Annotated in this window: 105 protein-coding genes, 2 tRNA genes, 2 pseudogenes and 2 riboswitches (1 of these 111 only partly in view); of the genes and pseudogenes, 55 read left to right on the forward strand and 54 right to left on the reverse strand. The window is 61.5% G+C overall.

The window, feature by feature from the left end:
* Positions 1-2,593 carry the 5' portion of an excinuclease ABC subunit UvrA gene (gene uvrA / locus RNA01_RS01320; RefSeq protein WP_147178134.1) on the reverse strand. Its footprint begins 332 nt before the window's first position, so only the first 2,593 of its 2,925 coding nucleotides appear in the window; the start codon lies at positions 2,591-2,593; its stop codon lies beyond the left edge, outside the window.
* A gap of 276 nt (positions 2,594-2,869) precedes the next feature.
* Here uvrA and RNA01_RS01325 point away from each other — a divergent pair, with 276 nt between their 5' ends.
* Entirely contained in the window at positions 2,870-3,397 is a 528-nt protein-coding gene (locus RNA01_RS01325) for a single-stranded DNA-binding protein (protein WP_147178136.1), read from the forward strand.
* 90 nt (positions 3,398-3,487) lie between these two features.
* Positions 3,488-3,742, forward strand: coding sequence for a hypothetical protein (locus tag RNA01_RS01330; protein WP_147178137.1), 255 nt, complete (start codon positions 3,488-3,490; stop codon positions 3,740-3,742).
* A gap of 72 nt (positions 3,743-3,814) precedes the next feature.
* On the opposite strand, the gene RNA01_RS01335 is transcribed toward RNA01_RS01330, so the two are convergent.
* The gene (locus tag RNA01_RS01335) at positions 3,815-4,444 is read right to left on the reverse strand and encodes a MarC family protein (protein ID WP_147178138.1); all 630 of its coding nucleotides are present in this window, start codon (positions 4,442-4,444) and stop codon (positions 3,815-3,817) included.
* A gap of 190 nt (positions 4,445-4,634) precedes the next feature.
* Here RNA01_RS01335 and gyrA point away from each other — a divergent pair, with 190 nt between their 5' ends.
* The gene (gene gyrA / locus RNA01_RS01340) at positions 4,635-7,436 is read left to right on the forward strand and encodes a DNA gyrase subunit A (RefSeq protein WP_147178139.1); all 2,802 of its coding nucleotides are present in this window, start codon (positions 4,635-4,637) and stop codon (positions 7,434-7,436) included.
* A gap of 102 nt (positions 7,437-7,538) precedes the next feature.
* On the opposite strand, the gene RNA01_RS24300 is transcribed toward gyrA, so the two are convergent.
* The 3 genes from RNA01_RS24300 to RNA01_RS23595 form a co-directional block, all read right to left on the reverse strand.
* Entirely contained in the window at positions 7,539-7,673 is a 135-nt protein-coding gene (locus RNA01_RS24300) for a hypothetical protein (RefSeq protein ID WP_268906677.1), read from the reverse strand.
* Positions 7,674-7,733: 60 nt separating this feature from the next.
* Positions 7,734-7,883, reverse strand: coding sequence for a hypothetical protein (locus tag RNA01_RS23590; RefSeq protein WP_170253317.1), 150 nt, complete (start codon positions 7,881-7,883; stop codon positions 7,734-7,736).
* An 82-nt stretch (positions 7,884-7,965) separates the two neighbouring features.
* Positions 7,966-8,139, reverse strand: coding sequence for a hypothetical protein (locus RNA01_RS23595; protein ID WP_170253318.1), 174 nt, complete (start codon positions 8,137-8,139; stop codon positions 7,966-7,968).
* A gap of 198 nt (positions 8,140-8,337) precedes the next feature.
* Between RNA01_RS23595 and coaD the strand changes: the two genes are divergently transcribed.
* The 6 genes from coaD to tgt all read left to right on the forward strand — a co-directional run bounded on the left by coaD (position 8,338) and on the right by tgt (position 12,733).
* Complete coding sequence (gene coaD, locus RNA01_RS01345) at positions 8,338-8,832, forward strand: pantetheine-phosphate adenylyltransferase (RefSeq protein ID WP_147178140.1); 495 nt, start codon at positions 8,338-8,340, stop codon at positions 8,830-8,832.
* A gap of 26 nt (positions 8,833-8,858) precedes the next feature.
* Positions 8,859-9,428 (forward strand): peptidylprolyl isomerase, encoded by a 570-nt coding sequence (locus tag RNA01_RS01350; protein ID WP_147178141.1) that lies wholly within the window; start codon positions 8,859-8,861, stop codon positions 9,426-9,428.
* A gap of 34 nt (positions 9,429-9,462) precedes the next feature.
* Positions 9,463-9,972 (forward strand): peptidylprolyl isomerase, encoded by a 510-nt coding sequence (locus RNA01_RS01355; protein ID WP_147178142.1) that lies wholly within the window; start codon positions 9,463-9,465, stop codon positions 9,970-9,972.
* An 83-nt stretch (positions 9,973-10,055) separates the two neighbouring features.
* A complete protein-coding gene (locus RNA01_RS01360; RefSeq protein WP_147178143.1) occupies positions 10,056-10,505 on the forward strand; it encodes a DMT family transporter in 450 nt (149 codons plus the stop codon).
* A 4-nt stretch (positions 10,506-10,509) separates the two neighbouring features.
* Positions 10,510-11,598 carry a tRNA preQ1(34) S-adenosylmethionine ribosyltransferase-isomerase QueA gene (gene queA / locus RNA01_RS01365; RefSeq protein WP_147178144.1) on the forward strand — a complete coding sequence of 363 codons (1,089 nt, stop codon included), beginning with the start codon at positions 10,510-10,512 and terminating at the stop codon, positions 11,596-11,598.
* A gap of 4 nt (positions 11,599-11,602) precedes the next feature.
* Positions 11,603-12,733, forward strand: coding sequence for a tRNA guanosine(34) transglycosylase Tgt (tgt, locus tag RNA01_RS01370; protein ID WP_147178145.1), 1,131 nt, complete (start codon positions 11,603-11,605; stop codon positions 12,731-12,733).
* Between the two features lie 132 nt (positions 12,734-12,865).
* Here tgt and RNA01_RS01375 read toward each other — a convergent pair whose 3' ends face one another.
* From RNA01_RS01375 to RNA01_RS01385, 3 genes are all read right to left on the reverse strand, one after another.
* Complete coding sequence (locus tag RNA01_RS01375; RefSeq protein ID WP_147178146.1) at positions 12,866-13,474, reverse strand: alpha/beta hydrolase; 609 nt, start codon at positions 13,472-13,474, stop codon at positions 12,866-12,868.
* A 2-nt stretch (positions 13,475-13,476) separates the two neighbouring features.
* Positions 13,477-14,454: a glutathione S-transferase family protein gene (locus tag RNA01_RS01380; RefSeq protein WP_147178147.1), complete on the reverse strand. Its 978-nt coding sequence runs from the start codon at positions 14,452-14,454 to the stop codon at positions 13,477-13,479.
* A 113-nt stretch (positions 14,455-14,567) separates the two neighbouring features.
* Complete coding sequence (locus tag RNA01_RS01385) at positions 14,568-14,804, reverse strand: hypothetical protein (protein WP_147178148.1); 237 nt, start codon at positions 14,802-14,804, stop codon at positions 14,568-14,570.
* Positions 14,805-15,049: 245 nt separating this feature from the next.
* Here RNA01_RS01385 and recX point away from each other — a divergent pair, with 245 nt between their 5' ends.
* On the forward strand, positions 15,050-15,616 hold the full coding sequence (recX, locus tag RNA01_RS01390) for a recombination regulator RecX (protein WP_268906678.1): 567 nt from the start codon (positions 15,050-15,052) through the stop codon (positions 15,614-15,616).
* Between the two features lie 168 nt (positions 15,617-15,784).
* Here recX and sdhC read toward each other — a convergent pair whose 3' ends face one another.
* On the reverse strand, positions 15,785-16,174 hold the full coding sequence (sdhC, locus tag RNA01_RS01395) for a succinate dehydrogenase, cytochrome b556 subunit (RefSeq protein WP_147178149.1): 390 nt from the start codon (positions 16,172-16,174) through the stop codon (positions 15,785-15,787).
* Positions 16,175-16,341: 167 nt separating this feature from the next.
* On the opposite strand from sdhC, the gene RNA01_RS01400 reads away from it, so the two are divergent.
* Positions 16,342-16,902, forward strand: coding sequence for a TetR/AcrR family transcriptional regulator (locus tag RNA01_RS01400; RefSeq protein ID WP_170253319.1), 561 nt, complete (start codon positions 16,342-16,344; stop codon positions 16,900-16,902).
* 231 nt (positions 16,903-17,133) lie between these two features.
* Here RNA01_RS01400 and RNA01_RS01405 read toward each other — a convergent pair whose 3' ends face one another.
* The 7 genes from RNA01_RS01405 to RNA01_RS01435 all read right to left on the reverse strand — a co-directional run bounded on the left by RNA01_RS01405 (position 17,134) and on the right by RNA01_RS01435 (position 24,532).
* The gene (locus RNA01_RS01405) at positions 17,134-17,961 is read right to left on the reverse strand and encodes an MBL fold metallo-hydrolase (protein ID WP_147178151.1); all 828 of its coding nucleotides are present in this window, start codon (positions 17,959-17,961) and stop codon (positions 17,134-17,136) included.
* 2 nt (positions 17,962-17,963) lie between these two features.
* Complete coding sequence (locus RNA01_RS01410; protein ID WP_147178152.1) at positions 17,964-18,746, reverse strand: TatD family hydrolase; 783 nt, start codon at positions 18,744-18,746, stop codon at positions 17,964-17,966.
* A gap of 7 nt (positions 18,747-18,753) precedes the next feature.
* The gene (gene metG, locus RNA01_RS01415; RefSeq protein WP_147178153.1) at positions 18,754-20,310 is read right to left on the reverse strand and encodes a methionine--tRNA ligase; all 1,557 of its coding nucleotides are present in this window, start codon (positions 20,308-20,310) and stop codon (positions 18,754-18,756) included.
* Positions 20,311-20,452: 142 nt separating this feature from the next.
* Positions 20,453-21,478, reverse strand: a complete 1,026-nt coding sequence (locus RNA01_RS01420; protein WP_147178154.1) for a DNA polymerase III subunit delta' — start codon at positions 21,476-21,478, stop codon at positions 20,453-20,455.
* Positions 21,475-22,170: a dTMP kinase gene (gene tmk / locus RNA01_RS01425; RefSeq protein ID WP_147178155.1), complete on the reverse strand. Its 696-nt coding sequence runs from the start codon at positions 22,168-22,170 to the stop codon at positions 21,475-21,477. Before tmk ends, RNA01_RS01420 begins: the two co-directional genes overlap by 4 nt.
* 86 nt (positions 22,171-22,256) lie before the next feature.
* Entirely contained in the window at positions 22,257-23,420 is a 1,164-nt protein-coding gene (locus tag RNA01_RS01430; protein WP_147178156.1) for a D-alanyl-D-alanine carboxypeptidase family protein, read from the reverse strand.
* Between the two features lie 65 nt (positions 23,421-23,485).
* A complete protein-coding gene (locus tag RNA01_RS01435; RefSeq protein ID WP_147178157.1) occupies positions 23,486-24,532 on the reverse strand; it encodes a septal ring lytic transglycosylase RlpA family protein in 1,047 nt (348 codons plus the stop codon).
* A gap of 321 nt (positions 24,533-24,853) precedes the next feature.
* Here RNA01_RS01435 and RNA01_RS01440 point away from each other — a divergent pair.
* A tRNA-Ser gene (locus RNA01_RS01440) sits at positions 24,854-24,943 on the forward strand.
* A 244-nt stretch (positions 24,944-25,187) separates the two neighbouring features.
* On the opposite strand, the gene RNA01_RS01445 is transcribed toward RNA01_RS01440, so the two are convergent.
* Positions 25,188-28,301: a multidrug efflux RND transporter permease subunit gene (locus RNA01_RS01445; RefSeq protein WP_147178158.1), complete on the reverse strand. Its 3,114-nt coding sequence runs from the start codon at positions 28,299-28,301 to the stop codon at positions 25,188-25,190.
* Positions 28,302-28,311: 10 nt separating this feature from the next.
* Positions 28,312-29,427 carry an efflux RND transporter periplasmic adaptor subunit gene (locus tag RNA01_RS01450; RefSeq protein WP_235916343.1) on the reverse strand — a complete coding sequence of 372 codons (1,116 nt, stop codon included), beginning with the start codon at positions 29,425-29,427 and terminating at the stop codon, positions 28,312-28,314.
* Positions 29,428-29,640: 213 nt separating this feature from the next.
* Here RNA01_RS01450 and RNA01_RS01455 point away from each other — a divergent pair, with 213 nt between their 5' ends.
* From RNA01_RS01455 to RNA01_RS01465, 3 genes are all read left to right on the forward strand, one after another.
* A complete protein-coding gene (locus tag RNA01_RS01455) occupies positions 29,641-30,330 on the forward strand; it encodes a response regulator (protein WP_147178160.1) in 690 nt (229 codons plus the stop codon).
* Positions 30,327-31,391 carry an ATP-binding protein gene (locus RNA01_RS01460; protein ID WP_147178161.1) on the forward strand — a complete coding sequence of 355 codons (1,065 nt, stop codon included), beginning with the start codon at positions 30,327-30,329 and terminating at the stop codon, positions 31,389-31,391. The genes RNA01_RS01455 and RNA01_RS01460 overlap by 4 nt, the downstream gene beginning before the upstream one ends.
* 226 nt (positions 31,392-31,617) lie before the next feature.
* A complete protein-coding gene (locus RNA01_RS01465; protein WP_147178162.1) occupies positions 31,618-32,139 on the forward strand; it encodes an N-acetyltransferase in 522 nt (173 codons plus the stop codon).
* A gap of 155 nt (positions 32,140-32,294) precedes the next feature.
* Here RNA01_RS01465 and RNA01_RS01470 read toward each other — a convergent pair.
* The 10 genes and pseudogenes from RNA01_RS01470 to RNA01_RS01515 form a co-directional block, all read right to left on the reverse strand.
* Positions 32,295-32,459 (reverse strand): annotated as a pseudogene (locus RNA01_RS01470) (integrase); the annotation flags it as partial.
* 148 nt (positions 32,460-32,607) lie between these two features.
* Positions 32,608-33,597, reverse strand: coding sequence for a class 1b ribonucleoside-diphosphate reductase subunit beta (nrdF, locus tag RNA01_RS01475; RefSeq protein ID WP_147178163.1), 990 nt, complete (start codon positions 33,595-33,597; stop codon positions 32,608-32,610).
* 18 nt (positions 33,598-33,615) lie between these two features.
* Positions 33,616-35,769 (reverse strand): class 1b ribonucleoside-diphosphate reductase subunit alpha, encoded by a 2,154-nt coding sequence (nrdE, locus tag RNA01_RS01480; protein WP_147178164.1) that lies wholly within the window; start codon positions 35,767-35,769, stop codon positions 33,616-33,618.
* Positions 35,757-36,155, reverse strand: coding sequence for a class Ib ribonucleoside-diphosphate reductase assembly flavoprotein NrdI (nrdI, locus tag RNA01_RS01485; RefSeq protein ID WP_147178165.1), 399 nt, complete (start codon positions 36,153-36,155; stop codon positions 35,757-35,759). Before nrdI ends, nrdE begins: the two co-directional genes overlap by 13 nt.
* Positions 36,156-36,168: 13 nt before the next feature.
* Positions 36,169-36,390 carry a glutaredoxin-like protein NrdH gene (gene nrdH / locus RNA01_RS01490; RefSeq protein ID WP_147178166.1) on the reverse strand — a complete coding sequence of 74 codons (222 nt, stop codon included), beginning with the start codon at positions 36,388-36,390 and terminating at the stop codon, positions 36,169-36,171.
* Positions 36,391-36,634: 244 nt separating this feature from the next.
* Positions 36,635-36,851, reverse strand: a riboswitch (cobalamin riboswitch).
* Positions 36,852-36,877: 26 nt separating this feature from the next.
* A complete protein-coding gene (locus tag RNA01_RS01495; RefSeq protein ID WP_235916346.1) occupies positions 36,878-37,699 on the reverse strand; it encodes an acyl-CoA thioesterase in 822 nt (273 codons plus the stop codon).
* Positions 37,696-40,047: a 5-methyltetrahydropteroyltriglutamate--homocysteine S-methyltransferase gene (gene metE, locus RNA01_RS01500; protein ID WP_147178167.1), complete on the reverse strand. Its 2,352-nt coding sequence runs from the start codon at positions 40,045-40,047 to the stop codon at positions 37,696-37,698. The genes RNA01_RS01495 and metE overlap by 4 nt, the downstream gene beginning before the upstream one ends.
* A gap of 106 nt (positions 40,048-40,153) precedes the next feature.
* Positions 40,154-40,365, reverse strand: a riboswitch (cobalamin riboswitch).
* A 277-nt stretch (positions 40,366-40,642) separates the two neighbouring features.
* Complete coding sequence (locus RNA01_RS01505; RefSeq protein ID WP_147178168.1) at positions 40,643-41,362, reverse strand: hypothetical protein; 720 nt, start codon at positions 41,360-41,362, stop codon at positions 40,643-40,645.
* Between the two features lie 27 nt (positions 41,363-41,389).
* Positions 41,390-42,382 carry a DUF2806 domain-containing protein gene (locus RNA01_RS01510; RefSeq protein ID WP_147178169.1) on the reverse strand — a complete coding sequence of 331 codons (993 nt, stop codon included), beginning with the start codon at positions 42,380-42,382 and terminating at the stop codon, positions 41,390-41,392.
* Positions 42,383-42,676: 294 nt separating this feature from the next.
* A complete protein-coding gene (locus RNA01_RS01515; protein ID WP_147178170.1) occupies positions 42,677-43,564 on the reverse strand; it encodes a LysR family transcriptional regulator in 888 nt (295 codons plus the stop codon).
* Positions 43,565-43,672: 108 nt separating this feature from the next.
* Here RNA01_RS01515 and RNA01_RS01520 point away from each other — a divergent pair, with 108 nt between their 5' ends.
* Genes RNA01_RS01520 through RNA01_RS23985 form a run of 3 tightly spaced genes read left to right on the forward strand, consistent with a single transcriptional unit; the run spans position 43,673 to position 45,176 of the window.
* Complete coding sequence (locus RNA01_RS01520) at positions 43,673-44,011, forward strand: antibiotic biosynthesis monooxygenase (RefSeq protein ID WP_147178171.1); 339 nt, start codon at positions 43,673-43,675, stop codon at positions 44,009-44,011.
* Entirely contained in the window at positions 44,008-44,787 is a 780-nt protein-coding gene (locus tag RNA01_RS01525; RefSeq protein ID WP_235916348.1) for an MFS transporter, read from the forward strand. The genes RNA01_RS01520 and RNA01_RS01525 overlap by 4 nt, the downstream gene beginning before the upstream one ends.
* 8 nt (positions 44,788-44,795) lie before the next feature.
* Positions 44,796-45,176 (forward strand): MFS transporter, encoded by a 381-nt coding sequence (locus tag RNA01_RS23985; RefSeq protein ID WP_235916350.1) that lies wholly within the window; start codon positions 44,796-44,798, stop codon positions 45,174-45,176.
* Between the two features lie 306 nt (positions 45,177-45,482).
* Here the strand turns inward: RNA01_RS23985 and RNA01_RS01530 are convergent, their stop codons facing one another.
* Positions 45,483-46,271: an alpha/beta fold hydrolase gene (locus RNA01_RS01530; RefSeq protein WP_147178172.1), complete on the reverse strand. Its 789-nt coding sequence runs from the start codon at positions 46,269-46,271 to the stop codon at positions 45,483-45,485.
* A gap of 84 nt (positions 46,272-46,355) precedes the next feature.
* Here RNA01_RS01530 and RNA01_RS01535 point away from each other — a divergent pair, with 84 nt between their 5' ends.
* On the forward strand, positions 46,356-46,751 hold the full coding sequence (locus RNA01_RS01535) for a MerR family transcriptional regulator (RefSeq protein ID WP_170253320.1): 396 nt from the start codon (positions 46,356-46,358) through the stop codon (positions 46,749-46,751).
* Between the two features lie 325 nt (positions 46,752-47,076).
* Entirely contained in the window at positions 47,077-47,202 is a 126-nt protein-coding gene (locus tag RNA01_RS24305) for a hypothetical protein (protein WP_268906679.1), read from the forward strand.
* A 40-nt stretch (positions 47,203-47,242) separates the two neighbouring features.
* Here the strand turns inward: RNA01_RS24305 and RNA01_RS01540 are convergent, their stop codons facing one another.
* Entirely contained in the window at positions 47,243-48,697 is a 1,455-nt protein-coding gene (locus RNA01_RS01540; RefSeq protein ID WP_147178173.1) for a cobyric acid synthase, read from the reverse strand.
* Positions 48,698-49,511: 814 nt separating this feature from the next.
* Here RNA01_RS01540 and RNA01_RS01545 point away from each other — a divergent pair.
* The 4 genes from RNA01_RS01545 (at position 49,512) to bmt (ending at position 53,828) form a co-directional block, all read left to right on the forward strand.
* Positions 49,512-50,510, forward strand: coding sequence for an ABC transporter substrate-binding protein (locus tag RNA01_RS01545; protein WP_147178174.1), 999 nt, complete (start codon positions 49,512-49,514; stop codon positions 50,508-50,510).
* A gap of 217 nt (positions 50,511-50,727) precedes the next feature.
* On the forward strand, positions 50,728-51,642 hold the full coding sequence (locus RNA01_RS01550) for an ABC transporter permease (RefSeq protein ID WP_147178175.1): 915 nt from the start codon (positions 50,728-50,730) through the stop codon (positions 51,640-51,642).
* A complete protein-coding gene (locus RNA01_RS01555; RefSeq protein ID WP_147178176.1) occupies positions 51,635-52,687 on the forward strand; it encodes a quaternary amine ABC transporter ATP-binding protein in 1,053 nt (350 codons plus the stop codon). The genes RNA01_RS01550 and RNA01_RS01555 overlap by 8 nt, the downstream gene beginning before the upstream one ends.
* A gap of 124 nt (positions 52,688-52,811) precedes the next feature.
* Positions 52,812-53,828 (forward strand): betaine--homocysteine S-methyltransferase, encoded by a 1,017-nt coding sequence (bmt, locus tag RNA01_RS01560; protein ID WP_147178177.1) that lies wholly within the window; start codon positions 52,812-52,814, stop codon positions 53,826-53,828.
* A 35-nt stretch (positions 53,829-53,863) separates the two neighbouring features.
* Here bmt and RNA01_RS01565 read toward each other — a convergent pair whose 3' ends face one another.
* Positions 53,864-54,886 (reverse strand): glycosyltransferase, encoded by a 1,023-nt coding sequence (locus tag RNA01_RS01565; protein WP_147178178.1) that lies wholly within the window; start codon positions 54,884-54,886, stop codon positions 53,864-53,866.
* 217 nt (positions 54,887-55,103) lie between these two features.
* Between RNA01_RS01565 and RNA01_RS01570 the strand changes: the two genes are divergently transcribed.
* Positions 55,104-56,828, forward strand: coding sequence for an O-linked N-acetylglucosamine transferase, SPINDLY family protein (locus RNA01_RS01570; protein WP_170253321.1), 1,725 nt, complete (start codon positions 55,104-55,106; stop codon positions 56,826-56,828).
* A 61-nt stretch (positions 56,829-56,889) separates the two neighbouring features.
* Positions 56,890-57,237, forward strand: coding sequence for a hypothetical protein (locus tag RNA01_RS01575; RefSeq protein WP_147178180.1), 348 nt, complete (start codon positions 56,890-56,892; stop codon positions 57,235-57,237).
* Positions 57,238-57,256: 19 nt separating this feature from the next.
* Here RNA01_RS01575 and RNA01_RS01580 read toward each other — a convergent pair whose 3' ends face one another.
* Positions 57,257-57,862, reverse strand: a complete 606-nt coding sequence (locus RNA01_RS01580; protein WP_284727748.1) for a phosphodiester glycosidase family protein — start codon at positions 57,860-57,862, stop codon at positions 57,257-57,259.
* 341 nt (positions 57,863-58,203) lie between these two features.
* Here RNA01_RS01580 and RNA01_RS01585 point away from each other — a divergent pair, with 341 nt between their 5' ends.
* Positions 58,204-58,905 (forward strand): AAA family ATPase, encoded by a 702-nt coding sequence (locus RNA01_RS01585; RefSeq protein WP_147178182.1) that lies wholly within the window; start codon positions 58,204-58,206, stop codon positions 58,903-58,905.
* A 35-nt stretch (positions 58,906-58,940) separates the two neighbouring features.
* Here RNA01_RS01585 and RNA01_RS01590 read toward each other — a convergent pair whose 3' ends face one another.
* Together RNA01_RS01590 and RNA01_RS01595 are read right to left on the reverse strand one after the other, a co-directional pair.
* Positions 58,941-59,645: a 4Fe-4S dicluster domain-containing protein gene (locus RNA01_RS01590; protein WP_147178183.1), complete on the reverse strand. Its 705-nt coding sequence runs from the start codon at positions 59,643-59,645 to the stop codon at positions 58,941-58,943.
* Positions 59,646-59,746: 101 nt separating this feature from the next.
* Positions 59,747-61,318 carry a trimethylamine methyltransferase family protein gene (locus RNA01_RS01595; RefSeq protein WP_147178184.1) on the reverse strand — a complete coding sequence of 524 codons (1,572 nt, stop codon included), beginning with the start codon at positions 61,316-61,318 and terminating at the stop codon, positions 59,747-59,749.
* A gap of 263 nt (positions 61,319-61,581) precedes the next feature.
* Between RNA01_RS01595 and RNA01_RS01600 the strand changes: the two genes are divergently transcribed.
* The gene (locus RNA01_RS01600) at positions 61,582-62,283 is read left to right on the forward strand and encodes a cobalamin B12-binding domain-containing protein (protein WP_147178185.1); all 702 of its coding nucleotides are present in this window, start codon (positions 61,582-61,584) and stop codon (positions 62,281-62,283) included.
* 227 nt (positions 62,284-62,510) lie between these two features.
* Here the strand turns inward: RNA01_RS01600 and RNA01_RS01605 are convergent, their stop codons facing one another.
* Complete coding sequence (locus RNA01_RS01605; protein ID WP_147178258.1) at positions 62,511-62,633, reverse strand: entericidin domain-containing protein; 123 nt, start codon at positions 62,631-62,633, stop codon at positions 62,511-62,513.
* A gap of 90 nt (positions 62,634-62,723) precedes the next feature.
* Here RNA01_RS01605 and RNA01_RS01610 point away from each other — a divergent pair, with 90 nt between their 5' ends.
* Complete coding sequence (locus tag RNA01_RS01610) at positions 62,724-63,347, forward strand: DUF1638 domain-containing protein (RefSeq protein ID WP_147178186.1); 624 nt, start codon at positions 62,724-62,726, stop codon at positions 63,345-63,347.
* A gap of 6 nt (positions 63,348-63,353) precedes the next feature.
* Here RNA01_RS01610 and RNA01_RS01615 read toward each other — a convergent pair whose 3' ends face one another.
* Both RNA01_RS01615 and RNA01_RS01620 read right to left on the reverse strand, forming a co-directional pair.
* Positions 63,354-63,512, reverse strand: a complete 159-nt coding sequence (locus RNA01_RS01615) for an entericidin domain-containing protein (RefSeq protein ID WP_147178187.1) — start codon at positions 63,510-63,512, stop codon at positions 63,354-63,356.
* 168 nt (positions 63,513-63,680) lie between these two features.
* On the reverse strand, positions 63,681-65,048 hold the full coding sequence (locus RNA01_RS01620) for a TIGR03808 family TAT-translocated repetitive protein (protein ID WP_147178188.1): 1,368 nt from the start codon (positions 65,046-65,048) through the stop codon (positions 63,681-63,683).
* A 654-nt stretch (positions 65,049-65,702) separates the two neighbouring features.
* Here RNA01_RS01620 and RNA01_RS01625 point away from each other — a divergent pair.
* The 6 genes from RNA01_RS01625 (at position 65,703) to RNA01_RS01650 (ending at position 71,135) form a co-directional block, all read left to right on the forward strand.
* On the forward strand, positions 65,703-66,005 hold the full coding sequence (locus RNA01_RS01625; RefSeq protein ID WP_147178189.1) for a virulence factor: 303 nt from the start codon (positions 65,703-65,705) through the stop codon (positions 66,003-66,005).
* Positions 65,998-66,597, forward strand: a complete 600-nt coding sequence (locus RNA01_RS01630; protein WP_147178190.1) for a methylenetetrahydrofolate reductase C-terminal domain-containing protein — start codon at positions 65,998-66,000, stop codon at positions 66,595-66,597. The genes RNA01_RS01625 and RNA01_RS01630 overlap by 8 nt, the downstream gene beginning before the upstream one ends.
* On the forward strand, positions 66,594-67,697 hold the full coding sequence (locus RNA01_RS01635) for a methylenetetrahydrofolate reductase (protein ID WP_147178191.1): 1,104 nt from the start codon (positions 66,594-66,596) through the stop codon (positions 67,695-67,697). The genes RNA01_RS01630 and RNA01_RS01635 overlap by 4 nt, the downstream gene beginning before the upstream one ends.
* A gap of 88 nt (positions 67,698-67,785) precedes the next feature.
* The gene (locus RNA01_RS01640; RefSeq protein ID WP_147178192.1) at positions 67,786-68,754 is read left to right on the forward strand and encodes a methyltetrahydrofolate cobalamin methyltransferase; all 969 of its coding nucleotides are present in this window, start codon (positions 67,786-67,788) and stop codon (positions 68,752-68,754) included.
* A 34-nt stretch (positions 68,755-68,788) separates the two neighbouring features.
* Positions 68,789-69,079 (forward strand): hypothetical protein, encoded by a 291-nt coding sequence (locus tag RNA01_RS01645; protein WP_147178193.1) that lies wholly within the window; start codon positions 68,789-68,791, stop codon positions 69,077-69,079.
* A 13-nt stretch (positions 69,080-69,092) separates the two neighbouring features.
* On the forward strand, positions 69,093-71,135 hold the full coding sequence (locus tag RNA01_RS01650; RefSeq protein WP_147178194.1) for an ASKHA domain-containing protein: 2,043 nt from the start codon (positions 69,093-69,095) through the stop codon (positions 71,133-71,135).
* A gap of 243 nt (positions 71,136-71,378) precedes the next feature.
* Here the strand turns inward: RNA01_RS01650 and RNA01_RS01660 are convergent, their stop codons facing one another.
* Both RNA01_RS01660 and pdxR read right to left on the reverse strand, forming a co-directional pair.
* Complete coding sequence (locus RNA01_RS01660; protein WP_147178196.1) at positions 71,379-71,984, reverse strand: BRCT domain-containing protein; 606 nt, start codon at positions 71,982-71,984, stop codon at positions 71,379-71,381.
* A gap of 106 nt (positions 71,985-72,090) precedes the next feature.
* Entirely contained in the window at positions 72,091-73,494 is a 1,404-nt protein-coding gene (gene pdxR, locus RNA01_RS01665; protein ID WP_147178197.1) for a MocR-like pyridoxine biosynthesis transcription factor PdxR, read from the reverse strand.
* A gap of 67 nt (positions 73,495-73,561) precedes the next feature.
* On the opposite strand from pdxR, the gene RNA01_RS01670 reads away from it, so the two are divergent.
* On the forward strand, positions 73,562-74,290 hold the full coding sequence (locus RNA01_RS01670; RefSeq protein ID WP_147178198.1) for a pyridoxamine 5'-phosphate oxidase family protein: 729 nt from the start codon (positions 73,562-73,564) through the stop codon (positions 74,288-74,290).
* 106 nt (positions 74,291-74,396) lie between these two features.
* Here the strand turns inward: RNA01_RS01670 and RNA01_RS01675 are convergent, their stop codons facing one another.
* Positions 74,397-74,828, reverse strand: coding sequence for a DsrE family protein (locus tag RNA01_RS01675; RefSeq protein ID WP_147178199.1), 432 nt, complete (start codon positions 74,826-74,828; stop codon positions 74,397-74,399).
* Between the two features lie 142 nt (positions 74,829-74,970).
* Entirely contained in the window at positions 74,971-75,867 is an 897-nt protein-coding gene (locus RNA01_RS01680) for a LysR family transcriptional regulator (protein WP_147178200.1), read from the reverse strand.
* 111 nt (positions 75,868-75,978) lie between these two features.
* On the opposite strand from RNA01_RS01680, the gene RNA01_RS01685 reads away from it, so the two are divergent.
* From RNA01_RS01685 to RNA01_RS01695, 3 genes are all read left to right on the forward strand, one after another.
* The gene (locus RNA01_RS01685; RefSeq protein ID WP_147178201.1) at positions 75,979-76,161 is read left to right on the forward strand and encodes a hypothetical protein; all 183 of its coding nucleotides are present in this window, start codon (positions 75,979-75,981) and stop codon (positions 76,159-76,161) included.
* Positions 76,162-76,260: 99 nt separating this feature from the next.
* Entirely contained in the window at positions 76,261-76,473 is a 213-nt protein-coding gene (locus RNA01_RS01690; RefSeq protein ID WP_147178202.1) for a hypothetical protein, read from the forward strand.
* Between the two features lie 291 nt (positions 76,474-76,764).
* On the forward strand, positions 76,765-77,784 hold the full coding sequence (locus tag RNA01_RS01695) for a GlxA family transcriptional regulator (protein ID WP_147178203.1): 1,020 nt from the start codon (positions 76,765-76,767) through the stop codon (positions 77,782-77,784).
* Positions 77,785-77,807: 23 nt separating this feature from the next.
* Here the strand turns inward: RNA01_RS01695 and RNA01_RS01700 are convergent, their stop codons facing one another.
* Positions 77,808-78,629: a sulfite exporter TauE/SafE family protein gene (locus tag RNA01_RS01700; protein WP_147178204.1), complete on the reverse strand. Its 822-nt coding sequence runs from the start codon at positions 78,627-78,629 to the stop codon at positions 77,808-77,810.
* A 310-nt stretch (positions 78,630-78,939) separates the two neighbouring features.
* Positions 78,940-79,572, reverse strand: coding sequence for a hypothetical protein (locus RNA01_RS01705; protein WP_147178205.1), 633 nt, complete (start codon positions 79,570-79,572; stop codon positions 78,940-78,942).
* Between the two features lie 286 nt (positions 79,573-79,858).
* On the opposite strand from RNA01_RS01705, the gene RNA01_RS01710 reads away from it, so the two are divergent.
* Entirely contained in the window at positions 79,859-80,359 is a 501-nt protein-coding gene (locus RNA01_RS01710) for a hypothetical protein (RefSeq protein WP_147178206.1), read from the forward strand.
* A gap of 73 nt (positions 80,360-80,432) precedes the next feature.
* On the opposite strand, the gene RNA01_RS01715 is transcribed toward RNA01_RS01710, so the two are convergent.
* Positions 80,433-82,250, reverse strand: coding sequence for a methyl-accepting chemotaxis protein (locus RNA01_RS01715; RefSeq protein WP_147178207.1), 1,818 nt, complete (start codon positions 82,248-82,250; stop codon positions 80,433-80,435).
* A gap of 228 nt (positions 82,251-82,478) precedes the next feature.
* Here RNA01_RS01715 and RNA01_RS01720 point away from each other — a divergent pair, with 228 nt between their 5' ends.
* Positions 82,479-82,865, forward strand: a complete 387-nt coding sequence (locus tag RNA01_RS01720; RefSeq protein WP_147178208.1) for an acyl-CoA thioesterase — start codon at positions 82,479-82,481, stop codon at positions 82,863-82,865.
* Positions 82,866-82,900: 35 nt separating this feature from the next.
* Here the strand turns inward: RNA01_RS01720 and RNA01_RS01725 are convergent, their stop codons facing one another.
* On the reverse strand, positions 82,901-83,251 hold the full coding sequence (locus RNA01_RS01725) for a DMT family protein (RefSeq protein WP_147178209.1): 351 nt from the start codon (positions 83,249-83,251) through the stop codon (positions 82,901-82,903).
* A 303-nt stretch (positions 83,252-83,554) separates the two neighbouring features.
* Between RNA01_RS01725 and RNA01_RS01730 the strand changes: the two genes are divergently transcribed.
* Both RNA01_RS01730 and uvrB read left to right on the forward strand, forming a co-directional pair.
* On the forward strand, positions 83,555-85,549 hold the full coding sequence (locus RNA01_RS01730) for a putative bifunctional diguanylate cyclase/phosphodiesterase (RefSeq protein ID WP_235916352.1): 1,995 nt from the start codon (positions 83,555-83,557) through the stop codon (positions 85,547-85,549).
* Between the two features lie 129 nt (positions 85,550-85,678).
* Positions 85,679-88,642, forward strand: a complete 2,964-nt coding sequence (uvrB, locus tag RNA01_RS01735; protein ID WP_147178210.1) for an excinuclease ABC subunit UvrB — start codon at positions 85,679-85,681, stop codon at positions 88,640-88,642.
* A gap of 232 nt (positions 88,643-88,874) precedes the next feature.
* Here the strand turns inward: uvrB and RNA01_RS01740 are convergent, their stop codons facing one another.
* Complete coding sequence (locus RNA01_RS01740; protein ID WP_147178211.1) at positions 88,875-90,383, reverse strand: anti-phage dCTP deaminase; 1,509 nt, start codon at positions 90,381-90,383, stop codon at positions 88,875-88,877.
* Between the two features lie 1,371 nt (positions 90,384-91,754).
* Between RNA01_RS01740 and RNA01_RS01745 the strand changes: the two genes are divergently transcribed.
* Positions 91,755-92,327: a hypothetical protein gene (locus RNA01_RS01745; RefSeq protein ID WP_147178212.1), complete on the forward strand. Its 573-nt coding sequence runs from the start codon at positions 91,755-91,757 to the stop codon at positions 92,325-92,327.
* A gap of 122 nt (positions 92,328-92,449) precedes the next feature.
* Here RNA01_RS01745 and RNA01_RS01750 read toward each other — a convergent pair whose 3' ends face one another.
* Positions 92,450-93,067, reverse strand: a complete 618-nt coding sequence (locus RNA01_RS01750) for a J domain-containing protein (protein ID WP_147178213.1) — start codon at positions 93,065-93,067, stop codon at positions 92,450-92,452.
* Between the two features lie 442 nt (positions 93,068-93,509).
* On the opposite strand from RNA01_RS01750, the gene RNA01_RS01755 reads away from it, so the two are divergent.
* Positions 93,510-93,722 (forward strand): cold-shock protein, encoded by a 213-nt coding sequence (locus RNA01_RS01755; RefSeq protein WP_147178214.1) that lies wholly within the window; start codon positions 93,510-93,512, stop codon positions 93,720-93,722.
* A gap of 209 nt (positions 93,723-93,931) precedes the next feature.
* Here RNA01_RS01755 and dusA read toward each other — a convergent pair whose 3' ends face one another.
* From dusA to RNA01_RS01775, 4 genes are all read right to left on the reverse strand, one after another.
* Positions 93,932-94,969 carry a tRNA dihydrouridine(20/20a) synthase DusA gene (gene dusA / locus RNA01_RS01760; RefSeq protein ID WP_147178215.1) on the reverse strand — a complete coding sequence of 346 codons (1,038 nt, stop codon included), beginning with the start codon at positions 94,967-94,969 and terminating at the stop codon, positions 93,932-93,934.
* A gap of 112 nt (positions 94,970-95,081) precedes the next feature.
* Positions 95,082-95,519, reverse strand: a complete 438-nt coding sequence (locus RNA01_RS01765) for a DUF1489 family protein (RefSeq protein WP_147178216.1) — start codon at positions 95,517-95,519, stop codon at positions 95,082-95,084.
* 63 nt (positions 95,520-95,582) lie between these two features.
* Positions 95,583-96,983 (reverse strand): L-serine ammonia-lyase, encoded by a 1,401-nt coding sequence (locus tag RNA01_RS01770; RefSeq protein ID WP_147178217.1) that lies wholly within the window; start codon positions 96,981-96,983, stop codon positions 95,583-95,585.
* Between the two features lie 172 nt (positions 96,984-97,155).
* Positions 97,156-97,482 (reverse strand): hypothetical protein, encoded by a 327-nt coding sequence (locus RNA01_RS01775; protein WP_147178218.1) that lies wholly within the window; start codon positions 97,480-97,482, stop codon positions 97,156-97,158.
* Positions 97,483-97,562: 80 nt separating this feature from the next.
* Between RNA01_RS01775 and RNA01_RS01780 the strand changes: the two genes are divergently transcribed.
* The 3 genes from RNA01_RS01780 to RNA01_RS01790 all read left to right on the forward strand — a co-directional run bounded on the left by RNA01_RS01780 (position 97,563) and on the right by RNA01_RS01790 (position 99,787).
* Positions 97,563-98,261 carry a DUF599 domain-containing protein gene (locus RNA01_RS01780; RefSeq protein ID WP_147178219.1) on the forward strand — a complete coding sequence of 233 codons (699 nt, stop codon included), beginning with the start codon at positions 97,563-97,565 and terminating at the stop codon, positions 98,259-98,261.
* Between the two features lie 65 nt (positions 98,262-98,326).
* On the forward strand, positions 98,327-99,298 hold the full coding sequence (locus tag RNA01_RS01785) for a heparan-alpha-glucosaminide N-acetyltransferase (RefSeq protein WP_235916354.1): 972 nt from the start codon (positions 98,327-98,329) through the stop codon (positions 99,296-99,298).
* Positions 99,299-99,310: 12 nt separating this feature from the next.
* Positions 99,311-99,787, forward strand: coding sequence for a methyltransferase family protein (locus RNA01_RS01790; protein WP_147178221.1), 477 nt, complete (start codon positions 99,311-99,313; stop codon positions 99,785-99,787).
* A gap of 18 nt (positions 99,788-99,805) precedes the next feature.
* On the opposite strand, the gene RNA01_RS01795 is transcribed toward RNA01_RS01790, so the two are convergent.
* Positions 99,806-100,192, reverse strand: a complete 387-nt coding sequence (locus RNA01_RS01795; RefSeq protein ID WP_147178222.1) for a MerR family transcriptional regulator — start codon at positions 100,190-100,192, stop codon at positions 99,806-99,808.
* Positions 100,193-100,259: 67 nt separating this feature from the next.
* Complete coding sequence (gene mgtE / locus RNA01_RS01800) at positions 100,260-101,678, reverse strand: magnesium transporter (protein WP_147178223.1); 1,419 nt, start codon at positions 101,676-101,678, stop codon at positions 100,260-100,262.
* 210 nt (positions 101,679-101,888) lie between these two features.
* Between mgtE and RNA01_RS01805 the strand changes: the two genes are divergently transcribed.
* Positions 101,889-102,383 (forward strand): peptide deformylase, encoded by a 495-nt coding sequence (locus tag RNA01_RS01805; RefSeq protein ID WP_147178224.1) that lies wholly within the window; start codon positions 101,889-101,891, stop codon positions 102,381-102,383.
* A 310-nt stretch (positions 102,384-102,693) separates the two neighbouring features.
* Here RNA01_RS01805 and RNA01_RS01810 read toward each other — a convergent pair.
* Positions 102,694-102,778 (reverse strand) — tRNA-Leu (locus tag RNA01_RS01810).
* Between the two features lie 190 nt (positions 102,779-102,968).
* On the opposite strand from RNA01_RS01810, the gene lipB reads away from it, so the two are divergent.
* The 6 genes and pseudogenes from lipB to RNA01_RS23600 all read left to right on the forward strand — a co-directional run.
* A complete protein-coding gene (lipB, locus tag RNA01_RS01815) occupies positions 102,969-103,718 on the forward strand; it encodes a lipoyl(octanoyl) transferase LipB (protein ID WP_147178225.1) in 750 nt (249 codons plus the stop codon).
* Positions 103,719-103,806: 88 nt separating this feature from the next.
* On the forward strand, positions 103,807-104,733 hold the full coding sequence (locus RNA01_RS01820; protein ID WP_147178226.1) for a DMT family transporter: 927 nt from the start codon (positions 103,807-103,809) through the stop codon (positions 104,731-104,733).
* Between the two features lie 105 nt (positions 104,734-104,838).
* Entirely contained in the window at positions 104,839-105,546 is a 708-nt protein-coding gene (locus RNA01_RS01825; protein WP_147178227.1) for a hypothetical protein, read from the forward strand.
* Between the two features lie 43 nt (positions 105,547-105,589).
* Positions 105,590-106,873: a zinc metalloprotease gene (locus tag RNA01_RS01830; RefSeq protein WP_147178228.1), complete on the forward strand. Its 1,284-nt coding sequence runs from the start codon at positions 105,590-105,592 to the stop codon at positions 106,871-106,873.
* Positions 106,874-106,916: 43 nt separating this feature from the next.
* Positions 106,917-107,537, forward strand: a complete 621-nt coding sequence (locus RNA01_RS01835; RefSeq protein ID WP_147178229.1) for a GNAT family N-acetyltransferase — start codon at positions 106,917-106,919, stop codon at positions 107,535-107,537.
* A gap of 116 nt (positions 107,538-107,653) precedes the next feature.
* Positions 107,654-107,743: pseudogene (locus RNA01_RS23600) on the forward strand (GNAT family N-acetyltransferase); the annotation flags it as partial.

Consider the following 107,743-nt stretch of genomic DNA (forward strand, 5'->3'; position numbering starts at 1 on the left):
CCTTGGCCAGCTTGACGCGCTGCGCCTCACCGCCCGATAGCGTATTGGCCTGCTGGCCGACCTTGATATAGCCCAGCCCCACGTCGAACAGCGCCTGCAACTTGTCACGTACCGCCGGCACGGCGGAGAAGAATGCCACGCCTTCCTCGACCGTCATGTCCAGCACGTCGGCGATCGACTTGCCCTTGAAGGTGACGTCGAGCGTCTCGCGATTGTAGCGCTTGCCGTGGCAGACGTCGCAGGTGACATAGACGTCGGGCAGGAAGTGCATCTCGATCTTGATCACGCCGTCGCCCTGGCAGGCCTCGCAGCGGCCGCCCTTGACGTTGAAGGAGAAGCGGCCCGGCTGGTAGCCGCGCGCCTTGGCCTCGGGCAAGCCGGCGAACCAGTCGCGGATCGGGGTGAAGGCGCCGGTATAGGTGGCCGGGTTGGAGCGCGGCGTGCGGCCGATCGGCGACTGGTCGATGTCGATCACCTTGTCGATGAATTCGAAACCGTCGATCCGTTCGTGCTCGGCGGGGTTTTCGCGCGCGCCCATGATGCGACGGGCGGCCGCTTTGTACAGCGTCTCGATCAGGAAAGTCGATTTGCCACCGCCCGATACGCCGGTCACGGCGGTGAACACGCCGAGCGGGATCGCGGCGGTGACGTTTTTCAGGTTGTTGCCCTTGGCGCCGACGACCTTGATCTGCTGGCCCTTCTTCGGCTTGCGCCGCGCGCCCGGCACGGCGACGCCGAGCTGACCGGTGAGATATTTGCCGGTCAGCGAGTTCGGGTTGGCCATGATGTCCTGCGGCGTGCCTTGCGCGATCACCTCGCCACCGTGGATGCCTGCCGCAGGGCCGATGTCGACGACATAGTCGGCGGTCAGGATCGCGTCCTCGTCATGCTCGACCACGATCACCGTATTGCCGATGTCGCGCAGATGCTTGAGCGTGTCGAGCAGACGGGCATTGTCGCGCTGATGCAGGCCGATTGACGGTTCGTCCAGCACGTAGAGCACGCCGGTCAGCCCCGAGCCGATCTGCGATGCGAGCCGGATTCGCTGGCTTTCACCTCCCGACAGCGTGCCGGAATTGCGCGACAGACTGAGATAGTCGAGGCCGACGTCATTGAGGAAAGCCAGCCGCTCGCGGATCTCCTTGAGGATGCGCACGGCGATTTCATTCTGCTTGGCGGTGAGCTTTTCCGGCAGGTCGACGAACCAGTTGCGGGCGATCCGGATCGACATTTCGGTGACCTGGCCGATATGCAGCCCATTGATCTTGACGGCGAGTGCCTCGGGTTTCAGCCGGAAACCATTGCACGACGGGCAGGGGGCCGCCGACATGTAGCGTTCGATCTCCTCGCGCGCCCAGGCGCTGTCAGTCTCCTTCCAGCGGCGCTCGAGGTTGGGAACGATGCCCTCGAAGGTCTTGGTGGTCGTATAGGCGCGTGCGCCATCAGCATAGTGGAACTCGATCGCCTCCTCGGTGCCGTAGAGGATCGCCTTTTGCGCCGCTTCCTTGAGATCCGACCACTTGGCCGACAGCTTGAAGCCGAAGGCCTTGCCAAGCGCCTCAAGCGTCTGGTCGTAATAGGGCGAGGAGGACTTCGCCCAGGGCGCGATTGCCCCGTCGTTCAGTCGCCGCTGGCTTTCCGGCACGATCAGAGCGGTATCGATCTTCTGCTGGAATCCCAGTCCGTCGCAGGTCGGGCAGGCGCCGAAGGGATTATTAAAGGAGAACAGCCGCGGCTCGATCTCGGGAATGGTGAAGCCGGAGACGGGGCAGGCGAATTTCTCCGAAAACAGCACACTCTCATGGGTATCGTTGAGCGACTTGTTGGCCGCCCCCCCGGCCGCCGTCTCTTCCGGCGGCAGCGGCTTGTCGGCGAATTCGGCGATCGCCAGACCGTCTGAGAGCACATGCAGGCAGGTTTCGAGACTGTCTGCCAGGCGACTGGCGATGTCGGGCCGGACGACGATGCGGTCGACCACCACGTCGATGTCGTGCTTGTACTTCTTGTCGAGCGCCGGAACCTCGGCGATTTCGTAGAATTGGCCGTCGACCTTAACGCGCTGGAAGCCCTTTTTCATCAGGTCCGCCATTTCCTTCTTGTACTCGCCTTTGCGACCGCGCGCGAGCGGCGCCAGTACGTAAAGGCGCGTGCCTTCCTCGAAGGCGAGGATGCGGTCGACCATCTGGGAAACCGTCTGGCTCTCGATCGGCAGACCAGTCGCTGGCGAATAGGGAACGCCGACGCGGGCGAACAGCAGACGCATGTAGTCATAGATCTCGGTCACGGTGCCGACCGTCGAGCGCGGGTTGCGCGAGGTCGTCTTCTGCTCGATCGAAATGGCCGGCGAGAGGCCGTCGATCTGGTCGACGTCCGGTTTCTGCATCATTTCGAGGAACTGGCGGGCATAGGCCGACAGACTCTCGACATAGCGGCGCTGGCCTTCCGCATAGATGGTGTCGAAGGCAAGGGACGACTTGCCGGAACCCGAAAGGCCGGTCATGACGATCAGACTGTCACGCGGCAGATCGAGATCCACGCCCTTAAGGTTGTGTTCGCGGGCGCCGCGGATGGAAATATACTTCAAATCGCTCATGGACTGGTCTCGACTGGACAAAGCTCTGCGGGGAGGGCACTCGGGAGGAGAGCACTCTCTATTTAGTGACGACCGCGCCCCTGTCGAGCCGAACGAGGAGAAACAGGGGCGGAAAATGATTCTATTGACAGCATCCTAGTGTATTATTAGAACAAATAAAGAACGTTTTCGTTGTGGATTATCCCCGATCACCGCCCAACCGCCGGACGGTTTGGTTTAAGGTGGGCGGATTTCTCTGTTTCGGAGCCGCATGATGGCGGCAGCAAGGTGTGTATTATGGCTGGTAGCGTCAACAAGGTTATTTTGGTCGGCAATCTCGGCGCCGACCCTGAAATCCGCCGGACCCAGGACGGCCGGCCGATTGCCAATCTGCGCATCGCCACGTCCGAAACATGGCGTGACAAGAACACCGGCGAGCGCAAGGAAAAGACCGAGTGGCACACCGTGGTGATCTTCAACGAGGGTCTGTGCAAGGTCGCCGAGCAGTATCTGAAGAAAGGCTCGACGGTTTATGTCGAAGGTGCGCTTCAGACCCGCAAGTGGCAGGACCAGAGCGGCCAGGACCGGTATTCGACCGAAGTCGTCTTGCAGGGCTTCAATTCGACGCTGACCATGCTCGGCGGCCGCGGCGACGGCGGCGGCGCATCGCGCGGCGGCAGTGACTTTGGTGGTGGTTATGGCGGCGGCGATGACTATGGCTCTCCGTCGGCGCCCGCCCGCGGTGGCGCGCAGTCGCGCGGCGGCGCGAGCGCTCCTCCCTCGGGTGGCTTCTCCCGCGACCTCGACGACGACATCCCGTTTTGATCGGCAGCGGCGCTTCGGCGCCGCTTTTCATTTGAGCGCCGGTCGCGGGCTTGCGCGAGGCTGGTTCGGGCAGCATGGAGGGAGAGCATCGTGACTGAAACAAACAGCGACAAGGGCCCGGCGAGCTGGCGTATCATCCTCGCTTTCGTACTGGACCTTTTCTCCGCCTTTTTCGTACTGGGCTTTGCCGTCGCCTCGGTGGCCGGCGGACGGACGGAGGAGGGGTTCCAGCTGAACGGTATGCCGGCGTTTGTTCTGTTCGCCCTGATCATTGCCTATTTCGTCGTCTTCAACCGCTACCTCGGCGGCACGATCTGGAAACGCATCCTGAAGGCGCAGCGCTAGAACAGCAGTACAGGAGGACAAGGCGGGCAGTGACCGGCCGTGGTACCCCCGATCGGGTATATGCGCCTCGCATCAGTCGCCGAATGCCGATTTGATCCCGTCGACGACAAACTGCACCGAGAGGGCAGAGAGCAGCACGCCGAGCAGGCGGGTCAGCAGCGCCCGGCCGGTGACGCCAAGGAAGCGGTTCAATCGCTCGGCGAGGATCAGCGCGGCAATGACCAGCGCCACGCAGACGGCGATGACGCCGATCAGCTGTGCCGTTCCGGCGACCCCCTGCATCGTGCCGGCGATCAGCACGGTGGCGGATATAGCGCCCGGTCCGGCGATCAGTGGAATGGCAAGGGGAAAAACGGCCAGGTTATGGATATGGTCCTTGGTGATCGCCGCATCCGTGGTCTTTTCCTTGCGCTCGTTGCGCTTCTCGAAGATCATCTCGAACGAGATGGCAAACAGCATCAACCCGCCGGCAATACGGAAAGCCCCCATCGAAATGCCGAGCGCGCCGAGAATGCTGGCGCCGAACAGGGCGAAGACGGCGAGGATGGCAAAGGCGATCAGCGAGCCCCGTACCGCGACGTGGCGGCGCTCCGCGCGGGTCATGCCGTGGGTGAGGCCGAGAAACAACGGTGCGAGCCCCGGCGGATCGACGGTGACCAGCAGCGTGGTGAAAGCGTTGATCATCGCATCGGTGCCGGCCATGTTTTCTCCCCGCGTTTTGAAGGCATTTAAATGCGAGCCGGACGCCCTTGGCAAGTTCTTGATCGTCCTGCCTTTCCCAAGCCGTAAAAGGCTGTTTATAACCACGCTCGGAGTCCGGGCGAAATTGGCGCTTTCCAGCCCTTTCGGCTATAAACTCCGCAGTGATTCCGAACAAAGATCGTGACCTGATTTGACTGAGCAAAACACTCCCGGCGGCGGCAAGTACCCGCAAGGCATTGAGCCGATTTCCATCATGGAGGAAATGCAGCGGTCGTATCTCGATTACGCGATGAGCGTTATCGTGAGCCGCGCGCTTCCCGACGTCCGCGACGGTTTGAAGCCGGTGCACCGCCGCATCCTGTTCTCGATGAGCGAGATGGGGATCGACTGGAACAAGAAATATGTGAAGTCGGCCCGCGTCACCGGTGACGTGATGGGTAAATACCATCCGCACGGCGACGCCGCCATCTACGACGCGCTGGCCCGTATGGCGCAAGACTGGTCGCTACGCCTGCCGCTGATCGACGGTCAGGGCAATTTCGGCTCGGTCGACGGCGATCCGCCGGCTGCCCAGCGTTATACGGAGTGCCGGCTTGAGAAAGTCGCCCATTCGCTGCTTGACGACCTCGACAAGGATACCGTCGACTTCCGCGAAAACTATGACGGGACGATGCAGGAGCCCTCGGTCGTTCCGGCGCGGTTCCCGAACCTGCTGGTCAATGGCGCCGGCGGTATCGCCGTCGGTATGGCGACCAATATTCCGCCGCATAACCTGGTCGAAGTCATCAACGGTTGTGTGGCACTGATTGACAATCCGGCGATCGAGCTGTCGGAGTTGATGGAACTCATTCCTGGACCGGACTTTCCGACCGGCGCCATGATCCTCGGCCGTTCGGGCATCCGCTCGGCCTATGAAACCGGCCGTGGCTCCGTCATCATGCGCGGCGTTGCCCGCATCGAGCCGATGCGCGGCGATCGTGAACAGATCATCATCTCGCAGATCCCCTATCAGGTGAACAAGGCGACGATGATCGAGAAAATGGCCGAGTTGGTGCGCGAGAAGCGCATCGAGGGCATTTCCGATCTGCGTGACGAATCCGACCGCGACGGCTACCGCGTGGTGATCGAGTTGAAGCGCGACGCCAATGCCGACGTCGTCCTCAATCAGCTCTATCGATATACGCCTTTGCAGACCTCGTTCGGCTGCAACATGGTGGCACTCAACGGCGGCAAGCCGGAACAGATGACGCTGCTCGACATGCTGCGCGCCTTCGTTTCCTTCCGCGAGGACGTGGTCAGCCGGCGTACCAAGTACCTGTTGCGCAAGGTGCGCGATCGCGCCCATGTCTTGGTGGGACTTGCCATTGCGGTAGCCAATATCGACGAAGTCATCAGTCTGATCCGCCGCGCGCCCGACCCGGCGACGGCTCGCGAGCAGTTGATGACCCGCCGCTGGCCGGCCCAGGACGTCGAATCGCTGATCCGTCTGATCGACGATCCGCGTCACCGCATCAACGAGGACATGACGTACAACCTGTCGGAAGAGCAGGCCCGTGCCATCCTTGAGCTGCGTCTCGCCCGCCTGACGGCGCTCGGTCGCGACGAAATCGACGAAGAGCTTAACAAGATCGGCGCCGAGATCAGCGATTACCTCGACATTCTTTCATCGCGTGTGCGCATTCAAACGATCGTCAAGGAGGAACTCACTGCCGTTCGTGACGAATTCGGTACACCGCGCCGCACCGAGATTATCGAGGGCGGTCCGGACATGGACGACGAAGATCTGATCGCCCGTGAGGACATGGTGGTCACCGTGTCGCACGCCGGCTACATCAAGCGCGTACCGCTCGCCACCTATCGTTCGCAGCGTCGCGGCGGCAAGGGCCGTTCCGGCATGGCGATGAAGGACGAGGATTTCGCGACCCGCCTCTTCGTCGCCAACACCCATACGCCGGTGCTGTTCTTCTCCTCGCGCGGCATCGTCTACAAGGAAAAGGTCTGGCGTCTGCCGATCGGCACCCCGACCTCGCGCGGCAAGGCGCTGATCAACATGCTACCGCTGGAGGCGGGTGAACGCATCACGACGATCATGCCGCTACCCGAGGACGAGAAGAGCTGGGACAATCTCGACGTCATGTTCGCGACGACCCGCGGCACGGTTCGCCGCAACAAGCTCTCCGACTTCGTCCAGGTCAACCGCAACGGCAAGATAGCCATGAAACTCGAGGACGAGAGCGACGAGATCCTCTCCGTCGAGACCTGCACCGATCGCGACGACGTTCTCATGACGACAGCGCTCGGTCAGGCGATCCGCTTCTCTGTGGATGACGTCCGCGTCTTTGCCGGCCGCAATTCGATCGGCGTTCGCGGCATTTCGCTGGCCGAAGGTGACCGCATCATCTCGATGACGATCCTTGGCCATGTCGACGCCGATGCCTCCGAGCGCGCCGCCTACCTTAAGCGTTCCGCCGCCGAGCGGCGTGCCATGGGTGCAGACGAAGAGGAAATCGCTTTGGTCGGCGAGGACGTCGGTGAGGTCGGAGATCTGAACGAGGAGCGCTTCCTGGAGCTCAGGGCACGCGAGCAGTTCGTGCTGACGGTCTCCGAGCGTGGCTACGGCAAGCGGTCGTCGTCCTATGACTTCCGCATCTCGGGTCGCGGCGGCAAGGGTATCCGCGCAACCGACACGTCGAAGACGGCGGAGATCGGCGAACTGGTTGCTGCATTCCCGGTCGAGGACAAGGACCAGATCATGCTGGTCTCTGACGGAGGGCAGCTGATCCGTGTTCCGGTCGACGGCATCCGCATCGCCAGCCGCGCCACCAAGGGCGTCACGATCTTCTCGACCGCCAAGGACGAAAAGGTCGTCTCGGTCGAACGCATCAGCGAGCCGGAAACCGACGAGGAGGGCGAGGCGGATGACGAGACCATCGTCACCGACGGCGAGCCCGAAACCGGTGACGACGCGGCCGCGACGGACACCCAGGAATGACAAGAAAGCCCGCCGGAGACGGCGGGCTTTCTCGTTGAAGGTCAGCTTTTAAACGGGGGCGGTAAGGTAGGCGTACAACGGCGAATTGCCCGTAAGCAGCCCTCAGAACGCGCGGTGACGTTCCGTCATGGTGCGGAAGTCATCGCCCTCCCGGCGCAAGGCACGGATTGCCGAAACCGCCGAGGCTAGGAACATGCCGCAGATCAAGGCGGCCAGAACTGTCAACGTTATGAACATGTTCTCCCTTTCCCTTCCTGTGCTAGGCGCCTTGCGCCTGTGTTTGATTTTTCAAAGTGCTCAGCGACCGATCGGATAGTAGCGCGCGAGCTGCGGACCGTAATTGCTCGCGTCGGCCTTCTCGCTCATGTAGAAAGTGGCGGACGTGGCAAGCATTGCCGTCATCATCCCCACCCATACTAGATTGATCATCGTAACCTTGTCGTGCATCGAAGTCGTCCTTTCGGAATACGGCCTGGATTGCCGTAAAAATGCGCGGCACGGACAAACGTTCCATGCCATTTAATCGTTTTTAAAGGATGCGAGCTGAAACGCGCCTTAACGGTCCGTTCATCTGGCGTTCATCTTCGCGCATCCTGTGTCCGGCGGCCGGCAGACCTGTCTCGATATAGGCGCGCAGCAGCAGCAGCGCGAATTCGGTGAAAAGTCCTGCGAGGACGGCGAAAATGGCGAGAAGTGCGAGCATTGTTTTCCCCTTGCATGACCTCGGCGGCGTGTTTGCCTGCCCGTTCTGACAGCGTTATGAACGCCCGCCGCTGAAGTTGCCTTGAACATGTCATTCATCGCTTGTTCATCCGGCGGGCGGGGGCGGTCAGCCCCCAAATGACTTGCGGCTGGCGCGCTTCCGTGACAAAAGGCGGTCGAAACCAACCATCGGGCTGCCATGACGATCGCTTTTTATCCAGGCTCCTTCGATCCGATGACCAACGGTCATCTCGACGTGCTCATGCAATCGTTGAATGTCGTGACGAAGCTTGTCGTGGCGATCGGCGTTCATCCCGGCAAGACGCCGATGTTCAGCTATGCGGAACGGGCCAACCTCATCGGTGCGGCGATCGCCGAAAGCCTGCCTGACCGAGCAGGGGATGTCACTGTGGTGTCCTTCGACGGTCTTGCCGTCGACGCGGCGCGCCAGAACGGCGCCAATATCCTTATTCGTGGCCTGCGCGACGGCACCGATCTCGACTATGAAATGCAGATGGCCGGGATGAATCACCAGATGGCGCCGGACCTGCAGACGGTCTTCCTGCCGGCCGGAACTGCGTCCCGGCCCATTACCGCCACATTGGTACGCCAGATCGCCGCCATGGGTGGCGATGTCAGTGCCTTCGTTCCGCCCGTCGTCTTTACGGCGTTGAAGGCCAAGCTTTCGCGCTGATCATCATTCACGCTCTTGGAGTGATCATGAAACTCTTTCAATTCGCCGCAGCCCTGTTTCTCGCCATCGCCGCTGCCGGTTCGGCAGGCGCCCAGTCAAACGACAACATGCTGACCATCGAACTCAAGGACGGTCCCGTGGTGATCGAACTCATGCCGGACGTCGCGCCCAAACACGTGGCGCAGATCAAGGAGCTAGCCTCCAAGGGTGAATATGACAACGTCGCCTTTCACCGCGTGATCGAGGGCTTCATGGCCCAGACCGGCGATGTCGAGTTCGGCGATATGGAAGACGGTTACAATGCCGGACGCGCCGGCACCGGCGGCTCCAAGCTGCCCGACCTTCCGGCCGAGTTCTCCAAGGTCCCCTTCGAGCGTGGCGTCGTCGGAATGGCCCGTTCGCAGGACCCGGACTCCGCCAATTCGCAGTTCTTCATCATGTTCGCCGACTATCCGCCGCTCAACGGCCAATACACCGTGGTCGGCAAGGTCGTGTCCGGTATGGAATTCGTCGACAAGATCAAGCGTGGCGACGGCGGTAACGGCGAAGTCACCGACCCGGACCGTATGGTCAAGGTCACCGTCGGCAAGAAGTAACAATCGGGCATTTGCCCCAAAGAGGAGAAATATCATGGCCGAGATCAAGGATCCGGAAAACACCGTCATCATGGAAACCACCAAGGGCAAGGTCGTGATCGCGCTCTTCCCGGATTTGGCCCCCGGCCATGTGGCCCGCATCAAGGAACTGTCGCGCGAAGGCGCCTATGACGGCGTCGTCTTCCACCGCGTCATTCCCGACTTCATGGCCCAGACGGGCGACGTGAAGTTCGGCAAGAAGGGCGGCGAGAGCTTCAACCCGGGCCGTGCCGGCATGGGCGGTTCGGACAAGCCGGACCTGAAGGCCGAATTCTCCGCCACCCCGCACGTGCGCGGCACCTGCTCCATGGCCCGCTCGCAGAGCCCGAACTCGGCCAATTCGCAGTTTTTCGTCTGCTTCACCGATGCGCCGTGGCTCAACAAGCAGTATTCCGTCTGGGGTCAGGTCATCGAAGGCATGGACGTCATCGATCAGATCAAGAAGGGCGAGCCTGTCAGCGATCCTGACTCGATCGTTTCGATGAAGGTTGCCGCCGACGCCTGATCGTCGTCGCAGTCACCACGCCGCCGGTCCTGACATCAGGGCTGGCGGCTTTTTCCGTTTTGGCCTTTCTGAGGGACAGGACCATGGCTTCTCTTCTGTGGGCGCTGCTCGGCATCGCGGCCGGCGCGGCGATCGCCATCCAGGCGCCGATCAATACGCTGCTTGCCCGAGGCCTCGGCCTGCTGGTGGCAGCGGCCTGTGTCTCGTTTCTCGCCGGCGCGGCAATCCTCGGCGTCATCTCGTTTGTCATGGCGCGCGCCCAGGGCAGGATGCCGGATTTCGGTGCGCCCGCTCCCTGGCTCTATGTGGCCGGCGGCGCGCTCGGCACCCTTTACGTGACGACGGCGATCCTGCTGACGCCACGCATCGGCGCCGCCGCCGTGATGGCCTTTGCCGTCACCGGCCAGTTGATGGCGGGGCTTCTGATCGACCGGGTCGGTTTTCTCGGCGTCGCCGTTCGCGAACTGAGCCTGGGACGCATCGCCGGTGCGGTGTTGCTGATCTCCGGCGCCGTCATGATCCGGCTGCTGTGACATCATGCGCGTAGACCAGTTCGATTTCGATCTTCCAGACGAGAATATCGCGCTTCGGCCGGTGAGCCCGCGTGACCATTCCCGGATGCTCGTTGTTCGCCCGGACGGCGAGTCGGTGCTCGAAGATGCCCACGTCTACGATCTTCCATCCTTCCTTCAACCCGGCGACGCGCTGGTGTTCAACGATACCAAGGTGATTCCGGCCCAGCTCGAGGGCGTTCGTCTGCGCGATGGCGCCGAGCGTACCCCCGTTTCCGCAACGCTGCACATGCGCGTTGATGGCGCCCGCTGGAAAGCCTTTGCCCGGCCGGGCAAGCGCATCAAGGTCGGCGACCGCATCGAGTTCGGCCATTCCGGCAATGACGCCTGCCTGCTCGGCACACTCAGGGCCGTCGTCGAGGAGAAGGGCGAGGCGGGCGAGGTGACCCTGCGCTTCGACTTCTCGGGCGCCTCCCTCGACGAGGCGATCGCCACCGTCGGCCATATCCCGTTGCCGCCCTATATCGCCTCCAAGCGCCACGAGGACGAAAAGGATCGCAGTGACTACCAGACCATGTATGCGCGGGAGGAGGGCGCGGTCGCGGCCCCCACCGCCGGCCTGCACTTCACCCCGGACCTGTTTGCGAGACTCGATGCCGCCGGGATCGAGCGCCATTTCGTCACGCTGCATGTCGGCGCCGGCACATTCCTGCCCGTCAAGGCCGAAGACACCGCGGACCACAAGATGCACCACGAGATCGGCCACGTCTCGGCCAAGACCGCGGCCGCGCTCAATGCGGTGAAGGCCCGTGGCGGGCGGATCGTCTCGGTCGGAACCACGTCGCTACGTCTGCTCGAAAGCGCGACAACCGATTCCGGCGAGGTCCAGGCATGGTCCGGTTCGACTGACATCTTCATTACCCCCGGCTACCGCTTCAAGGCGGTCGACGTGCTGATGACCAATTTCCACCTGCCGAAGTCCACGCTGTTCATGCTGGTCTCGGCCTTTGCCGGCTTCGAGACGATGCAGGGCGCCTATGCCCATGCCATCACCGATGGCTACCGTTTCTATTCCTATGGCGATTCCAGCCTGCTGTTCCGGAAAGACACCTGAACCGATGCACGACACATTCCAGTTCACCCTGAAAGCCACCTCCGGCAAGGCCCGCCTCGGCGAGATCTCCATGCCTCGCGGCGTGATCCGCACCCCGGCCTTCATGCCGGTCGGCACCGTGGGCACGGTCAAGGCGATGTATCTCGACCAGGTCCGGGAAGGCGGCGCCGACATCATTCTCGGTAATACTTACCACCTGATGCTGCGGCCGGGCCCGGAGCGTGTCGCCCGGCTCGGCGGCCTGCACGAGCTGATCCGCTGGCCGCATCCAATCCTCACCGATTCCGGTGGTTTCCAGGTCATGTCGCTGTCCGGGCTCCGCAAGCTCGACGAACAGGGCGTTACCTTCAAGAGCCACATCGACGGCTCTCTGCACCACATGTCGCCCGAGCGTTCGATCGAGATCCAGGGTATGCTCGATAGCGACATCCAGATGCAGCTCGACGAATGCGTCGCCCTGCCGGCCGAACGCAACGAAATCGAGCGCGCCATGGAAATGTCGCTGCGCTGGGCCGAGCGCTGCCGGATCGCCTTTGGCGAGCAACCGGGAAAGGCCATGTTCGGCATCGTCCAGGGCGGCGATATTCCGGATCTGCGTATCCGTTCGGCCGAAGGCCTGAAACAGCTCGACCTCAAGGGCTATGCGGTCGGCGGTCTGGCCGTGGGCGAGCCGCAGCATGTCATGCTGGAAATGCTTGGAATCACGCTGCCGGTACTGCCGACGGAAAAGCCGCGCTACCTGATGGGCGTCGGCACCCCCGACGACATCCTCAAGTCCGTGGCACAGGGTATAGACATGTTCGACTGCGTCATGCCGACCCGCTCCGGCCGCCATGGTCTGGCGTTCACCCGCCGCGGCAAGGTCAATATTCGCAACGCCCGCCACGCCGAGGACATGCGGCCGCTCGACGAGCAGTCGAACTGCCCGGCCAGTCGCGAATACTCCCGTGCCTACCTGCACCACCTCGTCCGCTCGAACGAGGCGCTCGGCGGCATGCTGCTGTCGTGGAACAACCTGTCCTACTACCAGGAACTGATGCAGGGCATCCGCAAGTCGATCGACGAAGGCCGCTTCGAGGACTTCATGGCTGAAACCCAGGAGATGTGGGCGAGGGGCGACATCGACCCCATCTAAAGCAAATCCAGCAAAAGTGCGCAGCGATTTGCGTCTTGAATTGCGTAAAAACAAGCAGATAGGAGATCGCAGGCGACTCGGTTTTCGCCGGCGATGTTCTCGTACGAGGCCAAGGTCGAAGACGAGGCTAAGTCAGGCGAGATGGCTGGCGAGGAATTCCCCCGCCAACTCAGCGCCTTTGGCCGAGATCGTATGCTCAAGTGCCGGAATGATCCGGCTTTCGACATCGACGCCTTGTTGGTGCAGGGTGGCCGCCGCCTTGACCGTCTCTGCGGCGGGAATGACGGAATCCGCGCCGCCGTGCACGAGTAGAACCGGCGTCGTCTTGCCCGGCGACAGCGGAACCGGCGAGGCGAGCCGCCCGGAAAAGCCGACGATCGCGCCGACTGGCCAACGCCCGGACGCCAACGCGTCGAGCGCCATGATCGTGCCTTGAGAAAAGCCGACGAAGGCGACACGGTCGAGTTTTTTGGCAAATCCAAAAGCATCGATAGACTGACCAATGACTCGATCGAAATCGGCGCGGGCGGCCTCGATACGACCGGCTCGGTTTTCCTCGGTCACACCGGCGATGCTGAACCACTGATGCCCCATGCCGTAGGGAAAGGGGAAGGGCGCATCGGGCGCGGCGAAAGCTGTGCCGGGCAGGCTGCCCTTCCACATATCGGACAACGGCAGGAGATCGGCACCGCTGCTGCCCACGCCATGGAGGAGGATGACAAGGTTTCTTGCGTCTTGCACGGTCAGATCCTCGGTAAAGCGACTGGATCGAGACCCGGCAGGTCCGGACCGACGGGAACGATCCGGTTCGGATTGAGCGCCTTGATCGAATAGTAGCCGTGCTTGATATGCGCAATGCTGACCGTCTCGCGAACGCCCGGCAGGGCGAGGATGCGCAGCATGTAGGCGGACAGCGCCGCATAATCGGCAAGGCGCTGCAGGTTGCACTTGAACAGCCCATGGTAGGCGGCATCGAAACGCACCAGTGTGACGAACAGGCGGACATCCGCTTCGGTGATCCGCTCGCCGCTCAGATAGGCGCGGCCATCGGAGAGGTGGGATTCGAGCGTTTCGAGCATGGCGAAAACATCGGCGAAGGCCTCTTCATAGGCCACCTGCGTGGTGGCGAACCCGGCGCGATAGACGCCGTTGTTGAACTTCGGATAGATCTCGGCGTTCAGCGCCTCGATCTCGGCGCGCAGCGCTTCCGGGTAAAGGTCGATGTCGTTCCTGGCCAAAGAACCAAAGCCGGAGTTCATCATGCGCAGGATGTCGGCGGATTCGTTGTTGACGATCGTCCCGGTCTTTTTGTCCCACAGCACCGGAACGGTGGCGCGGCCTGTGTAGGCCGGATCGGCCTTGGTGTAGATTTCATGCAGGTAGGTCGCCCCGTTCTGCGGATCGCGATCGGCGCCAGGAAAGTCGCCGAAACGCCAGCCGAAATCGGTAAGCGCCGGCTCCACCACCGAAACCGAAATCACATCCTCGAGCCCCTTCAGCTTGCGACCAATCAGCGTGCGCGAGGCCCAGGGGCAGATCAGCGCGACATAGAGGTGATAGCGCCCAGCCTCGGCCTTGAAACCGCCGGTTCCGGTCGGACCAGCGTCACCGTCCACGGTGACCCAGTTACGGAAACCGGATGTCTGGCGGACAAAACCACCCTTGGCGTCGGTCGCCTGCACCGGCTGCCAATCGGCAGTCCATTTTCCATTGACCAGCATGCTGCTGCCTCCTGTTCGTTGCCAAGGCAGACTTAGGGCATGCCGGCCACAGAAGGAATGCCCAAGACCTCGGACAAACCGTCGCCGGATGACGAACAATCGGGTGAGGGAGGTTAGCCCCGGCTATCGATCCGCTGCGGCTTTGCCTGATCAGCAGACGAGGGCAGCCGCGGCAGGCTCATGGCCTCCAAAAGGGAGTCACAGATCGCATTGCGCAACTGCTTCGATGTGCGGACCGTAAGCTTCTTGTCGAGCCATTGTGCCGCCTGCATCAAACCAACGCCTTCGCGCAAGACTATTTCTTCAGCCCGGTGCAAGGCCCATACTTCAAGTTGTTCGCGATCGTTCATGGCTTCACTTCCAGCTCCGCGACAAATTGTATTTTCGATTCGCTACCGAAGAATATCATAATGTGTTTTTGTTGCGAACAGCGGGCTTCAGACAGCTTAGACTATTGTCAATTCAACAACGTCTGGAGCCTATCTGTACCGGCGACCCAATTGACCGATGCGGGATGGCGGGACTGTCCGCATTTGTGATAATCCGACCCGCACATACCTTTGACAGACGTGACAGATTCAGGAATCCGCAGGCCGTGAGGGATGACGATCACCAAGAGCCGCCGGCGTCCGAGACACCGACGCCGCGCATGTACGCCTGGTCGCGCAATTCGGCGCTCTACCGCTTGTCGCGCCGGATGATGACAGAGCGGGAGCTGGCCGATGCCATCGGCCGCAAGGCCAGGCAGAAATTCGAGGATATTTCCGAGGCTCAGGTGAGGGCACTGTCGGTCGCCGCCGTGGAATTCGGCCGCACCATGCTGGCGCTCGACGACGTGGCCTATGCCGAAATCCGCGCGCGGTCCTCGGCGCGCGGCGGAAAATCCCGGCGCGCCATCGGCCGCAAGCTGATCGAAAAAGGCGTCGACCGCGAGACCGTGAAGCAGGCGCTGGCCGACACCGACGATTTCAACGCGGCCCTGGTCTTTGCCCGCAAACGCGCCTTCGGTCCGTTCCGCAAAGTCGAACTCGACGAGAAACGTCAGGCGAAGGAATTTTCCGCCTTCGCCCGCAATGGCTTCAGCTTCGAGATCGGGAAAAGGATTCTGGGCATGGAACGCGAGGAGGCCGAAGAGCTCTTGGCCGACCGGCCATTTGCTTGACGCCGTGGCGCACGGCAACGGCACGTGATCGTCTGGCTGACCGGCTTGTAAGGGAGGAGCAGGGGCGGGGTAGGACGCGCCAAATAGGCTTTAGCTTACGTGGTTTGATATCGTCCGGCGGGTAAGCCATTCTGCCGGTTTGTGTCGGGGAACGACCTCCAAGGCGCTTCAGCGTATCCAGATGTAGCTCCAGAATACAGCAGTGATGGCCAGTGAGCATATAAACGTTGCCGCCGCCGACCGACTTGATGCTGTGCGCCCATAGCCCTTTCCAACATCCATAAAAAAGTGCCGAATGCCTGACGACATGTGCTGGAACAACGACCATGTGAGGCCGACAAGTATCAGTTGGCCAAGCCAACCGCCGGCAAAAGAAACGAACGTCGCGTAGCTGTTCGGACCCATTGCAGCCGCCATCAGGTACCACGTGAACATTCCGATACCGACGATGTAGAGGCCAATCCCCGTTATCCTGTGAGTGATTGACGAGATGGCCCAGACCTGCCAGCGCCAGATCGTAAGGTGTGGAGAAGTCGGCCGGGACTGGGGGCGCTGCAAATGCCTATCCTCTATGAAAAACAACAGATACGAATTGTATTCAGATACAATATGAATTTAGAAATGTCAATTTGAGTACACTATGAATCTGGATTTGGCTCAGATATCAACAATGGAGGAATTCTCAGCGAGACAGAGAGATGGCGCGTCTATCCAGAGCCGAAACCATGGCTATTACCCGAAACAAGCTGATCAACTCAGCTCTCCAAACGTTCTTAAAAGTCGGGTTTTCAGCTGCAACGATTGACGGCATCGCCGAGCAGGCAGGCTTTTCGCGAGGAGCCTTTTACGCCCATTTCTCATCGAAGGAGCAGATTTTCCTGGAGATTATCGCCTCACAGGCCGACGATGTGACGCCTAAGTTGATTGCTAAGATCGAGGGCGCCTCGAACGCGTCCGACGCGATCGAGGCGGTTTCACGCTGGGCGGAGGAGCGAAGTCAATCACAGGACTTGGTGGTCTTGATGATGGAGGTCATGCAGCTGGCAAAGCAGAATGGCACTCTGGACGAGCGATACACTCGGCTTTTCAAAAAGAACTGGTACGCCGTTGGTGAAGCTCTTCGACCATTTTTTCCCGAACAGCGGATGCCAGGAAGCCCTGAGGAGATCATCGCAATTATCGTGGCATTGAGCTATGGGCCGGTTGTCAGTGGAGCCGGGGGCTTCAGTTCCGGTCGCCTGGTCAAGCTTGTCCTGACGGCGATGATGTTGCCGCATTCTAGTTGACCGAACTGTCGCATGGCCAAATGACAGCCACACATCAAGATCGCATAAGATAGATTATGGAACTAATCACTATGCCGGTACCGAGCTGAAAGGCCCATTCAGGCCGATACAGACAGCTCTTTTAGCCAGCTGTCGCAGTTGTCCGAGACGCTTGGCGCTTGTGTTTTGCACCGGACAGAACTCCGAAAAACCAATTTTTTCAATTCTTTGTGCAATCTTCCTGATCTGCGATCACAATTGGCTCTCGGCTATGTCGGCCTCGAAGACGAGCTGGTCATAGGCTGGTTCCACATGCGGCGGCGTTTCGCCCATGACGGTCTCGTAATCCAGCGGAATATGCATGTGCGTGAGATAGGCCTGGCGCGGCTTCAACTGCTCGATCCAGTCAAGCGCCTGTTCCAGCGACAGATGGCTTGGGTGGTGCCGGTATTGCAATGCGTCGATGACCAGCACATCGAGACCTGACAGCTTGGCCACGGTCTCCCGCGGAAAATCACTGACGTCGCAGCAATAGGCCACATCGCCGATCCTGAGGCCGAGCGAGGCAATGTCGCCGTGTCGCTGGACGAGCGGTTGGAAGCGAATGGTACCGCCCTTGCCGGTGATCTCCACCGGGCTGGACAGGTCCTCGATAACGATCGGCTGTACGATCGGCGGGTAATTGCTGCCGGCCGGCGTCTCGAGACAATAGCCAAAACCCTGGCGGATACGCGCCATGGTTTCCGCCTCGGCATAGATCGGAATACGGTTCTTCTGCATGACGAAATAGCCGCGCAGGTCATCGATACCGTGCAGATGGTCGGCGTGGGCATGGGTATAGATCGCCGCATCGACATGCTGGACCTTGGCCGTGATCATCTGCTCGCGAAAGTCCGGTCCGGTGTCGACGATCACCGTCGTCATACCACCGTCCGGGGCGATCTGCTGCACCATGAAGGACGCGCGGGTGCGCCGGTTGCGCGGATTGTTCGGATCACAGGCGCCCCAATCGCCGTTGATACGCGGCACACCCGGCGACGACGCACATCCGAGGATGGTGAAGCGGCGGCGGTAGATCATGCTCAAAGCCTCGGCATCTTGGAAAAGATGCGGAATGCGTTTTCGGTGGTGATCCGTGCCATCTCGTCAAAGCTGACGCCCATGGTCTCGGCCAGGACCTCGGCGGTGTTGACCACATAGGACGGCTCGTTGCGCTTGCCGCGCCAGCGCTTCGGCGCCAGATACGGAGCGTCGGTCTCGACGAGTAGCCTGTCGAGCGGCAGGCCCTTGGCGATGTCGCGCAGTTCGGTCGACTTGGGGAAGGTCAGGATGCCGGAGAAGGACACATAGCCCCCGAGCTCGATGCCGGTCCTGGCCAGCGCTTCACCGGACGAAAAGCAGTGCAGGATGAAAGGGAAGGCCCCCTTCCCTGTTTCCTCAGTCAGGATCGCCGCCATATCCTCGTCAGCGCTGCGGCTATGGATGACCAGCGGCAACTGAGTGCGGCGCGAGGCTTCGATCTGGCGCAGAAAACCAATCTTTTGGTCCTCCGGCTTCTGCGTGTCGTAGAAATAGTCGAGCCCGCATTCGCCGATCGCGACGATTTTGTCGTGGCTTTCGGCCAGACGGACGAAATCGTCAGCCGTGACGTCCAGCTCCTCGTCGGCATTGTTCGGATGCGTTCCGACCGAACAAAAAACGCTCGGATAGCGTTCCGTCAACGCCAGCAGCGTGTCGAGCCTTTTGACCCGGGTCGAGATCGTCACCATCTGGCCGACGCCGGCCTCATGGGCTCGGGTGACCAGTTCGTCGCGTTCCGCGTCGAAATCGGCGAAGTCGAGGTGGCAATGGCTATCGATCAACATTGGTGAATCAAGCCTTCGTATCCGTTTCCGGGGCGACGTAACGCGGGAAGACCGGCGCGGGGGCCTGGAGTTCCGTGCCGGGCGTCAGGCGGCCGGCCTCGCCGAGATAAGCGAAGTTGCGCTTTTCCTCCGGCACGGCCACGAGATCGAGCAGCTTTTCGGCCGAGGCCGGCATGATCGGCTGGAACAGGATGGCGATCTGGCGCACCACTTCGGCGGTGACATAGAGCACGGTCTCCATGCGCGGCACGTCCGTCTTGCGCAGCACCCAGGGCTCCTGCGCGGCGAAATAGCGGTCGGCCTCGTTGACCGTGCCGATGATGGTGGCGACGGCCTTGTGGATCGCCTGCTGGGCCATCTCCTCGCGGCAGGTGGCAAGCATGGCGTCAGCGATCGAGAGCATCGCCGTGTCGGCCTCGGTCAGCGGACCCGGCGCCGGGATCTTGCCGTCGCAGTTCTTGGCGATCATCGACAGCGAGCGGCTGGCGAGATTGCCGATGCCGTTGGCCAGATCGGCGTTGATACGGGTAGCGATCGCCTCGGCGCTATAGCTTCCGTCATGGCCGAACGAGACTTCGCGCAGGAAGAAATAGCGCACCTGGTCGAGGCCGAAATGGTTGACCAGATCGACCGGGTCGACGACGTTGCCAAGCGACTTCGACATCTTCTCGCCCTTGTTGAGCAGGAAGCCGTGGGCATAGACGCGCTTGGGCAGCGGCAGGCCCGCCGACATAAGGAAGGCTGGCCAGTAAACCGCGTGGAAGCGGATGATGTCCTTGCCGATGATGTGGGCGTCGCAGGGCCAATATTTCGCCCGCGGGCCGTTTACGTCTTCGACATAGCCGGTCGCGGTGATGTAATTGGTCAGAGCGTCGACCCAGACATACATCACATGCTTAGGATCATCCGGCACCTTGATGCCCCAGTCGAAGGTGGTGCGCGAAATCGACAGGTCCTTGAGTCCGGACTTGACGAAGGAGATCACCTCGTTGCGGCGCTCGTTCGGACCAATGAAATCGGGCTGGTCCTCATAGAGCTTGAGCAGCTTGTCCCCATAGGCCGACAGGCGGAAGAAATAGCTCTCTTCCTCGACCCATTCGACCGGCGTGCCCTGGGGCCCGTAGCGGATGCCGTCGGGGCGCACTTCGGTCTCTTCTTCCTGGTAGTAGGCCTCGTCGCGAACCGAATACCAGCCGGAGTAGCTATCCTTGTAGATGTCGCCGTTCGCCGCCATCCGGCGCCAGACTTCCTGCACGGTCTGGTGATGGCGCGGTTCGGTGGTGCGGATGAAATCGTCGTTCGACGCGTTCAACATTTGCCCCATGGCGCGGAATTCGTCGGAATTGCGCTTGGCGAGATCCTCGACGGCGACCCCTTCGGCCCGAGCCGTCTGCTGCATCTTCTGGCCATGCTCGTCGGTCCCGGTAAGGAAGAAGACGTCCTTCCCGTCGAGCCGCTGGAACCGCGCCATGGCGTCGGTGGCGATCAGCTCGTAGGCATGGCCGATATGCGGCTTGCCGTTCGGATAAGCGATGGCAGTGGTGATGAAGTAGGTGTCTTTCATGTCGGTCTTGTGATCCGCGTCGATTACGTCTGTGGGAGTATTGCCGGTTCTTAGAGCATTCTTGCGCCATTAGAAACAGCAGTTTTATCGAAGCCCTGCCCTGCACGGCCGTGATGGCGGCGCGGTAGCCTCGTCACCAGCCCTAGGCGGTGACGGCGGCGAGAATGTCGAGGATGGTCTGCTTGCGCTCGAGATTATAGGCGCTGGCGATGCCCAGTTGTTCGGTCACCGACGAGGAAAGCCGGGCATAGTGCTCGGCGCGGGCAAGTTCACCGGAAAGTGCGGCGGTGCGGGCCTGCTCCATCAGGAACTCGCCGAGGTGCTCGGTGAAGAAACCAAAGGTCACGTCACTGTCCTTGGCGCTCAGGGCCTCGGCCAGCTTGTACATTGTCTTGCGCGCCGCTGGCCCCTGCTCCCCCAGCAGCTTGCGGAAGGCCTCGATGATGTCGGCGCCGCCGTAGTTGGCGAGTTTGAGCGCCTGCGCCACACTGCCCTTGGAAAGCGAAAGCACCGTCCCGGCCTGGTCCTCGGGGATCGCCAGACCGAGCTGGCCGAGCGCCTTTCGCATCGCCGCCTCCGACAATGCGGAGAGTTTCAGCGGCAGACAGCGCGAGCGGATGGTCGGCAGCAACTTGCCAGGCGCATGCGACAGAACCAGAAACATCGCCCTCTTCGGCGGCTCCTCGAGGATCTTCAGGATCGCATTGGCCGCGTTGCGGTTCAGGTCGTCGGCAGGATCGATGATGACGATGCGCCAGCTTCCGGTGCCCGACGTCTGCGAGAAGAAATGTCCGGCTCGCCTGACCTCGTCGACGGTAATCGCGCTGCGTACCTTGCCGGTTTTCTCATCGACCGGCCGGCTGAGATAAAGGAGATTGTGGCTGGCGCCGGAAGCAATCTGCCGGCTGACGATCGAGCCTGCCTCCGGATCGGCGATCCGCTCCGGAGCCGTCGCCGGGTCGGGATGGCTCAGCACATGATTGGCGAAGCGGAAGGCAAGCGTGGCCTTACCGATTCCCTCTGGCCCTTCTATCAGAATGGCGTGGTGTCCCTTGCCTGAACGATAGGTGCGGGCCAGAAACTCTTCCGCCGCCTCATGGCCGAAGAGCCGCGTATTGACAGCCGGCGCGATCGCCCCGTCCAGAACCCCGTGACGCTCCTCGCTCATTCGGCGTCAACCGTTTCCGGCCGGTTCACCGACCTGAGGCGGGCAAGCAGCGGCCGCACTTGCTCTGCAACGCTCTCGGCGATCTCGCCAACGGTGCGATTGGCGTCGATCACGCGACAACGCTCCGGCTGGGCGGCGGCGATGTCGAGAAAGGCCTGTCGGCGTTTTTCATGGGTGTCGACTTCCTCACGCTCGAAGCGGTCCGGCACCGCGTCCGCACTTTCGTCGGCCGCCAGCCGGCCGCGCGCCCGCTCCAGCCCGGCCGCGGCCGGAAGGTCGAGCACCAGCGTCAGGTCCGGCACGACCCCGTTCACGGCGATGCGCTCCAGCGCATCGATGAATGTGGCCTCAAGATTGCCGGTGACACCTTGATAAACACGCGAGGAATCCATGAAGCGGTCACACAGTACGACGAAGCCCTTGGCCAGCGCCGGACGAATCACCGTCTCGACATGGTCGTTACGCGCAGCGGCGAACAGCAGCGCCTCCATGCGGATGCCGTAAGGTTCGGCCGCGCCGGACAGCAGCACGTGACGCAGCGCCTCCGCACCGGGCGAACCGCCTGGCTCCCGCGTCGTGATGACGTCTATGCCCTTGCGGCGCAAGTGATCGGCGAGGCGGCGAATCTGGGTCGACTTGCCGGCCCCCTCGCCCCCCTCGAAACTCACGAATAATCCGGCACCCGTCGACAATCTTCTCGCCCTGCTGTTGCGGCCGCCACGACCGTTTCGCCCTGTTTAGCGCATTCCACAGGCGCGCGAAACCGCCTTGCGCGGTCCTACAACCAGAAGAACAGCAGTTCGAAAAGCGCGTCGCCGGCCTTTTGCCGTAGCGTGCCCTCCCCGACCGTGGTGGCACTCTTCAGCCCGACCTCGCGCAACAGCCGTGCGCCTTGCGAAATCCTCAGCACACCGACGTCCGAACCGGCGGGCACGGGCGCGCGCAGCGGCCAGTGATAGACGATCCGTGCCTGCAACCGTTCCGGATCGTTGGTCGCCACGTAGACGTCCACCGGCCCGGCGGCAATGAGGTCAACCTTGCTGCTGTCACCGCCATAAACGCTTGCCGCACCGATCGTGGCACCGGCGGGAAAAAGCGGACGCATGGCGAAGGCGGAAAAGCCCCAGTCCAATAGCCGGCTGGCTTCCTCCGCGCGCTCCTTGTTGTTCGTCATGCCACCGATCGCCAGGAACAAGCGGCGTCCGTCACGCTCAGCGGATGCGACCAGCGCATAGCCGCTTTCCTCGGCAAAGCCGGTGGCTAGTCCATCCACACCGGCGCTGTGTCCAAGCAGCGGGTTGCGGTTGCGCTGGAAAATCTTGTTCCATTCGAAGTCCGGCAGGCTGAACAGGCGATAGAGTTCGGGATAGGTCTGCTGAAGGTGCCGCGCCAAAAGGATCATGTCAGATAACGTCGTGCTGTTGTCCGGATTGGGCAAGCCAGTCGAATTGGCGAAGTGACTGGCCCGAAGACCGATGGCCTTGGCCCGCTCGTTCATCCGTACAGCGAATTTCTCCTCGCTGCCCTCCATGCCTTCGGCCAGGATGATGCAGGCATCGTTCGCCATCTGCACCGCAATGCCCTTCAGCAGGTCCTCGACGCGCACCTCCGATTTCAGCGCCGCGAACATCGTGGCGGTGCGTGATGGAGCGCCGCCGGTGCGCCAGGCATGCTCGGAGACCCGGTAGCTGGTATCCAGCCCGATTTCGCCGCGCCGTATGGCGTCGAAGACAACCTCGAGCGTCATCAGCTTGGCCAGTGACGCTGGCGGAATCGCAGTGTTCTCCTTCTTGGAAAGCAGCACGGTGCCGGTCGAGGCCTCGATCAGCAGGGCCTGCTCAGCCTTGGTATCGAACAGCGGGTCCGGCGCCTTCTGCGCATGGGCGGGGGTAGAAAGGACGAAGGCGACGAACAGGAAAGCTAGGGCAAGACTATATCGCATGGTCCACTTCTGTTCATCGCCCCTTGGGCCGTGCCGCAAATGCGGGACTATGCTTGCCCTGTTTTCTAGCGCTGCGGCGAGAGCTTGATGGCGCCGCGCGCGACCGAAGCCAGAATCGACGCCTCCGTCAGATCCTCATTGCGCACCATAATCGCGTCGATGGCAAGCGCGGAGGGCGCAGGCTCCGCTTCCGCAGCAAAGGCCGAAGCCGCACTGCCGGACGGCACGGTCAGATAGTGGCCGTCGAGTGGACGCTGGCCAGGCATGGGGCCAAAGTCCGGCAGGAGGACGAACTGGTCGAAAGCCGCGACAGCGGTAGCCGACGGCGTCGTCGCAGGATAGGGCGCGGACGGCGTCGGCCCGGCGAGGCTGGTCATCGTCGACGCGGTGTAGGCAGGCGCCATCGGCATCACAGAATTGTCGGCCGAGGCGACCATGACGCCGCTGGCGATCTGCCCCTGCGGGTTTATGCCCGGCGAGCGGTCGCCCTTCTTGACGTAGGACGCCATGAGATAGGGCATGTCATGTCCGTCCATTCGCGCCGGCCCGACATATTGCACACGAACCTTGCCGGTACCGCTGTGCTGAAGGTCCAGCAGGTCGGCGGTCTTGTTCGACAGATCGATGAGGCGACCGGGATGGAACGGACCACGGTCGTTGACGCGAACCACCACCGAACTGCCGTTCTCCAGATTGGTGACGCGGGCGTAGCTCGGCAGCGGCAGGGTCGGATGCGCCGCTGACAGATGAAACTGATCGTAGAGCTCACCATTGGCGGTCTGGCGGCCATGGAAAGCCGATCCGTACCACGAGGCTATCCCCGTCTGATCATAGGCGGGATTGTCCTTCGGGACATAGACCTTGCCCTTGACGGTGTAGGGCTTGCCGACCATGTAGCGCCCGCCCCCCTTGGGAACCGGGCCGCTGGTGATCAGGCGCGGGCTTGCCTTCACGCCATATTCGGATTCGGCGAAATACTCCTTCGAGCGCTTCTGCTTTCCGTTGCCCTTGTCACCGGTCGTCGCACAGGACGCAAGGCTGACACAGGCAACCGTCAATGCGAGCCATTGGGCCCCGCTGATCAAAGCTCTGCCTGCGAACCTGAATTCCATATGCCCTACTTGCCAATGATTCGGTCGCGGCCCCCTGCCACTACCACCTGCCTCCAAGCAAGTCGCCGACCGTCCTGATACGGTGCAGTAAATCGGCCACAACATGGCAGAAATGCGAACAGTTGGCTCCATCTATTCGGTCAACCTTGCGGCATGGTTAATGCATTGCCAATAAATTTCAGCCCATGCTGAAAGCACATGCTGGTCTCAGCCTTGCCAGTCAGGCCGCCGGGCTGTCGCCTATTTCTGGGGCACAGGCATGTTCAGTTCCTGCAAATGGTCTTGCAAAGCACAGCAGCATTGCGCATAAGGCGGTGGTCCGGAGGAGTGTCCGAGCGGTTTAAGGAACCGGTCTTGAAAACCGGCGTGCGGGAGACCGTACCGTGGGTTCGAATCCCACCTCCTCCGCCATTTAATCGTCAAACATATTGATTTAAATAAGTTAATCCGAGTGTGACGCAAGGCGACCCACAAAAACACCCACATTGTTTTTTTGCTTCGCGTTGGCGGGTTGCTCTTGCGCATGCAGCGCATCCCGCGTGGATTCGGTAACGACCATAATGGGGCCGCCAGCGGCCAGTCCGCTCCTGTCGCGTGGACGACGGAAGCGGTCTTGCCAAGGGAGCAAATTACCGGTCTTAGAATAGAGCCTTGGCTAGATGTCATTGGATAGCGCCTGCAGCCGGTCCCGGCGGCGCCCGAAACGCGTGACGACGACGTAGAAAACCGGGACGAAGAACACCGCCAGAACCGTGCCGGAGATCATTCCGCCGAACAGGCCGGTTCCGATGGCATTCTGGGTTTCCGAGCTTGGGCCTGACGCGATCACCAGCGGCACGACACCCAGCGTAAAGGCGAGAGATGTCATGACGATGGGGCGAAGGCGCAGACGCGCGGCTTCAACGACGGCTTCGGCGAGACCCTGACCATCCCTTTGGCGTTTGCGGGCAAACTCCACGATCAACACCGCATTCTTCGCGGAAAGGCCGATCAGGGTGATCAGGCCGACCTTGAAGAACACATCGTTTTCCAGGCCGCGCAGATGGACCGTGATCACGGCCCCGATCACGCCGAGCGGCACAACGAGCATGACGGAGAGCGGCACCGTCCAGCTTTCGTAGAGTGCCGCCAGCACCAGGAAAACGATCAGGAACGAGAAGGCCATCAACATCGGGGCCTGAGCTCCGGATTGCCGCTCCTGGAGAGATTGCCCCGTCCATTCGACAGCAAACCCCTTGGGAAGGGTGAGCGCCAGTTGCTCGATCTCGTCCATGGCGTGGCCACTTGAAACACCCTGTGCCGCAGAACCGGAAATGCTGATCGACGGGTATCCATTGTAGCGTGTGACCTGCAGCGGGATGGTCGCCCATTCAGGTGTCACGATCTCCGAAAGGTGTACCATCTTGCCGGTGTCGCTTCGCACATGCAGGTTGAGAATGTCATCCACCTGCATGCGGCTTGCCGGCTCTGCCTGGACGATGACCTGCTGTAACCGGCCGTCGCGCGGGAAGTCGTTGACATAGGTCGAGCCCACGGCGCCGCCCAGCGTATCGCTGATCATGGAATAGGCGATCCCGAGGGCGCTGGCCTTCTGGCGGTCGACCTCGAGCGTGACGCTCGGACCGCTGGGAAGCCCGTCGACACGGACGTCGCTGAGCCGCTTGCTCTGCGATGCGAGCTGCGTGAGTTGGGCGGCGGCGGCGGCAAGCGCCTTCTCTCCATGGTTGGCCCGATCCTGGAGCCTCAGCGAAAAGCCGGATGTCGTGCCCAGTTCCTCGATCGCCGGCGGCTTCAGGCTGAAGACCTCACCTTCGTTCGCAGCGGCCATAGCTTCTGCCGCGGCATTCAACTCCTCGTCCACGCTTGTCGAACGCTGGTCCCAATCCTTTAGGGTCGTAAACGACATGGCCGTATTGGGGCCGGAACCTGAGAAGCCGAAGCCCATGATCGTCAGGTTGTTGACGATATCCGATCGCGTCTGCACATGCTTCTCGAAGAGATCGACCACATCGCGCGTGCGTTCCGCCGTTGCCTCTGCCGGCAGCGTGAAGGACGTCATGAACGAGCCCTGGTCTTCCTCCGGCACGAATGTGGTCGCCAGCGTGGTATATCCATAGGCCACCGCGCCGAGGATCGTCAGATAGACGAACATCACTCTGCCGGTCTTGTGCACAAGTCGGGCAATCCAGCTCGTGTAACGCTGCGTCAAGCGGTCGAAACCACGGTTGAACCAACCGAAGAAGCCCTTTCGCTGATGGTGACCGCTGTCGACAGGCTTCAGCAGGCTGGCGCACAGGGCGGGCGTGAGGCTGAGCGCCAGGAATGCGGAAAAGAGGATCGAGACGGCCATCGATACCGTGAACTGACGGTAGATCGCCCCAACAGAGCCGGAGGCAAACCCCATCGGAAGAAAGACAGCGGTCAGCACAAGGGTGATCCCGATGACCGCGCCTGTGATTTCGCTCATGGCCTTGCGCGTCGCCGCACGGGGCGAAAGACCCTCGGTCGCCATCAGCCGCTCGACGTTTTCGACCACCACGATGGCGTCATCGACGATGATGCCGATCGCGAGAACCATGCCGAACATCGTCAGGACATTGATCGAATAGCCGAGCGCCAGCATCACGGCAAAGGTGCCAAGAAGCGCAATCGGGGCGACGATGGCGGGAATCAGCGTGTAGCGAATATTCTGCAGGAACAGCAGCATGATCAGGAATACGAGCACCATGGCCTCGCCGAGCGTCTGCGCCACTTTCTGGATCGAGGTCTTCACGAAGGGCGCAGTGTCATAGGAGATCGCATAGTCGATCCCTGCAGGCATGGTGAGGGCAAGCTCTGCGAGCCGCGCCCGCACGCCGCTCGACGTGCTGACCGCGTTGGCGCCCGGCGTCACTTGAATGGCCGCTGCGGTTGCCGGCTTGCCGCCGTCGAGAATGGCAAAGCTGGACGACTGCGATCCCACCTCGATCCTGGCGATCTCGCCCAGGGGCAACCGCGAGCCGTCGGGATTCGATCGGAGAATGACGGCCGCGAATTCCTCCGGTGTCTGCAACTGGCCCCTGACGTTGAGCGGCACGCTGACTTTCTGCCCGGGAACCGTCGGGGCATCCCCCAAACGCCCCGGCGCCACCTGGATGTTCTGCGACTGGATCGCCTGCATCACCTCCGCCATGGAAATGGAGTGGGCGAGCAGGCGCGTTGGGTCTAGCCAGATCCGCATGGCCGCTTCCGAGCCGAACGACTGGACGCGACCGACGCCGGCCACACGCTTGAGTTCCGGAGCGATGTTGCGCACGAGATAATCATCGAGCGCAAGCGCGTCGAGCGAACCGTCCTTGGACTTGAGGGAGACGATCATCAGGAAGCCGGAAGAGGCTGACTCCACGGTTAGCCCGGCCCGACGAACCTGCTCAGGCAAACGTGGCTCAACCGCCTTCAGCCGGTTCTGAATATCCACCTGCGCCAGCTCCGGATCGGTGCCCGGCTTGAACGTCACGGTGATGGTAGCGGATCCGGATGAGTCCGCGGCGGAATCGAAATAGAGCACGTCCTTCGCGCCGGAAATCTCCCGCTCAATCAGACTGGTGACACTGTCGCTGATCACCTGCGGCGTTGCGCCTGTGTAGGTGGCGTAGATGGAGACGCTCGGCGGGGCAATGACGGGAAACCGAGAAACGGGAAGCTGCGGGATGGCGATCAGCCCCGCAATGACGATCATGATGGCAATGACCCAGGCAAAGACCGGCCTGTCGATAAAGAACTGCGGCATCATCCTCTCCTTAGCTCTGCTCTTGGGAGGAGAGTTGCGCCGGCGACGTCTCCAGCGGCTGCCCGCTCTCGACCCGCTCCTGCCCTAGCACGACGATGGTTTCGCCGGCGGCGAGACCGCTCTTGACCAGGTATTTTCGGTCGACAAGTGGTCCCAGTTCGATCGACCGTTTCATGCCGGTCTTGTCCGCACCGACAATGGTAAGCTCCGGCCTTCCGGCCGGGTCGCGCGTGACCGCCTCCTGCGGTACCAGAAGAGCCGCTGCGTAGACTTCGCGCGGAACCATGGCGCGGATGAACATGCCGGGAAGGAGTTGCTCTTCGGGATTGGGGACCAGGATACGGATCCCAAGGCTGCCCGTGGCGCTGTCGACCGAGATGTCGGAGAACAGGACCCGTCCGGCATGACCGTAAGGCTTGCCCGTTATGGTTTTGATCCTGACCGGCAATTCTTCAGTATCGCCCCTCCCCGCACCGGAGGCGGTTTCACGCAGGCTTTCCAGGCTCATGGACGACTGACGGACATCCACATAGACCTGATCGATCTGCTGAACCACGGCGAGAGGCGAGCTCGTCGAAGAGGACGCAAGTCCACCCTCCGTCATGAAGGATTGCCCGATGGTACCGCTGATCGGACTGCGGATGGTTGCGTTGGCGAGTTCCAGTTTTCTCCGCGCCAGATTGGCCTTGGCCTCCTCGACATTCGCCTTGGCCTGGGCCAGTGCCGCCGTCGCATTGTTGAAGGCTTCGTCGCTGGTGATCTTCTGCGCCAACAACAGTTCCGCGCGCTCGAACTTTACCTTGGCATTCAGGAGTTCGGCTTCAGCGCGCGCTAGTACGGCCGCAGCCGCATCGGCATCGGCCGCAAGGGGTGCCGGATCGATCTGGAAGAGCGCGGTATCTGCGTCGATGAAGGCCCCCTCCTCGAAGAGTTTCTTCTGGATGATGCCGCTCACCTGTGCCCGGATCTCCGCCGTGCGGAAAGCCGAAACCCGCCCCGGCAGCTCATCGTAGACCGTGACCACTTGCGGCCGGACGGTCATGACGCTGACGCGGGCGGCCTGTACCTCGGCTGATGCATCCGTCGCGATGTCGGGCTGATCGCTGCATGCGAATAGAAGTAACATCGGCAGGCACAACAGGTAGAATATCCAAAAACGCGCTAGGCCTCGCATCGGCGTTCACCATCCATCTTGCTGAGGAAGAAACTGATGGTGTCCCTCTAAGAGCGTTGCGTTGGGGCTTTGTGGAGGTTCTGTTGCGATCGTGTGGAGGCGAAGCGAGCCCACTCGACGCTAAGGCGGTTCGGTGGCATTGAAGTCGCAAGGAGCGCGATGACCATGGCAGAGCTTGTCTTGATCGCCGAAGACGATCCCGAGATCGCCGGCATTCTTGAGGCCTATTTCACCCGGGAAGGGTTTCGCACGGTGCATGCCCGGGATGGTCAAGTCGCCCTTGATCTGCACCGCTCGTTGAAGCCCGACATCGTTCTGGCGGATATCACCATGCCGCGGCTCAATGGCTGGGAGCTTCTCGCCGAGATTCAAAGGCGCGGCCGCACCCCCGTCATCATGATCACGGCCCTGGATGAAGACATTGACCGCTTGCAGGGGCTGCGGATCGGCGCGGACGACTACATCGTCAAGCCGTTCAACCCGATCGAGGTGGTCGCACGCGCAAGAGCCGTGCTGAGGCGCGCGGGCCTGAGCCAGACAGGCGCGACGATCCGCGCGGGAAACCTGACGATCGATCTCGACGGTTATCAGGCGACGATTGAAAAGGACGGCTCGACGGTCAGTCTTGCCCTGACTTTGACCGAGTTCCGGCTGCTGGCGCATCTCGCCAGAACACCCACCAAGGCCTTCTCGCGAAGCGAACTCGTGGACGCATGTCTGCCCGGTTCCGATGCGCTGGACCGGACCATCGACAGCCATCTGAGCAAGCTGCGCAAGAAGCTCGAACAGGCGGGGAGCGAAGGCATGCTGACCAGCATCAGAGGTGTCGGCTACCGTCTGGCGGTCGATCGATGATACCCGTGAAGGGGCTCAGCCGACAAATTCTGTTTGCGATGGCGTCCGTCACTGTGGCCGCCGGATTGCTGGTCTTTTTCGGGACCTACCTCGCATTCAGCATCCTGTTCTATTTCTCCCCCTGGTCCGAAGACACCGACAACTGGTTGACGGGCTTTGATTTCATCATCCTGGCCGTCCTTATCTTCATCGCGCTGATCGTTGCAGCCATCGCGTCGGTCAGACTTGCGCGGCGGATTCTTCAGCCTCTGGAATCCCTGGCCGGGAGCGCAAGACGGATCAAGGACGGCGACCTTTCGGCCCGCGCCGTTCCCGGCGACCATTCTCTGGGCGAGACGGCCCTTCTTGTCGAAGACTTCAATGCCATGGCCCAGCGTCTGCAGGACATGGCGTCCGACATGACGCTCTGGAATGCCACGATCGCCCACGAATTGCGCACACCCCTCACCATCCTGAAGGGCCGCCTTCAGGGCATGATCGACGGCGTGTTCGAACCCGACGAAAAGTCCCTTTACGCCTTAGTGCTGCAAGTGGACTCACTTGCCCGGCTCGTTGAAGACCTGCGAACGGTCACCTTGGCCGATAGCGGTCACCTCGACCTGCGTCTTCAGCCCATCCGGCTCAAGGATGAGATCGAGCGGCTCGCAGGGGTGCTGGAACAGGAGTTGAAGCAGGACGGCTTTGAACTTCGGCTGCAACTGACCGATGTTCTGGTTGCCGTGGACGCGATGCGGATCAGGCAGATGCTTCTCGCGCTCGTCACCAATGCCCGTCGCTATGCCGTGCGTGGCGTCGTCGAGATCAGCCTGCAGGTGGAGAATGACAGGGTGATCTTGCGGATCGCCGACGAGGGGCCGGGGCTCGCCCCCGACATCGCTTCCTCGGCTTTCGAACCCTTCCGAAGGGGTGGGCAATCCGGCTCTCTGGAGAAAGGCGGAAATGGCCTCGGCCTGTCCGTGGTTCGCGCCATCGTGGAGGCGCATGGCGGCAAGGTCCGCTACGCCCCTTCCGACAAAGGCGGCGCCACGTTCGAGATTTCACTTGGAAGGCCGGTCTCCTGATGCACAGCGTGCTAGCGCCGGAGCCGTAGATCAGGCTTTGCGGCTGCGGCAGGCGCCGCCGGCTCCACACATTCTCCACACGCCCTCCACAAAGGCGCAAACTTGGCTTGCTAGGTGTCAATCGATGCCATGCGGGGTCAAGAGTTGCTTGGTGGTGATGCAGAATTGCGCTGCCCATATCTAATGAGTGACACCCGTCCGCGCCTCGAACAGTCCGAGAGAAGTCATGACCAGTCAAAGTGTTAGCCTCACTGTCGCCGATCCAAACGATCTTTCTGCCTTTAAGAAGGAGCTTCAGGAGGCCTTTGCTCTTGCCGTCGTTGAAGAATACGGCGAGCTACAGAATGGCCCCATCCCTTCCGACGAAGATCTCGACAAATCGATCAACGCTCCGGGAGCTGTAGCGCTGCGCATTCTCCGAGACGGTAAGAAGGTCGGTGGCGCCGTGGTGACCATCAACCAGGAAACCCTTCAAAACACCCTCGACCTCTTCTTCCTGAAAGTCGGCGAGCACGGACACGGGCTGGGTTACGAGGCCTGGCGTGCGATCGAAGCGCGCTATCCGCAGACCGTCACCTGGCAGACGCATACGCCGTATTTCGAAAAGAGGAACATCCACTTCTACGTCAACAAATGCGGCTTCAAGATCATCGCGTTCCACCACACGCGTCACCCCGACCCGCACCATCCCGGTTCCGATGATACCATCGGCGACGAGGGATTTCTGTTCGAGAAGGTGATGCGATAGTGGGCGCTAGTTTTTTGCCCCAGTCTCGTGCTCACAAAAGTCGGCTTCGAGAGGTCGGGCAATAGCGAGAATGGCCGAAATGGAGGCGCGACAGCAATCTGGCCACAGCAGCTGTCGACCAGAGTACGGCTCCGCCGAGACGGAACCGCACAAGGCTAGATCTCGGTGTGCTCCGCCAATTCAAGGGCATCCTCGATATCCACACCGAGGTGTCGGACCGTGTTTTCGATCTTGCTGTGACCGAGCAGGATCTGTATCGCGCGAAGATTGCCCATCGCCTTGTAGATCATCGCCGCCTTGGTCCGTCGCAGTGAATGGGTTTATTGACGCTAACCGTTCGGTCGCCGTTCCATGCCTTGCGTCCCGGTGCAGCAGGCTCATGTTGTGCGGTATACATTTGTGCTCTCCATTGGCCGTAGAGAGAACGCACCCAAGTGGAGCGTTCACGTCCACTCCCGATACGTCCCCTCAAAAATCCCAGTCCTCGTCTTCGGTTGCGACCGCCTTGCCAATGACATATGAGGACCCGGAGCCGGAGAAGAAGTCGTGGTTCTCGTCGGCATTGGGCGAGAGTGCCGAGAGGATCGCCGGGTTGACCTTGCAGGCTTCCGGCGGGAACAGCGCCTCGTAGCCGAGATTCATCAGCGCCTTGTTGCCGTTGTAATGCAGGAATTTCTTGACGTCCTCGGTCAACCCTACGCCGTCGTAGAGATCTTCGGTATACTTGGCCTCATTGTCGTAGAGTTCGAGCATCAGGTCGAAGGCGAAATCCTTGATCTCCTGGCGCCGCGCTTGCGATTCACGGTCGAGCGCGCGCTGGAACTTGTAGCCGATGTAATAGCCATGGACCGCCTCGTCACGGATGATAAGACGAATGAGGTCGGCGGTATTGGTCAGCTTCGCCCGGCTCGACCAGTACATCGGCAGATAGAAGCCCGAATAGAACAGGAAGCTTTCGAGGAAGACGGACGCGACCTTCTTCTTCAGGGGATCGGCACCGTCATATTGCTCCATGATCAGGGCGGATTTCCGCTGCAGGAATTCGTTCTCCTCCGACCAGCGATAGGCATCATCGACATCGGGCGTCAGGCACAGGGTCGAAAAGATCGAGGAATAGGAGCGCGCATGCACCGCCTCCATGAAGGAGATGTTGGAGAGCACCGCCTCTTCATGCGAGGTCTGCACGTCCGCCATCAGCCTGATGGCACCGACGCCGTTCTGGATCGTGTCGAGCAACGTCAGCCCGGTGAAGACGCGGATGGTCAGGGTCTGTTCCTGGGATTTCAGCGTGCCCCAAGAGGGAATGTCGTTCGACAGCGGCACCTTTTCCGGCAGCCAGAAATTTGAGGTGAGCCGGTTCCAGACCTCAAGATCCTTGTCGTCCTCGATGCGGTTCCAGTTGACGGCGCGGACGGCATTGGCGGCGCGAACGGGCTTGGATTTCAGTTGAATATTCATGGGATTCAATCCTTGCGGTCACAGCGCGCAGGAAACGCAGCCCTGCACTTCCGTGCCGGTCAGCGCCATCTGGCGGAGGCGGATGTAGTAGATGGTCTTGATGCCCTTCTTCCAGGCGTAGATCTGCGCCCGGTTGATGTCGCGGGTGGTCGCGGTATCCCGGAAGAACAGCGTCAGCGACAGGCCCTGGTCGACATGCTGGGTGGCTGCCGCATAGGTGTCGATGATCTTTTCCGGCCCGATCTCATAGGCATCCTGATAATATTCGACACTGTCGTTGGTCAGATAGGCGGCCGGGTAGTAGACACGCCCGATCTTGCCCTCCTTGCGGATCTCGATCTTCGAGACGATCGGATGGATCGAGGAGGTCGAGTGGTTGATGTAGGAGATCGACCCGGTCGGCGGCACGGCCTGGAGGTTCTGATTGTAGAGACCGCCCGTCATGACGGCCGTCTTCAGCTCGGCCCAGTCCTGCTGTGTCGGGATATGAATGCCGGCCTTGTCGAAGAGTTCGGCGACTCTTTCCGTCGCCGGCTGCCATTCGCGCTCCGTGTATTTGTCGAAATACGCACCCGAGGCGTATTTCGAGTTCTCGAAGCCCTTGAAGCTCCGCCCCTTTTCGACGGCCAGTCGGTTCGATGCCTTCAGCGCATGGTAGGTGACCGTGTAGAAGTAGAGATTGGTGAAATCGATCCCTTCATCCGAACCGTAGAAGATTCGCTCGCGGGCGAGATAGCCATGCAGGTTCATCTGGCCAAGCCCGATTGCATGGCTGTCGGCGTTACCTTTGGCCACTGAAGGCACGGAGGCGATGTTGCTCATTTCCGAGACGGCGGTGAGCGCGCGGATCGATGTCTCGATCGTCTTGCCGAAATCAGCACTGTCCATAGCAGACGCAATGTTCAGCGAACCGAGATTGCAGGAGATGTCCTTGCCCATTTGCGCATAGGACAGATCCTCGTTGAACTGGCTTGCCTCGCTCACCTGCAGGATTTCCGAGCAGAGATTGCTCATCGAGATGCGCCCGGCGATCGGGTTCTCCCGGTTCACCGTGTCCTCGAACATGATGTAGGGATAGCCGCTTTCGAACTGGATTTCGGCGATCACCTGGAAGAAGTCGCGCGCCTTGATCTTCTTCTTGCGGATCCGGGAGTCTTCGACCATCTCGCGATACTTCTCCGTCACCGAGATCTCGGTGAAGGCCACGCCATAGACCCGCTCCACGTCATGCGGCGAAAACAGGTACATGTCCTCGTTGTTCTTCGCGAGCTCGAAGGTGATGTCGGGAATGATGACACCGAGCGACAGCGTCTTGATGCGGATCTTCTCGTCGGCATTTTCGCGCTTTGTATCCAGGAAACGCATGATGTCGGGGTGGTGGGCGTGGAGATAGACGGCACCCGCACCCTGACGTGCGCCAAGCTGGTTGGCATAGGAGAACGAATCCTCGAGCAGCTTCATGACCGGAATGACTCCGGAGGACTGGTTCTCGATCTGTTTGATCGGCGCGCCCATTTCTCTGATGTTGGTGAGCGACAGTGCCACGCCCCCTCCCCGCTTCGAAAGCTGCAGGGCCGAATTGATCGAGCGCCCGATGCTCTCCATATTGTCCTCAACCCGGAGCAGGAAGCAGGACACCAGTTCCCCGCGCTGCTTCTTGCCCGCATTGAGGAAGGTCGGCGTCGCCGGCTGAAATCTTCCGGAGATGATCTCATCGACGAGATCGCGGGCAAGCTGCTCATTGCCGCGCGCCAGCGTCAGCGCCACCATGCAGACCCGGTCCTCGTAGCGCTCCAGATAGCGCTTTCCGTCGAAAGTCTTCAGCGTATAGGACGTGTAGTATTTGAATGCACCGAGGAAGGTCGGGAAACGGAATTTCCGGGCATAGGCCTCGTCGAAGAGGTCGCGGACGAAGTTGAAGGCATACTGGTCGAGCACTTCGCGCTCATAATAGCCCTCGGTCACCAGATAATCGAGCTTCTCCCGGAGGTTGTGGAAGAAGACGGTATTCTGGTTCACATGCTGGAGGAAATATTGTCGAGCCGCCAGGCGGTCCTTGTCGAACTGGATCTTCCCCTCATCGTCATAGAGGTTCAGCATGGCGTTGAGCGCGTGATAATCGAGCGTGGCCTCGGTAGGCGCGCTCGTCTTCGTGTGGGTCAGCGTGTCCAAAATCGTTCCAGTCCCTGTCTGACGTTGTCGACATCCTCAGCCGTTCCGAGAAGTTCGAAACGATAGAGGAACGGCACCCCGCACTTCGCCGAGACGATGTCTCCGGCGATGGCATAGGCCATGCCAAAATTGGTGTTTCCTGCCGCGATGACACCGCGGATCAGGCTTCGATTGCGAGGATTGTTGAGAAAGCGAATCACCGGCTTCGGCACCGCTCCCTTCTCCGATCCGCCGCCATAGGTCGGCGTGATCAGCACGAAGGGAGCCTCCGCCTCCGGCGGCTCCTCACTCGCATCCACCGGCAGCCTCAGCCCGCCAAGATCGAGTTTCTCGACGAAACGCCGCGTGTTTTCCGACCGGCTGGAGAAATAGACGAGGCCGCCCATGGGTGCCGACCCGTCAGGCGAGCGCGCTGATCATGTCCGGACGAAAACCGGCCCAATGCTGCTCGCCGGCGATGACGACAGGCACCTGGCGGTAGCCCAGTTCCTGCACGAGGGCGAAGGCTCGAGCGTCCTGCGAGACGTCGATGACGGAGTATTCGATACCCTGGCGGTCGAGGGCGCGGGTGGTGGCGGTGCATTGAACGCAGGCGGGCTTGGAATAGACGGTGATGGACATGGTTTCCTCGTGAAATCTGGGCGCAGAAAGGCGTTGCCGGGCTGGATTCAGTCCGGAGCAAAATCGGAATTTGGGCAGTACGAAGCGAATGACCGCAGTCGAAACGACTACGGATCAGCGATGATCTGGAATGACATGTTCATGGCCTTCACCCCGAAGCAGACGATTTGACGGGGCAACAAGGACGGCGCGCGACCGGGTACATCCAGACGCGGAAAACCGTAACCTGCCGGACGCCCCGCCGGCGGATGTTTCGATCAAGGCAGGTCTCCTGGCTTACGGGTCATCACGCCTGCTCCGCCTTCCCGGGAAAACCCAGTGGCATGATGGAGCAGGCACTCGCCGTTCACAGTTGCGGGGGCAGCCTCGGCTTCGCGGACCTCATGTCCGGTACCGAATTCCCGTCTTAGCCCCAGGATTCGCGAAACGAATCGAAGGGAACCTCGAACACTAGATATAGTAGACGAGCTTCCCTTCGCGTCAACGACTATGATTGTCCGCTGTCGAATTCATCGGGGAAAACCGGGGCCGGCCGGTGTGAGCCATCCACCGCGACCATGACGAACAGGCCTTTGGCGGTCTGGCTTCGCTCTCCGCTCAAAAGATGTTCCGACCATAGTTCCACTTCCACCTTCATCGAGGACCGCCCCGTCGACGCCACACGCGCCACGGCTTCGACGATCGCGCCGACCCGGATCGGATGATGGAAATCGAGACGCTCCGAACATACGAGAACAGCCAGCCGCCGCGAGCGGCGCGATGCGGCGACGAAGGCGGCCTTAGTCATGAAGGCGATCGCATCGCCGCCGAACATCGTGCCGGAACTGTTGGCCTGGTCGGCAAAGACGACGTCCGCCATCCTGACCTTGTCCGGGGGCGGCGCTGCGTGAGAGGTCGCCAGCGGCGGCAGGGACCATTCGGTCCCCAGCACCGGGTCGGGCGCGGCGACCATGTGGAAGGCGCCGCGCGTGCAGCTGTGCCGTTCCCCCGCAACGATGCTTTCGGCCACCATCTCCACCTCGACCGTGAGTGACCGCCTGCCCGCACGGACAGGCTTGGCGATGAACGAGACGATGTCACCGACATGGGCCGGTTTCTTGAACTCCACCCGCTCGCAGGACGCGGTGACGAAGGGGACCCTGCCGTGTCGGGTCGCCGCCACGAAGGCGACGCGATCCATGGCCGACAGGCCTGCGCCGCCGAACAGCGTGCCGTGGTGATTGGTGGCGCCGGGAAAGACGATGTCGGTCAAGGTCGTGGGAGCCGGCCCTGCGGCCGGCTCCCCTTCGCCCATGATATGGGGCTTCATGCGCTGATCCTCCAGCCGTCGGTTTGTGCGAGGCGCTGGCGCAGCAGGCGCGCGGCGGCGACCATGTTGGCCACTGCCGGCTTGACCTCCGCCCAGGCTCGCGTCTTCAGGCCGCAATCCGGATTGACCCAGAGCTGCGACAGATCGATGCGTTCCGCCGCGGCTCGCAGGAGGTCCACCATCTCGTCCACCTCCGGCACACGCGGGGAATGGATGTCATAGACGCCGGGTCCGATCTCGTTGGGGTAATGGGTGTCGCCGAAGGCATTCAGCAATTCCATCTTCGAGCGCGACGTCTCGATGGAGATGATGTCCGCGTCGAGGGCAACGATGGCCGGCATGATGTCGTTGAATTCGGAATAGCACATGTGCGTGTGGATCTGGGTGCTGTCCGAGACGACGGAGGCGGACAGCCGGAAGCTTTCGGTCGCCCAGGCGAGATAGGCCGCCCAGTCGGCGCGCCGTAGCGGCAAACCCTCCCGCAGGGCAGGCTCATCGATCTGGATGATGCCGATCCCCGCCTTTTCAAGGTCGGCCACCTCATCGCGAATGGCAAGCGCGATCTGCCGGCAGACCTCATCCCGCGGAATGTCGTCGCGAACGAAAGACCATTGCAGCATGGTGACCGGACCGGTGAGCATGCCCTTCATCGGCTTCGACGTTTTCGACTGGGCGAAGACGGCCCAATCCACCGTCATCGGCCGCGGGCGCGATACGTCGCCGAAGATGATCGGCGGGCGCACGCACCGCGACCCGTAGCTCTGCACCCAGCCATTGCGGGTGAAGGCAAAGCCGCTCATCTGTTCGGCGAAATACTGCACCATGTCGTTGCGTTCGAACTCGCCATGCACGAGCACGTCGAGACCGATATCCTCCTGCCAACGGATCGCCGCCTCGGTCTCGCGCTCCAGGAAGGCGCGGTAGTCGAGGTAGGAGAGTTCCCCGCGCTGGTGTGCGGCGCGCGCGGCCCGAACCTCGGCGGTCTGCGGAAACGAACCGATCGTCGTGGTCGGCAGCGGTGGCAGGGCCAGATGGTCGGCCTGAAGCGGGCGGCGGACCGCAAAGGCGCTCCGGCGCTTCGCCATCTCGGGCGTCAGTTCGGCCAGGCGCCCCCCGACGAGCGGATCATGCACCTTGCGCGATCCGCGCCGCACGGCCGCGGCCCGGACGGAGGCGGCAATCTTGGTCTCGACGGCCTCGCGGTTGCCGCCGAGCGCCGCCTTCAGCACGGCCAGTTCCTCCAGCTTCTCGGTTGCGAAGCTGAGAGAGGTTCTGAGCTCCAGGTCGAGCGCCACTTCATCGGCAAGGTCATAGGGAAGGTGCAGCAGGCTGCAGGACGGCGCCAGTTGCAGCTGGCCGCCGGCACGGTCCTTGAGCCGCGGGCCGAGCTCGCGGAGAATGGCGTCCAGATCGGCGCGCCAGACATTGCGCCCGTCGAGAAGGCCGAGCGAGAGGGTCATGTGCGCGGGCGCCTGCGTCACGAGCTGTTTCAGCTCGGCGGCGGCACGAATGCCATCGACATGCAGACCCTCGACCGGCAAGGCCAGTGCGGTCGCAAGATTGTCACCGTAAGCTCCGTAATAGCTTGCGACCATGATCCGAAGGTCCGGGACAGCCTCGGCGAAGGCCGTAAACGCGCGCGTCAGGCAATCGCGTTCCCTGTCGGTCAGGTCGAGGGCAAGGCAGGGCTCATCGATCTGCACCCAATCCGCGCCCGCCCCCCTCAGTTCGGCAAGGATCCGGCGATAGACCGGAAGGAGCCGATCGAGCAGGTCGAGCGGATCCGATCCGTCCCGCGCCTTGCCGAGCTTCAGGAACGTGACGGGGCCAAGAATCACCGGGCGTGTGTGGATGCCGGTCGCTTTCGCTTCGAGAAAGGCGTCGAGCGGCCTGTTCTCTGTCAGCGAGAACTGCTGGCCGGCGTCGAATTCCGGGACCAGATAATGATAGTTGGTGTCAAACCATTTGGTCATCTCGAGGGCGGCGCGACCGACGCCCTGGTGGTTGGCGCAGCCGCAATCGGCCTTGTCGCTCCCCCGCTCGCCGCGCGCCAGCGAAAAATAGGTGTGAAGCGAGACCGGCCCTTGCGTCCAGCCATAACCGTCCGCAATGGCGCCGACCATGACCGCATGGTCGAGCACATGGTCGTACAGTGAAAAATCGTTCGACGGGATCACGTCGATCCCGTGCTCCTGCTGCAGTCTCCAGTGCCGTTGCCGCAGATCGCGCGCCACCTGCAGAAGGGTCGCCTCGTCGCTCCTGCCTGCCCAATAGGCTTCGAGCGCAAACTTCAGTTCGCGTTTCCTGCCTATCCTGGGAAAGCCGAGATTTGCCGTCTTGATGCTCATTTCCTTGTACCCCGAAGGTTATGGGCAAGGCATGGGCACGACGCATCTGCGAGACGCACACGGGTGTGCCGATCGCAAAAAGCGGCACACCGGGACACCCCGCCCGTGGACGTTATCTATCGCGGCAGGTCTCCTGGCTTGCGGGTCATCGCCGGCGTCCGTCTTCCCGAGGCGTCTTCCTCAGTGACATAAGTGAACGACAGCTCTCCGCCTACAGTTGCGGGGGCAGCTTCGGCATGGATGCTCTGGGCATCGGCACCGTATTCCCTCTTAGCTCCGGGTCGCAAAACCCGCAGAACCACGATGCGGACACCATGCCCGTCGCGGGCATTCTCGTCAATCACATAAAGAGATCTTTATGTCATTTAGTCATAGATCAAGTCAGCGCATCAGGCGCCGATATCGCGTCTGCATTTGGTCGCGCACGACGGACGCTCAAACGACCGACTTGCGGGCGCAAAGCGGAAATGATTTCCGCAACGGGGCGGGAGCCGGAGCTCTGTGCCAAGCGCAGTTGACGACCAGTCCCGCCTGCTAGCTGCCAATCATTCACTTCCCGCTCCTGCCACGCGGCCAGCTGAACCCGGTATTCAAGTTACACAGGCAGGGTGATGAAGACACGATCAGGGGCTTCCAAACCGAGCAACTTTTTTTCTCGTTCCTTAGCCCGTTCGTTCAAGGCGGCTTTCCGCACCCGCCGGAATACAGGGGCATAGTGCGCCCACAGGGTCTTAGCTTTTGGTTCTGCTGGTACCCGGGCGTCCAGACTGGTCTTTGCGATAATCAGGTACCGCCAGAATTCCTCAGGAGTTGCCCACATGTCTGCAACCCATTTCTCCACCCATTGAGCTGCCTGATGGGACAATTGCGCGGTTTTGGCTGCATCGCCAGATACGCCGACGTTATTCACGAACCGTTGAATTACTTCAGTCATTTCGTTGCTTTGAGATGAGTAACCGGCGATTGCGGCTGCGTAGGCATGGTCCAAGCTGTCTGCGCTTGCTGCCAGATCGAAAACCAAATCACGTATAAATCGAGCAGCGCCGAAGCGTTCGGCTGCCAACACCTCTCTCGCCAAGACCGCATCGTTTGCCGCGCCGAAAAGGCGTTCTCGCCAGAGGCTCACAATGGGTTCAGAGCGCGCAGCCCCCCAAATAGCCGCATGCTCTAGCGTCAGATCATCTCCCAAGGCCTGCATAATAAAACCCTGCGAGGCCAAAGCTCGCCGCAAGATCGAAGCGGCTTTGTCCGGCTCGTCTGGGGATATGAGCTTTGCTATGGCGAAGGCCAAATTTTTCAGCCAGCCGCACTGCATTTTATGGTGCTGCTGCGGCGCTAGAGCCTAAGTGGTTTCTTCCCAACTAATGCCTGACGCGTTCATCGCCTCAATGACTATCTCGATATATCCCTGATCTGCTGGAGTTTTGATCAGCGAAACCAACTCGCGACCCAATGGCGAGAGGCCGACACCGCTCCCGAGGGAAAACGAGCCTTCATCGTTAAGGTCTTTGCTGCTTGCCAGAACAGAGAAGCTGCGAGTGCCGATCTGAAAAGAGAATTTTCCCGGACCTGATTTCCAGTAATAGAAACCATGCGCCCAACCATCTTCTATGAAAACACCCAGAGAGCCGAATAGCCGCTGTTCCAACGGCTGAACGTACATCGCTACTCTCGCATTCAGGGGATGCTCACTGCCAAACTTCGATCCGCTCACGGGCAGCGAAAAGCGATTCAAGACACCCCAGTTTGGTGCACCTTGGTCACTCATCGCGATGGTCAAAGACGCAATCCGTTCCAGCGCCTTAGCTTCCTCGCGCGATAGCAGTGACAAGAACTCTAACGAGCGCGCGCTAACGTTTGATCGTCGGGTTGCACGTCGCGATAGGACCATTCCAAAGAACCGTTGTATATCTTCGTCAGTAACCTTCTCCGCGATACTCCAGAAGCGGCTGATCCAAGCGAAGTCAGGTGGCGGAATAGCAGGGTCAACAGGTGCGGTATCTATCTCTGCATGTTCAATTGCCGCTATCGCGACATCTTCGCGATTGGCCTGATGCATAACGTTTTCGACGGTAAGCCTAAGGTCAGCCCTTTCGGCAATCGACAGTTCCGCCCCTTTTACTCGATACCCTTTTGCGTTGAAGGCATCGTCCCAACTGTGAAATATTTTCTGGAGAGCATTATTGTCGCGGCGGCGTTGTCCTGGCGTGAGCAGTTTGCCCACCCCTTGAGTTATCGGTCCAATCAGCGCCGAGACTACTTTTCCAGCGCCGAGGAAGTCGCCGATCGCAGTGTGACTTGACTGCTCAATGTTGGTCGAATCGTCTTCCGTCATTTTCACCTCCGCCTTTGAGGCGAAGATAGGTAAGATTTATGATGCCCGCCAGAGTGATGGTAGCAACTACGCGGGTGAACTCATTTGCCAAGCTCCCAAACCCCGCTGTCGCTGCCATGCGCCCCAAATGCCTTCACGGTCCCACCTCCTCCGCCAGCCCCGCTGATTCTACGCCAAGGTGCGATATTCTCCGCGATAGCTACGAAATTACCGCCGATTTCTTCCGTACCGCGCGCCAAACCGCCGCGGCTCCGCCCGCCACCAAAACAGTGGCGTCGACGCGATCTGCCGCGCCTATTGCGGCTGCAGATGCTCGGCCATGAAGTCGACGAACGCCCTCAGTTTGGGCGTGATCTGGCGGCTGGCCGGCCAGAGCACATTGAACTGATCGGTCTCGGTTACCCACTCGTCCAGGATGGACACGAGACGGCCGTCAGCGATCTCGTCACGGATCGCAAAGGGAGGCAGACAGGCAATTCCCATTCCCTCGATCGCCAACTCGATCAGAGGATCGACCGCCGTCGCACTCATCCGCTCGGGCAGAACAATCTTTCCCTGTCTTTCCGCACGAGCAAACGGCCAGGGGCGTAGCTTGCCGGTACTTGGCGAACGCTGGTGAAGACACTGATGCTGGGTCAAGTCGTCAGGGGTGACTGGCAGGCCGCATCTCGCCAGATAGTCGGGTGAGGCGACGATTTTCAGTTGGAACCGTCCGACATTGCGGCTCATCAGCCGGCTGTCAGATGGTTGCCCGGTGCGAATGACCGCATCGAACCCTTCCTCCACGACGTCCACCAGCCGATCGCTGAAATCCAGATCGAGCTGGACCTCGGGCCAGGCGCGCATGAATTCAGCCATCACCGGTGTCAGCAACATGCCGACCAGCGGCAGGCTGACCCGCAGCCGGCCTCTTGGCGTTCGGTTGGACCGGGCAAGCTCGGCTTCGGCCGCCTCGATCTCCTCGAAGATTAGGCGGCAGCGTTCGAGGAATAGCCGCCCTTCTTCGGTAAGCGTCATATTGCGCGTGTTGCGATGGAACAGGCGCACGTTCAGCCGCTGTTCAAGGCGAACCACCGCCTTGCCGACCGCAGAGGCGGAAAGGCCGAGCTTGCGGCCGGCTGCGACGAAGCTGCCGGTTTCAGCCGATTGCACGAAGGCGTCGAACGCAGTGAGTTTGTCCATGCCCTGACTGTTACAGGAATTTTATTCCGTAGTCACCGGAATGATGGCCTGTTTTTCCGTAACGAGCCGTCCGCTATCCCTTGGCCTTGCGAAACCAAGGAGACGCACATGATCCCCGCCTTTACTAACCAACCGGCACCAACAACTTTCATCGTCAACGTGATTCACGCTCACCCCGGCCAGCAGGAGGAAGCGTTTCGGTTGATCCAGGAGGTCGTCCACTATGTCGCCGAGCGGAAGCCTGGCTTTTTGTGGAGCAACCTTGCCAAGAGCACCGATGGGCTGACAGTCGTGAATATCGAGGCGATCTCAGATCCGGGCGACGTCGAGATTTTCTTTTCCGATCCGGTATTCCTCGAAAAGTTCCGCAAGCTCGACACCGTCTCGTCGAGCGAGTTTCACACCTACACCGTTGGCGATCTGGTGCTGCCGAAGGCCTCAGCGTGACGTGCCGGGTCGAACGGCTGCCGGTGGCAGGTCTGACCGCACTGGCGGTTGCCGGTTTCGTCACCATCCTGACGGAGGCCCTGCCTGCCGGTCTGCTCCCGCAGATCGGGGGCTCGCTGGGAGTGAGCGAGGCCATGGCCGGACAATGGATCAGTATCTATGCGCTGGGATCGCTGCTCGCTGCGATCCCGCTGACGGCAGCGACACGAAGCTGGCGCAGACGACCGCTCCTGCTTAGCGCCATCGTCGGTTTCGCCATCGCCAATCTGGTGACGGCCCTGACGGCCAGCTTCATCGTCGCGATGGCGGCACGTTTCGTCGGCGGTGTGTCGGCCGGCCTGCTATGGGCGTTGCTGGCCGGTTATGCGGTTCGCATGGCGCCATCTCATTTGGCGGGACGGGCTATGGCCATTGCGATGGCGGGGACGCCGTTGGCGCTCTCCATCGGCATCCCGGCCGGCACATTTATCGGCAACCTCGCCGGCTGGCGACTGACCTTCGGTCTGCTCAGCGTCAGTGCACTGCTGCTCGCTGGCTGGATCGTCGCAAAGGTGCCGGATTTTGCCGGCGAGCCTGAAACGCAACGCCCTTCCCTGGCCCAGGTCTTTGCAGTTCCGGGCGTGCGGCCGGTACTGGCGGCGACGCTCTGCTACGTGCTGGCTCACAACCTCCTGTACACTTACATCGCGCCACTTCTGACCGGCCACGGCATGGCCGACCGGATCGACATGTCCTTCTGGCCTTCGGGGGCGCCGCACTTGTCAGTATCGGCCTGACGGGCGCGTTGATCGACACATGGCTGAGACCACTGACCTTCACCGGCATCGGCCTGTTTCTTGTGGCCGTCTTGATACTTGCGGTGACGACCGGAGCACCGTTGGCGATCTACGGGGCCGCACTTATCTGGGGACTGGCATTCGGCGGGTCGGCGACGGTCTTTCAGACCGCGTCAGCACGTGCGGCCGGCCCGGCGGCCGACGTGGCGCAGGCAATGATCGTCACAGCATGGAATATCGCCATTTTCGGCGGAGCCGTCGTGGGTGGTGTCATTCTCGAAACCGCGGGAGCAGGCGGATTGTCCTGGGCCGGTATCGCCCTGCTCGTCGGCGCTGCCGGATCAGCGCTGTGCATGGGGCGCCTCGCTGGCGCAGGACGCATGATGTGACAAATCGCGATGCGATGTCTGGTTCGGATTGCCACAGTGTGCGGCGCTAGAGGGCTATAGCGTAAACGTTGGGCTCATCATCGTGCATGGCCCGCCAGCCCCGCCGATTGCCGCCAGCAATAGCCAATGTGCCACAGATCATCGCAAAACGGTAAATGGTGGCCACAAGCGTTTCTTGCTGGCGGCATGCGCAGCAAATAGGTCAGCCGGAAGTGGACATTGGCGGTTTCCACATGGGAGGGGCCGCTCCTCAGACCAAGCAACCGCCGTCAAGGTGCCAGGTGGCGGCGGCACGGCGTCAAGCGCTCAGGCAATCAGATGGGACTGCATAAGCTGCGCAACAACATCTGGCGTTTCCATCAGAGCCAGATGTGGCCCCTCGATCCAGGCAAGAGCCGCGCCGGCGACACCACCGGCAAGCACCGTTGATGCCGCCGGATCGACCATCTGATCGTGTCGGTTACCAAGAACCAACGTGCGCGCTTTGATTGCGCCAAGGTCTTTTGAGACGTCGACCCTCAGGTCCAACTCTGACTGTCGGGCGATACCCTGCCAGTTGCTACCATTGACCATGTCTGAGACGAACGCCTCGATGTCTTCGATCCCGGACAGAAAATCGCGGCTGAAGCCGGTCAGCAGCATCAGACGCGTGAGTGCCTCGGGGTCTTTGCGGGCCAAATCCGCCCAGTGTCGAAACTGTAGCTGCGAACGCGGATCTCTACCGGTTACGAAACCGCCGATGAGCACGAGCTTGCTGACTCTGTCGGGATGGAGGGCGGCAAGCCTCGTCGCGACGGCGGAGCCTAGCGAAAAACCGGCGAGATCGAAGGTATCAAGCCCGGCATGGTCTGCCGCGGCGACCACCTGCCCGACCAGATGGTCAAGCGTCAGCACTTCCGTCGGATCATCGGTGAGCCCGGACCCGGCATAATCAGGCCGCAGCAGGCGTCTGCCCGACAGGTATGGCATCAGGCCCGAGAAGTTTGCCTCGCCATCTCCTCCCGTCCCATGCACGAGGATGAGCGGCTGCCCCTCCCCGTCGTCTCGATAGCCAACACGCGCGCCGTCTTTTTCAAAGTACTCGATTTTCGACATTGTTCCATTCTCCGACTTGATGTGTCGGCACGCTTCCTGCACCCTGACAATACTGTCAGGGTCAAGCAGAAAACGAATGAGGTCATGATGCAGATCGGTGAGATTTCAGTTCGGAGCGGCGTCAGCGTCCGGATGCTGCGTTTCTACGAAGCCGAGGGCCTCCTCCGGCCGCATCGGACCGAGAGCGGCTATCGGGACTATTCCCAAGACGATCTGGAAGAGGCGCGCCGCATCCGGCAGTTAGCCGACGCAGGGCTGACGGTCGAGGCGATGCATGACCTCTTACCCTGCATCATCAGCCCGGAGCCGACCTTCCATCCCTGCGACCGGCTGCGCGCCCGGTTGGAGGCCGAGGTCGCCAAGCTCGACCGAAAGCTCTCGGAAATGGAGCGCTCCCGTGCGCAGATCGCCGCCTACCTCGACGGACTCCCGCGCGACGAATGGAGAGATACTGCCATCCTCAGGTCTGAAACGGCCTGAAAAGAAAGCGGTCGAAAACAGCTATGGGCCTCGCTGGTCAATGACTAGCGAGGGCTCCTTCTAGATGCTTGCTGCAAATTCTGGTAATGTCTGCCTCCGGGAATTGGATGACAGTGAGTGGGCGGCCTGTAGGGCCAATTCAATCATTGTAGAGGGCTATGGCGTATGTGTAGTTCCCGGTTTCGTCGGCTTCGGCCCGCCACGCCCGTTAAAACGTTCCGTTGAAATAAAACGGTATTCGGTCGGAATTTAGCGATCGATTTAGCCCGGGCGGAACCAGTTTTGCCGCAATGTCGGTTTAGGAGCGAGCATCAGGAGCAAGTTCATGCGTGCGATCTTTTTTGCCATCATTGCCTCGGTGCTCAGCATCCTGGCGTTCAAATACAGTGATAACTCGCTGGGCCAGAACGAGTTGATGGCCTCGCCAGTCGACGTCGCCGCGCAGAAGTAATCCCGCGTGACCGCTAGGCGCGCGCCCGTTCGTGACGGGCTTATCCCAGCCATTGCCTGAGCCAGTCGACCGACAGACGCGACTTCAGCTCCTGCGCCAGTTCATCGAGCGCATTATCGACATCGAGACGATAGTCCCTGCCCCCGCCACGGATGCCAAAGCTCTCCAACAGTTGTCGACGATAAGCGTCGCTGGAAAAAAGGCCGTGCAGATAAGTGCCCATCACCCGGCCGTCGGGCGAGCGCGCGCCGTCTGGATACGACTCGATGGTAACCGCTGCCCTTTGGCAATCCGGTCCCTCAGTGACGCCGAGATGGATCTCATAACCCGACAGAGCGACGTCGAATTCCAGTGAATGAGCCTGGCTGTTGCGCACCGTCTTTTCCGGCGCCATCACTGTGTCGACGTCCAGAAGGCCCAGCCCTTTCACCGTCCTGCTCTCACCTTCCAGGCCAAGCGGGTCGGCGACGGTGCGTCCGAGCATCTGGTAGCCGCCGCAAATGCCGATCACCCGCCCACCGCGGCGCGCATGGCCGGCGATGTCCGCGTCCCAGCCATTGGCGCGCAGGGTCTCCAGATCGCCAATCGTCGATTTCGATCCGGGCAGAATGACGAGCCCGGCATCGGCGGGAAGGCGCTCACCGGCGCGGACAAAGACAAGCTCGACATCGGGTTCGCCCGCGAGCGGGTCGAAATCGTCGAAATTGGCGATCCTCGACAAAACCGGCACCGCGACTTTCAGGGCGGCTTCCCTTCCCGTTGCCAGCCGTTCCAACACCACCGAATCCTCCGCCGGCAGGCGACCGGCCGCCTTCAGCCAGGGGATGACGCCGAAGCATGGCCAGGCGGTGAACCGGCCAATCGCCGCGATCCCATCGTCGAACAGACTGACGTCGCCACGGAACTTGTTGATGATATAACCGACGATCTGCCGACGATCCTCTTGCGGGAGTATCGTATGGGTTCCGACCAGTGAGGCGATCACCCCGCCGCGGTCGATATCACCAACCAGCACCACCGGCACGCCGGCGCGCGTGGCAAAACCCATGTTGGCGATGTCGCCGGCCCTCAGATTGATCTCGGCCGGCGAGCCTGCCCCCTCGACGATCACCAGATCCGCGCCCTCTTTCACCATCTCGAAGCTCTCCAGCACGGCGGAAAGCAGCTGTGGCTTGAGCCTCTGGTAGTCACGACCCTTCGCCTGACCAAAGACCTTGCCTTGCAGGATGATCTGGCTGCCCGTCTCCGACTGGGGCTTGAGCAGCACCGGGTTCATGTGGACAGAGGACGGCACGCGGGCCGCAAGAGCCTGCAACCACTGGGCGCGGCCGATTTCGCCACCATCGTCGGCAACGGCGGCGTTGTTGGACATGTTCTGAGGCTTGAAAGGCCTGACTTTCAGCCCCTGATTGGCGGCAAGCCGGCAAAGGCCGGCAACGAGAACAGTCTTGCCAACATCAGAGCCTGTACCTTGCAGCATCACTGCCTTTGCCATGGAGACCTCGCCCTTGTGATGGCATGAGCCCGTACCGGCGGGCAGGGAATCGGCTTGTGTCCGGACCTGCTCTGCCGATTCTCATGCTGGCGCCACCCGGTCAAGCGGCGATCCCAGCATCGATTGGCACGCGCCCATGACGCCCGCGAACGGGTGAGGATTACCTTAACATGGAGAGAATCGCACCAGGCGAATACAACTGATGCCACCAATGCGGGCAGCGAGCGATTCCCCCACACCGGGCTTAAATCGTGCCCGGTACGCACTACCTTGGCCGGGACACGAGCGGCATGACTGCCGTACCGACACATTTAGCCAGACATTATTACCAGATGGTTTATGGCCGCTGCAGCAATTTCGCGAGGCAGACGGCGGCTTCCGCAACGGCCGGTCCGGGAGTGTTCACCAAGGTTGCGTAAACCGTTGCTGACGCGGCGTTCTCGGGCGCGCAGGCCCGGCAATCACAGACCTTACGCGGAAGGTGAAAAGGCGCTCGTCAATGGCCGCATTGCATCACAACATATTGCGCCGCGGAAGACGACCTCGTCATTCTCTTGTATTTTATCGCCTCAAACGGTTGCTTTTCGCAATATAGGCCCTACCCTTGGACGGTCGGCATTTGGCTGGGCCCTTCCCAAAATCATGCGTCTCATCGCGTGGGCCCTCGCCGACATTGCACATTCGGTTTGCGCTTGGGTATTCCCACTTTGCGCCTTGTGCCGTTCAGCTCCGCCCAATGCCTGGTCATGCAGCACGCAGGTATTGGCTAAACTATAACGCTGCGAAAAAAATTGAGACTTGGAGGTCTTAGACCATGAAGAAACTCCTGGCATCTACCGTGTTTGCCGCCGGACTCTATGTCGCGACGGGCTCTGCCCAGGCTGCCGAATGCGGCAAAATTTCCATTGCCGAAATGAACTGGGCTTCGGCCGGTGTTGCCGCCTATGTCGACAAGATCATCCTTGAAACCGGTTATGGCTGCGATGTCACCCTCGTCACCGGCGACACGATGCCGACCTTCACCTCGATGAACGAAAAGGGCGAACCGGACATGGCGCCTGAATTGTGGGTGAATGCGGTTCGCACCCCACTCGACGAGGCCGTGGCCGAAGGGCGCCTGATCCAGGCCGCTCCGATTCTAAGCGACGGCGGTGTCGAAGGTTGGTGGATCCCGAAATTCATCGCCGACGCCCACCCCGACATCAAGACGGTACAGGACGCACTGAAGCATCCAGAGCTTTTTCCCGCACCCGAAGATTCGTCCAAGGCGGCGGTCATCAATTGCCCATCCGGCTGGAATTGCCAGATCTCGACGGCCAACCTTTATCGCGCGGTTGGCGCCAAGGAAAAAGGTTTTGACCTGGTGGACACCGGTTCGGCGGCCGGCCTCGATGGTTCGATCGCCAATGCCTTCGAGAAGAAGACCGGCTGGCTCGGATATTATTGGGCACCGACCGCGATCCTTGGCAAGTACGAGATGGTCAAGCTGAGCTTCGACGTCAAGCATGACAAGGCGGAATGGGACAAATGTACGGCTGTCGCCGATTGCGCCGACCCGAAGGTCAATTCCTATCCAGTCTCCGACGTCTACACGGTCGTCACCAAGGAGTTCGCGGAAAAGGCAAGTGTCGCGTTGGATTATGTGAAGGCCCGCAAATGGGACAATCACACTGTCGGCGAAGTGCTCGCCTGGATGGACGAGAACCAGGCGACCAATGAGGAAGCGGCGGAACACTTCCTGAAAACCTATCCGGAACTGTGGACCGGCTGGCTCCCGGCGGAGGTAGCGGACAAGGTGAAAGCTGATCTCTGATCCGGGCATGGCGCGGTGACCTCGTCACCGCCCACGCCATCGACTTCATTGCGCCGGCCTGCGGGGCGGCCTCATTTGAATAATTCCGTCGCGGGCGCCCGGCAGTGGTGCCCGCGCGCGATGTCGTTTTGCCAATCGCTCGGCGTTGCGGCATCGGCGGGCCGGTCCGCGGGCGCGATGCCCGGGACCGACGGGGTTTAAACAGGGGGACCATCACATGGCTTCTGGTATATGCAGTTACCTTCCCGAACTGCTCTGTAGTTTTCCATCCATCGACAACAGCCTTCTGCGCGCCTTCAAAAAAAGCGTCGACGGCGGTTTCAAGGCCTTTGTGCGCGCCTATGGCGATATACTGGACACAGCCGTCCAGCCGCTGCAATGGTTTCTGAACTGGCTGCAGGACCTGTTCGTCGATGCGCCCTGGATCATTTTCCTGCTGGCGCTGACAGCGGTCATCCACATTACCGGGCGTGATGCTCGGATCACCGCCGGCACCTTCCTGGCGATGATCGCGATCGGCCTGGTCGGCCTGTGGGAGGACACGATGGTGACGCTCGCCATGGTCACCGTCTGCACACTCATGGCCATTGTCATCGGCATACCGATCGGCATTCTCATGGCCCGCTCGGACCGTGCCCAGTCGGTCGTCAATCCGATCCTCGACGTCATGCAGACCATGCCGAGCTTCGTCTACCTCATTCCGGTGGTGATGATCTTCGGCATTGGTAAGGTGCCGGGCCTGATTGCCGTGGTTATCTATGCGGTTCCGCCGATGATCCGGCTTACCAATCTCGGCATCCGCCTTGTCGACCGCGAAGTGCTGGAGGCGGCCGATGCCTTCGGCTCCTCGTCGTCGCAGAAATTGTTCAACGTGCAGATACCACTGGCCTTGCCGACCATCATGGCGGGCATCAACCAGACCATCATGATGTCGCTTTCCATGGTCGTCGTTGCATCGATGATCGGCGTCGGCGGGCTCGGCAAGAACGTATTGCAGGCGATCACCAACCAGTTCTTCACGATCGGCCTGCTCAACGGCTTCGCCCTGGTCGCCATCGCCATCATCTTCGACCGCACCAGCCAAGCCTATGGCAAACGGTTGCAGAAGCATACGGAGGTCATCCATGGCTAGTCACGGCATCGAAATCCGCGAACTCTACAAGATCTTCGGACCACGCGGGGAAGACTATATCGACCTCGTCAAGGCGGGTATGACCAAGGCGGAACTCAACGACAAGCACGATCATGTGCTCGGCCTCAAGGATATCAACATCTCCATGCCGGCAGGCGGCATCACCGTCGTCATGGGGCTGTCCGGCTCGGGCAAGTCCACCCTGATCCGCCATATCAACCGGCTGATCGAACCGACTGCGGGACAGGTGCTCTACGAGGACGTCGACATCTGCCAGATGTCCCCTTCGGCGCTGCGCGACTTCCGCCGTCACAAGACGGCCATGGTGTTCCAGAAGTTCGCCCTCCTGCCCCACCGCACGGTGATGGAAAACGCCGTATACGGCCTGGAGATCCAGGGCGTATCGCGCGCCGAGCGGGAAAAGAAGGGGGCCTATTGGATCGAGCGCGTCGGCCTCTCCGGTTTTGAGAACAACTTTCCAAACCAGCTATCCGGCGGCATGCAGCAGCGCGTCGGGCTCGCCCGCGCGCTGAGCAATGATGCCGACATCCTGCTGATGGATGAAGCCTTCTCAGCGCTGGATCCCCTGATCCGCGTCGATATGCAGTCGGTGCTTCTCGACCTGCAGGAGGAGTTGCAGAAGACTATCGTCTTCATCACCCATGACCTCGACGAGGCTCTGAGACTCGGCGACATGATCACCATTCTGCGCGACGGTGAGGTCGTCCAACAGGGCACCGGGCAAGAGATCGTGCTGCGCCCGGCCGATTCCTATATCTCCGCCTTCGTCAAAGAGGTGAACCGCGGCCGGGTGATCCAGGTGAGAACCATCATGTCACCGCTCGCCGAGGCTCCCGTCGGCATGCCGCTCAAGAGCAGCACCGTGCTGGAGGAAGCCGCGCGGGCGATGACCGTGGCGGGCCAGACCGACGCCCACGTTGTCGACAAGGCCGGCACGCCAATCGGCTCCGTCGACCTCTCGGCGATCATTTCGTCGATGGTGACGCCCACCAGCCATCTCGATCACCAGGTCGCGGCGCGGTAGCGTCGATCCGATCGGCAAGACGGGCCGCCCATGGCGTGGCGGCCTGTCCTGTCGCATTTGAGCGTTGCGGACCGAGCCGGGTGCGCCTTATATCGACGCTCAAATCCGATCCGGAGGACATCCCATGGCGACCGCAACCAATCCGCTTTCCGAACTCCTGGCCGAGAAGGGCGTGCTGCTCGCCGATGGTGCCACGGGGACCAATCTGTTTGCCATGGGGCTGGAGGCTGGCGAGGCGCCGGAACTCTGGAACGAGAGCCAGCCGGAAAAGATCACCAAACTGCATCAGGATTTCGTCGATGCCGGCGCCGACATCATCCTCACCAATTCCTTCGGCGGCACGCGTCACCGACTGAAGCTGCACAATGCGCAGGGCCGGGTTTTCGCGCTGAACAAGAAGGCCGCCGAAATCGCCCGCGCCGTTGCCGACAAGGCGCCACGCAAGGTTATTGTCGCCGGCTCCGTCGGCCCGACCGGCGAGCTGCTGCAACCACTCGGCGCGATGACCTATGACGAGGCCGTCGCATCCTTCGCCGAACAGATGGAGGGTCTCAAGGCTGGCGGCGTCGACGTCGCCTGGATCGAGACCATGTCCTCGCCGGAGGAAATCCGTGCCGCGGCCGAAGCCGCTGTCAAGACCGGCCTGCCCTACACCTATACCGGCTCTTTCGATACCGCCGGAAAGACGATGATGGGGCTCGACCCGAAGGACATCCACGACGTGGCGAAAGACATCGGCTCTGGTCCGCTTGCCGTTGGCGCCAATTGCGGCGTGGGTGCCTCCGACATTCTTTCGAGCCTGCTCGACATGACCGCCGCCGATCCGGCAGCGACTGTCATCGTCAAGGGCAATTGCGGCATCCCGGAATTTCGCGGCTCGGAGATCCATTACTCCGGTACGCCACCGCTGATGGCCGAATATGCCAGGCTGGCGCGCGACGCGGGCGCCAAGATTATCGGCGGCTGCTGCGGAACCTCCTGCGGCCATCTCGCCGCCATGCGCGCGGCGATCGACGGCTACACGCCGGGCCCCCGTCCGACGATCGAAACGATCGTCGACAAGATCGGCCCGCTACGCAACAAGACGGCTGCGGAATCTGGCAATCAGGAAGGTGGCCGGCGCACGCGCCGTCGCGGCTGACCGCGCCTTGATAAGTGCCGCTCAGTGGCGCCGGATCAGGCCGGCGCCATAACCGCCTTGAAGAAGGCGACGTAACGATCCTTCAGGCCCGGCTGCAGCCGGTCGATCATCATCAAGGCAATCTGGAACGCGACGAAGCTGTCATTCTCATCGACCGCCATCGTCGCGAGATGGCGCAGCGTGCCATCGTAATCCTGCGGCGCGTTGGCAACGCCCGTGATGAAACTCGCGAGCAGTCGGTTGTTCACGATCCGGGCAAGGCGTTGGCGCTCGGCCGGCGGCACAGGACTTCCGGAACGCATGACGAGCACAAAGACATCGAGATAAAGCAGCAGACCGTGGAACTTGGCAGCGTCCGCCGGCAGTCCGGCGCTCCGGTAGAGATCGGCATTTGACTGACCGGTCTTTTGCGCAGAATCCCAGTTGCTCATATTGTAACGGAAAACCGTGCCCGGATCGTGCGCCATCTTGCCATAGCAGATCATTGTTACAATGATCGCCCAGTCGCAGTACAATCCCTTGGTCGGGTGGTATTCCAGGAAGTCATGCATCATGGAATTAAAGACGTCGCGACGGAAGATGCTATAGTACAGGCTGTTGTTGCCCTTTGCCCCGGAACTATACTGGGCGATCCGCTCGCCCGGGTCCTCTGCGGTCAATGCGAAGGCCTTGGCTTCCATGTCTCCGCGCGCCACCGAAAAGGGAATGCTGACCGGCAAAACGCCCACGTAATCGTAGGGCAGGCTCGCCAGATCGAAGGCCGGCATGCCCTCGACGGCGCGGATCTCGTCGTCATCGCCCATCGGCATAATGAAGGCCGTTGTCGCGGCATTGAGCGCCAGGCGTAAATTTTCGGACAGCGTGGCATTTCCGGCGTCGATCAGCGTCAGCCGGGGCGAAAGGCCCTCAAGATAGGCCCGCTTTTCGGCATCACCGGAGTTGTCGGAGATGATCAGCAGCGCGTCGCGTGCCTCGCAATAGGCCAACGCGCTATCGATCGCCGCACGCGCCTCGGCGAGATTGCGATTGCTCGGCATACAAATGGACAATTCAGGCATTCAAAGGCTCCGTCCGGCAAGGCGCCCCACGCGGCACGCGCAGATTATCGGTTTTTTGGCGCGAATCGGCGACCAAAAGTCAGTTCAACCTTTCTACTCGCACATGGCCTGTCAACCGAACCCCGATGCGACGGGGCACCCGGCTCCAGCCTTGGATAAGGCTCGGGCCCTAGCCTGCGGCAGGTTTCCAAGAGAGTTCACGGAAGTACTGCCCAGAATGCCTATGCCCAAAGGACTGCCGGACGCGATCAACGCTTACAAGGCCGGACGCTACCAACAGTGCCTTGCGCGCCTTTTGCCCCTCCTCGGCAAGGCATCTGCTGACGCCAAGCTGGTGTTGATGGCGGCCCAATGCCATGTCAAGCTCGGCAATAGCGAAAAGGCGGCGGATTTCTACGCGCGTGCGGCCAACCTCGATTCGGCAAACGCCCGGATGCTCCGCCTTCTGGCAGCCCGCAGCTACAGGCTGGCCCGGCGTCGAGCGCCAGCGCTCATGCTCGCCCGTCAGGCGGCCCGCGGCGGCCCTTTCGACCTTGAGGCGGAACACACCTATCGCGGCCTGCTACGCGAACTCCTGTGCCTGGAGGAATGCGAAGCCGAGGATATGCGGATGCTGGAGCGGATGAAGTCCGGCGAAGCGGCGGCCTTCGCCGTCGACGACCCACACGACCATATCATGTGGTGCGATGACGAGAGTCTCAACGCCCGCATCACCCGCATGCCCGGAGGAACCGCCTTCACCCCGCAATCGCGCGTGGCAAGACGAACGATGCCGCACCGGTTCGCCGACAAGATCCGTATCGGCTATCTGTCCAACGACGTCTGCGACCAGCATGCGACCATGCGGCTGCTCCAAGGCGTGCTCATGGCCCATGATCGCGAAAAATTCGACATAACCGTATTCTGCTACACCGACGACGGCGTCCTTTCGGTCGACCAGGGCATGCGTCAACATTACGGGACCATCGTACCGATCCGCACCCTCGACGACGAGCAGGCCGCCGAGGCGATCCGCGAACACGGCATCGACATCCTCGTTGACCTCAAGGGCCATACCAAGGACGCTCGCATCAACCTCGTCAATCGCGGATTGGCGCCGATCCAGGTCGCCTATCTGGGCTTTCCCGGTTGTGGAACCGGCATCGACTGCGACTACGTGATCGGCGACGGAATCGTAACGCCTGACACATCGAAACCCTATTACCACGAGAAGCTCTGCCGTCTCCCGGACTGCTATCAGGCCAATGATCGTGAGCACCGTGCCTTGCCGCCAGCGGCATCGCGGGAGGGTCTTGGCCTGCCCCAGGACGCCTTCGTCATCGCCTCGTTCAACGCCGTGCGCAAGATTTCGGCCCGCACGGCAAGGCTCTGGGCTCGTATCCTTGTCGCCATCCCGGACGCCATCTTGTGGATGATGTGTGACGACGTCGATGCACAGGCGAATTTTTCCGCCTACATGGCTGGTCAGGGCGTCGCCACCGACCGCATCCACTATGCCCGCCGCGCCGACTATCCCGCGCATGTCGCCCGCCTTCAGGCGGCCGACATCGCCGTCGACACCTTTCCGACCAACGGGCATACAACGACCTCCGACAAGCTCTGGGCCGGCCTTCCCGTCCTGACCTGCAAGGGCCACAACTTCACCTCCCGCGTGTCGGAAAGCCTGCTTAACGCGGTCGGCATGGCCGAATTGGTGGCCGAGGACGAGGACGGTGTGGTCGAGCTCGGCATCGCCCTTGCCCGCGACCGCGACCGCCTTGCTGACATCCGTGCCCGCCTCGCCGCCAATCGGCTTGTGGAACCATTGTTCGATACGGAGCGCTTCACCCGCCACCTCGAACGGGCCTACGAAATGATGGTCGAGCGCGAGAAACAGGGACTGGAACCGGACCATATCGACGTGCCGCGGCTGGAGGCGCCATGGACCTCCACTCCAGCCTGACGGCCGAAATCGAATGCATCAAGCCTTAGCTCAAGGCGACCAGAAGAAGAAGGAGCCCCCAATGCCAGAGAACCAGACCACATCGATCGATACCGTCGCCGACAAGCTTCGCGGCCTTGACGGGGCCGGCCAGTCCTTCCTCCAGCTTCTGTTTGAGAATCCGGTGCAGGACAACCTTCTGTTCGACGGACTGGCGCTCTATCTCGACCGCGAGAGCGAGGCGCCCTTTCTCAACTCGCTCAGGCTCGAGCGCTGCGGCGAATGGCTTGGCAATGCCGCGCCCGGCCGCTTGCAGGTCCGCCTGATGGAAGCCGCGCGCTCCAGCCAGCATCCGGCCTATCTCGCCTTGCGCGCCGGTCTTGTCCGCTCCGGCGGGCTGGAACGCGCCTATCCCAAGGCAGCGGTCTGACCGGCCACTGCCGGATTTTTCAGCGCACAGTGCCGATCACCGCGATGATCGGCCCAAGCGGAAACAGCCCATCCCGCCGTGACGTACCGGCGACGTAGAGGCTGGAAATTGTTCCATCGAGATAAAGGGCATTTCGGCAACCGAGCTGATCGCGAAACAAGAGGGCGAAGTCATAGAAACGCACGGGCGCCTCCGAGATCACCATCTGTACTCTGCCCTTTTCGTCCACTCCGATGCCGTTGCGGATCTTCAGACTGTCGCTGTCGGGCAGAAACCGCGGATGAATCTCACCATCGATGACCAGCATCGGTCCTGACTGGGTGGCATAGTCGGGGGCAATCCTCTCCCTGAGATAAAGCGACGTTTCCGCCACCCCTGCCCGCCCGCCCTTCAACCAAAAGACGCCGTTTGGCAACAGGTGGAAATTCCCCCAGCCGGACTTGGTGCTGATCGCCTGACGCTCGAACCCGTGCTCGACAAACAGGCCGACCGGCGACAGGTCCGGCTGATACATGCCGCCGTTCATTGCCGCGATCAGATAATGGCGTTCCTTCCACAATTGCCGGCTGAGGGAATCAAAGCCGCCGAAGGGCCTTCCCTCGGGGTCGAGGTGATAGATTCGCATCAGCGAAACCGCGGGATCGAAACTGCATAGCGTATAAGAAATGCCGCTTTGCGTCTTTGTCGCGCATACTTCATCGGCTGGCGCACCTGACGCCTGCGATAGCGGAAGAAGGCAGAACAATATCATGAAAATCAGTGGCATGAGCGGCCCAGGTTAAAGTCAGCTGTAAGGATAGCAATCTGCCAGCGGCAGTCCATTCAATTCAAGCAATTAACGAAGTATTCGCTCCATTTACGACTCATTAACCATCCCTGCCAACCATGCCGGTCAGGCAGCATGAAACCGCGCTGCAACCTGGAGCGATGACTTGGCTCGGACCTTTATTTCATGAAGGAAAAGATATGCCAGTACTGACATTTGCCAACACCAAGGGCGGCGCCGGCAAGACCACGGCGGCCCTCATTCTCGCCTGCGAACTTGCCGGACGCGGCAATCGCGTCACTATCCTCGACGCAGACCCGCGCGGCTGGATCAGCCGCTGGCACGCCGTGGCCGGCGCCAGCAGCCTGATTTCGGTCGCTCCGGTGACCGAGGAGACGATTGAGGCATTAACCGCCAAGGCCAGGAAGCGCGGCGGTTATATCCTCATCGATCTGCCCTCCAGTCACGACGCCCTTCTCGCCAAGGCCGTGGGCCTTGCCGATCATGTGCTGATTCCCGTGCAGGGCTGTGCCATGGACGCCCATGGCGGCGCCGAAGTGCTTGAACTGCTCAAGGAGCTCGATGTGTCCTGTGGCGTGACGATCCCGCATTCAGTGGTGCTCACCCGCGTCAACGCCGCCGTCACCACCCGCGCCCTGCAGGCCGCCAAGGACCTGCTCGCCAGCCGGGGCATTGCCACGCTGTCGACCCCGATCGCCGAGCGCGCAGCCTATCGCGACGTCTTCGACAAGGGCGGCCTGTTGCAGGCGATGAACCCGGCCGAAGTGTCCAATCTTTCCAAAGCCCTGCATAACGCCGCACAACTCACCGACGAGATCGTCGCGCTCATGCCGCAAAAAGCCGCTCCGCGCAAACCTGTGGCCAAAAAGATCGCGGCTTAGAAACGGAGCCGCGCAAGGCCGCCTGCCCCTCTCTATCAGGATGGCGGGCCAAGCGCTTCCATATGGAAGCGCAATTGGCCTTCCGGATAGCAAAATTGCGCGCCGACCGGACAGGCGGCGCGCGCCAGGCAACCGGCGTGCATACAGGCGGAATGCCCCGCGTCGCCCAGTAGCTCCTGACGGCAGGCCGCGACATCGAAATGCGCGGCCGTCACCGCCCCGGCCGGACAGGCGTTCAGGCAGGCCTTGGTGCGACAGCTTTCGCAAGGATGCGCATTTGGTGGACTATCGAGCGCGCCCTCCGGCAGGGTCTCGGCAAAGCCAAGGGCTCCCCGATAGCCGTGCCAGAGCCCGTAGGCCGGATGAATGAGAATGCCGAGCGGCGAAGCCTTGAGGCCCTCCGCCATGATCGCCCAGCGCTGGAACGGCTGGTACGGCGGATCGGACGGATAATAGGCGGTCCCGCCGGTCATCGTGGCCAAGGCGCCGATCCGTTGCTTAGACCAGCGATCGAGCGGATGCGCCCCACCGCGGTCCGGCTGCGTTTCGCGCCACTCGCTGAAGGCCCGCCACAGCGAACCGCCGACGTTGCCGATCAGGAGCACAGTGTGCGCCTTTCCTCCGTCGGCCAGAACCGGAGCGCCCGCGCCGCGGTCAAAGCGTGCGACACCGCGCGAATGCAGGCCATGCGGCGCGAGCTGCGCGGCGATCTCGGCCAGCAAACGCGAAAGGTCACTCACCGCGACCCCTCATATTTATAGTGCGGTCGCCAGACCGATTCCTGGATCATGTCCGCGACTCGCGCCGCTCCGCCTTGCTCCCTGGCGGGACCGGGATCCTTTCAGGTGAAAGCGTCCGGCATGGAGTCCTTGCGCTTGGCGATATAGGCCGTCAGCGCCTCGTCAATGCCCGGATCGAGTGGCGGCGCCTCGTAGTTGTCGAGCCAGGAGCGGCAGAGGGTATTGGCGCGGTCCTCGATGCGCTTGCGCCCCTCGATCTCCCACTGCTCGAAGGAATTGTTGTCGGCAAGCGCCGAGCGGTAGAAGGCCGTCTGGAAATTCGCCTGGGTATGGGCGCAACCGAGATAGTGGGCGCCCGGTCCGACCTCGCGGATGGCATCCATCGCCTGGCCACTTTCCGACAGATCCACACCCATCGCCATTTTCTGCATCATGCCGAGCTGGTCCTGGTCGATCATGAACTTCTCGTAGCAGGCGGAAAGACCACCCTCCAGCCAGCCGGCGGCGTGGAGCACGAAGTTGGTGCCGGCGAGCAGCGTCACGTTGAGCGTATTGGCGCTCTCGTGAGCGGCTTGCGCATCCGGAACCTTCGAAGCGCAGAGCGAGCCGCCGGTACGAAACGGCAGACCGAGGCGCCGCGCCAGCTGGGCGGCGCCATAGGAGACGAGCGCCGGTTCCGGCGTGCCGAAGGTCGGCGCCCCCGATTGCATCGAAATCGAGGCGGCAAAAGTACCGAACAGCACCGGCGCGCCCTTGCGCACCAGCTGGGTGAAGGCAGCACCCGCCAGCACTTCGGCCAGAATCTGGGTGAGCGTACCGGCGACCGTCACCGGGCTCATCGCGCCCGACAGGATGAAGGGTGAAAGCACGCAGGCCTGATTGTGGCGGGCGTAGACCTTGGCCGCCCCGAGCATGGTCTCGTCGAAGACCATCGGCGAATTGGCGTTGATCAGGTTGAGCATGACGCAGTTGTTCTCGACGAAGTCGTCGCCGAACACCAGCTTGGCCATGGCGACCGAATCCTCGGCCCGTTCCGGCGCTGTGACCGACCCCATGAACGGCTTGTCGGAATATTTGATATGGCTGTAGACCATGTCGAGGTGGCGCTTGTTCACCGGAATGTCGACCGGCTCGCAGACCGTGCCGCCCGACGAATGGATCGACGGCGCCATGTAGGCGAGCTTGACGAAATTGCGGAAGTCCTCGAGCGTCGCATAGCGGCGATTGCCGTCGAGATCGCGGACGAAGGGAGAACCGTAGACCGGGGCAAAGACCGTCGCATTGCCGCCGATGCGCACGCTGCGCTCCGGATTGCGGGCATGCCAGGTAAACTCCGAGGGCGCGGTCTTCAGCAGTTCACGGCACAGGCCCTTGGGAAAGTGCACCCGCTCGCCCCTGACGTCCGCGCCGGCCTGTCGCCACATCTCGAGCGCTTCAGCATCGTCACGGAACTCGATGCCGATCTCTTCCAGAACAATATCGGCGTTGCGCTCGATGATCGACAGGCCTTCTTCGTCGAGCACCTCGTAGACTGGGATCTTGCGCTGGATATAGGGCATGGACGGCCCGGCGCCGCCACCGCTGCGCGACGCGCGGCGCGCGGCGGCCCCACGGCCTTCGCTGCGGGTTCGACGGCCCGCGCCGGCGCCGGTCTCTGCTGTGATCTCGTCCATCTTGCGTTTCCTCGTTGTGCGCGTTCCAGCGCCGTTTTCCCATGCGTATGCTAATCCAAAATTGAAGGGAAACCTTCCTTAATGCGCCAACGGCTTGCATGAGACAGACATCAGAGCACCGCGCTGGACCGGCCGTCGTTTTTCGCGCGCAGCGGCGTCGCTTTCAAAAAGAAGTTTTCGCGAACTTGAGGTTTAACTGTCGTTGAGGCAGTCTTTTTGCAGACAGCGCTCACAATCGCGCAACACCAGCCGGGATGCACCCCATGTCAGACGACGAAATCATTCTCTCGGAACTCTCTGACGACGAACTCGTGCAACAGATGCACGATGATCTCTATGACGGCCTCAAGGAGGAGATCGAGGAGGCGACCAACATCCTCATCGAGCGCGGATGGGTGCCCTACGACATCCTGACCAAGGCGCTCGTCGAAGGCATGCGCATCGTCGGCATAGATTTCCGCGACGGCATCCTGTTCGTGCCGGAAGTGCTGCTCTCGGCCAACGCGATGAAAGCCGGCATGACCATTCTGCGTCCGCTTTTGGCCGCCACCGGCGCGCCGAAGCAGGGCAAGATGGTCATCGGCACCGTCAAGGGCGACATTCACGACATCGGCAAGAACCTCGTCGGCATGATGATGGAAGGCGCCGGATTCGACGTGATCGATCTTGGCATCAACAATCCGGTCGAGAACTATCTGGAGGCGATGGAGCGGGAAAAACCTGACATCGTCGGCATGTCGGCGCTTTTGACCACGACCATGCCCTACATGAAGGTCGTTATCGACACGATGAAGGAAAAGGGCATTCGCGACGATTATATCGTTCTGGTCGGCGGCGCGCCGCTCAACGAGGAATTCGGCAAGGCGGTCGGCGCCGATGCCTATTGCCGCGACGCGGCAGTGGCGGTCGAAACGGCCAAGGATTTTGTCGCCCGCAAACACAACAGCCTTGCCGCTCGCGGTTGAAGGTTGTCAGCGTCAATAGCGCCGGCCGCCTTCAGCGGCCGGCAACGAACTCCGTTATCGCTCCAGGGGTGTCGGCGTTGCTGCGGACGAAAATCCTCCCACCCCACCGGCCAACAGCACGATACCTAGAATATAGACGGCACTGACCTTGGCAACGGTGCCGAGCGTCGTGCCTCTGTCGCCTCTCGCGAGGCCAGCGCCCAGGAAGCCTCGGGCATGCCAGCTATTCACTTCGCGGCGTTGCCGACGTCCTGCCCGGCCTGCTGCGTCGCGTTGACGGTGTTGGCGGTATCCTTGCCGATGCCGCGAATGGTGTTGCCGCACGAAGAAAGGCCGAAGGCCGATGCCATGAGGACAACGGCGAGGGTGAGTTTCCGGGTGTTCATGATAGAAAGCTCCATGTTGGGTGGGCATCTTCGAAAAATGTCGAGAATACGACCATGAAACGCGCGAACGCCGAAAAAGTTCAGATCATCGCCTGCGGCGCGATCGCGCGCGAAATCCTGGCGATCCGTAACGCCAATGGGCTCGACCATATCGACCTCGAATGCCTGCCGGCGATCTGGCATGTCCACCCGCAAAAAATCGCGCCGGCGCTGCGCGAGAAGATCGCCACGGCCAGGGCTGCCGGCTATGGCCGCATTTTCATCGGCTATGCCGAATGCGGGACCCAAGGCGAGATCGACAGGATCTGCGCCGAGGAAGGCATCGAGCGTATCGCCGGGCCGCACTGCTATGCCTTCTTCTCCGGCACGGAAAAGTTCCTGGCCGAATGCGAGAACGAGTTCACCGCCTTTTACCTGACCGACCTGATCACCCGGCAGTTCGAGGCCTTCGTGATCGAGCCGTTGAAGCTCGACACGCATCCGGAATTGCGGGACATGGTGTTTGGCAATTACACCAAGATCGTCTACCTGGCGCAAACCGAGGATGTCGAGCTTCAGCAGAAAGCCCGATGGGCAGCCGACTACCTCGGCCTTGCTTACGAATACCGCTTTACCGGCTACGGTGACCTGGACCCGGCCCTGCGACGGCTAGCGCCGGACAAAACGGACCTTGGTTGATGCCGTTCATTTTACCGAGTTGGCCACACTGCGGCCGGCATCCTGCGTCGCATCGACGGCATTGCCGAGATCGCGACCGACGCCGCGGATGGTGTTGCCGCAACCGGCGAGCGACAGAAGCGCAAGGCCGATAATGGCGGCCGCGGAGATACGGGTGAAGGACACGGGGGTAACCTCTCCTTTGTGAACCTAAGAGAATCTGCGAATGCGTCCATTGCACCGGCTTGGGGTAAAAGCAAGGCAGAGCGGCCAGGGGGCGCCGCCGCGCCGGCTGGAGGGCCAGTGGAAGTGCTTCGGGGGCAGCAATCCCGCCCCCGAAACGCGTTGATCCGCTCAATAGCCGCGGTTGTTACCGACATAGACATTGCCGACCTGGCTGTCGGCAGTGTTGGCGAGATCTGTCGAGCCGACTCGATAGTAGCTCACGCCATTGAACGCCACCGGAACGACGGAACCGTTCGTCGCCCCGCTCACCACGTTGCCGACGATCGAGATACGGCCGGCCGACGCATTGTTGGAATAACCGATGCCGGTGGTGGAGGCGTGAACGAGGTTGCCCGTTGCAAGCAGATCGTAGGTCGCTTCGTTGGTACCGAGCAAGATTCCGAAGCCGGCCGCACCCTCGATCATGTTACCGGTCAGCACGCAGAGCCCCTCGACCAGAATGCCGCTCGCGATGGAGACGGTCGGCGAATAGCCAGGGTCGCTGATCGTATTCTTGGTGATGCCCCGGATATGGTTCGAGGAGATCGTGACCCGCCGGGAGATGCCGTCGCTGTAGAGTCCGAGGTTGACGACGTTGATGCCGGACCCCGCCTGCTCGATAATGTTGTTGGCGATCACCGCACCGTCGAGGTTCAGCCCCGGGCCAGTCGCCTCGAGGAAAACCGAGCATTCCCGCGCCGAAATGCAATGGTTGCCAAGGATCTGCGCGGCACCGGATGCATTGAAGCGGATGCAGGAATACTGCACATTCGAGATCGTGTTGCCGCAGGCCTTCACTCCGACGGCCCGATAGACGACGATCCCGTTTCCGTTCTGGCCGGTGCCGCCGCCCGCCGTGTCGATGTCGTCGATAATGTTGTCGATAATCGTCGAGCCATCATATTCCACGCCGCTGGCCGGCTCGCGCCAGACATACACGCCGTTGTTCGAGCAGGCGGTGATGCGATTGCGCGCCACCTCCACGCGGCTGTTGTAGACCAGCACGCCGACCGAGCAGTTGTCGATCGCACAGTCGGCGATCGTACCTTGCGCACCGATCAGGGCGACCACGCCGGTCTTCGTGCTGCGGGTCACCTTGCAGCCATCGAAGGCGAAACCGGAACAGGCCCGGAAGCGCACCAGACCCGCCTGGTTTGACGAGTCGCCGATCGTCGTGTTCTGGCCGTCAAACACCACCCCCGACACCGAAACATCGTTGATCCCGTTCACTTGGAAGAGGTAGCTGCCGCCAGTGAAGCGCAACGTGGCCGCGCCGGCGACCGCCGCCCGCATGGTGAGCTTCTGACCGCCGCCCGTCGCCGTGTCGACGGTCAGCGCACCGGTCAGGAAGATGCCGCTCAGCAGCACCAACGTCAGCCCGTTCGTACGGGCGTAGTTCATTGCGTTCTGCACGGTCGTCGACACCCAGCCCGTTCCCGGGGAACTGCTTGCCGCGCTGAGAACCAGGACTTCGCTTTCACGCTTGTAATAGGTCATCTTCACGTCTCCTTGTGTCCGCGCCGGCCATTTCTGCCGGAGCCTCTTTCCTCTCCTCCGAAGCGCCTTTCAGCATAGAAGGAATATAATCCTATACTCCATTTTAGCTATTTCTGTGGCAGGATGCGGCCACCGGTTGTAAAAGTGCCGACGAACATAGCCTTTCGCCCTCCTTGCCGGCTCGCTTGCCTAATGCAGCGGAACAATCTGCCGCACAGGAGAACCTGGAGAAGATAAGGCGGATCTGATGACGGATGGAGCGGAGCCGTCGCCGCCGGCTTTCGACAGGAGCCGAGCGCGCTCGGCGGAGACCGGCGGGAGCTCCTCCGCCGTCTCCACCCTCGCCGTTTGCACAACCGGCGCGCTCGTCCTTCTCGTGTTCTGATCGGGAAGAGGCCCCTTCCCATGATCTGGCCGAAATCGGCATCGCGCCGCAAGCGATTGAGCATACCCTAGACAGTCGGCCCGCCCGCTGCCGACAACGCTTCGGCCCTGCTCCACCCGCCAGCGCTGCGGCACTGGCTTTCCAACGGTTTTCAGCGGAAGATCCGGTAAATTATTGCCACGTCGCTTTTCGCTCTATGCGACGTCGTCGGAAGCGCAGTCCGGCGAATTTTCCGTGGCATTGTGACTGAAAAGGGAGAGTGAGAGGACATGGCCGACAGGATCATCGTCTACTGGCGAGACATACCCGCCCAGGTGATCGTCAAGCAGGGTCGCAAATCGGCCAAACGCGAACTTTCGCTGCGCTTCACCGAGGCGATCGACATGGCCGCCATGCGCAGCGGCGCGGCTGGGACCGATGACTATCTCGCCGCCTGGCGCAAGGGCGATCCGCTTCCGGTCGGCGATGACCTCGAGGCCGAGGCCGACAAGGCGACGGCGGAACTGGAGGCGTCCTACGACAAGGCCCGCCTCGTCGCCCTCGTCCATACGGAGGGACGCGACAATGGTTGACGGCAAGCCCGCGCCCGGCAAGCCCGCGCCCGGCAATGCCGCGCCGGCCAGCAAGGCAAAGACCGGCGCCTACACCCCGGCCGGCGTTTCGCCCAATCGCCGCGCCCGGCGCTCCTATACGATCCGTCTCTGGTCGGTCCGGCATTCGCGTTTGCTGGAATGGGTCTACGCCCGCTTCGCCAACGCCTTTCTCGTCTTCCATCCGCTGTGGAAGAAAATCGGTTACGCCCGCGTTGAGCGACCGATCACTTTCGTCGAACGCAACGTTAAAGGCTTGCTGTTCGACTGTCGCATGTGCGGCCAGTGCGTGCTGTCGTCGACTGGCATGTCCTGTCCGATGAACTGCCCCAAACAGCTGCGCAACGGTCCGTGCGGCGGCGTGCGGGCCAACGGTCATTGCGAGGTCGAGCCCGACATGCCCTGTGTCTGGGTCCAGGCCTGGGCCGGATCGCGCAATATGGCACACGGCGATGCGATCCTCACCGTGCAGAAACCGGTGAATCAGTCGCTGCGCGAGACCTCTTCCTGGCTGCGCGTCACGGCAGAGGCCGCGGCCACCCGTGAAACGCCCGCTCCGGAAACCAAGCCATGAGCCCAGACATCAATCCGCACGATCCCGGCGCGCCGCTCGACCCTTTGCCCGGCCATTCCTCGCGCGGCCGGCTGGAGCGGGTTCTGCGGCGCGGCGAATTCGCCGTCACCGCCGAGCTCAATCCGCCTGATAGCGCCGATCCGCAGGATGTCTACAAGCGCGCAGCGGTATTCGACGGCTGGGTCGACGGGATCAATGCGGTCGATGCCTCCGGCGCCAATTGCCATATGTCATCGGTCGGCATCTGCGCGCTGCTGACCCGCATGGGCTATGCGCCGATCATGCAGATCGCCTGCCGTGACAAGAACCGGATCGCAATCCAGGGCGACGTTCTCGGCGCCTCGGCCATGGGTGTGCAGAACATCATGTGCCTGACCGGCGACGGCGTTCAGGCCGGCGACCAGCCGGGCGCCAAACCGGTCTTCGACCTCGATTGCATGTCGCTGCTGGAAACGGTGCGCACCATGCGCGACGAGGCGAAATTCCTCTCCGGCCGCAAGCTCTCGACCCCGCCGCAGGTCTTCCTCGGCGCGGCGATCAATCCGTTCGCCCCGCCTTACGACTTCCGCCCCTATCGGCTGGCCAAGAAGATCCAGGCCGGCGCCCAGTTCGTCCAGAGCCAGTATTGCTTCGACGTGCCGATGTTTCGCGAATACATGAAGAAAGTCCGCGATATGGGCCTGCACGAGCAATGTTTCATCCTGGTCGGCGTCGGGCCGCTCGCCTCGGCCAAGACCGCCCGCTGGATCCGCTCCAACGTACCGGGCATCCACATTCCCGACAGCGTGATCAAGCGCCTCGAAGGCGCGCAGGACCAGAAACGGGAAGGCAAGCAGCTCTGCATCGATATCATCAACGAGGTCAAGGAGATTGAGGGGGTATCCGGTATGCACGTCATGGCCTATCGCCAAGAGGAATATGTCGCCGAGATCGTCCATGAGTCCGGTGTGCTCAAGGGCCGCAAACCGTGGAAACGGGAGGCAAGCCCCAACGACGCGCTGGTCGCCGAGCGCCTCGAGCGGATCCGTGAGGAGAAGGTCGAGGACCAACAGCAAATGGCCGGGCTCGCCGCCCGGAGCCAGCCGAAAAACGCGCATTGATTGGCAGCGCGGCGCCTCGGCCCCGCGCGCTTGCAACCCAAATTGAGGCCCGCCAGACCTTGTCGACGCGCCCGACCGGAGGACCAGAATGACCCGCACCATCGTCGCATCCGCCACCCGCGAAATCATCATCGGCTTCGACCAGCCGTTCTGCGTCATCGGCGAGCGGATCAATCCGACCGGCCGCAAGAAGCTCGCCGCCGAGATGATCGAAGGCAATTTCGACACGGTGATCAAGGACGCGCTGGAACAGGTGGCCGCCGGCGCCACCATGCTCGACGTCAACGCCGGCGTGACCTCGGTCAATCCGAACGAGACGGAGCCGGCGCTGCTGGTCAGGACCATGGAAATCGTCCAGGGGCTGGTTGACGTGCCGCTGTCGATCGACAGTTCCGTCTCCGCCGCCATCGAGGCCGCGTTGAAGGTCGCCAAGGGCCGTCCGCTGGTGAATTCCGTGACCGGCGAGGACGAGAAGCTCGAGGCCATCCTGCCGCTCTGCAAGAAATACGATGTGCCGGTGGTCGCCATCTCAAACGACGAGAGTGGCATTTCGCAAGATCCAGACGTCCGCTTCGCCGTTGCCAAGAAGATCGTCGAGCGCGCCATGGACTACGGCATCAAGCCGCATGACATCGTCGTCGACCCGCTGGTCATGCCGATCGGCGCAATCGGCTCGGCCGGCTTGCAGGTCTTCGCGTTGATCCGCCGTCTGCGCGAGGAATTGAAGGTCAACACCACCTGCGGCCTGTCCAACATCTCGTTTGGCCTGCCGCATCGCCATGGCATCAATGCCGGCTTCATCCCCATGGTGATCGGCGCCGGCATGACCTCGGCGATCATGAACCCCTGCCGACCGCAGGAAATGGAAGCCGTGCGCGCCGCCAATGTTTTGAACGGCACGGACGAGAATTGCTACAACTGGATCAAGACCTACCGCGACTACAAGCCGGCCGAAGGCGGCGCTGCGGTCGCGCCCGCGCCAGCCTCCTCCTCGACCGGCGGCGGCCGCCGCGGCGGCCGCGCGGCGCGTGTGGGTGGTGGCGCACCGACGGAATGAGCTCGGCTCGGATCAACGGCCCAAAGGATATAGCGTGCTGAAGAATTGGAAATACAAAGTCCTGCCCGTCATTGCCGCTACGGTTGCGCTCAAATATGTCATCTTCCCCGGCAACGGTGAGTTTGTGCGTTTTGATGCCGTTTTGAGGTCATTCATCGCTCCTTTTGTCATCGCCGTCGTGATCGCAACTCTGGCCGGGCTTATCTACGGCACGCGCGCGAAGCTCACCCGAAAGCAAGTTCAGCGGGTGGTCTCATCTGGACCTGGGCAACAGCCATTCTCTTCATCGCGGTCCTTACGACTGCCATCCTTTACGCAAAGCTAGTGGCGGCGAACCCATGACTTCAAATGACCAGAGCGATCCCCTCGTCCTCTTCATGCCCTCGGGCAAGCGCGGCCGTTTCCCGGTCGGCACCACGGTGCTCGACGCGGCGCGCAGCCTCGGCGTCTATGTCGAGAGCGTCTGTGGTGGCCGCGCCACCTGCGGCCGCTGCCAGATCGAGGTCCAGGAGGGCCATTTCGCCAAGCACAAGATCGTCTCGTCCAACGACCACATTTCTCCGGTCGGCGCCAAGGAGAAGCGCTACGCCGAGGTGCGAACCATCCCGGAAGGGCGCCGCCTCTCCTGCTCGGCGCAGATCCTCGGCGATCTCGTCATCGACGTGCCGCAGGACACCGTCGTCAACGCCCAAGTCATCCGCAAGGCCGCGACCGACATATTGATCGACCGCAACCCGGCCATCCAGCTCTGCTATGTCGAGGTGGACGAACCCGACATGCACAAGCCGCTGGGCGATCTCGACCGTCTCAACCTCATGCTGGAGAAGGACTGGGGCTGGAAGGACCTTCTGGTCGCGCAGCATCTCTTGCCGGATGTGCAGAAGATCCTGCGCAAGGGCAACTGGGGTGTGACCGCCGCCATCCACCGCGATCTGGAGACTTCCCGACCCAACCTGATCGCGCTGTGGCCCGGCCTGCACAATGAGGCCTATGGCATCGCCTGCGACATCGGGTCGACGACGATCGCCATGCATTTGGTCTCTCTCCTGTCCGGCCGCGTGATTGGCTCGTCCGGCACCTCCAATCCGCAGATCCGCTTCGGTGAGGATCTGATGAGCCGCGTGTCCTACGTCATGATGAACCCGGATGGACGCGAAGCCATGACCAGGGCCGTGCGTCAGGCGATCAACGAGCTGACGGTCAAGGTCTGCGCCGAAGCGGGCGTCAATCCTGACGACATTCTCGACGCGGTCTTCGTCGCCAATCCGATCATGCACCACCTCTTCCTCGGCATCGATCCCACCGAGCTTGGCCAGGCACCCTTTGCGCTCGCCGTCTCCGGGGCCGTGCACACCTGGTCACGCGAGATCGATCTGGCCATCAACCATGGCGCCCGCGTCTATGTCCTGCCGTGCATCGCCGGCCATGTCGGCGCCGATGCGGCCGGCGCCACCCTTGCGGAAGGCCCCCACCGGCAGGACAAGATAATGCTGCTGGTCGATGTCGGCACCAATGCCGAGATCGTGCTCGGTAACCGTCAGCGCACGGTTGCCGCCTCCTCGCCCACCGGTCCGGCCTTCGAGGGCGCCGAAATCTCCTGCGGCCAGCGCGCCGCCCCCGGCGCCATTGAGCGGGTGCGGATTGATCCGGTGACGCTGGAGCCACGCTTCAAGGTGATCGGCGTCGAGCAATGGTCGGATGAAGACGGCTTTGCCGAGGAGGCCGAAAGGACCGGCATCACCGGCATTTGCGGCTCGGCGATCATCGAGGTCGTCGCCGAAATGTTCCTGTCAGGCGTCATTTCCGCCGACGGTGTGGTCGATGGCGCCATGGCCGCGCGCAACCCGCGTATCCTGCCAAACGGCCGAACCTTCTCCTATCTGCTGCATGACGGCGCCCAGAGGATCACGGTGACGCAGAACGACGTGCGCGCCATCCAGCTTGCCAAGGCCGCGCTTTATGCCGGCATCAAGCTGCTGATGGAAAAGCTCGGAGTCGAGACCGTCGACACCATCCGTTTCGCCGGAGCCTTCGGTTCCTTCATTGATCCGAAATACGCCATGGTGCTGGGCCTCATTCCGGATTGCGACCTGTCGGAGGTCAAGGCCGTCGGCAATGCCGCCGGCACCGGCGCCCTCATGGCGTTGCTGAACCGCGACTATCGCCGGGAGATCGAGGAGACCGTCAAGCGCATCGAGAAGATCGAAACCGCGCTCGAACCGCATTTTCAGCAACTCTTCATCGATGCCATGGCGCTGCCGAACAAGGTCGACCCCTTCCCGAAGCTCGCAAGTGTCGTAACGCTCCCTGAACGCAAGGTGCTCGCCGATGGTGACGGCGGCGCGCCCGGCGGCCGCAGACGGCGCAGAGGCCGAGAGTAAGGCGCATAGCACCGATGGACGGAGGACCTACCGCGACAGGAGCTTTCTCAGGATAGACCACAAACTGACCGTCGAACGACTGTAGACTCGGTTGTAGGCGGCGCGTTTGGGATTGGTCAGCCAGCCCCATCCTCTCGGCGCCTTTAGTCCCATATTGTGCCGAACCACACGCTTCAGTGATGTCCGTGCGGCAATACTCTTCTTCAGACTCGGCTTACGAACGCCAAATTTCATTGCGTTCTCCTATAGATGAGCAACCCAATGCTGTTCTGTCACGACACTGATCGGTAAGCCCCGCTCGCGCCATTCACACGCTTGGATGATTTTATTGCCGAAAGACGAGTGCTTCCACGATTCTGTCGCATAGGCACCGATAACGAGAAAATTCGTCTTCTGCGTCAATGCGCCGGCTTGCGCGCCACGCTCCATAACCGCCTGTTCACAGTGTTTTCGTTGTCCAAACGCGAAGGTGCCAGTGAAACAATAGCGAGTGCCAGCAAAGCTAAGAGGTGGCGGTGGATCGCAAAGCGGCAGATCGGTCGACGTCAGCACCTCACCAAGTTCGAACTTGCTACCGGCGAACTGACGCAATGTGCAGAGAAGCTCAAGAGCCTCGTCGTGCTCGATAATGCCGTCCGCCAGGATGGCATTCACTCGTTGATAGAGCTTGTTGATTACCGGATGATTGCTGATTGATAGGTTCGCCGCGAGCCACGCCTGAAGAAACTCGATTTCTGCATGATTGAGATTATCATCGGCGATCAGACCGCGCGCAATTCCGACCAGTTCGTCGATCTGTCGGCTTGCCAGTCGATCGCTACCCAGAAGCGCAAGTAGTTTCTCATCCATTTTCGCATCAAAACTCCACTTTAGAGTGCGTGCGCATCAAAAATACAATTTATTGTGCCGAACCGATTTTGCAATGAAAAAATCATCCTGCCACAGGCAGTCATGATCAGCGAAAAGTCCTAACCCACCGCCGCACAGCCTCACCCAGCACATCGGCAGGAAAACCGGAAAAGCCGATCACCAGCCCGGAACGCGGGGCGGCGTCGACATACATGGGCGACAAGGCCCGAGCACCAAAGCCGCTCCGTGCCGCCGCCGTTGCGACATCCACGTCATCACACCCATCCGGCAGACCCGCCACCAGATGCAGCCCCTGTTCCGGCGTGGTCACATCGAGCCCGGAGCCATCGAGTGCCTCGACCAGACTGTCGCGTGCCTGCCTGACCCGGCGCCTCGCCCGCTTCACATGGGCGGCGAAATGACCCTCGCGCAGGAATTCGGCAAGTGCACCCTCGGCCAGCGTCGAAGGAAAGCGGTCGGTGCGTTTGCGCACGTCGAGCAAGGGTTCGCAAAGCGCGCCTGGCAGCACCAGGTAGCCGATCCGCAAGCCCGGCATCAGCACCTTGGAAAACGTGCCGACATAGATCACCCTGCCCTCGGCATCGATGCCTTGCATCGACGAGAGTGGCGGCCCGGCGAAGCGGTATTCACTGTCGTAGTCGTCTTCGATGATAAAGGCATCATTGTGCTTGGCCCAGTCGATCAGGGCAAGCCGCCGGCGCATCGAGAGCGTCACGCCGAGCGGAAACTGGTGCGACGGAGAGACATAGACGGTGCGGGCCGCCGGCGCCCGCGCCATGCCCTTTTCCGGGTCGATCCCCTCGGCGTCGACCGGCACGCCGATCAACCGCATGCCGGCGGCGGAAAATGCGACGCGCGCCATCGGATAACACGGATCCTCGATCCACACCGGATCGCCGGGCGCAAGCACAGTACGGATAACGAGATCAAGCGCCTGTTGCGTGCCCGAGGTCAGCACCACCTGATCGGCGCAGCAATTCACCCCGCGCGCCGCCCTGAGGTAGGCGGCAACCTCTTCCCGCAGTTCAGCGGAACCGGCTGGCGCGGCATAGTGAAAGTGTCGCGGCGACGGCTGCATCAGATGGCGGTTGAGCAAGGTGCGGAACACCTGGATGGTGCGCGCGTCGGCTGCCGAACAGCCAAGCGCGCCCGGCAGCGGCCCGGCCTCCTCGAGCGCCCTACCCTGCGCGGGCGCATCCAGGCGGGCAAGCGCCGGAACGACCGCCGCGACAAAGGTCCCCGACCCGACCCGCGCCTCGGCAAAGCCGTCGGCCACCAGCATCTCGTAGGCAGCAACCGCAGCACCACGCGACAGGCCGAAGCGAGCGGCGAGATCACGCGTCGTCGGCAGCTTGGAGCCCGCAGGCAGGGACCCTGCCTCGATCAGCCGGCGCAACTCGCCATAGAGCGCCAGCCGCCTCGGACCGGCCTTCGGCAGAATCGGAACCGACGCCGACCAATCCGATATATTGGTTCGTATTTTCCTCACCAGATTGGACCTTATGCAAACCAATCGATTGACCTAGCTGTGCATCAGATCAGCCAAGGAGGCAAGCATGTCTGTCGAAACCCCGGAAAAGTCCTATCCTGTCACCCCGCGCAACCGCGTGAAGCGTCTGCATGAACGCGGCGCCTATGATCGCGAGGCGGTCCACGCCGTGCTCGACAGCGCCCTTCTCTGTCATGTCGCCTACGTGATCGACGGCCAACCCTTCTGCACTCCGACGATGCACTGGCGCGAAGGTGACTGGCTCTACTGGCACGGCTCTTCGGCAAGCCGCATGTTGCGTCACCTGAAAGCCGGCACACCGGTTTGCCTGACGGTTTCCCATCTTGATGGCCTGGTGCTTGCCCGGTCCGGCTTTCATCACTCGGCCAACTATCGCTCGGTCATGTGCTTCGGCAAGGCCCGCGTGGTGGACGATCCGGAGGAAAAACGAAAGGCGCTCAAAGGGGTTGTCGAACGCTTCTATCCCGGCCGCACGGCACAATTGCGCCCCGACCAGCCGCAGGAAGTGAAAGCGACCATGGTGATCGGCATGCCGATCGCCGAGGCGTCAGTCAAGCTGCGCGCCGCCCAGGTCGGCGACGATGAGGAGGACTTTGCGCTGCCGGTCTGGGCAGGTGTGATCCCGGTCACCACCGTCATCGGCAAGCCCGAAACCAGCCCGCACGTGCCGTCCGGCGTCAGCATACCGGAACACCTCGCGCTCTACGACGAGGGCCGCCCGCTCGACGACGTGCTTATCGAAGCCCAGGCGCTGTATGAAAGGCATGGCGGCTAGGTGGTCATTCCGGCCGGCAATAAGCAGAAGCGGAGCCCGATTGGAATCCGCCCCGCGCGCACTGATCCCCCGGGCGCGACAATGCCTCGGGGTTCCAGGTCCGGACTTACCAGCTCAGCGTCTTGGTATTGTCCCGAAACAGCATTCCGCCCGTCAGATCGGGCTTGCCGACCGTCAGGCCCGGCAGAAGGTCGGCCTCCTTGATCCCATAGTGTTGCATGCACATCGGGCAGACGATGATCGACGCTCCGGCTGTCACGAGATCCGCCAGCAATGCCTGCTGGGCAGCGAATTTGTCGGAATTCGCCATGGAAGCGATTACCACCGCGCGGTCATTCAGGAAGATGACCAGCGGATGGCCAAGCTTCAGCTGATTGCCGCCGAAACCGATCGCCATCGTCGCACGGTGCGGCTCATCGCTCGTCAGATTGACGAAGAGCGGGTCGTTGGCACCAGCCAGCGCGGCGCCCGAACACATCGGCAGCGCAAAGGTCAGGGCCAAGGCACATGCCAAAACAGATCGTCTCAAAGGCTTCATCGGAATCTCCTCTTGGTCGGCAAGAAGTAGGGTAAGCCCGGGCTCGCAAACCTGCCATGATATGGATCAGGGCTGCTGCACCCACCGATGTCAGCGGAACAAAAAGGCCCACACAACCAACGAAGAAGGCGCGGAAGTGTCCTCAGGCCGCGATTCCAACCATCTCCGCAAAGGCGAAGCGCACACTGTCGGCAACGGCGCAAATTGTATCGCTGGTTTCCGCCCCGGTCAGCAGACGAACCTCGAACGATCCGAGATCCGGCAGGCCCTGCTTGGCGCCGAGCGCCGTCATGTCGTCGGTCAGATAGCTACGTGGCAAAGGCGCCACGGCGAGGTCGGCAATCACGGCGGCGCGCTGCGCCATCGTGTGGGCGGAGAGATAGGCGATGCGATAGGCGCGCTTGTCCCGGTCAAGACGTCCCAAGGCGTCGGCACGCCAGCAGCAGCCATCCTCCCATATCGAGACAGGCAACGGCTCGCGCAGATGCGCCGTGCCGCATTTCGCGCCCGCCCAGACCAATTGCTCGGTGTGGATCACCTCTCCGTCATGGCTGACCATGCCAGGCGCGGTATTGACCAGCGTCAGGTCAAGCCGCTGCTCCTGCAACCGTCGGCGCAACTGGCTTGAGGTATCGACTGTCAGATCGACCATGATCGCCGGATAGACTTCGGCGAAGCGACGCAGGATCGTCGGCATGAAGCGCTCGCCAATGTCGTCTGGCGCCCCGAGCCGCACCACACCCTTCATCTCCGGCATGCGGAACCGCCCCACCGCTTCATTCGACAGCGCCAGCATGCGCCGGGCGTAGGGCAAAAGCGTCTCGCCGCTCTCGGTCAATGTCACCGAGCGCGCGTCGCGCAGGAAAAGCGTCGCGTTAAGCTGCTCCTCCAGCTTCTTGATCTGCATTGAAACCGCCGACGGCGTGCGAAAGACCCGGTCCGCCGCCGTAGTGAAACTGCCCGCTTCGGCGATTGCCACGAAGGTGCGCAGGATGTCGTTATCCAGCAGTGGCAAAGGCTGTCGGATCGTCATGGTCATAGGAGCGCACTCTTCAATTTATTTGAACGTAACGACAATATCATCGCGTTTGATTGAATGTCAATCCAGGTCCATGTTGCGACCACTGGTAGCAAACAAGGAGGACTGACGATGTTGATTGGGAGCCTGTTGAACCTCGTTCGCGAAGCCTGGAGCCGGCATTTGTCGGTGCGGGGCATTCGCGCAAGCGCCTACGCCCGCAGTGAACTGGCGAACCTGCCCCCCGAACTGAAGCGCGATATCGGCTGGCCGCCGGAGCGATATTCGACCAAGCCGGCACGACCAAAAACATAAAAAAATTCGATGAATTTCATTGAAAACATTCATTTGCGTGATGAAGCGAGACGGCGCAAAAGCATGCGGCCCGAATGAGCGTTGAGAAGGATGAAGACGATGACACTTGCTTCGTATGACAGCCGACTGACCCTACCGACCCGCCGCTTGCCGCAGGCGGCGCGCGCCTTCGGCCCCCTGGTCGCAGTTTTCGCCCGCATCCGCCTGTGGCATGAGCGCCGGGCCAACGCACGAGCACTGGAATCCCTGCCTTTCGAGGCGCGCAAGGACCTTGGCTGGCCCGCCGTGGACCGTTCGGTGCCACTGCGTTAGCCTTGATTGCGACACGGTCGATCGGCCGCGTCGCAATCCGGACGCGCCGGTCTTTCATTCTTCCCGGCGCGCGTACGAAATTCCACCGTTGTTTCAACGCCAGCGAGATTGGCTCAAACAAGGGTGCGACAGGCGGGGTCGCAAACAGAAAAGTACACTACGCTTGTCGCATTTTGGCTCCCCTGAGGCCGTTCTGCCGTATTCTTGGATAAACGCGTCGCATTCGGAACACCCCGATGACGCGTTGCGCGCAAGGAATACTGAAAAACGCGGGAACACAGGGCTTCATACATGAACAAGGCACCGGGCAGAAAACGCTCTCTGGTCTTCTTTCTCGTCCCCCATTTCACGCTCCTGCCCTTTGCAGGCGCGATCGAAACGTTGCGGATCGCCAACCGCATGCTCGGCTATCAGGCCTATGAATGGCGGCTGTCATCGGTTGACGGCCAGAAGGTCTATTCGTCGAGCGGCATCGGCCTTGAGGTCAACTCCTCGCTCGCCGACGAGCGACGCCATCTCTCCGGCGAAAACCGGCCGAACATGGTGATCGTCTGTTCCGGCGTTTACGTTGAGGAATTCCACAACAAGTCGGTCAATGCCTGGCTGCGCGAAACCTATAACCGGGGCACTGCCGTCGGCAGTCTGTGTACCGGCGCCCATATTCTGGCCCAGGCCGGCCTGCTGAACGGCAAGCGTTGCGCTATCCACTGGGAGAACCTGCCGGGCTTTTCCGAATCCTTCCCCCAGGCCGAAGTCTATGCCGACCTCTACGAGGTCGACGGCAATCTCTACACCTGCGCCGGCGGCACCGCCTCGCTCGACATGATGCTCAACCTGATCGGCCAGGATTTCGGCGAGGGACTGGTCAACCGCGTGTGCGAGCAACATCTGACCGACCGTGTACGTAGTCCGACCGATCGCCAGCGCCTGCCGCTCAGGGCCCGCCTCGGCGTGCAGAACTCCAAGGTTCTGTCGATCATCGAACTGATGGAAAGCAATCTCGCCGAGCCGCTATCGCTGCTGGAGATCGCCGATGACGCGGACCTGTCGCGGCGCCAGATCGAGCGATTGTTCCGCCAGGAGATGGGGCGCTCGCCGGCCCGCTATTATCTGGAGATCCGTCTCGATCGGGCCCGCCATCTACTGGTCCAGTCATCCATGCCGGTGGTCGAGGTGGCGGTCGCCTGCGGTTTCGTCTCGGCCTCGCATTTCTCCAAGTGCTACCGGGAGATCTACAACCGTTCACCGCAGCAGGAGCGGGCCGAACGCAAGCTCACCCTGACAGCCGGTCGCAGCGGGATCGCCGCCTGACCAGGCCTTGGCGCTGCTCGCACTCAGCCGTAAAGGCTGTAGAAGAAGCGCCCAGATACGAAGATCAGGAACAGACCGAAGCCAATCTCCAGCTGTCGCTTGCTCATCGCATGCGCCAGCTTCGCCCCATAGGGCGCCACGATCAGGGTGATCGGAATGATCAGCGCCACCGCGATCCAGTTGACGAAGCCGGTCGACAGCGGCGGCAAGCCCTTGTCGCCCCAGCCCGCCCACACATAGCCGAACAGGCCGGGCAGCGAGATCAGCACGCCGACGCCGGCCGAGGTTGCCACCGCCTGGTGGATCGGCCGTCGGTAGAGCGACATGAAGGTATTGTTGAGCACGCCGCCGCCGATGCCCATCAGCCCAGACAAGAGGCCGATGCCGGTGCCGACGGCAAAGCGCGCCGGCTCGCCCGGCAGTTCGGATCCAAGGTGCCAGCGCGAGTTGAAGAACATCATGCGCAACGCCAGCAACAGGGTGATCACCGCGAAGATCAGCCGCAACGCCTCGCTCGACGCCCCAGCGGCAATCACCGCGGCCAGGATCGCGCCGAGCGGCACGGCGACGACCCAGCCCTTCAGCAGATCCATGTCGACGGCGCCGCGCTGACGGTGGGCGGCAAAGGACCGAAGCGAGGTCGGAACGATGATGGCGAGCGACGTGCCGACCGCCAGATGCATACGCACCGCATCATCGACCCCCGCCAGGCCGAAAACCTGATAGAAGACCGGCACCAGCACCGCGCCGCCGCCGATGCCGAAGACCCCGGCCAAAAGCCCCGCCACACCGCCGGCCACGACCAGCAGACCGGCAAACATCATCAGTTCTGAAACGGGTGGCATCACGGTAAATCCTCCGGCGACGCGATCCGGCAGAATGCCCCCGCGCCTGTCATCATTGTGTGATCCTTCTAGCCTATCGTCCGACACTGGCAAGGACGGCCAGCCGTGAAGCGGTACGGCCCGCGTCTGGGGTTCTGACCCGTCGCAGGCTCGCCGGACTTGCCCGTTTCAGTCCGCTGATTTGAGGCAGTCCTTTTCGATAGATAACTTTGCGACCATCGGCGACGCCCCCGCCCCCTCGCCAAATGGTCAAAAGCCGGCCCTCGCGCCGGCTTTTCTTATGGCTTTTGCTCGGTCACTGCGGCGACGGCTAAAGCAGGGGATCGGCTGACTGTCTCGGCGTGGTCACAAGCGGCGTCGGATTGTCGGTGCCAATGCCATCGACGACCGGTTGACTGGTCTGCCCCTCGGCGATCGCCATTGCCCCCTGCTCCACGATGATCTGTGGCGCGACGCCAGCGCCGGCGGGCGCAGCAACGCCGAGTTCGGCATCGATATTGATCCCTTCCGGCGGAATCACATAAGCGCTCTGTGGCGTGGCCGGCATCGGGTTTCGCGCCAGCTCCGGCGCTGTCGGAGGAGCCGGCTGACTGAGCGCCTCGGGGCCGGGCGCGGCGATAGCCACCGCCTGCGGCGCGTCTGGCAAAACCGCGCCCGCGCCGGCTGTATTCACGCCCGCAAGGTTCGGCGTGTCGAGCCAGTCGATAGCCGCAGCACCACGACTGGCCCGCGCCGGTTGCGGTGCATAGGCGACCGGCTCACCGACCCGGCCGAGCAACTGTCTGTCCGAAACCCGCCCCTCGATCCGGGCGCCGGGCTTTGCCACCGATGGGGACGCACCCACTCTGGCCCGCGGCGCCATGTCCTCGCCAATACAGGAAACCAGAAGAGCGGCCGGCAGCATGACCGACAGTGTCCGTCGAAAGAGGGTTGAATTCACCATGCCGAAACCACTCCCCGCTGCCATGGTTGTGCAACAGTCCACAACATCAAGCGTAATGGCGAGCGGTTAAGGTCCAGTTTAGCGCCACCGGCCGCCGATCTACCGCCCGGCGCAGCACCATGGCCATCCGCCGCAGCTCCGCGCCTTCGGTGCCATATCCAAACCATGGCTGCGCCTCGGCAAAGCGAGAACGATGGTGACGACCCTGAATTCCACTTGTTTGCAACACTGCGGCGGACCTAGAATGCGGTCCGATCGAGCCGCTAGGCCAAACGGAGACTTTGTGATGTGCTGCCGCAGTTTCGCCATCGTCGGGGTCCTCGCTTTTCTGGCCCCAATGCCGGCATTTGCCTCGGACTGCCTCGGCTGGAAGGCCGAAGTCTGGGAGGTTGAGGGCGGACGTGCGCTAACCGCCCATATCTGCACGCCGGCCAGCGGCGCAGAGCGTCAGGCCATGCTTTACCTGCAATGTGGAGAGAAAGGTGCCTACGCCCTGCGCTTCGACGACGGCGGCGCTGGAGACCCGCCGAACGGCGATCCCGAATGGCACGGCCGCATTGTCTTCTCCGATGGACGGCAGCGCCTCGACGTCGCCATGACTTACGAGGCCATGGACGGCGTACTTTATGCGCCGGCCGCCTTTGCCGGACCGCTGGTCGACATGCTGAGCCACAGCGCCTCCATCACCCTCACACCGGACGAGAAGACCTTCAAGGCCCGCACCTTCACCCTCAAGGGCTCCGGCACGGCGCTGGCCAGGCTCGCCCGCGCCTGCTCCGGCCGCTGACGACGTTCAATATACGCAAAGCGCCGGCGGATCTCTCCACCGGCGCCTTGGTCCTTTCAAGTCAACGTACGGCCTATGCCGCGTGACGGTGACTGGCCGCTTCGATCGCGCGTGCATCGATCTTCAGGCGCGACAGCAGTTCACGCAGCTGGCGGCTTTCCTCGGCCAGGGTCTGGCCCGCAGCGGAGGTTTCCTCGACCATGGCGGCGTTCTGCTGGGTCATCTGATCCATATGGTTGACCGAAGTGTTGATCTCCTGAAGGCCGGTCGCCTGTTCGCGCGAGGCCGTGGCGATACCGTTGACGTGATCGTTGACCTGGTTCACCAGTTTTTCGATCTCGATCAGGGCTTCACCGGTCGAGCGCACCAGCGAAACGCCGTTGCCGACTTCGGTGGCGGAGTCGCTGATCAGTGTCTTGATCTCCTTGGCCGCATTGGCGGACCGCTGGGCAAGCTCGCGGACCTCCTGGGCGACGACAGCGAAGCCTCGACCCGCCTCGCCGGCCCGTGCCGCCTCGACCCCGGCGTTCAGCGCGAGCAAGTTGGTCTGGAAGGCAATCTCGTCGATTACACCGATGATCTGGCTGATCCGGTTCGACGAATTTTCGATCCGGCCCATGGCGTCGACGGCGGTGCGGACGATCTCACCCGAACGGTTGGCGCTGCGCTTGGTCTCGGACACCATGTCGCGAGCCTCGTCGGCGCGTTCCGAGGCGGTACGGACGGCAACCGTAATCTCGTCGAGTGCCGCTGCGGTTTCCTCAAGAGCAGCCGCCTGCTGCTCGGTGCGCTTCGACAGGTTGTTGGTCGCCTCGCTGATATCGCTGGCGCTATCGCTGACCACGTTGCTGGTCTGGCTGATGGAAGCGACAACGCCGCTCAGTGCGGCGACCGCCGCATTGAAGTCCTGGCGCAGCTTGTCATACTCGGCGCCGAGATCGCCGACGTTGACCGTCAGGTCGCCCTGGGCGAGCCCCTCAAGGGCGTTGCCGATTTCGTGGATGGCATAATTCTGACGCTCGGAGGCCGTGCGCAGCACCGTTTCGTTGCTCTGCCGCTCGGCATCGAGGCGAAGCTGCTGCTCGGTTTCCCGGCCACGCATCTGGATGCGTTCACGCACCGAATCGCGCAGCACCAGCAGAGCGTCGGCCATGCCGCCGATCTCATCCTTGCGGCCGGCATCGATAATATCGGTCTCGACCCGTTCCTCGGCAATCTGGCCCATGGCGGTTCTCAAACGGCCGATCGGCCTGACGACGCTGCGTACCACGGCGTAGGCGCAAGCGAGGATCACGAATACACTCGCGACGATGATCGCGCCAAACCACAGGGCGTTGCTGTAGAACATGGCGGCGAGGTCGTCTGCGTAGACGCCGGTGCCGACAATCCAGCCCCAAGGCTCGAAACCGACGACGTGGGAAAACTTCAAAACCGGCGCATCGAAGCCAGGCTTCGGCCAATAGTAGTCGACGAAGCCCTCCTTGCTCTCCTTCACCGTCTTTACAAATTCCATGAAGATGTGCTTGCCATTCGGGTCCTTGTTGCCGCTCAGGTCCTTGCCGACCAGCTCCGGCTTGATCGGATGCATGACCATGACGGGCTGCATATCATTGACCCAGAGATAGCCATCCTTGCCGTAGCGCATGGCACCGACCACTTCGAGCGCCTTGGCCTGTGCCTCCTCGCGGGTCAGCGCGCCGTCCTGTTCCATCTTGTGGTACTTGGCGAAGACAGCCAATGCGGTCTGGTCGATCGCGGCCAGTCCGGCACGCCGCTCGCCCGCGAGGGCGTAATACGAATGGAAAAGACTGAACGTCAGCGTCGCGACAAGGATGCTGAGCGCCAGAGCGACAAGCAGGTACAATCGTATTGAGATGCTGAGATTTTTCACGGAAGTGCACTCCCCCCTTATTGTGATCATCAGTCCTGCCCGCAAAAAATTACGAAATCGATAAAATTCGATACCCTATTTTAGGTCACCTTAATTCTCGTATGGGCGCGCTGCGATCCGGCGCCATTGTCAGCGGGCAGCGAGTCTTCTAGCCTTACGCCACCCCCTTGTTCCGCCTGCGGTCGACCTCTCGTTGTCGACCGCCATAGCCAAACAGCGAGATACGACATGAACGACAAGCCGACACCGACCGGCGAACTGACCCTCAGAACGCTCGCCATGCCGGGCGACGCCAATGCTGCCGGCGACATTTTTGGCGGCTGGGTCATGGCGCAAATGGACCTTGCTTGCGGCATTCGCGCCGCCGAGCGGGCTCGTGGCCGCGTGGTCACCGCTGCCGTCCAGGAGATGGCCTTCGCCATGCCGGTCAAGATCGGTGACACGCTCTGCGTCTATACCGACATAGCCAAGGTCGGACGCACTTCGATGACGTTGGCGGTCGAGGTCTGGGCGCAACGTTATCTGACCCATACGATGGAGAAGGTCACCGAAGCCCGCTTCGTCATGGTCGCCCTTGACCGGGACGGCAAGCCGACCCCGGTCCCCGCTGCCTGAGGCTGGCAGCAGGACCTATCGCGCCGCGCCCGCTTTCAAGCCCGGAAGATAAGCGCGGCGCCAGCGGCAATCAGCGCAAAGCCAAGGACGTGATTGATCGTCAGCGTCTCCTTGAGCCAGAAGACCGAAAACCCGGAGAAGACCAGCAGCGTGATGACCTCCTGGATCGTCTTGAGCTGCGCCGCCGAGTAAACCTGGGCGCCGATGCGGTTGGCCGGCACGGCCAGGCAATATTCGAAGAATGCGATCCCCCAACTGACCAGCACGGCTACCCAGATGGCCGCACCTTTGAATTTCAGGTGACCGTACCAGGCGAAGGTCATGAAGACGTTGGACATAGACAGCAGAATGATCGGCCAGACGGCCGCGGGGCTGAAAGTGGGCATGGAGGTTCCTTGAAATGACAGCAAGGCTTGGATGACATGTTGGCACCGGCAGTCGAGCCGGCCCGATCACGAATCTGCGGCCGAGCATAGACATTGCCGAAATCGCCTCGCCACGTCCAATCCCTTGCTGCGCCCCGGCCGCCTGCCCACCTTGCAACCGAAAGTACGCTTCGGGCACGCGGCTTTGCCAAGAGCCTATCTCACATTCGCCGCGTTAAACGAATTTTATCAAAGTGCTGCAAGGCTGAAGGCTAGGGATCACATTCGTTTCCCAGTAAAGCTATTTTCAATCGGATATTGCATTTGAGCCAGCAATCAGTCGCCCCCAACGCAAAGTTCCTGTCGGCGACGAAGCGTGCGCAGGCCGCCAATATCGTCGGTGGGCTGCGCTCCACTCTGCTCTTCAATGTCGTGATCGCCATCTCCGCTGCTCTCGTCGTGATGGCAAGCGAAGGTTTCTCTGAGGCCATGGTTGGATGGCTACTCGCGACCTTCTGCGCAACAGCATATCGGGCGACTTCGGTCTACCGCCTGCAACGATACCACTATGTCGAAACCCGGCCCGACTATTCGCTTCGCCTCATGGCCTTCGGCGCCTTTCTGTCTGGCATCGTCTGGGCGTCTTTGCCGTTGTGGCTCTCCGACTTCGGCATTGTTGGCAAGGACGCGGCGGTTGTTTTGATCATGATCGGAATCTCCGCTGGCTCGATGATTCGAGGCATGGGTTTTGCGCCTCTGTCGATGGCTTTCGCCGTGCCGATCCTGCTGTCGATCATCGCATGGCTGTCTTTCGTCGGCGGCTCGTCCGCGACGATCATGGCGATCGATGTTCTCGGCCTGCTGGCTGTCATGGTCCATAGCAACCTTAAGGCCGAACGGGTCTTCGTCAGCAATGAAATGGCCAAGCTTGAGGCGACTGGCCTCGCCCAGTCGCTCGAAATCGCCAACGAAGAAATCCAGCAGAAGAACGCCCGGCTCGAAATCCTCGCCAATCGCGATGCGATCACGGGCCTCACCAACCGTATGCACTTCAACGGCCGCCTGCTCGGCGACATCGCGCTCGCCAAGACAACCGGCGGCGAGGTGGCGCTGCTGCTGATTGACCTCGACCGTTTCAAGCAGATCAACGACACGCTCGGCCACAGTGCCGGCGACGCCTTGCTGCGCGCGGTCGGCGAGCGTCTTAAAGCCACCGTGCGGGATGATGGTCTGATCGCGCGTCTCGGCGGAGATGAGTTTGCCGTCATTGTCTCCGGCCCCAGCGCCCGCTGGCGCTGCCGCGACCACGCGGAGTCCCTGCTGCAGGAAAGCCTTACCCCCATTGCCTTCGGCGGCAGCCAATCGGTGATCGCGCTCAGCATGGGACTGGCCACCTTCCCTGACCACGCCACGAGCGCCGAAGAACTGCTCGCCTCGGCCGATATGGCGCTCTACGACGCCAAGGGCAAAGGTCGCCGGCAGATGCGCGAGTTCAACCCAGGCCTCAAGGCCCTGGCCGACCGTCAACGTCTGATCGAACAGGATCTCGCGGCAGCGATCCGGAGCAACGGCATCGAGACCTGGTTCCAGCCGCAGATCGACCTTGCGACCGGTGCGATCGCCGGCTTCGAAGCCCTGGTGAGATGGTATCATCCAAAGCTCGGCTTTATTTCGCCGCCGGAGATCGTCGCCGCGGCCCAGTCACTCCATCTCGCAGAGGCTTTGACCGCCCACATCGCCAGCGCCGTCTGCAAGCTGCTGATCAAACTTCCGGCGCTCGGCCTTGAGGAGGTAACCGTGGCGCTCAACGTGTCGCCGCGCGAATTCGCGCTCTATTCCGTCGCCGACATGCTTGAGGAGGTCAGTTCGGAATACGGCATCAATCCCGCCCGCCTCGAGATCGAGATCACCGAGGAGGCGATCCTCGACACCGAAGGGGCCGGCGAACAGCTGAAGCTGCTGGAGACCGCCGGCTACAAGCTGGCCGTCGACGACTTCGGCATGGGGCACTCCTCTCTCGCCTACTTGATCAGCCTGAAGATCGACCGGCTGAAGATCGATCGCAGCTTCGCCATCGGCGTGGCCGATTCGCGCGCCAACCAGGACCTGATCGCCGCCCTCGTCGGCCTCGGTTCCGCCCTCAGCCTGGACATCGTCGTCGAGGGCGTGGAGACCGAAAAGGATGCCGCCGTGCTCGAGGCGCTCGGCTGCCGCGTCGCCCAGGGCTATCACTTCGCCCGCCCCATGCCGGTCGAAGCGCTCACCGCCTGGATCACCCGGCGCAGCGAAACCAGCAGCGAACGCAAGGCGGTGGCCTAACTCACCGCAGCCTGCGGTCACCGCCGGCATAATCGGCCACCGCACATCATCCCCGCACGTTGCGTTTTTGTTCTCTGTTTCTTGTCGCGCCCCCTTCCCTTTGCCGGGGGGATTCTCCATATTCGCGCCATGGCCAAGACACCGAAAAACCCATCCGCCCCCTCCGGTTTCGAGGAGGCTCCCCAGGCATCGTTTGAAGGCGCTCCGCTGTCCGGTTCCGGTTCGGTGGCCGACTGGGTGAAGCAGCTCGAGGCGGAGGCGGAGGCGGCCTCGGTCGAGACCCAGCGCGAGATCGCCTCCAAGGCCGGCAAGCACCGCAAGAAGATCGAGATCGAGGCGCGCCGGCAGTCCGAGAAGGTCGCCGCGGAGAAGACCGCCGCCAGCCGCAAGGCCGCCGGCCCCACATCCGGCCGCTCGTCGCGCGGCACGTCGATGGGCGCCTCCTCCGATCCGAAGACCCGCGCCGCCGCCGGTCTCAATCCGGTCGCCGGCATGGACACCTCGCTGGAGGACGCCCAGAGCCTCGCGCCCGGCGCCGTCACGGCCACCGTCGAGGCTTTGTCCTCGCTGATCGAAAGCGGCAATCCGCTGTTCAAGGACGGCAAGATCTGGACGCCGCACCGCCCGGCCCGGCCGGAGAAATCCGAGGGCGGCATCGCCATCCGCATGGTCTCAGACTACGAGCCCGCCGGCGACCAGCCGACCGCGATCAAGGACCTCGTCGAAGGGCTCGAGAACGACGACCGCACCCAGGTTCTGCTCGGCGTCACCGGCTCGGGCAAGACCTTCACCATGGCCAAGGTGATCGAGGCGACCCAGCGCCCGGCGGTCATCCTGGCTCCGAACAAGACGCTCGCCGCCCAGCTCTATTCCGAGTTCAAGAGCTTCTTCCCCGACAATGCGGTGGAATATTTCGTCTCCTATTACGACTATTACCAGCCGGAAGCCTATGTGCCGCGCTCGGATACCTTCATCGAGAAGGAGAGCTCGATCAACGAACAGATCGACCGCATGCGCCACGCCGCCACCCGCGCCATCCTCGAGCGCGACGACTGCATCATCATCGCCTCGGTCTCCTGCATCTACGGTATCGGCTCGGTCGAGACCTATACCGCCATGACCTTCCAGATGTCGGTCGGCGACCGGCTCGACCAGCGGCAATTGCTCGCCGACCTCGTCGCCCAGCAGTACAAGCGCCAGGACATCAATTTCGTCCGCGGCTCGTTCCGGGTGCGCGGCGACACCATCGAGATCTTCCCCGCCCACCTTGAGGATGCCGCCTGGCGCATCTCCATGTTCGGCGACGAGATCGACGCCATCACCGAATTCGATCCCCTGACCGGCAAGAAGACCGGCGACCTCAAATCGGTGAAGATCTACGCCAACTCCCACTACGTCACCCCGCGCCCGACGCTGAACGGCGCCATCAAGGCGATCAAGGAGGAGTTGAAGATCCGCCTGGCCGAGCTGGAAAAGGCCGGCCGCCTGCTCGAAGCCCAGCGCCTCGAACAGCGCACCCGCTACGACGTCGAGATGATGGAGGCGACCGGCTCCTGCGCCGGCATCGAGAACTATTCGCGCTATCTGACCGGCCGCAAGCCCGGCGAGCCGCCGCCGACGCTGTTTGAATACATCCCCGACAACGCCCTTCTGTTCATCGACGAGAGCCATGTCTCCATCTCCCAGATCGGCGGCATGTACCGGGGCGACTTCCGCCGCAAGGCGACGCTGGCCGAATACGGGTTCCGCCTGCCGTCGTGCATGGACAACCGGCCGCTGCGCTTCGAGGAATGGGACGCCATGCGCCCGCAGACCATCGCCGTCTCGGCCACGCCGGCCAAATGGGAGATGGAACAGGCCGGTGGCGTCTTCGCCGAACAGGTCATCCGCCCGACCGGCCTGATCGACCCGCCGGTCGAGATCCGCCCGGCCAAGTCCCAGGTCGACGACGTGCTCGGCGAAATCCGCGAAACCGCCCTCAAGGGCTACCGCACGCTGGTCACCGTGCTGACCAAGCGCATGGCCGAGGACCTCACCGAATACCTGCACGAACAGGGCGTGCGCGTCCGCTACATGCACTCCGACATCGACACGCTGGAGCGCATCGAGATCATCCGCGATCTGCGGCTCGGCGCCTTCGACGTGCTGGTCGGCATCAACCTGCTGCGCGAGGGCCTCGACATTCCCGAATGCGGCTTCGTCGCCATCCTCGATGCCGACAAGGAAGGTTTTCTGCGCTCGGAGACCTCGCTCATCCAGACCATCGGCCGCGCCGCCAGAAACGTCGACGGCAAGGTCATCCTTTACGCCGACCAGATCACCGGCTCGATGCAGCGCGCCATGGACGAGACCGCGCGCCGCCGCGAGAAGCAGACCGCCTATAACATCGAGCACGGCATCACGCCGGAATCGGTCAAGCGCAACATTTCCGATATTCTCGACTCGGTCTACGAGAAGGACCATGTCCGCGCCGATATTTCCGGCGTCGCCGGCAAGGGCTTCGCCGATGGCGGCCATCTGGTGGGCGCCAACCTCCAGGCCCATCTCAACGCGCTGGAAAAGCAGATGCGCGACGCCGCAGCCGACCTCGACTTCGAGGCCGCCGCCCGCCTGCGCGACGAGATCAAGCGTCTGAAAGCCGTCGAACTGGCCGCCATGGACGATCCGATGGCCCGGCAGGAGGCGAAAGCGCTGGAAGGCGCGAGGGGAAATGGAAAAGGCCAGCCGAAAGCGCTGGAGGGCGGCCATAAGGAGGAGACTTCGGACGCCGGCGCCTCCTACTTCGCCAAACCGAGCCTCGACGACATGGGCCCCGGCACCGACATGGCCCGGCCGCTGTTCCGAAAGAACACCCTGGACGAGATGACCGTCGGCCGCACGGAAAAGCCGGTCCCCGGCGAACTGCCGCAAAAGCCGAAGCCATCGGCGGGCTCGACCGACTCTCTTTCCCCTGTGGGCAGCGTTGGCGAGGGGAAATCCGACGACCCCCGCCCCCTGATCCGCGCCAAACCCGGCGCCGGCTCTTACGAGGACGCCGGCGACGTCAAGCGCAAGCCCCGCACCAAGGGCAAGACGGGGCGTCCGGGACGGTAAAGCAGGGGCTCTTATACCTTTGTCGGCACTTGTGAGCGGTGGAAGCCTGCCAAGCCTTGAAGAAATTGACATCAGCAACGGCAACCACAACCACTACAGAGGACCGCATAAATCAATACCAAGGATAATGGAAGCAACACTTTCGAGTAAGAGGATTTCAATGCAAAGTTATTGGTGCCGTCTCACTCAATATACTTAAAAATTTTCCAGTTAGGAAAATTATATCCTCTTATTATTGCTTATCTACAGATGCGCCGATAGACAGCTGAGAGATGATACTCGAGTCTTCGTTTTCAATGTATGAGGCCGTTCGATCTTCGATCATAGGCTGTGGATCCCCGTAATACCAATCCTCACGCCTCCCGGCACTCGTTTTGCGAGAACGCTTTTCAAATATGTCTCGATATCTTCGTGGAGAAATCCCGGAAAATGGACGAAAAAGAACTTTCTTATCAGACATATCGTCTTCAAATGTAATTGAGTCAGAATTCAGCTCCACAGCGTAACTCTTTGGATACGGCTCAAGATATGTAAGCATCTTTATACCCGAAGAGACGATATGTTTCGCACACATATGACAAGGGAACGTTGTGCAATACATAACAGAATTTTTGATAGAGGTTCCCAGCCGAGACGCATCAGTAATCGCGGACATTTCAGCGTGAATCATTCGACCAAATTCTATAATATCCATAACCTGAGACTCTCTGATCTTCTTATTCTTCAATATCGTTCTAAGCTTTTCGACAGCATTACTTTTAGAATTCAACTCATCCGAGAGGAATCCGGCATCACTCATTCGATCAACAAGGTCGTAGAGAATCTGTATCTTGCGCGACTGATTAGCGTCCTTTCCACGTTCAAAATCCCGCTGCGCGGTCTCTCCATCTTCAGTCCAGTACGTCCCTCCAAATGGCTTTGGGACTTCATTGCAGCCCATAGCCAAGACCTCCCCGGACTCCGAAAATATAGAAGCACCTACTTGCCGGGAAAGATCGATAGAGCGAAGAGAAGCCGCTGCAGCAGTGTACATTCCGTACTCGGTCTTTGTTGGGGATTTTCCATTATGTCCGAAAAACGCCTGAAAAAACCGTTGCAGGGTCTCATCTATGTACCTACTATTCGTTCCGTAGACAAACACATCACCAAGATGGTAAATATTTGAAATCTTCTGACCAAAACTACCTAGTCCCTCATCGAAATCCTTCTTAATCAAATCAATAGCTTGCTTTTCGCAGTCATCTTTATCTCTTAACGCCTCATCAAAATCTTTTATCTTGTTGGATATCTCCTCCCGCCTTTCTTTTTCCGATGCAGAAATAGATATTTGTATAAATTTCCGTCCGTACGTCTTCCGCATCAGCTCTATTTCTTCAGGTCTCTTGAATTGTCTAATTATATAGGCGTGCTCCAACGCAGGCTTATCTACATTGCCAGTTATTTTTTCCCTCTCATTTCTAATTCGTGCAACAGCCAATGCCGCCAGCGCAGCTGAGCTATCAGCCAATCGGCACACCTCATTCGCATACGCAATCAGTGAGTGATACTTACCGCTGAACGAATTCTCATCTATACTGATGTTAGTATTGATTTCTTTCATTAATTCGGTAATTCGGAGTGGTACAGCCTTGTAGCCAACATGCTGCAATTCGCGGATTATTACTGCTTGAACATAGTCAAGATCGACACCGATCGGCCCCACCAATCCAATAAACAGTTCCGGCTTATTCACGTCGCTCATCGTTTCTCTCGCAGCAAAAAATGTTGATAATTTGTGAACGTCGCTGGAAATAAAGCATTAGGTAGATCAGGGATTTCTCGCTAATATTTGCTGAGTCTCAGCAACCTTTGGTGGAGGGAATATTGGCAAAAAATCCCAGTGTAGTAAAGGATGCCCATAGCGATACGGAAGTTGAAGACACGGAACGGGGATGGTTGAGGGTGCAGCTCTGCGTTGCGGCAAGGAATTTAAGCAGTCGCCCAGTCGAACGCCGTGGACCATTCCAAATTAGCGATCAACTTATAGATGACCTCAACGAGAAGTTCCTGATTAAGGGCTAATTTCTCGCCCAGAATATATTATAGGCACTACATAGGTAGTGCCTTTTTTTTGAGAAAAACCTAACTAACTTATTTTGTATTTTTCGCCAAATGCAGCCGCAGCAAGTTTCGATTCTGACAGGCATGTTAATTGGGTTGGCCGCCATAGGCATACTTGCCAGAAACGGCCTTCACCACCTCTCCCCAGTGGATCAAAATGTTCTGCAGATAACCTGAATCCACGTGGGCGCTATGATCCATCACTTGCTTGCGACACAACAAGTCGCGCCACCTCCCTTTCAAACTTTACTCATCTAGTGATGGAAAAAAATTTGTGTTTTTCCAACAAAGTCAACACCACCCCCACTATTTCATCCCCATTCCCTCACCCTGTGCCTACACTGTTCCCGTCCCGCCCTCGGATACACCGGGTGTGCGTGCTCGGCGAGGCGGGACCGGCGCTGGAGGGTTTGGGCGATCGCAGGCCTGACCGTCCGGGGTTCGCGGAAAATGGTCTCCCTTCGGCGACGTGGGGACGAAAGCAACGGTATCGGACCAGCCGTCTTTCGTCAGCCCTGATGGCGCGCCGGATGTGCCTGTGAGGCACGAAGGGCGGCGACAGTCGAGGGTGGTGCGGGCGTCCGGCCGGAACAGTTCCGGCGCCCGCAGACGGCGAAGGTCGAGACTCCGCGCGCTTTTGTCAGGCGCGTAGACAGGGCCGAAGACACCACGCCGGAAGCGTGCGTTCCCCCGGGGCGATCAGGCCCGGCCAGTCGCGGGGCCAGTCGCGGGGCCCGTCAAGGGACATATCCCGGCGACAGGAACCGGGGAACGGGCGCACCTGAAACATCCCTCCAACGGCCGCGCGAGAGAGACCCAGGTCGCGGGCAAAAACCGCCGAACGGGGCGCCCAAGGTGCCACATACAAAAACAAAACAGAGGCAGCTTCGGCGCCCCGTCCGTACCAGAAATTTTTCCGAGATCGCCAAGGGGTCGGTGCGCCCGCCGCCCGCCCCGCCCGCAACCGGACCCCGAGCTTGACCCGAGCCGGCCCAAACGGAAGAGGATGACCATGCCCCTTGCCCCCATCGCCACCTGTCCCCACACCCGGTCCGACGCCCGAGCCGATAACGGGACCGATAACAGGTCCGATACCACACAGGGCGCCCGCAATGACGCCGACAAAGACGTTACAAGCGCCGCCGGCGCCGATGCGGCGGTTGGCGCCGCCGCCGAATCCGAGAAGGAAGCCGGCAGGGACGACGGCCTCGCCCGCTTGCTGCTGATGCGATACACGGCGGAAATGCTCGCCATGCCGCATCACGTCTGCACCTATCGCAACTGCCGGCGCGGTCTGGCCTGTCGCTGGATCGACACCGACAACGACGCCCCCTCCTGTCTGGTGCTGCTCGATCCGGCCGAACGGCAGGTCTACGACGCGCTGGCCGGCGTGGTGCTTGGCGCCGCCCGGCTAGGCCCGAAGGTGGAGCCCGGCTCCGGCCCCGAGGCCTGGGAACTCTGGTCGGCCGGCTTGGAGATCATCCTTGTCTACCTGCGGAAAATGCCCCGCCGCCGCCATCGCCCCAGGGGGCGGCCGAAGGGTGGGCACAGAGCTGGGGCCCACCCCCGCGGAGAATTGCCGTGAGACGGGCGCGGTTTGGCAAGATGTGTCACGGTGCCGGACGGGCGGGCGTGGATGAAGGGGCTGGACCGCGAGCGGCAAACGTTCGGCGGACCGCGCGCTTGCCCGTCCGACGGTGCGCCGCCCTATTCCGCCGCCTCGGCGTCCGGCTTGGCGATCGCCGCCTTGTCGAGCTCGTAGGAATAGCCCTCGAGCATGACATAGGCCCGCTCGATCGCGGCGATCTGGGTTTCGGCGGCCTTGATCGCCTCGGTGATCGACTGCGCCCGCGCCCGCAGCATCGACCCCAGCACATCGGCCTCCGGCCGCCGGCCGATGCGGTCGGCGTGCTGGCGCACCCTTGTGCGGTGGCGTTCCAGCTCGAGAATGTGGAAGCGGGCCTTGAGCTGATCATCTGTCAGCTTGCGGCGCAAGCCGGCCACCGGGTCGAAACTGCCCGGCTCGCGCTCGTCGAGGATCATCTCGTTGACCAGCGTCTCGAGCATCATCAGGCCCTTGAGGTCGGTGGCGTCGGCCAGCTGCGGGTCGTAGCCGGTGTCGTCATAGACCTTGCGCCGCACCGGGTCCTTCAGCAGCTCGTAGGAGGCGTTCAGCCGGGCGAAGGCGTCGAGTTCGCCGCCGGCGTCGGGATGGGCAGTCTTGGCCAGTTTGCGATAGGCGGCCTTGATCGCCGCCTCGTCGGCGTCGCGTTCCAGTCCGAGCAATTGGTATGGATCGATCACGGCGGCAGCTGTCCTTGGCATATCTTCATTGGCGCCCGCTTGGTTGGTAAAGCGTCCGGGCCCCGGCTTCAAGTCGCAAGGCGGCTTGTCCAAAGAATGGCGAGGCGCGGCCGGGGAGCGCTTCGCATTCCACCAAACAGGAAGTATGCGATCTATAGCACCCCCTCAAATCTTAATGGATTCAGCCGCTTGCCGATATTTCTCTCTCATTCCGCGCGTTTTTCGCCCTTGCCATCGACAAAAAAAGGCCTTACGAATAAGGCCGTTCGGGCACTAATGATCCCGGAGACTGGACCGATTGTGACGACCGCCCTGCGGTCTTGGGGGCTTACTCCCGCTGGTAGACGTTCTTTCCCCGTTATCGCGACTTCCGACTAGCTCTTCCCTCGGAAGGGCATGCCGCCCTCTCTTCCGGCTCGCCGGGCGCGGGGAAACCAAACACAAGGGATAAAGGAACTCTCCCATGGCCACCAAAGGCACCGTAAAATTCTTCAACCAGGACAAGGGCTTCGGCTTCATCACCCCGGAAGGCGGCGCGAAGGACGTATTCGTCCACATCTCAGCTCTGCAGGCTTCCGGCATCCAGACGCTCCGCGATGGTCAGGAAGTATCGTTCGACACCGAGCCGGACCGCATGGGCAAGGGCCCGAAGGCTGTCAACATCCAGGCTTTCTGAGCCCTTTCGCCGCCCGGCGATGATTTTTCAAACGGCGCTCCTCGGGGCGCCGTTTCTCGTTGCGGCAAGTGCCAACTCCCGCAAGGGTTATCACCTAACCTTACGGAAGGTACAAACACCCTCCCCGCAGTCAAAAACCGCGGCAAAATTCCGCCGATAGCGGTGCATCGCAAGGTCCCGGCTCGGGGCACGGGCCGACGCAGGATCGCTCAGACCGCCGCCCGTTGTGCCTCAGCCAGGCTCTGCACCTTCGGCCCGCCGGCGATGTCGACAGCGGCGAAGGCCTCGGCGATGATCTGCGGCCCGGCGGTCGGCTTGGTGGCGTCGGAGAGGATCTGCCGATAGCGCCGCGCGCCGGCAAAGCCCTGGAACAGGCCGACCATGTGACGGGTCACATGATTCAGCCGCCCGCCCCCGGCGATGACGCCTTCGGCATAGGCGATCATCGTGTCCCGCACGGCATCCCAGTCGGGCGCCTTCGGGACATCGCCGTAGATCTTTTCGTCGACCTCGGTCAAAAGCGTCGCATTATGGTAGCTTGCCCGACCGAGCATCACGCCGTCCATCACCTCGAGATGAGCGCGCGCCTTGTCGAGCGTGTCGATGCCGCCGTTGATCCCAAGGAAAACACCGGGGTTCTCCCGTTTCATTCGGTAAACAAGCTCATAGTCGAGCGGCGGAACGTCGCGGTTCTCCTTCGGCGACAACCCCTGGAGCCAGGCCTTGCGCGCGTGGATCCAGATCGCGTCAGCGCCGGCCGAAACCATGCGCGCGAGGAAATCCGGCAACACAGTCTCGGGCCGCTGGTCATCGACGCCGATCCGGCACTTCACCGTGACCGGTACGGTCGAGACCGCCTTCATCGCCGTGACACAGGCCGCCACCGTCGCCGGCTCGCGCATCAGGCAAGCGCCGAACGTGCCGGACTGCACCCGGTCGGACGGGCAGCCAACATTGAGGTTAATCTCGTCATAACCGTAATCCGCCGCAATCCGTACGGCCTCGGCAAGCTTCGCCGGATCCGATCCACCAAGCTGCAACGCCACCGGATGCTCCTCCCATGAAAAGCCCAGCAAGCGGTCGCGAGACCCGTGAATGATCGCATCGGCTACGACCATTTCGGTGAAAAGAAGGGCGCGGGCACTCAACTGCCGGAGGAAAAACCGGCAATGCCGATCGGTCCAGTCGATCATCGGGGCGACGGCGAAAATTCTCGCCCCCGAGCTATAGAGTGGTGCTATCGTCATGCGGCGTCAGATAGCGTTGTGGGGCATGGCACGCAAGGGGGTCGGGTTTCCGGGCCGGCACTTTGAAAACTGAAGCGCGACAGACGGTCAAAACGACCTACCGTCCCATCACTCACAATAGCCCGAGTTCGGCCAGTTCGCGCTTCAGATCTTCCGGCATTTCCTCGATATTGGCGCCCGAGGCGTTGAGATCGCGCGGGGCGGAAGCGGGGTCGAGGTAGCGCCAGCCTTGGAACGGGCGCCGGGGCGCCGGGGCCGTCTCGATCACTTCGGGCCCGAGGATCAGCTCGCAACGGGTGATGCCATCGCCGCCGGTGAAGGTCTTGATGTCGAGCAGCTTTTGGCGGGCGGCGACCTGGCCCTTGATCACCCAGTAGAGCGAGCCACCATCGAGCAATTCATCTGCCCGCTTCGGCACCATGCGCGTCACATGGCTCGACTGCGGCTCGAGTCCGGCAGCAACTGCTACCAGCGCGCGCTCGGCCACCCATTCGCGAAGATCGGCGAGACTGTCAGCGCCGACGCAGAGCTTGATCATATGCAGTGTCATGGCACCGGTGATAAGCTGCCAGCAGCCGGCGTCAAGGGCAAAGCAACGTCCCCGGCCTCGCCGTCAACATTCCACCACGTTGACGGCGAGGCCGCCGAGCGAGGTTTCCTTGTATTTCTCGCTCATGTCATTGCCAGTTTGACGCATCGTCTCGATGCAGGCGTCGAGCGGTACGAAATGCAGACCATCGCCCTTGAGCGCCAGCGAGGCGGCGGTCACCGCCTTGACGGCGCCCAGCGCGTTGCGTTCGATGCAGGGCACCTGGACGAGACCGGCGACCGGGTCGCAGGTCATGCCCAGATGATGTTCCAGCGCGATTTCGGCGGCGTTCTCGATCTGCTCCGGGCTGCCGCCCATCACGGCCGCAAGTCCTGCCGCCGCCATGGCCGAGGCAGAGCCCACCTCGCCCTGACAGCCGACCTCGGCGCCGGAGATCGAAGCATTGTGCTTTATGATGCCGCCGACGGCGGCGGCGGTGAGCAGGTAGTCGCGGATGCCGTCCTGATCCGCGTCTGGATGGAAATGCAGATAATAGCGGATGGTCGCCGGCACGACGCCTGCGGCACCGTTGGTCGGCGCGGTCACGACCCGGCCGCCGGCGGCATTCTCCTCATTGACGGCCATGGCGTAGACGGAGAGCCAGTCATTGGCGAGTAGCGGGTTCTGCCTGTTCGAGCGCCATTCCTCCTGCAACTGGTCGTGGATCGAGCGTGCACGGCGGCGGACATTCAAACCGCCCGGCAGTTTGCCGTCCTGCTTCAGGCCACGATCGATGCAGCCACTCATCGCGTCCCAAATGCGGTCGAGTCCTGCATTCAGTGCATTGCGATCCATAACCGCTTCCTCGTTGGCGCGCTTCATCTGAGCGATGGTGAGACCGGAGCTGCGGGCCATGTCGAGCATTTGCTTCGCCGAGGCGAAGGGATAGGGCACCTTGTGGCTGAACGCCACCTTCTTGGCCTTCTGCATGGCCAAAAGCTCGGTGTCGGTGACCACGAAACCGCCGCCAATCGAATAGTAGATCGTCGTCAGCAGCACCCGCCCGTCCTTGTCGAGCGCCGAAAGCCGCATGCCGTTGGCATGGCCCTTGAGCGGCACCTTCTTATCGAAGACAAGGTCCTCGGCCGGATTGAAATGATAGGCGGGATGGCCGGGAGGAGAGACTTTGTGGTTTCGCTCTACCGCGGCGACGATATCGTCCATACGGTCGGGGTCGATCCTGTCGGGCGCCTCGCCCGTCAGGCCGATGATCACCGCCCTGCCAGTGCCATGACCGATCCCGGTATAGGCGAGCGAGCCGTGCAAGCTGGCCTTCAGCGCGACAACCCGCGCGCCGTGCGGCCGCGGCCACTTGTCCGAGGCGATCAGATCGAGAAAGCGGTTGGCCGCCGTCATCGGCCCCATCGTATGGGAACTCGACGGACCCACACCGATCTTGAAAACATCGAAAACCGAAAGAAACATGCCGCTTTACCGCCTCCAGGCTGATTTGCCTCACGCTAGAGCAACATGCTTAGCGAATGCGGCGGCGAACCGACATCTTTTTTCATCGACGCGACATTGCCGATCCGCAGAAACGACAACAGCGCGGGCTTGGAACCCGCGCTGCCTGAAACCGTAGCCGTTCGATTACGGATCAGATACTGCCAAAGAGATAGGCCAGGCACAAAATCCCGGCAAATCCGACCAGAGCACGAACCGTAACGCCCCAGCAGGATTTCTGGATGCTGTCTTCCATGAAGACTCCATTTTGACCATTGTTGGCAGAAAGCCGTCCCCCGACCGCTTCCATGCGAACCGATTTATTAAAATTCGCGCCCGTTCGCAACTGCAAAAATGGCGAAAGCAAGGCGTCCGCACCAAAGGAGCCACGCGGCAATCGAACACACACATGCCTTTTCAATAACTTATGGAGCTTTTCTTGCAGGTCATTGCTCCAAAAGAATGCCCCGTTTCGATCCAAGGCTTTACACCTTGGTTAATTCGCTTGTGGATAACATGCCAATTTCGCATAAAAAGACAGCCCATTGAGTCGGAGTCGCCATGACAATTCTCGACTATCTCGCGCTCTGCCTTTTCGGCCTGCTGTGGTTCGCCTTCTCCTGGATCACAGGACAGGGGCGGATCTTTTCCCGTACCAGCCTGACCCAGGCCATGGCGGAGCGTCGACGTCAGTGGATCCTGAATTCGCTCGGCCGCGACCTCAAGATGATCGACACGCAGATTCTCTCCGGGCTACAGAACGGAACGGCCTTCTTCGCCTCGACCTCGATCTTCGCCATTGGTGGCTGCTTCGCCCTGCTCGGCCAGACTGATCAGGTGGACGCGATCCTGAAAGACCTCCCATTCGTCGCCCAGGGCGGGCGGGCGACCTTCGAGATCAAGATCTTCTTCCTGGCCGCTATCCTGGGCTATTCCTTCTTCAAGTTCGGCTGGTCGTACCGGCTGTTCAACTATTGCACCATCCTGTTTGGGGCCCTGCCCATGACGGCCGAGGCGCACCGGGATCCGGAGGGCGCAGCCAGAGCCGCCGAACTGACCATCCGTATGAACATCATCGCCGCCGGCCATTTCAACGCGGGCCTGCGCGCGCTCTTCATGTCGATCGGCTATCTCGGTTGGTTCGCCAGCCCCTACCTGTTCATTGGAACCTCGCTCACCGTCTTCTTCGTTCTCCTGCGGCGGCAGTTCTTCTCCGAGGCGCGCCTCGCCCTGTTGGAGACGTCACAACACTCGCCATGAAATAGTCGCCTTTGCGCGGTCTGGCAGATGCGTATCATGACATGGCAGGACGAAAGGAGCGCGCGGTGGCTGCTGATCCAGAGACGAGTGAAAAGCCGGCGGTGAAGCCTAGGCGGATCGAGGCACTGGATGCGGCACGGGGCCTCGCCCTCATCGCCATGGCCACCTACCATTTCACCTGGGATTTCGAGTTTTTTGGTTATCTCGATCCAGGGACGGCAACCCACGGCTGGCTCAAACTCTATGCCCGGGTCATCGCGTCGTCCTTCCTGTTCCTCGCCGGCTTCAGCCTGGTGCTGGCGCAATATCCGGTTCTGAAACCCCGATCCTTCGCCAAGCGGCTCGCCGTGATCGTCGCGGCCGCCCTGGCAATCACCTTGGCCACGGCGATCGCTATGCCTGACGGATTGATCTTCTTCGGCATATTGCATGCGATCGCCGCCGCCAGCCTGATCGGGCTTGCGTTCCTGCGTCTGCCACCCGTGCTGACGCTTCTCGCCGCCGCCGGTGCCATCGCCCTGCCCGACTCCTACCGCTCGGAGATCTTCGACGCGCCGGCTCTGCTGTTCGTTGGCCTTTCCGAGCACCTGCCGCGCTCGAACGACTATGTGCCGCTGTTTCCATGGATCGGCGCGCTACTGATCGGGATTGCGACGGCGCGGATCGCCATGGCCCGAGGCTGGCTGGTCAGGCTGGCGCACGTACCGGCTGGCCCAGGTTGGCTCAGGTTGGCCGGCCGCAACAGCCTTCTCGTTTACCTCGTGCACCAGCCTCTGTTGATCGCGGTGGTTTTCATGATCTCGATCATAGCACCGCCACAAAAAGCGGATCCTATACAGTCCTATCTGGCGAGTTGTGAAAGCGCTTGCCTGGCCGAGGGTTCGGATGCGGGGCTCTGCACTCGCTTCTGTGCCTGCACGCTCGACCGGCTGCAGCAGCAGTCGCTTCTCGCACCGCTCCAGTCTGGCGCAATCTTGCCGGACAAGGATGCGCGAATACTAGAGCTTGCGCGTGAATGTTCGGCCATCAGTCAATGACAGGACCTGATCATGAATGCCTATAGGTTGAAGCCCCTCACCTTTCCCTGGCCACCCGTTTTGTACGGCCTGGCCATCCTCTTCGCCTTGCTGGCCGACCGCTTCGTCGGCATCCTTCCTTCAGTGATGCCGAACGGCTATCTGTTCTATGCGATCGGCGCGCTATTGGTCGCCACCGCGCTGTCTCTCGACCTCTGGGCGATCAAGACGCTGGTCGATTATCGCACCACGGTCATGCCGCATCGCGGCGCGCAACGGCTGGTGACCAGCGGTCCGTTCCGTTACAGCCGGAATCCGATCTATCTGGGCTATACGCTGATCACGCTCGCGATCGGCTTCCTGACCGGCAGCGCCTGGTTCTTCGTCGCAGCCATCTCGGCGGCAATCGTCACCACTGTCATCGCCATCCGCAAGGAAGAGATGCATCTGCTGGCGCGGTTCGGTATCGACTTCGAGCAGTATTGCCAGCGCACGCGGCGCTGGATCTGAGGCGTGATCGACGGCGGATCAGCTGCCGACGCCGATTTCTACAAGCCGGGTCAGGCAGGCCTCTTCGGCCTGATCAAGTTCGGCAAGCGTCTCTTCGATATCGCGCCGCTTCTGCCGCAGGTCGTCGCGCTTTTCGTCGATCTTCTTCATCATCAGCTTCAGCTGACCGATCTCACCCGGCGGTTCCTTGTAAACGTGGACTATTTCCCGGATTTCGGCTACGGTAAAGCCGATCCGCCGGCCGCGCAGAATTTCTTGCAGCAGATGCCGGTCAGCCGCGCGATAGAGACGCGTGCGACCGCGACGCTCCGGATGGAGCAGCCCTTCGTCTTCGTAGAAACGAAGCGTGCGGGTCGAGACTCCGAATTCGCGCGTCAGTTCAGTTATACTATAATGCTTCTTCACAACCGTTCCGATTCATTTGGGAAACGGCATAATATTGACTTTTACGTATAAGTCAATTTTTGCGCTGTCAGTGCAGGGTAAACCACCAGGTCGCCAAGCCAAGAAAAGCGAAAAAGCCGGTAATGTCGGTGACTGCGGTAACGAAAACGGCCGAGGAAACCGCCGGGTCGGCGCCGACCTTGTCGAGTAGCAAAGGGATCAAAATGCCGGCGACGGCGGCGGCGAACATGTTGATCAGCATGGCCGTGGCGATGATGCCACCGATGTTGACATCATGAAACCAGAAACCGGCGATGACCCCGATCAGGACGCCGAAGACCATGCCATTGAGCAGGCCGACACCCGCCTCTCGTCGCACGACTCGCCAAGCGTTGTGGATGTCGAGGTCGCGGGTGGCAAGCGCCCGCACCGAAACGGTCATGGTCTGCGAGCCGGCATTGCCGCCCATGCCCGCGACGATCGGCATCAGAACGGCGAGCGCGACGATTTCCTGGATCGTGGCCTCAAACAGCGAGATCACCGAGGCGGCGAGGAAGGCGGTCAGCAGATTGACCAGCAGCCAGGGAATACGCGAACGTGAGGTTTCGCGGATGCTGTCCGACAGCTCTTCGTCGCCGACACCACCGAGACGCATCAGGTCTTCCTCGGCCTCCTCCTGGATCACGTCGACCACGTCGTCAATGGTCAGCACGCCGACCAGCCGCTCGTTCTCGTCGACGACGGCGGCCGACAGAAGGTCGTATTGCTCGAACAGCTGGGCCGCCTCCTCCTGGTCCATTTCGGCCGGGATCGGATGACTCGTCTCGCGCATGATCGTCTCGATCTTCACCTGCCGCTTGGTGCGCAGGATTCGATCGAGATCGACGGTGCCGAGTAATTTGAAGGTCGGGTCGATGACAAAGATCTGGGTGAAGGTCTCGGGCAGCCCCTCCTCGTCGCGCATGTAGTCGATCGTCTGTCCGACCGTCCAGAAGGGCGGCACGGCAACGAACTCCGTCTGCATACGGCGACCAGCCGAGCTTTCCGGATAGTCGAGCGCACGCCGCAGCCGGACGCGTTCGGTGAACGGCAGTTGCGCGAGGATCTCCTCGCGGTCCTCATGATCAAGGTCCTCGAGAATGTAGACGGCGTCATCCGAATCGAGATCGCCAATTGCCGCAGCGATCTGGGCGTTCGGCAGGTGCTCGACAATCTGCAGTCGGATCGCCTCGTCCACCTCGGTCAGCGCCGTCAGATCGAAGTCGTCGCCGAGCAGGAGAACGAGCGCGATGCGCTGGTCCGGCTGCAGCGCCTCGATCAGATCGCCCAGTTCCGATTCGTGCAGTCGCGCGACATGCTGACGCAGGAAAAGAAGGTCTCGATCGGCAATCGCCGCACCGACCATGGCGCGGAAATCGGTGCGGATCGAGCCATCCTCGGCGTAAACGTCTTCCTGGCTCTCTTCAGGATGAGCGCGAACGAGAATATCTTCGCCGGTCTCGGTCATGCTGCGCCCTCACCGTTCCAAATCCTATGCCGGCTTTCCCGCCGCCGAGGAGAATGGCGGTGGAAAATGCTTTGTCAACAATCGCCTAGCGGATTTCATCGGTCGATATGCAATTGCGAACAGTTCCTGCTAACCTAAGGACGAAGCGCGGTCCAGCCTTGATTAGCCTGTCGCTTTGCCGGTCTGTCCCGCCCGCCGCAAGAGGTATCCGTGAGCCTTCGTCCGATCATTCGTTTTCCCGATCCCGCATTGAAAACCATCTGCCTGGCCGTCGAGGAATTCGACACCGGTCTACGCCAGCTTGTCGATGATCTTTATGACACCATGCGGGCGGCGCCAGGCGTCGGAATCACCGCCTCGCATATCGGCGTGGCGCTCAGAGTCGTCGTGCTCGACCTCGCAGAAATTGGCGGACGGCGCGACTACGTCAACCCGGAGATCCTCTGGTTCTCGCCCGAGACCATGGAACATACCGAAGGCAGCGTCTCCATGCCCGGCGCGACGGAAACAGTGACGCGGCCGCGCGCCATCGACATCCGCTACCGCGATCTCGATGGGGCCGTGCGCGAGGAACGACTGGAGGGCTTTCCCGCCATCTGTATGCAACACGAGGTCGATCAGCTTGACGGCCTGTTCTGGCTACAACGCCTCTCCAAACTGAAGCGCGACCGGCTGGTGAAGAAGTGGGAAAAGAGCAGCAGGTAACCGACGCGGTCGCCAGAAACAGACGAACCCCACCCTTCATGTTCGTTTAGCTGACGAAATCGGAAGGTACGGGGCATGGCCGTCTCACGACCGGCACGTATAAAGGTGCTGGTCGCCAGCGGTGTGGAGATGAGTTATGCCGGTGCTGGGCGTAGATGGCGCGACGCAGGTGCGCAGCCTCGTCCCAACCATGGGGAGACACCCCTATCACGCGCGATAGAGATTGAACCAGCTTGATGGCGAACCGCGGAAACGACAAAGCCGGCTGCCTTTCGGCGAGCCGGCTTTCGTATTCTTCCCAAAGGAAGAATGGTGCGGTCGAGAAGACTCGAACTTCCACGTCTTGCGACACAGCGACCTCAACGCTGCGCGTCTACCAATTCCGCCACGACCGCATCTTGGTAGCGCCGAATTGCTCCGGCGGGGCTGCATGTAGCAAAAGCATTTGGGGTGCACAAGGGCATGATGACAGTTTTTTGAGATTTCCCCAAACGGCCTGTGCATGCCCTCGCCGGGCACTATGCCGCAGCCCTTGAAGTCCCGGGATTTTCTTGCCAAGTAGAAGGAAAATGAGGGCTTTTCCCGATGCAGCGCACCGACCTTTCAATCGAGATGTTTCCACAGCCCGGCTCTGCGCCGGTGCGTTGGCGTATCTCGGACACTCTTGTTCCCTATGAAGAGGCCGTGGCCGAAATGGAGCGTCAGGTCGCCGCGATCGCCAATGGCGAGGCCGACGAACTCGTCTGGCTGCTCGAACACCCGCCCCTCTATACCGCCGGCACCAGCGCTGATTCCGCCGACCTGATCGATCCGGAGCGTTTCCCGGTGTTTGCGACAGGCCGGGGTGGCGAATACACCTATCACGGGCCTGGCCAGCGGGTCGCATACGTGATGATCGACCTGAAACGTCGGCGCCAGGACGTGCGCGCCTATGTGGCCGCGCTCGAAGAGGTGGTGATCCGCACACTCGAGAAGATGAACGTTACGGGCGAACGGCGCGAGGACCGGGTCGGCGTGTGGGTACGCCGCCCTGAAAAACCGAGGATTGCCGACGGCTCGATGGCCGAGGACAAAATCGCAGCGCTTGGCATCAGACTCCGCCGCTGGGTGAGCTTCCATGGACTGTCGATCAATGTCGATCCGGACCTCTCGCACTTCTCCGGCATCGTGCCTTGCGGAATCAGCGACCATGGCGTGACGAGTCTGGTCGACCTGGGACAACTGGTGATGATGACCGATGTCGACGTCAGGCTGCGCGAGGCCTTTGAAGAGGTCTTCGGGCCGACCGTGCGCGATGAGGGTGCCCAGTCAGATGGCATAGGTGCCGACGTATAGGACCTGCTACTGTACCACGCCCCGATCAAGCGGGCTTGATCGACTCTCGGACAAGTGCTTGGTGAACGCTTTAGCGAGAACAGCGACCATGTCCGACAGACAAGCCACCGGGACCGACGACACGATCAAGGGCATGGCGCTCATGGCTGGCTGCATGCTGGTCCTGCCCTTCATGGACGCGATCGCCAAGTATATGGCCAATGTCGAGGGCATGTCGCCCGGCCAGGTAAATTTCTACCGCTTCTTCTTCCAGGTCGTCTGCATCGTGCCGTTCCTTCTCGCCGCGCAAGGATGGAGCGCGCTTTCGGCCAAACGACCGGGCCTCAACCTCTTGCGCGGCGTCCTGCACGGCGCGGCGAGTCTGATGTTCTTCACCGCGGTCAAATACATGCCGCTCGCCGACGTCTTCGCCATTTATTTCGTCGAGCCATTCATCCTCACGGCGCTCTCGGCGATCTTCCTTGGCGAAAAGGTCGGCTGGCGGCGGTGGCTGGCGATCGCGGTCGGCTTCGGCGGCGCCATGATTGTCATCCAGCCAAGCTACGCCATCTTCGGCCTGACCTCGCTCCTGCCGGTCGCATGCGCCTTCCTCTACGCGCTCTACATGTTTCTCAACCGCGCCATCGGCGAGGCCGACTCCCCCGTCACCATGCAGACCATGGCCGGTATCGGCGGCACATTGTTCATGGGCGCCGTGCTGTATGGCGGTCAGGCGGCGGGACAGGCGGATTTCGCCATGTCCCTGCCTTCCAGCTGGCTCGCGCTCGGCCTTCTCGTCATCCTCGGCTCAATATCGGGCTATGCCCACCTCATCGTCGTCCGCGCCTTCCGCATGGCGCCGCTATCGGTCCTGGCACCATTCCAGTATTTCGAGATCATAGCGGCCACGGTTCTCGGCTACGCGCTATTCGGCGACTTTCCGACTGTGTCAAAATGGGGCGGCATCCTGATCATCGTCGGCTCAGGACTGTTCATTCTCTGGCGCGAAAGGCGCAGGGCCGCAGAAAGGCGATAATTCTAACAATGACGGTAAACCGGCACTAACCCTCTCTCTTGGCGGAAAAGCAAGATTTGCCGGTTAACACTTCTCCCAGTTTCATGATGAAACAGGGATAGAAAGATGAGCGATTATCGGCTCTCTTTTCCGGCATGTGTCGTCGCCGGGAAGATCAGGCTGTCCGCCGAGGACATGCTGCTATTGCGGAAATATACCTTCCCGGAGGGTATCAAGACGTCCGACGATGTCGTGACGCTTCTGACGCTCGACGCGTGCTGTCCGGAGAAATGCCCGCAGTGGCGCGACTATTTCGTCGAGCAACTTGCGCACTTTATCGTCCATCACTGCTATCCGATCGGTTCACTCGACGAGATCAACGTCGACTGGCTGCGCCAGGTTTTGTGCGAAGATGGCGTGCTTGCCAGCGAGATCGCCCTTGAAACGGTGCTGCACGTCATGGATATCACCCGGTTTGTGCCGCTCTCGTTGACGCTTCTGATGCTCGATCAGTTGCGAGTAGCGCTTGAGGAACAGCGGGGCGCCTACGCCGCAAGGCGGACGGCCGGCCGCGCCATCGGCCCGGACGACATGGCGTTCATCAAGCGTGTTCTCCGAGACAGACAGGAACCGGGAGAACCGGCCCTCTCACCTGCCACGATCGCCACCCTGGAAGCACTTGACCGGGCGACATCGCCGCGCCCGGCAGAATGGCATGGCGCGGCTGGATCGGCCGACCACCTGCGAAATGGCAAGACTCCCCCGCTCGAACAGCCGCGCCGCTGGCTGCAGGTGCCGGACTCCTTTTTCCTCCAGGATGAGATGGTGGCATGAGCAGCGACGGCCCTCCTCTACAGCCTCGGAATTAAGGCGCGAAATGACGACCTTTCAAGCCGCCGTCATCCTCCTTGGAATCAATCTCGGCCTGATCTGGCTGCTGATGGCGGCGCCGCTTGGCGTGCGCACGCTTCGGGTCATTCGCAAACTGGACAGGCGACCGGAAGAACTGTGGAATATAGCGCGCCACGGCGGCGGACTTGCCGACTGGCATCCGGCGATCGCGTCGGTCAGGCGGATCGATGGCCTGCCGGATCGTCTTGAGTTGCTCCTTCGCGATCCCGACCATAGCGGTCAACCGATCGTACGGACCTTGGCAATCGACCGGACCGGGGTTACGGCGGAAGGCGAATTCTCGTGCGACCTCAGGATCGTCGCCGACAGCGCGCTCGACGCGGAATTCTGGTCCCGGTATCGGGAAGTACGCCGTGTCTGCCCCGCCGACGGAGGCTCAACCGTCATGATCGAACAGACCGACAATTATAGAGGCCTCGGCTCTCTGCTCTATCGCTATCTGCTGCTCGGCCGCGAAATGACAGCGCTGGAGAATCATCTTAACGGCAGGGTTCGGACGACGAACGGGAGACTGGCTCATGCGTTCATCCAAGCCGCACTCGCGGCGCTATCGACCCTGCTGCTCTGGCCCTTCTTTGGCCTAGACCGTAACGGTCTGATGATATCGACCTTCCTCACGCTGGTGATCGTCTTCCACGAACTCGGCCACATGGTTGCCTTCCGTGCCTTCGGCCATGCCAGCACGCGGATGATCTTCGTGCCCCTGCTCGGTGGCATCGCGATCGGCGGGCGCCCCTATGACAGCCGCTTCGAGGTCGCCACATGCGCGCTGATGGGAGCTGGCGTATCCGCCTTTATCGTGCCGATCCTGATTGCCATCCAGGAGGCGGCGGAGAGCGGTGCTTTGCCGGAAAGTGCTTCGGCGCCTCTTCTGGTGCTGCTCCTCATTCTTTCGGCCTTCAACCTGCTCAACCTACTGCCAACGCACCGATTCGATGGTGGTCAGGTGTTGCGCCAGCTCTTTCCCAGCCAAACCGCGCTGGCGCTTTCCACCTTCACCGTTACCGCTGCGATCGTCTGGACCGGATGGCGGATAGGACTGTCGCCCCAGATATTGATCGCTGGCCTTGCTGTCTTTTCTCTGCTCAGCCTGATCCGGAGCCGGAAGATCAAGCCGCATCACAGCTTGACGCCGATGACGGCGCAACAGCGGCTACTGACCGGATTCGGCCTGTGTGCGGCGCTTGCCATCCATGCCGGGGGCATCATCCATGCGGCCGAGCGCTTGTTCACAGCATCTCCGCTCTGACTGCCCCTTGACACCGGTTTAATGACCGGCTCCAAAGGCGGTCATGGATACCGAGAACACTTCCCTCCCGAACGGCTATTCGGCCGTGCCCGCCGGCAAGATTGCCAATGTTGTCACTTGCCTCGAAATGCTGGAAAAGCCGCCGGCCAAAACTGTGCGTGCTCCAGAGACAGGACTGAGCGTTGAACGCTGGGAAAATCCCGATCTCGGCGAATATCGCGCCCTGTTTCGGGCGGTCGGCGAGGAATGGATGTGGTTGTCGCGACTGGTCATGCCGGACGAAAAACTAAGCGCGATCCTGTCCGAGCCGGACGTTGATATCTACACGCTGAAGGACGGGAGGCGGCGCGTCGGCCTGCTTGAGCTGGACTTCCGCACGCTTGGCGAATGCGAGCTTGTCTTCTGCGGCCTCGTCTCCGATGCCATCGGACAAGGCGCGGGGCGCGCTCTGATGAACGCCGCGATCGATAGGGCCTGGGAACGGCCGATCAAGCGTTTCTGGCTCCATACATGTCATTTCGACCACCCCGGTGCCATTGCCTTCTACCAGCGCTCCGGTTTCAGGCCCTACGCATCGATGGTCGAAGTGACCGACGACCCGCGTCTCACCGGGCAGATGCGCCGCGATGCGGCCAAACATGTGCCGCTGATCGAGCCGCGCTGAGTTTAGTCAATCCCATTGTCTTTTGATTGCGCGCGGCCTCAAGCCCGCGCGACCTCTTGAGACTGTTTCGCCCGCTGTGCGAAGATCAGCACCACAACCGAACAACGGAGAGCCCCATGGACGTTCGCGCCGCCGTAGCCGTACAGGCTGGAAAACCACTGGAAATCATGACCGTGCAGCTCGAAGGCCCGCGGGCCGGCGAGGTA

It is taken from the genome of Paenirhizobium naphthalenivorans (assembly GCF_007992095.1).
Taxonomy (GTDB): Bacteria; Pseudomonadota; Alphaproteobacteria; order Rhizobiales; family Rhizobiaceae; genus Allorhizobium; species Allorhizobium naphthalenivorans.

Coding starts and splice junctions, on each gene's coding strand:
- RNA01_RS01325 (WP_147178136.1), top strand. CDS start 2,870: ATGGCTGGTAGCGTCAACAAGGTTATTTTGGTCGGCAATCTCGGCGCC.
- RNA01_RS01335 (WP_147178138.1), bottom strand. CDS start 4,444: ATGGCCGGCACCGATGCGATGATCAACGCTTTCACCACGCTGCTGGTC.
- RNA01_RS24300 (WP_268906677.1), bottom strand. CDS start 7,673: ATGTTCATAACGTTGACAGTTCTGGCCGCCTTGATCTGCGGCATGTTC.
- RNA01_RS23590 (WP_170253317.1), bottom strand. CDS start 7,883: ATGCACGACAAGGTTACGATGATCAATCTAGTATGGGTGGGGATGATG.
- RNA01_RS23595 (WP_170253318.1), bottom strand. CDS start 8,139: ATGCTCGCACTTCTCGCCATTTTCGCCGTCCTCGCAGGACTTTTCACC.
- coaD (WP_147178140.1), top strand. CDS start 8,338: ATGACGATCGCTTTTTATCCAGGCTCCTTCGATCCGATGACCAACGGT.
- RNA01_RS01350 (WP_147178141.1), top strand. CDS start 8,859: ATGAAACTCTTTCAATTCGCCGCAGCCCTGTTTCTCGCCATCGCCGCT.
- RNA01_RS01355 (WP_147178142.1), top strand. CDS start 9,463: ATGGCCGAGATCAAGGATCCGGAAAACACCGTCATCATGGAAACCACC.
- RNA01_RS01360 (WP_147178143.1), top strand. CDS start 10,056: ATGGCTTCTCTTCTGTGGGCGCTGCTCGGCATCGCGGCCGGCGCGGCG.
- queA (WP_147178144.1), top strand. CDS start 10,510: ATGCGCGTAGACCAGTTCGATTTCGATCTTCCAGACGAGAATATCGCG.
- tgt (WP_147178145.1), top strand. CDS start 11,603: ATGCACGACACATTCCAGTTCACCCTGAAAGCCACCTCCGGCAAGGCC.
- RNA01_RS01380 (WP_147178147.1), bottom strand. CDS start 14,454: ATGCTGGTCAATGGAAAATGGACTGCCGATTGGCAGCCGGTGCAGGCG.
- RNA01_RS01385 (WP_147178148.1), bottom strand. CDS start 14,804: ATGAACGATCGCGAACAACTTGAAGTATGGGCCTTGCACCGGGCTGAA.
- RNA01_RS01400 (WP_170253319.1), top strand. CDS start 16,342: ATGGCTATTACCCGAAACAAGCTGATCAACTCAGCTCTCCAAACGTTC.
- RNA01_RS01405 (WP_147178151.1), bottom strand. CDS start 17,961: ATGATCTACCGCCGCCGCTTCACCATCCTCGGATGTGCGTCGTCGCCG.
- RNA01_RS01410 (WP_147178152.1), bottom strand. CDS start 18,746: ATGTTGATCGATAGCCATTGCCACCTCGACTTCGCCGATTTCGACGCG.
- metG (WP_147178153.1), bottom strand. CDS start 20,310: ATGAAAGACACCTACTTCATCACCACTGCCATCGCTTATCCGAACGGC.
- RNA01_RS01420 (WP_147178154.1), bottom strand. CDS start 21,478: ATGAGCGAGGAGCGTCACGGGGTTCTGGACGGGGCGATCGCGCCGGCT.
- RNA01_RS01430 (WP_147178156.1), bottom strand. CDS start 23,420: ATGCGATATAGTCTTGCCCTAGCTTTCCTGTTCGTCGCCTTCGTCCTT.
- RNA01_RS01435 (WP_147178157.1), bottom strand. CDS start 24,532: ATGGAATTCAGGTTCGCAGGCAGAGCTTTGATCAGCGGGGCCCAATGG.
- RNA01_RS01445 (WP_147178158.1), bottom strand. CDS start 28,301: ATGCCGCAGTTCTTTATCGACAGGCCGGTCTTTGCCTGGGTCATTGCC.
- RNA01_RS01450 (WP_235916343.1), bottom strand. CDS start 29,427: ATGTTACTTCTATTCGCATGCAGCGATCAGCCCGACATCGCGACGGAT.
- RNA01_RS01455 (WP_147178160.1), top strand. CDS start 29,641: ATGGCAGAGCTTGTCTTGATCGCCGAAGACGATCCCGAGATCGCCGGC.
- RNA01_RS01460 (WP_147178161.1), top strand. CDS start 30,327: ATGATACCCGTGAAGGGGCTCAGCCGACAAATTCTGTTTGCGATGGCG.
- RNA01_RS01465 (WP_147178162.1), top strand. CDS start 31,618: ATGACCAGTCAAAGTGTTAGCCTCACTGTCGCCGATCCAAACGATCTT.
- nrdF (WP_147178163.1), bottom strand. CDS start 33,597: ATGAATATTCAACTGAAATCCAAGCCCGTTCGCGCCGCCAATGCCGTC.
- nrdI (WP_147178165.1), bottom strand. CDS start 36,155: ATGGGCGGCCTCGTCTATTTCTCCAGCCGGTCGGAAAACACGCGGCGT.
- nrdH (WP_147178166.1), bottom strand. CDS start 36,390: ATGTCCATCACCGTCTATTCCAAGCCCGCCTGCGTTCAATGCACCGCC.
- RNA01_RS01495 (WP_235916346.1), bottom strand. CDS start 37,699: ATGAAGCCCCATATCATGGGCGAAGGGGAGCCGGCCGCAGGGCCGGCT.
- metE (WP_147178167.1), bottom strand. CDS start 40,047: ATGAGCATCAAGACGGCAAATCTCGGCTTTCCCAGGATAGGCAGGAAA.
- RNA01_RS01505 (WP_147178168.1), bottom strand. CDS start 41,362: ATGCAGTGCGGCTGGCTGAAAAATTTGGCCTTCGCCATAGCAAAGCTC.
- RNA01_RS01510 (WP_147178169.1), bottom strand. CDS start 42,382: ATGACGGAAGACGATTCGACCAACATTGAGCAGTCAAGTCACACTGCG.
- RNA01_RS01515 (WP_147178170.1), bottom strand. CDS start 43,564: ATGGACAAACTCACTGCGTTCGACGCCTTCGTGCAATCGGCTGAAACC.
- RNA01_RS01520 (WP_147178171.1), top strand. CDS start 43,673: ATGATCCCCGCCTTTACTAACCAACCGGCACCAACAACTTTCATCGTC.
- RNA01_RS01530 (WP_147178172.1), bottom strand. CDS start 46,271: ATGTCGAAAATCGAGTACTTTGAAAAAGACGGCGCGCGTGTTGGCTAT.
- RNA01_RS01535 (WP_170253320.1), top strand. CDS start 46,356: ATGATGCAGATCGGTGAGATTTCAGTTCGGAGCGGCGTCAGCGTCCGG.
- RNA01_RS24305 (WP_268906679.1), top strand. CDS start 47,077: ATGCGTGCGATCTTTTTTGCCATCATTGCCTCGGTGCTCAGCATCCTG.
- RNA01_RS01540 (WP_147178173.1), bottom strand. CDS start 48,697: ATGGCAAAGGCAGTGATGCTGCAAGGTACAGGCTCTGATGTTGGCAAG.
- RNA01_RS01545 (WP_147178174.1), top strand. CDS start 49,512: ATGAAGAAACTCCTGGCATCTACCGTGTTTGCCGCCGGACTCTATGTC.
- RNA01_RS01550 (WP_147178175.1), top strand. CDS start 50,728: ATGGCTTCTGGTATATGCAGTTACCTTCCCGAACTGCTCTGTAGTTTT.
- RNA01_RS01555 (WP_147178176.1), top strand. CDS start 51,635: ATGGCTAGTCACGGCATCGAAATCCGCGAACTCTACAAGATCTTCGGA.
- bmt (WP_147178177.1), top strand. CDS start 52,812: ATGGCGACCGCAACCAATCCGCTTTCCGAACTCCTGGCCGAGAAGGGC.
- RNA01_RS01565 (WP_147178178.1), bottom strand. CDS start 54,886: ATGCCTGAATTGTCCATTTGTATGCCGAGCAATCGCAATCTCGCCGAG.
- RNA01_RS01570 (WP_170253321.1), top strand. CDS start 55,104: ATGCCTATGCCCAAAGGACTGCCGGACGCGATCAACGCTTACAAGGCC.
- RNA01_RS01575 (WP_147178180.1), top strand. CDS start 56,890: ATGCCAGAGAACCAGACCACATCGATCGATACCGTCGCCGACAAGCTT.
- RNA01_RS01580 (WP_284727748.1), bottom strand. CDS start 57,862: ATGCGAATCTATCACCTCGACCCCGAGGGAAGGCCCTTCGGCGGCTTT.
- RNA01_RS01585 (WP_147178182.1), top strand. CDS start 58,204: ATGCCAGTACTGACATTTGCCAACACCAAGGGCGGCGCCGGCAAGACC.
- RNA01_RS01595 (WP_147178184.1), bottom strand. CDS start 61,318: ATGGACGAGATCACAGCAGAGACCGGCGCCGGCGCGGGCCGTCGAACC.
- RNA01_RS01600 (WP_147178185.1), top strand. CDS start 61,582: ATGTCAGACGACGAAATCATTCTCTCGGAACTCTCTGACGACGAACTC.
- RNA01_RS01605 (WP_147178258.1), bottom strand. CDS start 62,633: ATGGCATCGGCCTTCGGCCTTTCTTCGTGCGGCAACACCATTCGCGGC.
- RNA01_RS01610 (WP_147178186.1), top strand. CDS start 62,724: ATGAAACGCGCGAACGCCGAAAAAGTTCAGATCATCGCCTGCGGCGCG.
- RNA01_RS01620 (WP_147178188.1), bottom strand. CDS start 65,048: ATGACCTATTACAAGCGTGAAAGCGAAGTCCTGGTTCTCAGCGCGGCA.
- RNA01_RS01625 (WP_147178189.1), top strand. CDS start 65,703: ATGGCCGACAGGATCATCGTCTACTGGCGAGACATACCCGCCCAGGTG.
- RNA01_RS01630 (WP_147178190.1), top strand. CDS start 65,998: ATGGTTGACGGCAAGCCCGCGCCCGGCAAGCCCGCGCCCGGCAATGCC.
- RNA01_RS01635 (WP_147178191.1), top strand. CDS start 66,594: ATGAGCCCAGACATCAATCCGCACGATCCCGGCGCGCCGCTCGACCCT.
- RNA01_RS01640 (WP_147178192.1), top strand. CDS start 67,786: ATGACCCGCACCATCGTCGCATCCGCCACCCGCGAAATCATCATCGGC.
- RNA01_RS01650 (WP_147178194.1), top strand. CDS start 69,093: ATGACTTCAAATGACCAGAGCGATCCCCTCGTCCTCTTCATGCCCTCG.
- RNA01_RS01660 (WP_147178196.1), bottom strand. CDS start 71,984: ATGGATGAGAAACTACTTGCGCTTCTGGGTAGCGATCGACTGGCAAGC.
- RNA01_RS01670 (WP_147178198.1), top strand. CDS start 73,562: ATGTCTGTCGAAACCCCGGAAAAGTCCTATCCTGTCACCCCGCGCAAC.
- RNA01_RS01675 (WP_147178199.1), bottom strand. CDS start 74,828: ATGAAGCCTTTGAGACGATCTGTTTTGGCATGTGCCTTGGCCCTGACC.
- RNA01_RS01680 (WP_147178200.1), bottom strand. CDS start 75,867: ATGACCATGACGATCCGACAGCCTTTGCCACTGCTGGATAACGACATC.
- RNA01_RS01685 (WP_147178201.1), top strand. CDS start 75,979: ATGTTGATTGGGAGCCTGTTGAACCTCGTTCGCGAAGCCTGGAGCCGG.
- RNA01_RS01690 (WP_147178202.1), top strand. CDS start 76,261: ATGACACTTGCTTCGTATGACAGCCGACTGACCCTACCGACCCGCCGC.
- RNA01_RS01695 (WP_147178203.1), top strand. CDS start 76,765: ATGAACAAGGCACCGGGCAGAAAACGCTCTCTGGTCTTCTTTCTCGTC.
- RNA01_RS01700 (WP_147178204.1), bottom strand. CDS start 78,629: ATGCCACCCGTTTCAGAACTGATGATGTTTGCCGGTCTGCTGGTCGTG.
- RNA01_RS01705 (WP_147178205.1), bottom strand. CDS start 79,572: ATGGTGAATTCAACCCTCTTTCGACGGACACTGTCGGTCATGCTGCCG.
- RNA01_RS01710 (WP_147178206.1), top strand. CDS start 79,859: ATGTGCTGCCGCAGTTTCGCCATCGTCGGGGTCCTCGCTTTTCTGGCC.
- RNA01_RS01720 (WP_147178208.1), top strand. CDS start 82,479: ATGAACGACAAGCCGACACCGACCGGCGAACTGACCCTCAGAACGCTC.
- RNA01_RS01725 (WP_147178209.1), bottom strand. CDS start 83,251: ATGCCCACTTTCAGCCCCGCGGCCGTCTGGCCGATCATTCTGCTGTCT.
- uvrB (WP_147178210.1), top strand. CDS start 85,679: ATGGCCAAGACACCGAAAAACCCATCCGCCCCCTCCGGTTTCGAGGAG.
- RNA01_RS01740 (WP_147178211.1), bottom strand. CDS start 90,383: ATGAGCGACGTGAATAAGCCGGAACTGTTTATTGGATTGGTGGGGCCG.
- RNA01_RS01745 (WP_147178212.1), top strand. CDS start 91,755: ATGCCCCTTGCCCCCATCGCCACCTGTCCCCACACCCGGTCCGACGCC.
- RNA01_RS01750 (WP_147178213.1), bottom strand. CDS start 93,067: ATGCCAAGGACAGCTGCCGCCGTGATCGATCCATACCAATTGCTCGGA.
- RNA01_RS01755 (WP_147178214.1), top strand. CDS start 93,510: ATGGCCACCAAAGGCACCGTAAAATTCTTCAACCAGGACAAGGGCTTC.
- dusA (WP_147178215.1), bottom strand. CDS start 94,969: ATGACGATAGCACCACTCTATAGCTCGGGGGCGAGAATTTTCGCCGTC.
- RNA01_RS01765 (WP_147178216.1), bottom strand. CDS start 95,519: ATGACACTGCATATGATCAAGCTCTGCGTCGGCGCTGACAGTCTCGCC.
- RNA01_RS01770 (WP_147178217.1), bottom strand. CDS start 96,983: ATGTTTCTTTCGGTTTTCGATGTTTTCAAGATCGGTGTGGGTCCGTCG.
- RNA01_RS01780 (WP_147178219.1), top strand. CDS start 97,563: ATGACAATTCTCGACTATCTCGCGCTCTGCCTTTTCGGCCTGCTGTGG.
- RNA01_RS01790 (WP_147178221.1), top strand. CDS start 99,311: ATGAATGCCTATAGGTTGAAGCCCCTCACCTTTCCCTGGCCACCCGTT.
- mgtE (WP_147178223.1), bottom strand. CDS start 101,678: ATGACCGAGACCGGCGAAGATATTCTCGTTCGCGCTCATCCTGAAGAG.
- lipB (WP_147178225.1), top strand. CDS start 102,969: ATGCAGCGCACCGACCTTTCAATCGAGATGTTTCCACAGCCCGGCTCT.
- RNA01_RS01820 (WP_147178226.1), top strand. CDS start 103,807: ATGTCCGACAGACAAGCCACCGGGACCGACGACACGATCAAGGGCATG.
- RNA01_RS01825 (WP_147178227.1), top strand. CDS start 104,839: ATGAGCGATTATCGGCTCTCTTTTCCGGCATGTGTCGTCGCCGGGAAG.
- RNA01_RS01830 (WP_147178228.1), top strand. CDS start 105,590: ATGACGACCTTTCAAGCCGCCGTCATCCTCCTTGGAATCAATCTCGGC.
- RNA01_RS01835 (WP_147178229.1), top strand. CDS start 106,917: ATGGATACCGAGAACACTTCCCTCCCGAACGGCTATTCGGCCGTGCCC.